Here is a 101364-nt window from a genome sequence, read left to right on the forward strand (position 1 = left end):
CGCATTGCCTCATTCAAAATGTTACTGGAAAACTTCTCGCCCATGATTGGGTCGGTGCCACCGAATTGGTTCGGTGGCCACTATGGCGGGAAAGATCAGCATGGGCGCGCGGCGCGAAGTGGTGTCAGCGGTGACGGAGCAATACCAGTCGGCCAAGCGGGCGGAAAAGGGACGGATCCTCGACGCGCTGTGCGCGACGACGGGCTGGCATCGTAAGCATGCGGTGCGCATACTCCGGCGGCGCACGACGGTTGGGCCCAGCGAGGCCGAGAAACCGCAAGAGCGTAAACGTAGATATGGTACGACGATCAAGGACGCGATGACGGCGCTGTGGGAGGCGTCGGATCGGGTGTGCGGCAAGCGGCTCAAGGTGATGGTCCCGACCTTGCTGCCGGCGCTCGAGCAACATGGCCGATTGCGGCTTGGCCAGGCGGACCGTGATCGTGTTCTGGCCATCAGCGCCGCCACCATTGATCGCCTGCTCGTCGATGTGAAGATTGCGGCGAGCGGCGGCAGGCGGCGCCGTGCCGGATTCTATTCGGCAATCCGGCGCGAGGTCCCGATCCGCACGTTCAATGACTGGAACAGCCCGGTGCCCGGCTTCTGCGAGGTCGACATGGTCGCCCATGGCGGCACGTCGGTGGCCGGCTCGTTCATCCAGACCCTGACGATGGTCGATATCGCCACTGGCTGGACGGAGTGCCTGCCGTTGCTGACGCGGGAGGGTTCGCTGGTCGTCGAGGCGATCAACCGCGCACAGAGCCTGTTCCCCTGGTTGTTGCGCGGCGTTGACTTCGACAACGACAGCGCCTTCATGAACGATGTCGTCGTGCCATGGTGTCGCGAACAGAAGCTCGAAGTGACGCGCTCGCGCGCGTACAAGAAGAACGATCAAGCATTCGTCGAGCAGAAGAATGGTGCCGTCGTCCGCCGCCTCATGGGCTATGGCCGCTTCGATGGCGTCGAGACGGCGCGCGTGATGGGCCGCCTCTATGCGGCCGCGCGGCTCTACGTCAACTTTTTCCAGCCGTCGTTCAAGCTGAAGGAGAAGCGTCGCGAAGGGGCTAAAGTGATCAAGCGCTATCATCCCCCATCGACGCCCTACGAGCGTGCATTAGCGCATCCCAAGGTGACCGCCGCCGTGAAGAAACGGCTGCGCGATCAGTATCGCTCGCTCGATCCGGTCGCGCTGTTGGCCGAGATTCGCGCAACCCAGGACGAACTCGGCAATCGCGTCGATCGTCGTGCCGGACAGGCGCGTGGCCTGCAATCCGTTCACACGAGCAACGCGCCGGTGACCGCGGCGACGTTCGCGAAGACGCTCGGCAAGAGGGTGACCGCCGGCGAGCCGCGTGCCACGCACCGGCGGACTCGTCGGCCCTATAAAACCAGGGTTCGCATGCCGTCCAAGCTCGACCCGCATATTGCTGCTGTCGAGGGCTGGCTCGCGGAGCAGCCGCAACTGACGGCGCTCGCAATCGTCGGTCGGCTGAGCGAGACTCACCCCGAGGAGTTCGGGGCGAGACAGCATTCGATCGTGCAGCGCCTGCTAAGGGCGCTTAGACAAAAGACGGCCGAGCAGTTGGTCGCGGAGCGGCCGCTTGCGGATGCCCCGACCGCCGCTCCATCGCCCGGGGTTGTGGACGGCTCGGGCTATGTAGGGCCCGACCCGCCCACAGCCCCTCTCGTCGAGCAAGCCGGGAAAGCTACCTGGCGCGGCCGATCAGTCGACCTCGCATCCGTGCCATCAGGGTAACAGTTGCTGATGCGGCAATACGGACATCGATATTCGGCGCCGAGCCGACGCGGTCGGACAGCCCGATCCCGCGCCGATCGAAAACGATCAGGCGCCCGAGCTTCATCAATGACGCCAGAAACGTCCGGCTCGCGGGATGCTCCCAGGCGCGCTCCACATGCGAGACGAAGCCGGGCATGACCAGGATATCGAGCGGCCCGTTGCCATAGACCTGATACGCCAGATGGACGCCCGCGCCCTTGACGTAGCGCGTCGTCGGAAGCGCATGCGGCGCGGCGGCGGGACTCATCAGCGCTTCGGTCTCGGCTTCCGGCGCAACACCAAGCTCGTCGCGCAGCCGCTGCGCCAGCGCCGCGTGATGCCTCTCCGCCGCGCTGCGGTCGCCGGCGAGCAGCAGGCTCCGGATCAGATGCCGGCCATAGACTTCGCTGAACGGATCGAGCTCGACCAGGCGGCCCGCATGCCCGGTCGCTGCAAAATGTTCGCCGGCGGCATTCTTGTCCTGCACCAGCCGCTCCAGTGCGTGTACGAGCCGCCCCCGCAGTGCCTCGCGGCGAAAGAACGCCCAATCGTCGAATTCGGGAGAATCCTCCGGTGAGAAACCCGCCAGGAAGTCGCCTCGATAAATCTGGCAGGCCTGTTCAAACGCGCCGCGGTCGCAGGCGCTTTCGAACAGATGTGCGTCGATCGTCAGCTCGACCGTCGGAGACCATCGCACGCTGGTGCGGTCAGTCTCGAAGACCGGCTCGCCAAGCGCGAGTTCGATGCGATGAAGCAGGCGCCGCAATCGCGCCAGCCCGGTCTCGCGGTCGGCCTCGGGCCACAACTGCGTGGCGATCACGTCCCGCGCAACGGCGCCCTTGGCCTCGGCGAGATAAACCAGCAGCGCAAGCCCCTTGCGCAGGGCAAGCTTGATCGGGCGGCCGTCGGCTTGGACCTCCGGGAACCCGAACGTCCCGAGCGAGAAAGCCGTCATGGACATCCTTCCTTCCCGCGCAGCAATCCCGGGGACGCACAGGGGACGGTCGCGCGGTAGCCATCGGGCCAGATCGAGCCTCTTCGCCGGCGAGCGATTCAGGCTCCTGCATGCGGCACCGCTCCAACAGGCACAATAGGAAAAACCATGGTCTCGCGCGTCCTGATCCTGCTCTACGCCCTCGTGAGCTACGCCCTGTTCACGGTCTCATTTCTCTATGCACTTGGTTTTGTCGGCAATTATGTCGTGCCCAGCTCAATCGACAAGTCAATCGACAAGTTGATCGACGTCGGCAGCCCCGCGCATTTGAGCGAGGCCATCGTCGTCAATTTGCTGCTGATGAGCCTGTTTGCCATCCAGCACAGCGTGATGGCGCGACCGGCGTTCAAACAATGGTCGGCCAAATTCCTTCCCGCCGCCTGCCAGCGCAGCACTTACGTGCTGCTCTCCAGCCTGATCCTCCTCCTGCTGTTCTGGCAGTGGCGTCCGATCCCGACGCCGATCTGGCAGACGAGCGGACTTGCGGCCTGGCTGCTGACCGGCGTGCACTGGCTCGGCTGGCTGATCGCGTTCGCCTCGACCCACATGATCGATCATTTCGATCTGTTCGGCTTGCGTCAGGCTTTCCTCGCGTGGCGCGGGGCCGAGATGCCCAGCCAATCTTTCCGGACACCACTGCTATACAAGATCGTGCGGCATCCGCTCATGCTTGGCTTCCTGCTCGCGTTCTGGGCGACGCCCGAGATGACCGCCGGCCATTTGCTGTTCGCGCTCGCAAACACCGCCTACATCCTGATCGCGTTGCGGTTCGAGGAGCGGGATCTGATCGCCGAGTTCGGCGCGACCTATCAGCAATATCGCCAGCGCGTTCCCATGCTGGTGCCGCGTCTGTTCATGCGCCGCCAGACCGGAGATCGCCGGCCTGTTGGAGAATCACAATGAAGGCGATGCTATGTAGCTCCTTTACCGGACCCCAAGATTTGCACATCCGTGAGATCGCCGACCCGAAGCCGGCCGATGACGAGATTCTCATCGACGTCCATGCGGCGTCGGTGAGCTTCATGGACCAGTTGCTGGTCTCGGGCCTCTACCAGATGCGGCCACCTCTGCCCTTCGTGCCCGGCACGGAAGCCTCCGGTGTTGTCGTCGCAATTGGCGACAAGGTCACAAAATTCGCTCCCGGCGATCGGGTGGCGTGCAGCACCTGGATCGGCGGCTACGCCGAACGAATGATTGCCAAGCAATCAAAGAGCGTGCGCCTGCCTGATGGCGTCGCGTTCGAAGCGGCAGCGACGGTGCTGCACAATTACGGCACGGCCTATTATGCGCTGGTCGAGCGAGCACGGGCGCAACCTGGCGAAACCGTGTTGATCACGGGCGCGGCCGGCGGGGTCGGGCTCGCCGCCGTCGACCTCAGCCGCCACCTGGGCTTGCGCCTGATCGCCGGTGTCGGCTCCGACGACAAGGCCGCGCTGGTGTGCAGCTATGGCGCCAGCGATGTCATCAATTATCGCAGCGAAGACATCCGCGACCGGATCAAGTCGATCACGTCAGGACATGGCATCGATATCGGCTTCGACACTATCGGCGGCGCGATCCTCGAGCAGATGGCCCGGCTCATGAGCTGGGGCGGCCGGCTGATGCCGATCGGCTTCGCCAGCGGCGCTATTCCGTCGATCCCGATGAACCTGCCGCTTCTCAAGAACTATGCCATCATCGGCGTCTTCGCCGGCGCCTGGGCCGAGAGATTTTCCACGGAGGCCGCGCGCATGAACGACACGCTGATGCAATTGCTGGCCGACGGAAACATCCGCCCGCACATCGATCGCATCCTCCCTTTGGAGGAGGCCGCTGACGCCATGCGCGCAGTCGCCAACCGCACGGTTCAGGGAAGAATTGTCCTCAAGATCCGGTAGAGTGCGCGTGGCCTGGCAAGACAGGAAGGCAAGTTTTGACCGAGATCATCATCGACAAGCGCTATTGCGGTCCGCCGAACTCCGGCAATGGCGGTTATGTCTGCGGCCGGCTCGCCCAGCACATTCCCGGCGGCGCCGAGGTGACGCTGCGCGCGCCCCCTCCGCTGGACACGCCGCTCGCACCGATCGCGACGGGTGACGGCACATGGGAGCTCCGCGACGGCGCCAAGGTCGTCGCGACTGGACGCGCGACCAGCGTCGAGCTTGCGCGGCTAGAAACCGCCAGCTTCGCGGAAGCATCCGCCGCCGAATTGCTGACACCGGTGAAGCCGCACGAACATCCCCTGCCGACGTGTTTCGTCTGCGGTCCCGCAAGGGCGAAAGGAGACGGCCTGCGCATTTTTGCCAGTCCCCTCGGGCGTCATGCACAACGCCCCGTTCTCGCGGCGAGCTGGACGCCGGATCCGAATCTCGCCGCCGAAGACGGCCTGATCGCCCCCGAATTTCTCTGGTCGGCACTCGATTGTCCCACCGGCTTTGCCTGCAATTGCGATCCGCAGAGCAGCACCGTCGACAAGACGCCGCTCCTGCTCGGCCGGATGTCAGCGCGGATCGAGTCCCGCCCGCGCCCCGGCGACCGCTGCATCATCACGGCCTGGCCCACCGGCCGCGACGGCCGCAAGCGCACGGCCGAAGCTGCGCTGCATGACGAAGCCGGGAAGTTGCTGGCGGTGGCGAAGACGACATGGATTGCAGTCGAGCGCGAGGTGCAGCTCGGACGCGGGTGACGGTCTCGTAGGGTGGGCAAAGCGAAGCGTGCCCACCACCGCGTTCGAAGACAAAGATGGTGGGCACGGCGCTACGCGCCTTTGCCCACCCTACGAGACTTCGCGTGACGCAGCCTACGCGCTTTGCTCGATCATCTCCTGCAGCCGTACCAACTCGGCCTCGATATCCCGCTCCACATCGGCGGCCCGGATCTCCATCACCCGATAATCTCGCGCCTCCAGCCACGCCCGTCGCGAGGCGCGGTCAGCGGCAATCGTCTCGCCCTCGCCCGGGTTGACCAGCTCGATCGCGATCCGGTGCGAGAATGAGACGAAGTCCGGGATGTGACGGCCCACCGGAGTCTGGCGCTTGAATTGTCCAGCGAAGCGGCGATCACGTGTCAGCGCCTGCCAGAGCAGGCGCTCGGCATCGGTCGGGTTGCGGCGGAGCAGGCGCGCGAGGCCGCGCACGGTGGAGCCGCTGTCGGGCATGCCGCCGCCCTGCCCGTGCTCGGCCAAGAGCGCACGCAGCCGCGTGGCCTGCTCGCCGTCGAGCACGCCGCCCTTGGCCGGGCCCTTGCGTCCCTCGGCGATCGCCATCACCACCCCATGGAGGGTATGCATGTCCTGCTTGGTTGGCTCCATCCGGCTGAAGATGTTGCGCAGGTTCACCAGCATGGTGTCGCGCTTCTCGGCCGGGCGCAAAAACTCGACCCGATCGAGTTCGCGGATAAGGTTGTCGAAGAAGGCCCCCATCTGGTGCTGCGAGGCGCGCTCGGAGCGCTCCGGCATGGCGTGCGGCAGCTCGCCCGAGGTCGCCCGCTTGAACCATTCGTAGCCAACCAGCAGCACGGCCTGGGCGAGATTGAGCGAGGCAAAGCCTGGATTGACCGGGAAGGTGATGATGCGGTTGGAGAGCCCGACCTCCTCGTTGGTCAGCCCCCAGCGCTCCCGGCCGAACAGGATGCCGGCCTTGCCGCCGGTCGCGACGTGCCCGGCGATCTCGGCCGCGGCAGCCTCCGGCCCGACCACCGGTTTGGCCTGGTCGTGGGGGCGCGCGGTGGTGGCGAACAGCAGGTCGAGGTCGGCAACCGCCTCACCGACCGTGTCGAACAGTTCGACCTTTTCCAGAATGTGGTCGGCGCCGGCGGCGGCCCGCTGTGCCGCGATGTTGGGCCAGCCGTCGCGGGGGTTGACGATGCGCAAGCGGCTCAGGGCAAAATTACCCATGGCGCGTGCGGCCATGCCGATGTTTTCCCCGAGCTGCGGCTCGACCAGGATCACGATGGGACCGTCGAGGGCGAGGCCCGCCTTGGTCTTGTCAGTCCCCGACATATCGTTTCGCTTTCACACTGTCTCTCAAGGCCTTGCCAGGGCGCTCTTCAGGAATTGATTCAAAGCCGGTTCAGGGCCGGCTGCCCGCTCGCCTGTCGTTTGCCTGTCCTGACAAAATTCTCAAGGGAAATAACGGGGTTAGATTCGACTTTTGAATCTCTCCTGAAGCTTCAGGCCCATCCCGCGGCGGGACCGCTTCAGGCCCCCCATCCGTGGAAGCTGGCTGAGCTAAAAGTGCATAATCACTTGGCTTTCGCCCGCCGCGGTCCGGTGCTAAGAGGCGGCGGATATTCACGTTGGCGCGCCGCAAGCGCCGTTCCCAAGAGGGCTTCCCCGATCATGGCAAAAATCAAGGTATCCAATCCCGTCGTCGAACTCGATGGCGACGAGATGACCCGGATCATCTGGCAGTACATCAAGGACAAGCTGATCAACCCGTTCCTGGATGTCGAGCTGCAGTATTTCGACCTGGGCATGGAGTACCGCGACCACACCAACGATCAGGTCACCATCGACGCCGCCGAGGCAATCAAGAAGGTCGGCGTCGGCGTCAAATGCGCCACCATCACCCCGGACGAGGCTCGGGTGAAGGAATTCAACCTCAAGCAGATGTGGAAGTCGCCGAACGGCACCATCCGCAACATCCTCGGCGGCGTGATCTTCCGCGAGCCGATCATCTGCAAGAACGTGCCGCGCCTGGTGCCCGGCTGGACCAAGCCGATCATCATCGGCCGCCACGCCTATGGCGACCAGTACCGCGCCACCGACTTCAAGTTCCCGGGCAAGGGCACGCTCTCGATGAAGTTCGTCGGCGAGGACGGCACCGTCATCGAAAAGGAAGTGTTCAAGGCCCCCGATGCCGGCGTCGCCATGGGAATGTACAACCTCGACGATTCCATCATCGACTTCGCCCGCGCCTCGCTGAACTACGGCCTGTTGCGCGGCTATCCGGTCTATCTCTCGACCAAGAACACCATTCTCAAGGTCTATGACGGCCGCTTCAAGGACATCTTCCAGGACATCTACGACCGCGAGTTCAAGAAGGAATTCGAGGCCAAGGGCCTGACCTACGAGCACCGCCTGATCGACGACATGGTCGCCTCGGCGTTGAAATGGTCCGGCGGCTATGTCTGGGCCTGTAAGAACTACGACGGCGACGTGCAGTCCGACACGGTCGCGCAGGGCTACGGCTCGCTCGGCCTGATGACCTCGGTGCTGCTCACCCCCGACGGCAAGACGGTGGAAGCAGAAGCCGCTCACGGCACGGTGACCCGGCACTACCGCGAGCACCAGAAGGGCAAGGAGACCTCGACCAACTCGATCGCGTCGATCTTCGCCTGGACCCGCGGCCTGTCGCACCGCGCCAAGCTCGACAACAACGCCGAGCTCGCCAAGTTCGCGAACACGCTGGAGAAGGTCTGCGTCGACACCGTCGAGGAAGGCTACATGACCAAGGACCTCGCGCTGCTGGTCGGCGCCGACCAGCGCTGGCTGTCGACCACCGGCTTCCTCGACAAGGTCGCGGACAATCTCACGAAGGCGTTGGCGGCGTAAGCTGGCAACCGCAATTTCGCCCGGCTGGGTCGGACATCATCACGGGCCGCGTCTGAAAGCGCGGCCCGTTCGCTTTTAGTAGAGCCCTTCGCGGAGATGCGACCATGTCGACCAGGTTTGCTGCCCCCTGCCTGCTGATGCTCGCCACCATGGCCGGGCCGGCTTCTGCTGCGGAGACGCTGCCCGACGCCGTCGCCGCGCCCGGCGAGACCGTCGTGCTCAGCGTCCACGCTGAGGGCGCGCAGGTCTATGAGTGCAAGGCCGGCACCGACGGCAAGCTCGCCTGGGCGTTTCGCGAGCCGATCGCGACGCTGCTCGCCGAGGGCAAGACCATCGGCCGGCACTACGTCGGACCGAACTGGGAGCACGCCGACGGCAGCGCCGTGGTCGGCAAGGCCATCGGGAGCGCGCCGGGCGCCACGGCCGCCGATATCCCCTGGCTGAAGCTGGAGGTCTCCTCGCGCCGCGGCAGCGGCGTGTTGACGCCGGTCACCACCGTCCAGCGCATCAACACCCATGGCGGCAAGCTCGACGGCGCGTGCGACAAGGCCGGCGAATTCAAGAGCGCGCCCTACTCGGCCGAGTATGTTTTCCTGAAGAAGGGCTGACCGCTCAGCGGTCGGTACCTTCGCGCTCCGCCTGCGCCAGTTCTGCCGCGGCGAGATCGCCGGTCTCTTCCAGCCGCGCTCTCGCCGTCTCCTGAACGTGGGCGGCGAGCGTCGGCATGCGCGCGATCAGGGCGTGAAAGTCCTGGGCATCCAGTAGCAGGAGCCGCGTCTTGCGCGTCGCCGTCACCGTGCCGCTGCGTTTGGTTTTGTGCAGCAGCGCGATCTCGCCGAAGAAGGTGCCGTCGCCAAGCCGCACATGCTGGCTCGGCAGCGCGATCTCGACCTCGCCGGCGGTGATGAAATACATCGACAAGGCCACATCGCCTCGTCGTACCAAAACCTCGCCCTGCTCGATGGTGCGGGCGCGGAGCAACCGCATGATGTCGGCGATCTCCCCGGCCGACAAATGCGAGAACAGCGGCACGCGGGCCAGCATGCCCCAGGTGACGACGAAGTCGCGCCGCTTCACTTCCTCCGCAAAGGCGGTGGAGATGATCGCGACCGGCAGCGCGATCATGGCGAAGCCCGAGATGATCGTGAAGACGGAGATGATCTTTCCCAGCGCCGTCACCGGCACGACGTCGCCATAGCCGACGGTGCCGAGTGTCACGATCGCCCACCACATCGCGTCCGGAATGGTGCCGAGCTTGTTCGGCTGCACATCGCGCTCAATAGCGTAGAGCAGCGAGGCGAAGGTCAGGACCGCGCCAGCGAGGATGACGAGGCAGCCGATCAGCGCGCGCCGCTCGGCGTGCACGGCGGCCAGCAGCGAGCGCATCGCCGGCGAGTACCGTATCAGCTTGAAGAACGGCAGCACGCCGAGCGCGGCCAGCGTCGCGTGTCGTCCCGTGACCAGCACCACTGCGGCAGGCAGGAATGCCATGAGGTCGATGATGCCGAGCGCTGAGAAGGAATAGCCGAGCCGGTCGGCAAGCGGCGAGCCCTTGCGCGGCGTGTGGCCCGCCACCGTCCAGAGCCGCGCGGCGTATTCCAGCGCGAACACGATCACGCAGAGGATGGTGACGGCCGAGAACAACACACCGAACTGCGCATCCAGCTCCGGCACCGAGGCGAGGATCATCGCGGCAACGTCGAGCACGATGACGCCGATGATGATCTGGATGAAGCGCGGCCCGGCGGAATAGGCCAGCGGATCGTGCTCCAGCAATTCGTAGAGGCGATCCCTCAAGTTGGGATCGCGCAAGCCACGTCCTCGCGGAACGAGGCCCATCGTGATTTAAGCGCCTGCCGCTTTTGGTTCGAGCATGGCTTTTTCGATCGCGGCAAGCGCCTCGGTCGCCTTGGCGCCATCCGGGCCGCCGGCCTGCGCCATGTCGGGCCGGCCGCCGCCGCCCTTGCCACCCAGCGCTTCCGAGGCGACGCGCACCAGGTTCACGGCATTGAAGCGCGAGGTCAGGTCGGCGGTGACGCCGACCACGACGCCGGCCTTGCCGTCCTCGGTGACGCCGATGATAGCGACCACGCCGGAGCCGATTTGCTTCTTGCCATCGTCCGCAAGGCTCTTGAGATCCTTCATCTCGATGCCTTCGACCGCACGCGCCATCAGCTTGACGCCGCCGGCCTCGCGCACGCCGCTGGCCGCACCATTGCTGCCGGCTGACGCACCGCCGCCCATCGCGAGCTTCTTGCGGGCGTCGGAGAGTTCGCGCTCGAGCTTCTTGCGCTCCTCCATCAGCGCGGTGATGCGCGCCGGGACATCGTCGATCGAGGTGCGCAGCTCGTTGGCCGCGGTCTTCGCCAGCGCCATGGTCTCGTTGGCATGCCGGCGTGCGTAGTTGCCGGTCAGCGCCTCGATGCGGCGCACGCCCGAGGCGACCGCGCTCTCGCCGGTCAGCGTGATCAGGCCGATATCGCCGGTGCGCCGCACATGCGTGCCACCGCAGAGCTCGACCGACCAGCCTAGCGCGTTGGTGCCGCGCTCGCGCGCGGTCCGGCCCATCGAAACGACGCGGACCTCGTCGCCATATTTCTCGCCGAACAGGGCGCGCGCCCCGGCCTCGCGCGCTTCATCGACGCCCATGACGCGGGTCGTGACCTCGTCGTTCTCCAGCACCACGTCGTTGGCGATGTCCTCGACGCGGGCGAGCTCTTCCGCCGTGATCGGCTTCGGATGCACGAAGTCGAAGCGCAACCGATCGGGCGCGACCATCGAGCCGCGCTGGGCGATGTGGTCGCCGAGCACCTGACGCAGCGCTTCATGAATGAGATGGGTCGCCGAATGATGCGCGCGGATCGAGGAGCGCCTGCCGTGATCGACCTCGAGCTGCAGCGCGGTACCAACCTTCAGCTTGCCGCTCTCGACCGTGCCGACATGAACGAAGAAATCGCCGAGCTTCTTCTGCGTGTCGGTGACGCGGAACTTGACGCCGCCTTCACCCGTCAGCACGCCGGTGTCCCCGACCTGGCCGCCGGACTCCGCATAGAACGGCGTCTGGTTGAGCAGAAGCGCGCCGGTCTCGCCGGCCTTGAGGCTCGCGACTTCCTGCCCATCCTTCACCAGCGCGGACACCACGCCTTCGGCGCTCTCGGTTTCGTAGCCCAAAAATTCAGTCGCCCCGAGCTTCTCGCGCAGCGGAAACCAGATCGCCTCAGACGCCGCCTCGCCAGACCCCTTCCAGGACTCGCGCGCCTTGGCCTTCTGGCGCTCCATCGCGTCGGTGAAAGCGGACTGGTCGACGCCGATGCCGCGCGACTTCAGCGCGTCCTGCGTCAGGTCCAGCGGGAAGCCATAGGTGTCGTACAGCGTGAAGGCGACGTCGCCGTCGAACATGTCACCCTTCTTCAGGGACGCGCTCTTTTCGTCAAGGATGGCCAAGCCGCGCACCAGCGTCTTGCGGAAGCGGGTTTCTTCCAGCCGCAGCGTTTCCTCGATCAAATTCTCCGCCCGCATCAGGTCGGGATAGGCCTGGCCCATCTCGCGGACCAGCGCCCAGACCAGGCGATGCATCAGCGGCTCTTTCGCGCCCAGCAGCTGCGCATGGCGCATCGCGCGGCGCATGATCCGGCGCAGCACATAGCCGCGACCTTCGTTGGAGGGCAGTACGCCATCCGCAACGAGGAAGGCCGAGGAACGCAAATGGTCGGCGATGACGCGGAACGAGGCGACGGTTTGCTGGTTCGGCCCGCTGCCGAGCGCCGACGCGGTCGCATCGATCAGGTGACGGAACAGATCGGTCTCGAACACGCTGTCGACGCCCTGCATGATGCAGGCCATGCGCTCCAGCCCCATGCCGGTATCGATCGAGGGACGCGGCAGATCCACGCGCTCCTCCTTCGTCACCTGCTCGTACTGCATGAAAACGAGATTCCAGAATTCGAGGAAGCGATCGCCGTCCTCTTCCGGCGAGCCCGGAGGGCCGCCCCAGATGTGGTCGCCGCGGTCGATGAAGATCTCCGAGCACGGGCCGCACGGGCCGGTGTCACCCATCGCCCAGAAATTGTCCGAGGTCGGGATGCGGATGATGCGGTCGTCGGAGAACCCGGCAATCTTCTTCCAGAGCCCGTGCGCCTCGTCGTCGGTGTGGTAGACCGTGACGAGCAGCTTGTCCTTGTTGAGCCCGAAGTCTTTCGTGATGAGCTTCCACGCCAGCTCGATCGCGCGCTCCTTGAAATAGTCGCCAAAGGAGAAGTTGCCGAGCATCTCGAAGAAGGTGAGATGGCGCGCGGTGTAGCCGACATTGTCGAGGTCGTTGTGCTTGCCTCCGGCGCGCACGCATTTCTGCGAGGTGGTGGCGCGCTGATAGGGCCGCTTCTCGACGCCGGTGAAGACGTTCTTGAACTGCACCATTCCGGCATTGGTGAACATCAACGTCGGATCGTTGCGCGGCACCAATGGCGAGGACGACACGATCTCGTGGCCGTTCTCGGCAAAGAAGTTCAGAAAGGTCGACCTGATCTCGTTGACGCCGCTCATGTTCATCCAATCGGGTGTGCTTGGACCCGGAAATACGCCATCCAAACCGGTGATTTGGGCTGATATCTGCGGGCCAAAGCGCTTTTAGACAAGGCCAGCTTCGCTGTCCAGAAACTGTGCAGAGAGATCAGTGGGTTGCCGCAGGCGCGTCCTCCCCCTTGCAATCCCGTTGAAAGCCGCAAAGCCTGCGTTGACAGGCTTGGCCGGGCTGTGGTCTGTACCCATCTGTATCGTACGGCCACGTCGGGAGAGACCGGCTCACTTGCCGGCGCCGAAGGAGCAACCGCCCCGGAAACTCTCAGGCAAAAGGACCGCGTGGCTTTGACGACATCTGGAAAGAGGCGCCGACGGGCTTAAGGCCCGGACTGCGTCCGCCGACGGGATAATACTCTCAGGCACAGCGACAGATGGGGCTTCGACTGGTGTCCATCGGGGAATCGTCCCCGGGGAACCGCCGAGGGCCCCTGTGATGCTTGCGCGTGACGACAAAGACTCCCTGAAACGTACCCCCCTCCACAGCCTTCATGTGACGCTCGGCGGCAAGATGGTGCCGTTCGCGGGCTATGACATGCCCGTGCAGTACCCCGCGGGCGTCCTGAAAGAGCACCTCCAGACCCGCTCATCCGCCGGTTTGTTCGACGTCTCCCATATGGGCCAGATCGCGCTCAGGCCGAAATCGGGCAAGGTCGAGGACGCCGCCCGTGCGCTGGAACGGCTGGTGCCGCAGGATATTTTGGCGATTGCACCGGGCCGGCAGCGCTACGCCCAGTTCACCAATAAAGATGGCGGCCTTCTGGACGATCTGATGGTCGCCAATTTCGGCGATCATTTGTTCCTGGTGGTCAACGCCGCCTGCAAGGCCGAGGACGAGGCGCATCTGCGCGCGAACCTCTCCGATACCTGCATCATCGATTCGCTCGCCGACCGCGCGCTGATCGCGCTGCAGGGCCCGAAGGCCGAAGCCGCACTGGCGAAATTGTGTGCAGAGGCGCCATCCCTGAAGTTCATGGATGCCGGTCCGCATGAGGTCGCCGGCCTCGCCTGCTTCGTCTCGCGCTCCGGCTATACCGGCGAGGACGGGTTCGAGATCTCGGTCCCCGCAGCGGAGGCCGAACACCTTGCCAAAACGCTCCTCGACAATCCCGAAATGATGCCGATCGGCCTCGGCGCCCGCGACAGCCTGCGGCTGGAAGCCGGGCTCTGCCTCTACGGCCACGACATCGACACCGCGACCACGCCGGTCGAGGCCGCGCTGGAATGGTCGGTGCAGAAGAGCCGCCGCAGCGGCGGCGCCCGTGCCGGCGGTTTTCCCGGCGCCGAGAAAATCCTCGCGCACTTCGACCACGGCGCATCTCGTCGCCGCGTCGGCCTGCGCGCTGAAGGTCGCGCGCCGGTGCGCGAAGGCGCGCTGCTGTTTGCTGATAGCGCAGGGCGCGAGCCGATCGGAAAAGTCACCTCGGGCGGCTTCGGCCCGAGCCTGAATGCGCCGGTCGCGATGGGTTACGTGCCCACTGCCCTGAGCGCGCTCGATACAAGACTCTTCGCCGAGGTGCGCGGGCAACGCCTGCCACTCACCGTCGCCGCCATGCCTTTCGTGAAAAACACCTACAAACGCTGAGGACTTAAGAAGATGACCACGACGCTGTACACCACCGACCATGAATGGCTCGCGATCGACGGCGATGTCGCAACCGTCGGCATCACCGATTACGCGCAGTCCCAGCTCGGCGACGTCGTGTTCGTCGAACTGCCCAAGGTCGGCCGCGCGCTGAAGAAGGCAGAAGCCGCCGCCGTCGTCGAATCGGTGAAAGCCGCCTCCGACGTCTACGCGCCTGTGACCGGCGACGTGCTCGAGACCAACGACGCGCTCGCCGCCGAGCCCGCGCTGGTGAACTCGGACGCGCAGGGCAAGGCCTGGTTCTTCAAGGTCAAGATTGCCGACAAGAGCGAACTTGGCGGCCTCATGGATGAAGCCGCCTACAAGGCGCATACGGCGTGAGGATATGAGCCGAACAGTCTCCCCATACTCACTGTCATGCCCCGCGAAGGCGGGGCATCCAGTAAACGCAGCCGCCTCGGCTAGAGCCGATTGGCCGCGGCGTACTGGATCGCCCGCCTTCGCGGGCGATGACAGCAATCCCTAAAGCGAGGACCCATGATGACCGCGCACCGCAAATCCAATGGCGACACCACCACTTTCGCTCGCCGCCACATCGGCCCGTCGGCGCGCGATGTCACTGCAATGTTAGAGGCGGTCGGCGCCAAAAGCGTCGACGCATTGATGGCGGAGACGCTGCCGGCCTCGATCCGGCAGGCCGCCCCGCTCGATCTCGGCAAGCCCTTGAGCGAGACCGAGGCGATCGCGCATATGGCCGAGCTCGCACGGCAGAACCAGGTTTTCACCTCGCTGATCGGCCAAGGCTATTCCGGCACGATCCTGCCTGCGGTGATCCAGCGCAACATCCTGGAGAACCCGGCCTGGTACACCGCGTATACGCCCTACCAGCCCGAGATCAGCCAGGGCCGGCTGGAGGCGCTGTTCAACTTCCAGACCATGATCTGCGACCTCACCGGGCTCGACGTCGCCAACGCCTCGCTGCTCGATGAGGCGACTGCCGCAGCCGAAGCCATGGCGCTCGCGGAACGGCACTCGAAGGTGGAAGCCAAAGCCTTCTTCGTCGACAAGGACGTGCATCCGCAGACGTTAGCTGTAATGCGCACCCGCGCCGCGCCGCTCGGCTGGTCGCTGGTCGTCGGCGATCCCCTCACCGATCTCGACAAGGCCGACGTGCTCGGTGCGCTGCTGCAATATCCTGGAACCTCGGGCGCGGTGCGCGACCTCAGGCCGGCGATCGCAGCGCTGAAGGCCAAGGGCGCGCTGGCGATCGTTGCCGCCGATCTGCTGGCGCTGACATTGCTCGCCTCGCCCGGCGAGCTCGGCGCCGACATCGCGATCGGCTCGGCGCAACGCTTTGGCGTGCCGATGGGCTATGGCGGGCCGCATGCGGCCTATATGGCGGTGCGCGATGCACTGAAGCGCTCGCTGCCCGGCCGCATCGTCGGCCTCAGCGTCGACTCGCGTGGTGCCGCCGCCTATCGCCTTGCGCTGCAGACCCGCGAGCAGCACATCCGCCGCGAGAAGGCGACCTCCAACATCTGCACCGCGCAGGTGCTGCTCGCCGTGATCGCCGCGATGTATGCGGTCTATCATGGCCCCGAGGGGCTTGCGCAGATCGCACGCAATGTGCATCGCCGCGCCGCGGTGCTGGCCGCCGGCCTGCGCAAGCTCGGCTTCGCGCAGCAATCCGAAGCCTTCTTCGACACGCTCAGCGTCGACGCCGGCGCCAAGCGCGCCGAGATCATCGCGCGCGCAGCCGCCGAGAAGATCAATCTCGGTGTTGATGAAAGCGCGTTGCGCATCGCGCTCGACGAGACCACGACGCCGGCAACTGTCGAAGCGGTCTGGCGCGCCTTCGGCGGCCAGCTCGCTTACGCCGAGATCGATGCCACCACGCGCGAGGCGCTGCCGGAGGCGCTGAAGCGCGCAACCTCCTTCCTCACCCATCCCGTTTTCCACGCGCATCGTTCGGAGACCGAGATGCTGCGCTACATGCGCAAGCTCAGCGATCGCGACCTCGCGCTCGACCGCGCGATGATCCCGCTCGGCTCGTGCACCATGAAGCTGAACGCGACCACCGAGATGATGCCGCTGACCTGGCCGGAATTCGGGTCCTTGCATCCCTTCGCCCCGCACGAGCAGGCCAAGGGCTACCAGGCGCTGTTCGCGCGGCTTTCGAGGTGGCTGTGCGACATCACCGGCTATGACGCGATCTCGCTGCAGCCGAATTCGGGCGCTCAAGGAGAGTATGCCGGCTTGCTCGCGATCCGCGGCTATCATGCCGCGCGCGGAGAGACGCACCGGAAAATCTGCCTGATCCCCTCCTCCGCCCACGGTACCAATCCGGCCTCGGCCGCGATGGTCGGCATGGAGGTGGTGGTGGTTGCCTGCGAGGTCAACGGCGACGTCGATGTCAACGATCTCCGCGCCAAGGCGGAGAAGCACTCGAACGATCTCGCTGCGGTGATGATCACCTATCCCTCGACGCATGGCGTGTTCGAGGAGCATATTCGCGAGATCTGCGACATCGTGCATGGCCATGGCGGCCAGGTGTATCTCGACGGTGCCAACCTCAATGCGCAGGTCGGCCTTAGCAGGCCCGGCGATTACGGCGCCGATGTCAGCCATCTCAACCTGCACAAGACCTTCTGCATCCCGCATGGCGGCGGCGGCCCCGGCATGGGCCCGATCGGCGTAAGAGCGCATCTCGCGCCGTTCCTCCCCGGCCATCCGGCGACCCAGGCTGACGCGTCGGTCGGCCCTGTCTCGGCCGCGCCGTTCGGTTCGGCGTCGATCCTCACCATCTCCTACATCTACATCCTGATGATGGGCGGTGAAGGCTTGAAGCGCGCGACCGAGATCGCGATCCTCAACGCCAATTACGTCGCAGCCCGCCTCAATGCGTACTTCCCGGTGCTCTACAAGAATGCAAAGGGCCGCGTCGCGCATGAGTGCATCGTCGATCCCCGTCCGCTGAAGACGACATCTGGTGTTACGGTGGACGACATCGCCAAGCGCCTGATCGATTACGGCTTCCATGCGCCGACCATGAGTTTTCCGGTACCGGGCACGTTGATGATCGAGCCGACCGAGTCGGAATCGAAGGCGGAGCTGGATCGGTTCTGTGACGCCATGATCGCGATTCGCAAGGAAATCGCCGAGGTGGAGGCCGGTCGTTTCAAGATAGAAGCCTCGCCCTTGCGCCACGCCCCGCACACCGTGCACGACATCGCCGATGACGACTGGAAGCGCGCCTATACCCGCACTGAAGGCTGCTTCCCCGCAGGCACATCGCGCACCGACAAATATTGGTGCCCGGTGGGCCGCGTCGACAACGTCTATGGCGATCGCAACCTGGTGTGCTCGTGCCCGCCGGTGAGCGATTACGCGGAAGCCGCGGAGTAAGACGCGACGCAGCTTCGTAGGGTGGGCAAAGCGAAAGCGTGCCCACCGCTCTGTGCACGTTGAGATATGGTGGGCACGGCGCTCGCGCGCCTTTGCCCGCCCTACGATACCGACTCAAGGCGCAACCAGCGTACGGTTTCGTCGATCCCACCGCCACAGTCGATCGTTGGTAAGCTCGGTACCGCCCCACCAGCGGTGGATTGGGTTATGCTTGGAGAAATCCTCATCGCTTTCGCTATCCATAATCGCGCGCCCGAGGTCCGTTAGCGTCATCCGACCTTCCTTGGGTTGATGGCGAAGGGCCTCCTTGCTCTTGTCGAGCGGCGTCTCGCCAAATTCGATGATCGCCGGCTTCGGACAATCCACCAGTTTGTCGAGCAATTCATCCGCCTCCCGCTCGTCGTATACCTCGCGGAACTCGGCCGCACGAAGTACCCTTCTCCGCTCGGTACCCTCGTCCTCGATCCACCCCAGCATTCCCATCTCGTTTTCGCCGAGACCCGTGTGCAGATCGGGCAACTCTTCGAGTATGGTGATAAGAGCGGGCCGCAGTCGCGGAAACTTGGTCAGATCCGTCGAGAGCAGATCAAAACAATGCTCAGGTGTGGGAGCTCGCCAAGCATTCCAGGCACGCCCGGCCATCGTAAAGTGAGCGTCCGTGACTTTGAACACCGGCAACTTCCATCTCGCGACGGATTGCGGGTGGTAATTGCCAGCCGAATCGTCAGTCTGTACGAGGCTCAGCTTCGTTGTGAACTCCTTGTACGGACGAAGGAGGTTAAGCAACCAGACAAGGACGAGCTGATCGTTGGGCCACGGATCGGCCCACACCTCGATCGAATCGAATTTCGCGCAGAGATCGAACAGGCCGATATCCCGGGTGGCGAAATCTCGCAGCGAACTTCGCGCGACGTCATCGAGCCAGTGATCGCCGACATTGCAGTGCTTCGTCGAACGCCGCTCCAGTCCGATCCAAAGCTGCTCCTCGGACGGCAATTGGCCGCAGACGAAGCGAAGGCCAAAGCCAATGGCGACGTTGGCTCTGTTGGCACGTCGCAAACGATCTGCTCCCAGATGGCTCGTCGCCAGGATCAAATGTGACACGATCAGCTCCCAACAATTGATCACGCAATGGAGATGCAGCTTGAGGAACGCACGCGTTAGTCAGGCGGGACCAATGAACGGTTCTCACGGTCCCATCGCCAGAGCCGTTCGTTGGTCAGCAGCGTGCCGCCCCACCAGCGTCGGATCGGATTGTGGCGACGGAAGTCCTCGCGCCCCGCAAGGACGGCTAGGCCAAACTCCGTCAACGACAGCCGGCTCCGGCGATAGGCGGCGTTGCGACCTCGCGTATCGTGCTGTGGGAGGGCTGCGAGTTTCGGATCGAGACCCGTGATCGCCGGCATCGGGCCGGACGCCAGCCCTTCGAGCAAAGGGCCAAGCTCCCATTGGTCAAACACGCGCGTTTCGAGCAACCCGCCCGGCTGAAATAGCTCCTTGGTCCGGTTGCGGCCCTCCGCAATCAACTCGAGGAGCCGCGCTTCCGTCGCGCCCAGTCCGGTGATCGGTGACGGCAGCTCCGCCAACAATTGCTCCATCGCCGGCTTCAGGAAGGGCAGCCTGGGGAAATTCCTGCCGAGCAGTCCGAAACAGAGCTCCGGCGTTGGTGTCCGATAAGCTTCCCAGGCCACCCGGGCAGCTTCGAGATCGCTGTCCGCGACGTCGAACTCCCGCACGGGACGATCGCGAAGCTCCGCGACGTCGGCTCCGAGCAAGTCGAAATCGACCAGCCGCAATCGCAGACGCTCGGCCATGGATGGGTGGGAACGCAGATAGTCGAGGATCCAGATCAATAGCAATTGACTGTTGGGTTCGGGATCGAACCACAGCTCGGTGAGATCGACACCGTAAGCGTCGCAGAACCAGACCAATCCAAGGTTCTTGTGCGCGAGACCCGTCTGGGAGGACCGCCTGACGAGGTCGGACCAATGCACTTCGGGATCGCGTGGGTACATGCGACCTTCGAGATATTGGTCAAGATGGTAAGACGTGGGCAGCGGTCCCGAAACGAACCGAAAGATCAACGGGGCGACCAAGTCGTCGCGGTCCACATGAATGAGACCGACGCCGGACGAGCTGGTCAGGATTACACGCCTCATGTCCGAGGTGCCCTCACACAAAACGAAACGGGCACCGAAGACGTCGGCAACTCAACGTCCTCAGCGCCCGCTCCTCGCGAAATTATTCCGCGTTAGAACTTACTCGTCCGCAGGCTCCTCGCCGTCGGTGTCGCGCTCGGGCGCGCCGGCCAGAATCTGCTCGGCGATCAGGCCGGAGTTCTGGCGGATCGAGGTCTCGATCTTGGCGGTGATGTCGGGGTTGGCCTTCAGGAACGCTTTCGAATTCTCGCGACCCTGGCCGAGGCGCTGGCTGTCATAGGAGAACCAGGCGCCGGACTTCTCGACGATGCCGGCCTTGACGCCGAGATCGAGGATCTCGCCCATCTTGGAGACGCCCTCGCCGTACATGATGTCGAACTCGACCTGCTTGAAGGGCGGCGCCAGCTTGTTCTTGACGACCTTCACGCGCGTGGTGTTGCCGACCACTTCGTCGCGCTCCTTGATCGCGCCGATGCGGCGGATATCGAGGCGGACGGAGGCGTAGAATTTCAGCGCGTTGCCGCCGGTCGTGGTTTCCGGCGAGCCGTACATCACGCCGATCTTCATGCGGATCTGGTTGATGAAGATCACCATGGTGTTGGACTTGTTGATCGAGGCCGTCAGCTTGCGCAGCGCCTGGCTCATCAGGCGGGCCTGAAGACCCGGCAGCGCATCGCCCATCTCGCCCTCGAGCTCGGCCTTCGGCACCAGTGCCGCAACCGAATCGACCACCAGAACGTCGACTGCACCCGAGCGCACCAGCGTGTCGCAGATTTCCAGCGCCTGCTCGCCGGTGTCCGGCTGGGAGATCAGGAGCTCGTCGATGTTCACGCCGAGCTTGCGGGCATAGACCGGATCGAGCGCGTGTTCGGCGTCGATGAAGGCGCAGATACCGCCCTTCTTCTGCCCTTCCGCCACCGTGTGCAGCGCCAGCGTGGTCTTGCCCGAGGATTCCGGCCCGTAGATTTCGACGACACGTCCCTTCGGCAGACCGCCAATGCCGAGCGCGATATCAAGCCCGAGCGAGCCCGAGGAGACCGCCTCGACATCCATCGAACGGTCGTTCTTGCCGAGCTTCATCACCGAGCCCTTGCCGAACTGGCGCTCGATCTGGGAGAGCGCGGCGGCCAGAGCTTTACTCTTGTCCATGGAAGATCCTTCGACGATACGCAGGGCAGTGGTGGACATTGGTCGAGCTCCTTATGGCGAGGATTCGCGTGTGGGACAAACGATTGGCGTGGCGGGTCGTCGATAAAAACAACGTACACCATTTGTTCTAGGTTCGCAATATGTTCTTTTGCAAAAGATGGTACTGGCCTGTTTCCGACCTTGGTGGGCCTAATTTGATTTTCGCAGTGGCCTGATTTGTCGGTTCCATCAAAAGAACCTATGCAGTAGCTTCTCCGCCCATCTCGGGGAGACGGGGGATGGGGATGGAGCTTTTTAGGGCTCAGAAGGTTGCTGAGGGGCCGGGCAACTCAACGAGGCGATGTCACTTCTGCGATGAGACGCAAGAGATTGTCCGAGTGATAGTGGATGCAGACACTGGGCACAGCCTCCAAATGTTCGAGTGCGAGCACTGCGGAGAGCGAAGCTGGGATGATTAAGGCCGCCTCAGTTGGCGGCCCCTTTCTTTTTGATCTCAATCTCGGCGTCGTTCCCATGCGAGATTTGAGCTCCGGTTCCTTTTGCCCGCCGAACCGCTTCGCGATCTAGTCTTCATAGGCAAGTTTGTCCGGCGCACTCCGCCCCATTTTCATTGAGTGTCCTAATTCCCCCCTGCGGGTATAGGAATCGAAAGGGGCCGCCTCGCAGCGACCCCTTGCCGGTTACAATCTTGTTCGGGATGAAATACCAGCCCCGGCGATGCCCATCGTAGCGGGATCAAAAATCCAAGTGGATTCCGGATAACTACCGTTCGCGACATTGTCCTAATCCGCGAGAGCGACTGTCCTGATTAGGACAGGTGCCCCGATCAAGCGGGGGCGGGCCGCGAAGCCGAAAGTAAGTCGCCTCAGTTGACAGAAGCCGGGCCCTTCGCGTCCCCAAGGACAAGCAGCGCCAGAGGCGCCAGGGGACCGATCGCGGCGGCGATCCAAAGCCACTTTCCGGACGGCCTGTTGCGCTCGTGCGCCATCGCGCCTGCGAGCGGGATTGATCCAATCGAAATGATGACGAAAAGCCAAAAGCCCATGGCCATCTCCGGTTTGACGCGGCACGATAGCATGAAGGCGCATCAAAGACGCAGAGCGTTGCCGTCATAATTTCGCAATCCTTCGGCACAGAACTTTTCCGCGGCTGCCGGCTTTCCTTGGGGAATGGGGCCGCCACCATGGGGGATTGGATCATGACGGAAGACACGCAGCACCATGCCAGCAGGCGCAATTCCTTGCGCGAGGCAGCGCTCGAGGAGATGCTGAAGTTCGAGCGCAAGGAAAGCGAGTTCCGCAAAAAGGACCGCGCGGAGCGTGCGGCCGATCTCCGCCTGCCGCTGGACGAGATCAAGGTGCACTAGAAAACGCCAGGCGAAACAGGCTGTTGCCTACTGTGCATGGGGTTGTTTTTGCGCTTTGGCGGCCGTAGCCGCCTGAGCTGCAGTTACATCAGCGCCAGCAGCACGATGCCGATGACCAGCACCACGAAGCCAGCCGCCGTCGCGGCGGCAAATGACCGCTCTACCTTATCCATAATGCCACCCCGCTATCGACGCGCCACGTATCCCCCATGGCTTCGCCGTGCGCGCAAAGTGTCGCCAATGGATGTGTCTGAAGTTGTGCGGGGGGATGTCTGAATTGGGACGTGAGAGCGGCTCTCAACGTCGCCACAAGCCCCGCGCAAGCCAGCGTAAGGCGCCTGTAAGCCGAATGATCTAGCGTCGCCTTGCCCGGCGGACCAACACCGGGCCTCCATACCCAGTCGACCCCGCTCTCCCCTGAGCGGGGTTTTCTGTTTTTCGGCGACCAGATGCGCTGCCGACTCATGGAGCTCGATTGGGGATTCGACGTGAGCTTCGACTTGCGATCCGATCCGTCCCGGACTGTCAGGCTGTCGTAAGCTGAACGGGCTACGGTCGTCTGGCTATGGTGTTGCAGCCCAGCACCTCAGCCTCCAATAACCTCCTACCCGCCCGGGTTTCCCGTGGCGGGGTTTTTCTTGCGCGCGGGCATGGATCCACCGCGCGTGCTCCTCGCGCATGCCTTCGTGGTTCTCCGATCATGAACAGAGTTCCTGGTCGGGGCAGCCTGTTACCGCCTGCCGCCAGCGGTGATAGGCGGTTCCGCGCGGGCCCCATCGGCTCCATCTTTCGGAATCCAATTTCGCTTGTTTCGAACTGCGCGCGCTTGCTGAATTCCGAGAGCTATCCGCGACTTAACGGCACATTTTGCTTGCCGATCGAATATTACGACGCCCAACATGTTACCCGACATGGCAAGGTGAATCGTGGAGGTGACCATGAATCACAGGGGCGTTGAGTTCACGGTTGCAAAGACGGCGATCCCGGGCGTCTGGCAATGGCAGTTCCGGATCGGCGACGAGACCAAGACAGGCAAGACCGAGACGAAGATAGACCTGCTGGCGATCCGTCGCGTGCAGTTGCGCATCGATCGGGAGCTGAAGGCCATTGGCCAGAAGAAGACGGGCCTGATCCGGCAGGTTGAGAGGCCGGACCAAGGCTAGTCGGCACTGGGCAGCCGGCGCATGGTGAATTCGATGTCGCCGCCGGGCAGTTCGCGCCAGTTCTCGACTTCGCTCATGTAGCCGGCCTTGGGATAGCGCGCGAAGAAGGCCTGCGCCCTTGCCCGTGCCGCCGCGCGCGGCAGGGTGAAGCTCTCGCGCAGATACCCGTCGCCGGCCTTCTCGCCTGATCCCGCGGCCGGCTTGCGCCGGCGCGCCATCCGCTCGGCGAGGTCCCGCGGGCGGTCCGCCATATCCTGCCTCCTCAACGCTACACTGCGAGGGAATGTAGGATCAGAGCCGAGCCAAGGGGAGTCCCGGAAGACGGCGTCACCGCCTCCGGAACCATGGTCAATTGGCGGCCGTACCGGCCTTGGTCTTCTTGGGCGCGCTGGTGGCGGCTGAGGCCTTCGGCGCGGGCTGCGGCGGGTCGGCGCGCATTCCGCCCCAGGGATCGCTGGACGCCTTGGCGTCCGGAATCTTCTTCAGCGTTTCCTTATAGGCCTTGTCGCGCGCGGCATCCGCGGCCTTCTCGTCTTCGGTTTTGGACGGGCCGTCCGCCATCAGATTGATATGGGGCGAATCCTGCGCGAAGGCCGGTCCAGCCACCAGCGCCAGCACTGCCGCCATACGGAAAAGCTTCATCAGTCACTCCTTGATCATCGATAGAGGGGGCGGATGCCGCACCCTGATCTTCTTCACGGCTCCGAGCGCCGCTTCAATCCGCTAGAGCCGATCCGATCTGCACGATTTCGGCCCGTGGAGCCAGTCGTCCCAGATCGGGCCGCACCTGGTGCAACCGTTCAACGCCAGACCAAGCGCGGCCAGGCAAACGACAAGGACACATCGACGCAACATCGTCCACCCGCTCCCAAGCGTGGCATCATATCGGGCGAAGTCGGGCATTTTCAAGCCGACGGATCGCGGGTGACTTTGCCGTGCCCAAGCGGGCAGAATGAGCGAAACATCCGGCAACAGGAGGGAACGACAATCATGCCACCGCAGCCAGACCCCGAGTTCGGCATCACCGACGCCAGACGCATCCTCGGCGAGGTCTTTGCGCCCTGGGTCCAGGATCTCAACCTCTTGGTCGAGCGCCTCGAGCACACCCCACCTGCCGACGCGCCGGACTGGCAGCCGGGCGCGCTGCTCCGCATGCCGTTCTCGGAGCGGCTGTGCCGCAATGGCGGGGTGGTCTGCGGCCAGGCGTTGATGGCGCTTGCCGACACCGCGATGGTGATCGCGAACCTCGCCGCCAATCGCGGCTATCGTCCGATGACGACGGTGGACCAGACCACGCATTTCATGCGCGCGGTCTCCTCGACCGACGTGCTGGCGGATGCGCGCGTGGTGCGGCTCGGACGCACCATGAGCTTCGGCCGCGTCACGCTGCTCTCCGCCAGCGACAACAAGCAGGTGGCGATGGTGTCGAGCGCGTTCGCGATGTTACCGGGCTGAGCGTCATCCGAAAAGAAGAAAGGATGGACGACAGCGAGAGCGTAGCGGAAGGTTTGCGGGACAAAACTCGGCGGGAAGGGACTCGCCGCTCCAAGGTCGTAAACGAAGTCTGAAGCGCTGCGCAAGTAGCGACAGTATTGAGTTTAGATCAAAGCAATTTCTATGCGATATTTCACAATCGACATGATGGATGAACGCGGATGATCGAGAAGCGTGCAGCGCAACGTTATCGGGTTTTCAAGGGTGGCACGATCACCTTTGAAAATTGCGGCATCGCGTGCACCGTACGAAACATGTCTGACAGCGGCGCCGCGATCGATCTCGAGAACCCTGTCATATTGCCGCGATCGTTTACGTTGTCGATTTCACGCGACAGTTTCGTGCGGAATTGCCGCACGGTGTGGCGCAACGACAAGCGCATCGGCCTCGCCTTCGTGCAGTAGCGCGCATGATGTGAATGACCGTCCGCATCGCATGCACGCAAACATCATGTCGACCTGGATTGAATCCGGCAGCGTCCGCGCGCGGGATCAGCTTGATGAGATGAACGGCGCGGCTGGTGTTGGCGTACAGGATCTGGTTGACCGGATCGAACGCCGCACTACCCAGTTCACCCCGCCGCCGGTGAAGGGAAACGCCAGCGTGCTCTCTCAGGCGAGACATCGCCGCGCCGCAAGCAGCAGGACGAGGCATGAGCACATATCGCAGCCGCTCCGCCACCGCGCGCTTCGCGCTATTTCGGCTTCTTCGTGGGCTCGCTCGGACGCGCCCCGCCCCACGGGTCATACTTTTCCTTGGACTCCGGAATGCGCTCGAGCGCGGCCTTGTAGGCCTTCTCGTCCACCTTGGGCTTGTTGTCCGCCTTGGCGCCGCTCTCGTTGGGCTGGCGCCGCCCGCCACCACCCATCTGCGCCTGCGCCGAAGCAACGGTCAGCGCCAGCACCGTGGCCGCTATGACCAAAATTCTCATTGGTGCAATCCCCCTCGTCTGGGATACAAACTAGCCTGCAATCCGCAAATAGCAAATGTGGCCGGTTTCCACCCCTTCAGCAAATGTTGATCGGCCGGGACTTCGTCCCGTCGAATTTGCGCCTATCTGTTGGCCCGCAGGGGACCTTCACGAATGTTGCGGATTGTTGCACATGTGGCGCTGCTCGCCAGCGCGCTTGCGCTCGGCGCGTGCGGCTTTGCCGACAGCCGCGCCCCCGTGCCCGACTTCATGCGCCTCAAGGAAGCCGACCAGCCGCCGCCCGAACCGCCACCCGACATCAAGCGCGTGGTCCGCGAGCAGATCGAAGTGGTCTTCCTCAACACTTCCTATCCGCGCGAGGTGCAAGTCGCCCTGCCCCATCACGAGGTCCGCGGAGCGGGCTGGACGGCCTGTGTCCGCGCGCAACTCACCTCGGCCACCGGCTCTGCGCTGGGCACCCAGACCTACATCGTGACGATCAACGGCGGAAAGGTCGTCGACCGGCGGCGCGCGGAAGCGGATGACATTTGCGGGTCGGAAGCCTACGAGCCGATCTAGCGATCGATCGCGCCACGACATCCGGTTCCGGGAAAAACCTGTAATTCAGCCGGAACGATCGTCGCCTCCCATTCTTGTTACCGCCGAGGGCAGTTTCGGAGGAGGACAGGATGAGGACGTTCACAATGGCACTGCTGGCCGGTGTCGGGGCCCTCGCTGCGGCGAGCGGCACGAAGGCCGCGGATCTGTACACGACCAGCGGATACACCAGCCCCGATCTCATTCAGCAGGTCCGGCTCGTCTGCGATGACGCCGGCAATTGCTATCGCACCCATGGCGGCGCGCGTGTAATCGTGCGCGACTCCTACGCCACCATGCCGCGCGATCGCTATTACGAACGCCGCACCTATCGCGACTGGGACGATGGTCCGCGCGGCGGCGTCGGCATCCGCGCGCCCGGCGTCAGCGTCGGTGTCGGCGACCGCGACCGCTGGTAACGTCTCCGTCGTGCAAATGCTGAAAGCCTCGCCGACGCAAGTCGGCGAGGTCTTTGCGCGCCTAAACTGGAAGAGCGTGCGGCGGATTTCCCGAATTCCGCGTCTAACGGCGCGGTTTCGTCTGCATGGTCACGCTTGGGCGCGATGCTGTTCCTCAAACTGCTCGTAGGCGTCGATCGCATCGGCGGCATACATCAGCGACGGTCCGCCGCCCATATAGACGGCCATGCCGAGCGCCTCCTCGACCTCCTGGCGGGTTGCGCCGAGCTTGACCAGCGCTTCGGCATGGAAGCCGATGCAGCCGTCGCAATGCGCGGCCACGCCGAGCGCAAGCGCGATCAGCTCCTTGGTCTTCTGGTTCAGCGCGCCGTCGCCTGAAGCTGCTCGGGCCAGAGCCGAGAAGCCCTGCATCGTATCGGCGATATCGCCGCGCAGCTTGCGCAGGTTTGCCGAGATGCCCTTGCAGATGTCAGGATAGTTCTTTTCCATCGTCGCCTCGTTTAGCTGGGATTGACTGTGATCGCGGGCCCGTCCGCTGCCGGCGCCCGCAGCGCGACGTAGATCGCGGGAATGACGAGCACCGTGAGCAGCGTCGACGACGCGAGCCCGAACAGCAGCGAGATCGCCAGTCCCTGGAAGATCGGATCGAGCAGTATCGTCGCCGCACCGATCATGGCCGCAAGCGCCGTGAGCAGGATCGGCTTGAAGCGGACCGCGCCGGCCTCGAGCACCACCTCGCGCAGCGACCTGCCCTCGACGCTGCCGTGGCGGATGAAATCCACCAGGAGGATCGAGTTGCGCACGATGATGCCGGCAAGCGCGATGAAGCCTATCATCGACGTCGCCGTGAATGGCGCGCCCAGCAGCCAGTGCCCGAGGAGAATGCCGATCAACGTCAGCGGGATCGGAGTCAGGATGACGAGCGGCAGGCGGAAGCTTCTGAACTGGGCGACGACTAGCACGTAGATGCCGAGGATAGCCGCGCCGAAGGCGGCTCCCATGTCACGGAACGTCACCCAGGTGATTTCCCATTCGCCGTCCCACAACAGCGTCGGACGCGACTCGTCGGATGGCTGGCCGTGCAGCCTGATCGCGGGCTTCGGCAGCCTGCCCCAATCGTGGGCGTCGACGCGGTCCGCAACCGCGAGCATGCCGTAGAGCGGCGCCTCGAAGCGCCCGGCAAGCTCCGCCATCACCATGTCGGCGAAACGCCCGTCCCGACGGAAGATCGTCGGCGAGCCCTCCTCCAGGATCGCCTTCACGACCTGCCCCAGCTCGACCACTGTCTTGCTGCCGGGCAGCGTGTTGGCGGGCACCGGCGTCGACGCCAGCGCTTCATCCCAGACGAGGCCGCTCTTGCCGAGATGCACAGCAATCTCGATCGGATTACGGTCCTCGCCGCGATGCGAATAGCCGATCGAGACGCCGCCGAACAGCGCCTGGATCGTGTCATAGACGTCGCGCTGTTCGACCCCGAAGAATTCAAGCCGGTCCTGATCGATCGACAGCCGCAGTCGCGGCCTCTTCTCGCCCACGGAATCGTCGATGTCGACGATGAACGGAACCTCGGCGAAGATCTTCTTGAGCTCGGCCGTGACGGCGCGGCGTGTCGTCGCATCGGGACCATAGATTTCGGCCAGCAGCGTCGAGAGCACGGGTGGCCCGGGCGGCACCTCGACCACCTTGATGCTCGTCCCTGCGGGAGGATCGAGCGCCTTAAGCTTCTGGCGCAGCTCGAGAGCGATCTCATGGCTGGCGCGCTTGCGCTCGCCGCGCGACGTGAGATTGACCTGCACTTCGCCCAGCTCGGGTCTCTCGCGCAGATAATAATGCCGCACCAGGCCGTTGAAATTGAATGGCGCCGGCGTGCCGGCATAGGACTGCAACGACGTGACCTCCGGCAATTGGCGCGCGATCTGGGCCGCACCAAACAGCGCGCGCTCGGTCGCTTCCAGGCTCGCCCCTTCCGGCAGATCGATCACCACGGCGATCTCCGACTTGTTGTCGAACGGCAGCAGCTTGACCGTCACCGACTTGGTCGCAAACAGCGTCATCGACAGCAGCGTCGCGATGCCGACGCCGAGCAGGAAGATCCACGCCGAACGGCGGCTCCGAACGACTGGTCTGGCCAAGCGCCGGTAGAGCCGGCCGAGACGCCCTTCATCGTGCGCTGCGTGCACCGGCGCAACATCGTCCCGGGGCGCCAGCTTCAGCATCAGCCAAGGCGCGACCACCATGGCGACGAAGAAGGAAAACAGCATGGCCGCCGACGCGTTCGCAGGAATCGGCGCCATATAGGGCCCCATCAGGCCTGACACGAACAGCATCGGCAACAGCGCCGCGACCACGGTCAGTGTCGCGACGATGGTGGGATTGCCGACTTCCGCGACCGCTTCGATCGTCGCCTGCAAGCGCGGCCGACCATCGCGCATGCCCCAATGGCGCGCGATGTTCTCGACCACGACGATGGCATCATCGACCAGGATGCCGATCGAGAAGATCAGCGCGAACAGGCTGACGCGGTTGATCGTGTAGCCCATCAGATTGGCGGCAAACATGGTCAGCAGGATCGTCGTCGGAATGACGACCAGCGTCACCAGTGCCTCGCGCCAGCCGATCGCGATCGCGATCAGCACGACGATCGAGACGGTTGCGAGCCCCAGGTGAAACAACAGCTCGTTGGCTTTCTCGTTGGCGGTCTCGCCATAGTCGCGCGTCACCGTCACCTGGACGTCGTCCGGGACGAGGCGCGACTTCAATCCCGCCAGATGGCTGGCGATATTCTCCGAGACGACCACGGCATTGGCGCCGGGGCGCTTGGCGAGCGCCACGCTAACTGCGGGTGTCCGCGACCATTGCGCCTTTTCGTCACGCGAGTCGTTCCAGACCCGATGCTCGATCGTGTTCGGCCCGATAATGACGGACGCGACATCCTTGACATAGACCGGACGCCCGTCGCGGCTCGTGATAAGCAGCAGTCCAATGTCCGGAATACCTGACAAGGTTTGGCCGGCCGCGACGTTGCGCACGGTGCCGGCTCCTCGGACCTGGCCGGCGAGGAACGAGCGATTGGCGTCCTTCACCTTGGCCACGAGTTGCTGGAGCGTGACACCGAACAGCGACAGCTTCTCCGGATCCGGTTCGACCCTGATCTGTTGCGCCGCACCGCCGGAAATGTAGGTCAGGCCGATATTGTCGACCTTCATCAGCTCCGCACGCAGTTTTTCGGCGAGCTCATACAGGTCCTTGTCGGTCCAGCGCGAAGCGGCTTCCGGCTTCGGCGACAGCGTCAGCACCGCAACCGCAACGTCATTGATACCGCGTCCGACGATCAACGGTTCGGGGATGCCGACGGGAATGCGGTCGAGATTGGCGCGGATCTTCTCGTGGACGCGCAGGACGGCATCCTCGAACTTGGTGCCGACCAGGAAGCGCGCGGTCACCATCACGCGGTCGTCCTCGGTCTGGCTGTAGACATGCTCGACGCCGTCAATGCCCTTGACGATGGATTCCAGCGGCTTGGTGACGAGCTCGACGGCATCCGGTCCGCGCAGGCCGTCGGCATTGACGCGGATATCGACCATGGGAACGCTGATCTGCGGTTCCTCCTCGCGCGGAATCGCGACGACGGCGATGAGCCCGACGACGAGCGCGCCAAGCAGGAACAGCGGCGTGAGCGGCGATGCGATGGTGGCCTTGGTGAGCCGGCCGGAGAGCCCGAGGGTCACGGCCGCACCAGTTGGTCGCCGACGTTGATACCGGAGAGGATTTCGAGCCCGTCGGGAAGCGCGGGCATCGGCATTTCGCGACCGCGCTGCACCGGCACGTCGACCATTTCGCCGCCCTTCCGAAGCCGGACGTAGTCGATCCCGAACCGGGTCGTCACGTAGCTTGCCGGAATGACGAAGGCAGACCGCGCTCCGCCAGAAATCCACACCCGCAGCCTGTCGCCGACGAAATATTCACCAAGCCCGTCGACCGTCGCATCCGCGATCACGCGACCTTCCTCGATCTGAGGGTAGACGAGGTCGATCGCACCCCATTTGGAGGCCTCTCCGGCAAGCTCCGCGCCGTCGATGCGAATCCTGTCGCCCGCCTTCAGGAAGCGGGCATGCCGCTCCGGCACGCGCAGCCGCAACTTGAAATTCTGTTGCGCAACCGTGACGATGGGATCGCCGGCCAGCACGACAGATCCCACGGCAATGAGCCGCTTCAGCACACGCCCGTCGGCCGGCGCGAGCACGCGCCCCTGGTTGAGCTGCTCGTTGATCACAGCACGCTCGGCGGTCTTGGCGCGCAGGCCATTGTCGGCCACGTTGAGCGCCGTGCGCTGCTCGTCGAGCTTCACGCGCGGCAGAATGCCACGCTCGACCAGCCCCTCCGTCCGGGTGAAGTCGATCTGCGCCTGATTGGCCTGGGCCTGAAGCGCCTCCATCTGCGCATCCAGCGACCTCATCTGGAGAACGAGCTTTTCGTCCCCGATGGTCGCAATCGTCTGGCCAGCGGTGACGCGGTCACCCTCCCTCACGTCGAGCCGCGCCACCGTGCCGCCGATTCTCCCGCGCGCGGGCACGACGCTGATGCTTTCGACCGTCGCGAAGACAGCCTTCTCGTCCGTAACCGGCTGTTGCGCCACGGTCAGGGCTTCCGCCGCGGCGAGGTTCGTCGGCACGGCAACGGCCGCAACAGCCGCTGCCAGGCGCAGAGCTCGCATGAGATTCGTTCGCATGGTCATCGAACCTTCGCACCGCGGCTGCGGCGCTCCTTCTTTCATATTCACCATCATTGGCGGAGGGCTTGTTGATCTCGCTCAACGCGCCACTCCGAACGCGCGCGTAGGTTCATCTCGTCTTTACGGACTTCGGTGCGCAGAAAACCTGGTAGAGCGTCTTGAGCACCTCGCGCGCGGGCTCGCTTGCGATCGAATAGAAGATCGTCTGCCCATCGCGTCGTGCCGACACCAGGCCATCCTTGCGTAGCAGCGCGAGGTGCTGTGAAACCGTGGAATCCCGCAAGGACAGGAATTCGGCGAGCTCGCCAACCGAACGTTCGCCATCGATGAGCTGGCAGATGATCAGGAGCCGGTGCCTGTTGGACAGCGCCTTCAAAAGTTCGCTCGCCTGATCGGCTGCCTGCTCCATGACTTCGCTATTTATTTTCATAGTTGCGTATATACGCAATTACGAATATATTGTCAAGTATCTGCACGACAGCCGGGCTGAACCGGCGGAGCAATCGATCCAATGGAGGTGACCATGGCGGAAGTCGTCGTAATCGGAGCTGGTCTGAGCGGAACGCTGATGGCCTATGAATTGCTGCCGCAGTTGAGAAAGGAAGATCGCCTCAGCGTGGTGTCGCAGGGCGCGATCTATCACTTCGTCCCGTCCAATCCCTGGGTTGCGGTCGGCTGGCGCAAGCAGAGTGATATCGAGATCGATCTCGCCGACATCATGAAACGCAAGGGCGTGAACCTGATGACGCAGGGCGCCCGCCGCGTCCATCCTGCCGAGAATCGTGTCGAGCTCGGCGACGGCACGTCCGTCAACTACGATTATCTGGTCGTCGCAACCGGCCCCGAACTCGCCTTCGACGAGATCCCCGGCCTCGGGCCGCAGGGCCACACCCAATCGATCTGTCACGTCGATCATGCGATGCAGGCCAGAGAAGCGTTCGAGAAGCTCGCGGCCAATCCCGGACCGGTCGTGATCGGTGCGGTCCAGGGCGCCTCCTGTTTCGGCCCGGCCTACGAGTTCCTGTTCATCCTCGAAACCGAGTTGCGCCGCCGCAAGCTGCGCGACCGGGTGCCGATGACATTCGTCACGTCAGAGCCCTATATCGGCCATCTCGGCCTCGACGGCGTCGGCGACACCAAGGGCCTGCTGGAAAGCGAGATGCGCGAGAAGCACATCAAGTGGATCACCAACGCGCGCGTGGACAGCGTCAGTTCGGGCATGATGTCAGTCGAGGAACTGGCCGAAAACGGTACGGCCCACAAGGCGCACGACCTGCCTTTCGCCTATTCGATGATGCTGCCGGCGTTCCGCGGCGTCGAGGCCGTCCGCGGCATCGAGAGGCTGACTAATCCGCGCGGTTTTGTTGTCGTCGACAAGCATCAGCGCAACCCGGTCTTCTCCAACGTCTTCGCAGTCGGCGTCTGCGTGGCGATCGCCCCGGTCGGCACGACTCCCGTGCCGGTCGGCGTGCCCAAGACCGGCTTCATGATCGAATCGATGGTAACTGCGACGGCGCTGAATATCGGCGCGCTGCTCCGGGGCAAGGAGCCGACCGCGCAGCCGACCTGGAACGCGATCTGCCTGGCGGATTTTGGTGATACCGGCGTCGCCTTCCTGGCCCAGCCGCAGATTCCGCCGCGCAACGTCAACTGGTCGTCCAAGGGCGAGTGGGTGCACTACGCCAAGGTGGCGTTCGAAAAATATTTCCTGCGCAAGATGCGCCGCGGCGAGAGCGAGCCGTTCTATGAGCGCTTCCTGCTCGACAAGCTGAACATCGCCAAGATCAAGGAGGTCAGGACCGGCACATGAGCCAGATGCGATGGATGCGCGCAGCATCGTCGCCTGGACCGAGACCAGCCTTGCCCGTTCTTGCCCGATCCTGACCTCATCACCTCTCAAAGGAGTTTGCCATGAATGTCGATAAAGCCGTTCTCGCTTTCGCAGGCCTCGTCGTCCTGCTCGGACTCGCGCTCGGCACTTACGTCAACGCCTACTGGTACCTGCTGACGGCGTTCGCCGGCCTGAACATGATCCAGGCCTCATTCACCGGCTTCTGCCCGGCGGCGATCGTTTTCAAGAAGCTTGGGCTGCGGGGCGGCTGCGCGTTCTCATAAGCTCACGGACATAGCCGCAAACGTTGCTGCGGGGAAATTTGCCATGACCGACGACACCTTCATCGAGGGACCGCTCTACGAGAAGCGCAAGAAGGTGTATCCGCAATCGGTCCACGGCCCCTTCCGCCGCATCAAATGGGCGATCCTCTGCGTCACGCTCGGGACCTATTATCTGCTGCCGTTCGTGCGCTGGAATCGCGGGTCTGGTCTGCCTGACCAGGCCGTGCTGATCGACCTCCCGCACCGCCGCTTCTACTTCTTCTTCATCGAGCTGTGGCCGCAGGAGGTGTACTACTTCACAGGTCTCCTGATCATCGCGGCGATGACGCTGTTCCTGATGAACGCCGTCGCGGGCCGGCTGTGGTGCGGCTACATGTGCCCACAGACGGTGTGGACCGACCTATTCTACGCGGTCGAACGCTGGGTCGAGGGCGATCGGCGTGAGCGCATGCTCGGCGACAAGCGGAGCTGGAGCTTCGACCATCTCCGCAAGGTCGCGTTGAAGCACTTTCTCTGGATCATGATCGCCTGGTGGACCGGCGGCGCGTGGGTGCTGTATTTCGCCGACGCGCCGACGCTGGTGAAGGAACTGGCGACCTTCGAGGCGCCCTTCATCGCCTATCTCTGGATCGGCATTCTCACTGCCACGACTTACGTCTTTGCCGGTCACGCCCGCGAGCAGGTCTGCATCTACATGTGCCCATGGCCGCGCATCCAGGCGGCGCTGACCGACGAATGGGCGCTCAACGTCACCTATCGGCGTGATCGCGGCGAACCGCGCATGTCGGTGAAGAAGGCGGAAGCAGTCCGCGCCCATGGCGAGGTCGCCGGCGACTGCGTCGACTGCCATCAGTGCATCAATGTCTGCCCGACCGGCGTGGACATCCGCCACGGCATCCAGCTCGGCTGCATCCAGTGCGGCCTGTGCATCGACGCCTGCAACAACGTCATGCGAGAGATCGGCCGGCCAGCCGGTTTGATCGGCTACGACACCGACATCAACATGCAGCGCCGCCGCGACGGCAAGGCGCCGATCTACCGCGTGATCCGCCCGCGCACGCTGATCTATGCCGCGGCCATCGCCGTCGTCGGCAGCATCATGCTCTATACGCTCGCCACGCGCGCAACGATGGACGTCAACGTGCTGCATGAGCGCAATCCGCTGTTCGTTCAGCTCTCGGACTGCGGCGTGCGCAACGACTACACTGTACGCATTCTCAACAAGGGCGCGCAGCGATCGTTCGCGCTCGAGCTCTCCGGCCTGCCGGGCGCGACCATTCGCGTCGCGGGCGTCGAGACCGGGCCAGACGGCAAGCCGGTCGTCGAGGTCGGCCAGGATCAGACCCGCGAGGTCAGGCTGTCGGCGCAGGTCAACCCAGCTCATCTGCCGCAGACCTCTCGCGAGATCGAGATCGGGATCACCGATATTGCCGGCGGCGGACATGCAAGCGCCAGCGACCATTTCATACCGGCAGGCCAGTGACAGCACCCGCATCCAATGCAGCATCCGGCGGCCGAATGCTCAATGAGACATTAACAATACCACTCGAATTGAAGCGGCGTCCCAACGGGATTTACCAATCTTTGCGCTAAGCATGACCGCGTAACGCCGGCTCTAGGCTAGCGTGAACGGGGACGACGGGACGTGATCGACATCGCGCATCAGGCTGCGATCAATCCGGCATCGGCAAAGGACGCCGCGCGCGCGCTCGTGCCGCTCACGGCGATCGAGCCCGGTCAGTGGCGCGCGCTGGCGCAGCGGGCGGTCGAGCCGAACGGCTATTATTTGCCCGCCTGGGAGCTCGCCGTCAGCGCAACAGCGCGCGGCCGTATCGGCGCCTCGGCCCTGTCCGTCTGCGGCGGCTCTTCGACGCGGCTGATCGGTTTGATGCCGGTCGTCTCGCTCTGGCAAGCCTGGAAAATCCCCCTGCCCGCGCTGGTGAGCGCGCATCCCTATGGCACGCTGTGCAGCCCGCTGATCGACCGCGACGCTTCGATCGAGGCCGCGACGCGCCTGCTGCAACGCGCGCGCGAGGCTGGCGCGCATGCGCTGATCCTGCGCGACGTCGCGCTTGACGGCGCCGCGATGGCGTCGCTCAAGGAAACGCTCGGCCAGGCCGGCCTGAGGCCACGCGTGCTCGGCTCCTATGTCCGCGCCAGCCTCGATTCGACACAGGATGGCGTCAAGCTGTTGCACGAGGCTCTCGGCACCAAGAAACTCAAGGAGCTGCGCCGCCAGCGCCATCGCCTGGAGGAGCATGGCGCGATCAGCTTCGACGTCGCGCGCAAGCCCGACGAGATCAAGCCCGCGCTCGAAACCTTCCTGCAGCTCGAAGCCAGCGGCTGGAAAGGCAAGCGCGGCACCGCGCTGATTCAGGATGCAGGCGATGCGACCTTCATTCGCCGCGCCGTCCCGGCGCTTGCGGAAACCGCGCAGTGCGAGATCGTCACCTTGCGCGCCGGGGCGACGCCCGTAGCCGCCGGTATCGTGCTGCGCCACCAGGACCGCGCCTTCTTCTTCAAGCTCGGCATCGATGAGCGCTTTACGAAATATTCGCCAGGCGTGCAGCTCACGCTCGATCTGACGCGTCATCTCTGCGCCGACCCCTCCATTGCGAGTGCGGATTCCACTGCAAGCGCCGATCATCCCATGATCAACCCGATCTGGCGCGGGCGCTTTGCGATCGGCGATGTGCTGATCCCGCTGCGACGGCATGATCCGATGGTGGCGCTGATTCACGGAGCGCTGGTCGCGCGTGGCTTGGCGCGCGAGACAGCGCGCCGCGCGATCCACCTCCTCCGCAAGTAGGCGCGCGTTACTCCGCTGCCTGCGCGTTGATCTCCGCCGAAACCTGGCGGATGGCACGCGCGAGCATGTTCGGATCCTGCGCGCCGGAAACGGCGTATTTCTGCGCGAACACATAGGTCGGCACGCCGGAGATGCCCTTCTCGGCGGCTTCCTGCGCATCCGCCGATACGCGCGCGACGTCCTCGTCGGTGGCTAGGCGCTTGCGCATGTCGTCGGCATCGAGGCCGATATCGGCCGCCGCCTGCACCAGCACGTTGAGGTCAGTGAGATCGCCACCATCGCGGAAATAAAGCTCCATCAGGCGCTGCTTCATCTCGGGCGCCTTGCCGATCGCCTCGGCCCACAGGATCAGGCGGTGACAGTCGGTCGTGTTGGGCTGGCGCGCGACCAGCTCCGGCTTGTAGACGAGGCCCTCATCGGTGGCGGCCGCGACCACACGCCCCGCAATGCCCTTATAGGCCTCGACAGAACCGAACTTGGTGGTGAGATAATCCTCGCGGCTGATGCCCTCGCGCGGCACCCAGGGATTGAGGAAGAAGGGGCGGAAATTCAGCTTGACCGGAACGTCCGGCACGAGCGCGAGCGCGCTCTCGATCCGGTGCTTGCCAATATAGCACCAGGGGCACACCACGTCGGAGACGACATCGATCTGGAGCGGTTTTAGGGTGCTCATGGGGCGCCTCCTTATGGTGCAGGGTTCGCCCAAACATAAGCCGAACCCGCCCCGAGGCAAGGGTGCTAGGTCAAGGATGCTAGGTCATGGCCGCGGCCATCTGTTTCAGCCACCCGCCGGTGCGCTCGTCGGCCGGAAAGAACGTCTCCAGCGCGAGCTCTGACAGGGTGATGTCGACGGGCGTACCGAACACCATGGTCGTAGAGAAGAAACTTAGTATCTCTCCCTCATGACGCAGCTTGAAGGGGATCGCGACATTGTCGGTCGACAGCGGTCCCGAGCGCGCCGGAATGGGATAGCTCTTGAGGTCATTGTAGAGCTTGATCAGCTCGGGATCGGCCGTCGCCTCGCATTGCCGGTGCAGCCGCTCGAGCAGATGCGCGCACCACTCCGCAAGATTGACGGTGCGGGGCGCCAGCCCCTCGGGATGAAAGGCGAGCCGCAACACGTTGAGGGGCTGGCCGAGCAGCCGCTCGGGAATGCCGGCGAGCAGCGGTGCCACCATGCGGTTGGCGGAGACCAGGTTCCAGTGCCGGTCATAGGCCAGCGCCGGATTGGGCTCGTGCGCCTTGAGGACGAGGTCGATCGCCTGGCGAGCTGATTTCAAGGCGGGATCCTCCAGCGGACGCTGCGGAAAGGCCGGCGCGTAGCCGGCCGCGACCAGCAGCACATTGCGTTCGCGCAAGGGCACGTCGAGGCGCTCGGCGAGCCTCAGCACCACCTCGCGCGACGGCGCGGCGCGGCCGGTTTCGACGAAACTCAGATGCCGCGCGGAAATCTCGGCCTCGCCCGCGAGATCGAGCTGGCTCATGCGGCGGCGCTGCCGCCATTCGCGCAAATGATCGCCGATATGGATCGGCTGGCTGCGTTCGGCCTGTGCCGTGGATGCATGTGCGTTCATGGTCGGAAATCTACCACGCACATTTCGCCCCATCCATTACCCCCGAGGTAATCGAATTGGGGCTTTGACCGGCGCATCTTCCGTCACGACAGGAGATGACCATGATCGTGCTGCTGCTCTACCGCTCTCTCGCCGACCACATCCTGCCTCGAATCGTTTCTTGGGCCGTGACGTTCGCGACCCGGATGCTGGCACGCGGGCTCAACATGCCCGAGCCGCTGGTGCATTCGACCGGCGACTATGTCGTCGCGCAGGTCACGGCCTTCGAGCACAGCGTCGGCAGAAGCCTCTGCCCATTTCGCCTCGCCCGACTGCTCCGCGCCTGGTGGCGTGGATTGCATTGAGTTCACCCCAAGCCAACCCAACCATGGAGACCTCTGATGATCGACGCATCCACTTTTTTGCGCCGTGCCCTGCTCGCCGACGCCGTGTTCAGCGGTGTCGCCGCGCTCGGCCTCACCTTCGGCGCCGGCGCGTTCGCGACTTTGTTCAACCTGCCTGAAGCGCTGTTGCGCGAGACCGGCCTGTTCCTGATCGCCTACACCGCACTGGTCGGCTGGCTCGCCTCGCGCACAGCGGTGCCGAAGCCACTCGTGCTCCTGGTCGTGGTCGGCAACGCGGCCTGGACGGTGGGCAGCATCGCGCTGCTGTTCTCGGGCGCAGTATTGCCGAACCTCGCCGGCGAGCTGATGGTCGTGGCGCAGGCGATCGCCACCGGCGTGTTCGCCGAGTTGCAATATGTGGGCTTGCGGAAGAGCGGGAGCGTCGTGGCGGCGTGAAGTTGCTGGGTACCCGATGCCCCGCTTTGCGGGGCATGACGGCGGAGCCAAAGGCAAAAGCGCGGGTTACACCCGCGCGCGGCCGCTCGCCTTGGCAACGGCATGACCGTTGAGCTTCTTCTTTTTGGCAGCCTTTGCGCCCTTGGCGCCCGCCTTCTGCGCCTTGCGCTCCGCGCGCGCCTTCACCTTGGCGCGTTCGGCGCGGGCCTCGGCGCGCTGCTTCTTGCGCTTGGCTTCACAGGAGGGGCACTTGCAGCCGATCGGCTTCAGATAGGCTTTGAAGTAGTCGGTGCCATAATCGTAGTTGATCTCGTCGCCTGGCTCGATGTTCTTGATGGCGCGGATGAACACCTTGCGCTCGCGCGGACGCACGTCGGATTCCGCGTTGGGCCGGCAGGAATGGTTGATGTAGCGGGCCACGTTCTTGCGCACCGAGCCGTCGATGGTCCAGCGGCCGTTGAGCTCGAACAGATATTTGTTCTCGATGTCGTCCTGCTCAGGAATGCGGCAGTCCAGGATCGGTCCAAAATAACGGATGATCCGGGTGCCCTTCTTGATCGGCATGGTGGCGAAGAGGCCAAGTCCGGTCTTGGAACGGCCGACGCGATAGGATTTGCTGGAAGCGATGACTGGCATGATCAAGTGTAACGAGGACGCGAACCGGGCTACATGAGCCCAAGCGAAGCCGCTCTTCTAGAACGATTCCGCGCCGATGTCAGGTCTATCCAGACCGTGTTTGAACCTTGCCCACAGTGAAGATGTGCAAAGCCACGAGTTCCACGGAGGCGTCAACGCCAGAGCACGGTAAAGGTTGCGGACGTTTCGTTCAGGTGCTTGCCGCTCGTTCAGGTGCTTGGCGGTTTTCCCGCCACTGTCGACTTCAGGATCGCTTCCAGAAGCTGCTCGGCCGTCGTGCCATCAGGCAGCCGTTCCAGAATATCCTCGAGCCGCCCGTCGAGCAGCAGCATGGTGAAGCCGTGCACCATCGACCACGCCCGTGCGATCGCAGCGCCCTGCTCGATGGTCAGCGTGTTGCCGCTGATCGGCTCCTGCCGCATCGCGCCGATGGCGTTGGCAAGTCCGGCAAACGAGGATTCCGCGGCCTCGTGCAGCGAGGGCCTGGAATAGTCCAGCCGCTCGGTGCGGAACATCAGGCCGTACATGCCGGGATGGGCCTGGGCATAGGCGACGTAAGCTTTGGGCCGCGCCAGCGCCCGTTCCAGCGGCGAGGTGACCGCGTCGCATGCGGACGCCATCGCGGCGTTGAACTGGCGGAAACCGATCGCGGCGAGCTCGCTGACGAGCCCGGTGAGATCGCCGAAATGATGGGTCGGGGCCGCATGCGAGACGCCAGCCTCGCGCGCCACCGCGCGCAGCGTCAGGCCGGCGAGCCCGTCGCGCTCCAGTACCCGTTCGGCCGCCTGCAGCAGCGCCTCGCGCAAGGCGCCGTGGTGATAGGGCGTCTCGGTCTTCGCGCTCGCCGGACCGCGCGCCGGGCGAGATGCCGGCAGTGTCTTCTTCGGGGGGCGCGAGAGGCGCGCCGTTTCGTTCCTGGTGTCGGTCTTGCCCATTTACAAGCTATATGCCGCAATATTGACAGTGTAAAGATTTCACTTGACGGAAGCCGTGCTTGGCTCTATCTCATCTTTACGATGTAAAGATAAGGAGGGATGCGCCGTGCAGCAGCATGCGACCGCCGAGCGCCGCAATAATATCGCACCGATTCCGTTCGAGGCAGACGCGCCTGTCCTCAAGATCGTCGGCGAATTGCCGCGCGAGCTGAACGGCACGCTCTATCGCAACGGCCCCAATCCGCAGTTCGAATCCCCAGGCGCGCACTGGTTCGTCGGCGACGGCATGCTGCACGCCTTTCATCTTGAGGAGGGGCGCGCTTCCTACCGCAACCGTTGGGTCCGCACGCCGAAATGGCTGGCCGAGCACGATGCCGGCCGCGCACTGTTCGGCGGCTTCGGCCGCAAGCTGCCGGATGCGCCCGCCAACCTCACCGACGGCGGCGTCGCCAACACCAACATCGTCTTCCATGCCGGCAAGCTGCTCGCGCTGGAAGAGGGACATCTGCCGACCGAAATCGAGCCGGGCACGCTCGCGACCCGCGGCTATTGCAACTATCAGGGCCGCGTCGCCGGCAGCTTCACCGCACATCCGAAGATCGATCCCGTCACGGGCGATCTGGTGTTTTTCGGCTACAATGCGGCGGGACCGCTGACATCTGCCCTCTCCTACGGATCGATCGACGCGTCCGGAAAAGCCACGCGCTTCGAGCGCTTCGAGGCGCCCTATGCCAGCATGGTGCACGACTTCATCGTCACCGAGAACCATGTGCTGTTTCCGATCCTCCCCATTACAGGCAGCATGAATCGCGCGATGAAGGGCAAGCCGCCCTATGCATGGGAGCCCGAGAAAGGCGCCTATGTCGGCGTGATGAAACGGAACGGATCGAGCAAGGACATCGTCTGGTTCCGCGGCGAGACCTGCTATGTCTTCCACGTCATGAATGCCTGGGAGGACGGCGAGCGGATCATCGCCGACGTCATGCAGTTCGAGGAAGCGCCGCTGTTTCCGCATCCCGACGGCCGGCCGACGAATCCCGAGAAATCGTTTGCGCGCCATTGCCGTTGGACCTTCGATCTCGCCGGCAACACCGACAGTTTCCAGCAAACATATTTGGACGATCTCACCGGGGAATTCCCGCGGGTCGACGACCGCCGTGCCGGCTTGAAAAGCCGTCACGGCTGGTACGCCTGCGCCAATCCGAAGGCGCCGATGTTCGGCGCGCTGTCCGGCATCGTCCATGTCGACGGCATGGGCAAGCGCCTCGGCCAGTATCTGCTGCCAACGGGCGACACTATCTCCGAGCCTGTCTTCGTCGAGCGATCGAAGGAGGCGCCCGAAGGTGACGGCTGGCTGCTGGCGGTGATCTGGCGCGCGCGGGAAAACCGCAGCGACCTCGCCGTGTTCAACGCCACCGACATCGAGGCCGGCCCCGCCGCGCTGGTCCAGCTCGGCCATCGCGTGCCCGACGGCTTTCACGGCAATTGGGTGGGAGCGCAGTAGCTTCCTGTCCTTGTCATTTCCGGGGCGCGCCACTTGGCGCGAGCCCGGAATCTATCGAGCCGCAGAGACCGTCTCACGATGGATTCCGGGTTCGCACTGACGTGCGCCCCGGAATGACGGCAAGAGGAGACTTCGCATGCACGTCCCCACGATCACGGCGAACTATCTCGCCATCCTCGCGCTGATCTACGCTGCGCTTGCGCTGCAAGTCATCCGGCTGCGGCGGAGCAGCGGGGCCCCGTTCAACGACGGCGGCAACGAAGGCCTGCGTAGCGCGATCCGCGCCCATGGCAATTTCATGGAATACGTCCCCATCATCGCGCTGATGGTGGCGTTTCTCGAAATGTCCGGCGCGTCGCCATTGCGCATTCATCTGCTGATGGGCGCGCTCGTGCTGTCGCGGCTGCTGCATCCGCTCGGCATGTACGCGACGCCCGGCTCGCTGCGGTTCGTGATCTGCCGCGGCGGCAGCATCTTCCTGACCATCGGCCTTCTGATCTCTTGCGCGCTGACCATCCTGTCGCGCCTGCCCTGGGCCGCCGTCGTCGACGAGTTGGCAGATCAAGCCATTGCGACAATTGAGTTTTTACAGGTCATTCACGTAATTTTGACACTGTAAAGATTTCGCTTGACCCGGCGCCGACCCCGAACTATCAATCTTGACATCGTAAAGATTGGTTCGAGCGAGGCGACCATGACGATCTTCCTGATCCTTGCCCCCTACGGCGTCTACACCTTCCTGATGTTCATGACCTCGGCCACGATCAGCGTGTTCGCGGCCTGCGCCATCTGCCTCGTCACGATCGCGATCGATGTTGCTTGCGGTCGCTCGGTGAAGATCCTGGCCACGGGCTCGGCGATCCTGTTCGCAGGCATCGGCCTCTACCTTGCGCTGCGCGACCCCTCGCTCAGCGCGCTCGGCGTCAAGCTCTCGGTCGATATCGGCATCTTCATCATCTCGCTCGGCTCGATGCTGGCGCGCCGGCCCTTCACGCTGCAATACGCGATCGAATCCGTCCCGGCCGAGACCGCGGGCATGCCCGGCTTCCTCACCGCCAATTACATCATCACCGCCGCATGGACAGTGGCCGCTCTGCTGATGATGGCCGCCAACATCGTGCTGCTCTACTTCCCGGGCCTGCCGGTCTGGCTGGGCCTCGCGGTCGCCTTCGCCGCCCGCAACAGCGCGATCTATTTCACCAAATGGTATCCTGAATATCGCCAGATCAAGTATGGTGCGCCGGCTGGCGCGCTGCCCAAAGCCCAGTGAGACAGGACCGACAATGAAGGACGTATTCGCCCGCCTCGTCTCCGACTTCCTGTCTGCCATCGTCTTCCTGGTGATCTATCTCGTCACCGACAACGTCATCCTGGCGACGTCGGTGGCGATTGCCGGCGCGATCGCGCAGGTGATCTATGCCCGCGTCAAGGGGCGCGAGCTCGGCTACATGACCTATGCCAGCGTCGCGCTCGTCATCGTTCTCGGCACTGTCACGCTGCTGACCAACGATCCCCGCTTCATGCTGGCCAAGCCTGCGGTCGCGCATTTCGCGATCGGCGCGATCATGCTCAAGCGCGGCTGGATGCTGCGCTACATGCCGCCGCTCGTGGTCGAGACCGCGCCTGAATACGTCACCGCTGCCGGCTATGCCTGGGCCGCGCTGATGTTCGTTCTCGGAGCCGGCACCATTGCGGTCGCCGCCACCGGCGATCTGAAGCTGTGGGCGTTCTACATCTCGGCGGTTGCGGGCGGCGCCAAGGCCCTCGCCTTTGCCGTGCAGTACGTGGTGTTCAGGCTCGTCGTCACCAGCCGCCGGCGCGCCGCCGCCCGCGCCTGAATGCCGCCCGAGGGGGCGTTAGGCAGCGGCTTCAAGTTGCGCTATAGGCTCGGCCCAGGACGGGTTGCGGATCATCGCAGCCCGCCGGGACATTGTTCGGGAGACGCGAATGGCCGTGGACGGCAACTGGAATCTGACCATGACGACCCCGATGGGCGAGCGCCAGGCGACGCTGAGCTTGAAGGAAGCGGGCGGCGCGCTCACGGGCACCCAGGGCGCTGACGGCAATACCGCCGAGATTTTCGACGGCACCGTCAGCGGCGACGCCGTCAACTGGAAGGTCTCGATCACCAATCCGATGCCGTTGACGCTCGAGTTCATCGGAACGGTTTCCGGCGACAGCATGAGCGGCGAGATGGGCATCGGCCCGATGGGCAGCTTCCCGTTCACGGGGGCAAGGGCTTGAGCGCGTCTCTCTTGTCCCGGACGCGGTGCAGCATGTAACGCTGCTCCGCAAAGCCGGGACCCATGCCGCCACAATGGACCCCGAATCAGCAGCGCAGCATTTCATGCTGCGCGGCGTCCGGGGAAAGTAGCCTCAGCCCAGATTCAACTCCTTGAAGAAGTCATTCCCCTTGTCATCGATGATGATGAAAGCCGGGAAGTCGACGACTTCGATGCGCCAGATCGCTTCCATGCCGAGCTCGGGATATTCGAGCACCTCGACCTTCTTGATGCAGTGCTCGGCGAGGTTCGCAGCCGCACCGCCGATCGAGCCGAGATAGAAGCCGCCATATTTCTTGCAAGCCTCGCGCACCGCAGGCGCACGGTTGCCCTTCGCCACCATCACCATCGAGCCGCCTGCGGCCTGGAACTGGTCGACGAAGGAATCCATGCGGCCCGCCGTGGTCGGGCCGAACGCACCGGAGGCGTAGCCTTCGGGCGTCTTGGCCGGGCCGGCGTAATAGACCGGATGGTTCTTGAAATAGTCCGGCAGCGGCTCGCCCTTCTCCAACCGTTCGCGCAACTTGGCATGCGCGCTATCGCGCGCGACGATCATGGTGCCGGTCATCGAGACCCGCGTCTTGATCGGGCTCTTCGAGAATGTCGCCAGAATGTCCTTCATCGGCTGGTTGAGGTCGATCTTGACGACCTCGCCACCGAGCGACTGCTCGACCTGCGGCAGATATTGCGCCGGGTTATGCTCGAGCTCCTCGAGATAGACGCCATCCCTGGTGATCTTGCCGAGCACCTGGCGGTCGGCCGAGCAGGACACGCCGAGCCCGATCGGCAGCGAAGCACCGTGACGCGGCATGCGGATCACGCGCACGTCGTGGCAGAAATACTTTCCGCCGAACTGCGCGCCGACGCCCAGGCTTTGCGTCATCTTGTGGATTTCCTTCTCCATCTCGACGTCGCGGAAGGCGTTGCCGTCGGGCGAGCCGTGGGTCGGCAGCGCATCGAGATAACGGGCCGACGCCAGCTTCACCGTCTTCATGCAGAGTTCGGCCGAGGTGCCGCCGATGACGATGGCAAGGTGATAGGGCGGGCACGCCGCGGTGCCGAGCGTCAGGATCTTCTCTTTCAGGAAGGCGAGCAGCCGGTCCTTGGTCAGCACCGAGGGCGTGGCCTGAAACAGGAAGCTCTTGTTGGCGGAGCCGCCGCCCTTCGCCATGAACATGAACTTGTAGGCCGAATCTACGTCTGAAGAGCCGCCCTCGGCGTAGATCTCGCACTGCGCCGGCATGTTGTTGGCGGTGTTCTTCTCCTCGTACATCGAGAGCGGAGCGACCTGCGAGTAGCGCAGATTGCGGCGGAGATAAGCGTCGCGCGCGCCTTCCGACAGCGCCGCTTCGTCGTCACCATCAGTGATGACGTTGCAGCCCTTCTTGCCCATGATAATGGCGGTGCCGGTGTCCTGGCACATCGGCAGCACGCCGCCGGCGGCGATGTTGGCGTTCTTCAAAAAGTCCAGCGCCACGAACTTGTCGTTCGGGCTCGCCTCGCCGTCCTCCAGGATCGCGCGGAGCTGCTTCAAATGACCGGGGCGCAGATAATGGTTGATGTCGCCGAAAGCCGCTTCCGACAGCGCCCGCAGCGCCTCGCGCGACACCACCAGCATGTCCTTGCCCAGGACCTTCTCGACCCTGATCCCTTCCGCCGTGATCTTCTTGTAGGGCGTCTCGTCCTTCCCCAGCGGGAACAGCGGCGTGTGCTTGTACGGGGGGACGGGCTGGGACTGATCGGGAAAGGCGGTGGGAGCGTTCATGGAGCGAATCTCGGGTTCTGGAGCCCTCGCGGGCCTCTAAGCATAGAAGCGTTCTAAGCTTTTTTGCCGCAAAGGGAAGGCGCTCTGGCGCGGCCGAGGCATCCCGATTCGGCACCATGGCGGCCATTTTGCGGTCCCCTCCTTCGATCAGCGGGTGGTCGTGGTCGTGACCAATCAAGCGGGGTTGCACCCCTTGCACTTCGCGCGCGGCGACGGTTGAATGCGCGCCGTAAGGGGCTTTTCATCATGATTTTCAAACTGGACGTTCGCGGCGCGATGTTGGTCGCCGTCGCAATCATCGGCCTTGTGACCCTCGCCGCGCCGGCGCGCGCCGACCAATGTGACGACATCGCAAAGCAGCTCGCCGGCGGCATCGACGGGCTGAAGGTCAACTTCAAGGCCGCCAACATCATCTACCTGACCCACCCCGCGGCAAAGGAGCTGTCGCTTGGCTGCCGCGCCCAGGGACAGACCTATTCCAACGAGCTCTATGCCAAGGGCGACCGCAAGCCGACGCCGCAGTTCTATGATCTGGTCGCCTCCGCAGCTGCGATCACCTTCACGGTGACGAAGGACGACACCACGACCGGCGCGACGCGCTGCCTCAAGCGCATGGGCCTCTTGCGTGGCGACAAGGTGACGATGCGCTACAAGCGCCTCAACATGGAATGCACGCGCACCAAGACCGACGCGTCGATCGCGATCACGCGGCCGAAGGACGAGTAGGCCACACACGAGGAAGAAGTCAGATCCCTCGCATTTTAGCGATTGGCTTGACGGAAGTTTCGTCCCCTCCGGGGCAGGGTCAATTGTTTCAATCTGTGAGGATTTGTGGATGAGCGTTTCCAGCGTTGCGCCGCCGCCTGTCACGATCGTAGTCCCGAGCTACGACACGACCAAGCAGCCGGACGACCAGACCAAGACCAAGGACAACGACCCGACCTATCAGCCGACGCCGCCTGCGCCTCTACCGCCGGGCCAGGGCACGCGGATCGATCAGTTCGCCTGATCCGGCTTGCCTGCGATGGATCGCCCGGTCCGGTTGACCGGGCCTTTCGCGCGTCCGGCCGCATCTTCGCCGGATAGCGGGACCATTATCGTGCGCGGCTACTCAGGGAGCTGTGCATGATCGCACGCCTGCTGTTGCAGAACACCGTTCTCGCCGCCGGGATGGGGGCGCTGCTGTTCGCCGCCGCCGGCACGCTGCATTGGCCGGGCGCGTGGGTGTTTCTCGTCACCTCCGTCTTGCTCGGTCCGCTCTGCGGCTGGTGGCTCTACCGGATCGACCCGGCGCTTCTCGCCGAACGTCTGCGGCCTGTTCTGCAGAGAGATCAGCCGGCCGCGGACAAGGTCTTCATGGTCGTCTTCGTCGTGGCGATGCTGGGCTGGCTCGTCGCGATGGGGCTCGACCGGCGTCATCTTGCGTCCCACATGAACATCGCATGGCAGGTGCTCGGCTTCGTGCTGTTCCTCGCCTCGACGCTGTTCACACTGTGGGTCTTTCGCGAGAATTCGTTCGCAGCACCCGTGGTGAAGCTGCAGGCCGAGCGCGCGCAGCGCGTGATCTCGACCGGGCCCTACGCCTATGTCCGCCATCCCATGTACAGCGGCATGATCCTGTTTTTCGCCAGCGTGCCGCTGATCCTCGGATCAACGTGGGGCCTTGCGATTGCGCCGCTTTTCCTGGCGCTGCTTGCGGTCCGCATCCGCATCGAGGAGCGCACGCTCATCGCGGGCCTGCCCGGCTATGCCGACTATGCGGCGCGGGTGCGCTACCGCCTGCTGCCCGGATTGTGGTGATTCATACGTCGAGTTCCCTGTATCGCCGGAAGATGCCCTGCTCGTTGAAGGGAATGCGGCGCTCGCTTGCAAGATAGGCCTTGATGTTCGGCCGCGCCGCAATGCGGTCGTGCAGGCCGACGAGGCCAGGGATATTTTTCTCGAACGCCTTCTTCATGCGCTTGGGAAAGGCATAGCGCAGGCCATCGACAATCTGGAACAGCGAGAGATCGACATAGGTCAACCTGCGGCCGGAGACGTAAGCGCCGCCATTGTCATCGAGAAGCTGCTCGAAATAGCCGAGATATTTCGGCACGCGCTCGTCCCAGAAATCGGCGGTGCGCTTCTTCGCCGGCGCCTTCTGGTCTTCGTAGTACATCGAGGGCCCGAGTGGATGATGGGTGTCATGGATCTCGACCACGAGGTCGGTGATGGTCAGCTGAAGCTGGTGCACCCAGAGCTTTCCGGCTTCGGTCTTGGGCGCAAGCCCGTGTCGGCTGCCGAGGTAAAGCAGGATGTTCGCGGTCTGGCCGATGACGAGCTTGCCGGCTTTGAGGAACGGCGGCGCGAAGGGTGGCGTGCCCTTGTGGGCCTCCATCATTTTCATCATTGCGGCCGAGCCACGCGGGCCGCGCGCGACGTCGTCGTAAGCCGCCCCCGCCTCCTCCAGCGCCAACCGCACATATTCACCGCGGCCCTGGATTTCGGGCCAGTAGTAGAGCTCGTATTTCATGAGCGGGATCCGTGAGCGTGGGGATGGTGGACCCAATGTAGCACGCGGCCGAAGGTTCCGTCAGCGTGGGGACGGAGCAGCGGCGCCACATACGCCATCATTGCGAGCGCAGCGAAGCAAATCCAGAGTCTCTTCGCGGGGACAGTCTGGATTGCTCATCGCAAGAGCTCCTCGCAATGACGAGAGGAAGGAGCGCCCCTCAATTCACTGCGAAACAATACAGCAAGCCGTCGCCGCCGGTGGTCTTCAGATCGGCCTGCGAGCAGCCGCCGTCAGGGCCGCGCGAGGGGTGAGAGCTGTTCCAGGATTTTGACGGCTCGTCATCGCGCAGGCCTTGACGATCGGCATGACCGAGCATCGCCGCACCTTGCGTGCTCGACGTCCAGTTCTTGCAGGTCTTGTCCTCGCCCGCGGCAAAGGCGGTGCCGTCGGCTTGCGATCCCGTGAGGATGTCGTGCCGGTTCGGCGTATCGCCGCGGCCGTTGATGACCTCGCCCTTCTCGCTCAGCGCGGTCTGCTTGGTGAGATTGTTAGCCGCGCCGTGCAGGTCGGCAATGTCCTTGGCGACCACCACGCCCCTGGCGTTCTGCCACGGTCCCTTGCCGATGCGGTCCTTTGCGTTGACGGCGGGCTTGCCGTCGGCCGCTTGCGTTGAGAGATAGGCGCGCCAGGTTTTTGCGGCGGCGCCGCCAGCCTGTGCAAGCTTCTGGCACTGCGCGTCGGCGCCATCAAGGCCGCCGAGATCGGCGCCCTTGCCCGGGCCGTTTGAGGTCACGAAGAACGTCATATCGGCCGACTGCGCTTGCGCTGATGGCGCCGCAAGCAGGGCCACAGCGAGAGCGAGGCCTGACATCGTCACGGAATTTTCGATGCGGATCATCTTGTCCTCCCAACTCTGTTGTCGTTGGCCGCTTGATTTCAACCCGACGCGCGCCCGCTTATTCCGGTCCCGCGATGCGAGACGCCCAAAAGAAAAAAAGGCGCCGTGCGAGAGCACGACGCCTTGATGTCTCCGATCGCGTGCGATCAGTTGGTCTGCTGGATCGCCGACAATTCCCAGGGGCTGCCCTGGCGGCGGGCAAACGTCCAGACTTCGGTGACTTCGCCCGGCTGCTCGCTGCCGGCAACGATCGCGCCGGTGTTGCGGTCGAGCGTCTTGTCGGTGAGCGCGAAGCGCAATGCCACCGTCGCGTAGTCGGTCTCACCTTCGCGCCAGGCTTCCGCGAGGTCGCCCTGCAGCAGCTTGACATTGGTCACCTTGTTGACGGCATTGCGCCCGCGGTTCTCTGCGAGATCCCTCTCGAAATAAGAGACCATTTCCGGCGTGGCGAGCGTGTGCAGTTTTGCAACATCCTCGTTCGACCAAGCGGCCTGGATGTCGCCGAGCAGACGCTCGAACGCCTCGTAGTCATCAGGCTTGATCTCGAGCGGCGTATTGTTGGCGCCGAAGCCGAAGCCGCCGCCAAGACCACTGCCGAGACCGTTGCGATAGCTCGTCTGCGGTCCCGGACCGGCGCCGGCATCAGCACCGGCATAGGCCGCTTGCGGCGCGTTACGGCGCTGCCACCAGGACATCGCCAGCCGCACCACGAACACGACGAGCACGATCTGGATGATCAGACCCAGGATCGATGAGAGCCCGCCGAGGCCGCCGAACAGGCCGCCGCCGAACAGCATGCCCAGAAGGCCTGCGCCGAGGAAGCCGGCGGCAAGACCACCCAGGAAACCGCCGCCGCGGCCAAACAGGCCGCCGCGTGCGGGTGCGGTCGTGTTCATGCCGGCGCCCGGCTGGCTGTAGGTGCGGTTGAATTGCGAGGTCGAGCCCGGCGCTGTCGTGGTCGACGGCGGGGCCGAGAAGGTCCGCGAACCGCGCGACCCCGACGAGACACCGCCGCCGACGCGCGCGTCAGCGGACGAGATCGCAAGCGCCGTCGGCAGCGCGAGCGCCAGAACGACGGCAATCGTCTTCACGAGAGTGCGGGACCATTGCGAGAACTTCATGTGCGTTTCCCAAATCCCCGGCATGGGGACGTGCTCCTAAGATGGGCAGCCTTCTACAAAAAGGAAGCCGGATTCGGAACCCCCGGCTGCGGCCCTCAGTCGCGGGGATATGGCAAAAGCCCATATTTGCCGGGGGTTTGGCCGGGTGCGGCCAGGAACTGGGGTTGCCGGTTACCGGTGGCTGTTACGATGGGAATTCGGATCTCTCCCTCGACGGAGAATGCAGGACTGGCGCGCCGTTCCTTACTTCACCCGTGCTTCGTCATCGTCTCCTTCACCGCCGCCACGAGCTGGCTGAGCGTGAACGGCTTTGGCAGGAAGTCGAACTGCTGTCCCTCCGGCAGGCTCTTCTCGAAGGCGTCTTCGGCGTAGCCGGAGACGAAGATAAAGCGGATGTCGGGGTTCTTCTCGCGCATCGCCTTGAGCAGCGTCGGGCCGTCCATCTCCGGCATCACGACGTCGGAGACGACGAGATCGATGCCGCCGCTCTGCTCTTCGAGCATCTCCATCGCCTCGACGCCGTTCTCGGCCTCGACCACGGTATAGCCGCGCGAGCGCAGGCCGCGGGCATTCAGGGCGCGCAGCCCCTCTTCGTCCTCGACCAGCAGGATGGTGCCTTGCCCGGTGAGATCGGTACGCGCCTTGGCCTCCGCCGTTGCAGGCGAAGCTTCCTTCGCAGCGCCACTCGTCGCGCTCGCCGCGGGCTGCTCGACCTGCACTTCCGGCTCGGCGTGATGGCGCGGCAGGAAGATGTGGAACGAGGTGCCCTGCCCCGGCTCTGAATCAACGTAGATGAAGCCACCGGTCTGCTTGACGATGCCGTAGACGGTGGACAGCCCGAGGCCGGTGCCCTTGCCGACTTCCTTGGTCGAGAAGAACGGCTCAAAAATCTTGTCGCGGATGTCGGCGGGGATGCCGGTGCCGGTGTCGGCGACCTCGATCCGCACATAATCCGCTGCCGGCATGCCCTTGTAGGCAAGCTTGCCCGCCTCCTCAGTGGTGACGTCGGCGGTGCGGATGATCAGCTTGCCGCCGTCGGGCATGGCGTCGCGTGCATTCACCGCGAGATTGACGATGACCTGCTCGAACTGGGAGACGTCGACCTTGACCGGCCAGAGGTCGCGGCCGTGGATCAGATCGAGCTTGACCTTCTCGCCGATCAGCCGGCGCAGCAGCATGGTGAGATCAGAAAGCGCATCGCCGAGATCGAGCACCTGTGGCCGCAGCGTCTGCCGCCGCGAGAAGGCGAGCAGCTGCCGCACCAGCGTCGCAGCGCGCGTCGCGTTCTGCTTGATCTGCATGATGTCCTGGAACGACGGATCGGTCGGCTTGTGCGCGTTCAGCAGGAAGTCGTTCGCCATCATGATGGCGGAGAGCACGTTGTTGAAGTCGTGGGCGATGCCGCCGGCGAGCTGGCCGACCGTCTCCATCTTCTGCGACTGGTTGATCTGGTTCTCCAGCGCGCGCCGCTCGGTGGTCTCGAGCATGTGCACGATCGCAGCTTCAGCGTCGTTCTCGGCCGCATCGACCGGCGTGATGAAGAACTGGCCCCAGCGCTCCTTGGTCCCTTCCAGCGCCACCTCGACCGGCGCGATGTCGGCCTGGCCGTCGGCGGCCTGGTTGATGGCCGCGATCACCAGATGGCGATCCCGCGCATTGATGGCGCGGAAGATCGACTTGCTGGCGCTGTCGAGCCCGAGGCCCTGCGCGAGCTTGGCGTAGCGCGCATTCGCCCGTACGACATTGCCGCCGCGGTCGACGGTGGCGATCGCCATCGGCGTGTGGTCGAAGAAGCGCATGAAGCGCACTTCGGCGGCGCGGTCGGGATCGCTGCGCTCGTCGCGGGCCCGGCTGATGACGAGCGTGCGCGACGGCCCCGGCGCGCCGTCGGCGCCGAAGGCGAGCTTGTGATAGAGCCGGACCGGCATGGTCTTGCCGGTGCGCATGCGCAAATCGATGTCGAAGACCTCGGTCTTCACCTCACCCGGCACCGCCACGATCGAACTCAGCAGCGAAGCCCCGTCACCGGAGACGATGTCGGCGAGCTTCGGCCCGCCTGAGCCGATCTCGGCAAGATCATAGTCGAGCCAGTTCGCCAGCGTCGCGTTGACGTAAGCGAGCTCGCCGGCGGGATTGACCGAGAAGAAGCCGCACGGCGCGTGATCGAGATATTCGATCGCGTGCTGGAGTTCCTGGAACACGTCCTCCTGCCGCTCGCGGTCGCGGGTGATGTCGGCGATCGACCACACCGCATATTTGGCCTCGCGCTTGCCGGTGCCGAGCGGACGCACGCGCATGCGCAGCCAGCGCCCGTGGCTGCCGTCCTGGCCGGAAATGCGCACCTCTTCCTGCTGCCGCTTGCCCTCGCGCGCCGCCTTGAGCAGGCGGAACACCGCCTCAGAAACGTCAGGATTGCCGATGAAGACGCGCTCCACGGGGCGCACATCCTGCGGGCCGGAGGCGCCGGTCAGCGTCAGATAGGCCGCGTTGGAATAGACCACATGGCCGCGCGGATCGGTCACCGCGAGGCCGTCGAAGGCGTGATCGGCGATACGCCCCATCACGGGATCGTCAAGGTTGCGGTCGACGAAGCGGATGATGCCGGCGGCGAAGGCGAACAAATTGAACAGGCCGATCATCGCCAGCACGGCGAGGATGCCGAGAATATAAGGCTGCGCTTGCGCGCGCCCGAGCGTCATCAGTCCGATGGCGACCGCGACGAGCGCGGTCGCCACCAGGAGCACCAGCGCAATGCTCCCCGAGCGCGGCGACGGCTCATGCGCCGCAACGGGCTCGCGTGACAGGTCGTGGTCGGTCTCGGCAGTCATTTCACGCTGGCATGGCCTGTCGGCAGAGAATCAACGCGCCACGGGGCACGTGGGGTCCTCCCTGCCTGAATCGGACCCGCGGACGCAAGGGCGGCAGGGGCGAAAGGTACGCTGATTCCCAGTTTACAGCCATTTCCGGTACTTTTCGGGGTTTTATTGCCGCGCGGCGCTAAAACCGCGCTTCAGCCGGATGACGTAGCCGATGACTTCGGCGACCGCATGGTAATGCTCGACAGGAATTTCCTTGTCGATTTCGGCGGTGGCGTACAGCGCACGGGCCAGCGGCACGTTCTCGACGATCGGAATATCGTGCTCGCGCGCGATCTCCCGGATCTTGAAAGCGAGGTTGTCGACGCCCTTGGCGACGCAGATCGGGGCCGACATGCCGCGCTCGTAGGACAGCGCCACCGAATAGTGGGTCGGGTTGGTGACGATCACGGAGGCCTTGGGAACCGCTGCCATCATCCGCTTTTTCGAGCGCTGCTGGCGCAACTGCCGGAGCTTGCCCTTGATATGCGGGTCGCCTTCGGACTGCTTGAACTCTTCCTTGATTTCCTGGAGCGACATCTTCTGCCGCTGGAACCAGCTGCGATACTGGAAGAAATAGTCGCCAATGGCGATGATCGCGAGCGCGGCGACCACGGCGCCGAGCAGATGGACGGTCATGCCGGTGGCGGCGCCCAGCATAGCCATCGGATCAAGCTTGACCATCGCCTCCATGCGGTGCCGTTCCGGCCAAAGGATCGTGGTCATGACCGCGCCGAGCACGACCAGCTTGCCGATGCCCTTGAGAAAATTCGCTCCCGCCTGCTTGCCGAAGATGCGCTTGAAGCCGGCGGCGGGAGAGAGCTTGCTGAATTTGGGCGTGAGGGATTCGGCCGACCATACCAGGCGATGCTGGAGCATGTTGCCGGCAATGGCCGCGATCACCAGCATTAGCAAGGGCACGCCGACCGCCGCGAACACCGCGACTTCGACCTGCTGCATCAGCGCGAGCAGGTTCCCGGGGTCGGTTTTGATCATCCAGGAATTGGCGAGCAGATTGCGCATCGGCGTCAGCAGTCCGCTGCCGACCGAGCCGGAGAAGGTCGAGACCACTAGCGTTCCGCCCGCGATCATGAACCAGGTGTTGATCTCCTGGCTTTTGGCGACGTCGCCGCGTTCGAGCGCCTCTTCGAGACGTTTTTGCGTCGGATCTTCTGTTTGACTCTCTGGATCGTTATCTTCCGCCACGTAGCGCCCGCTTTCCGAAGTTCGTCACTTTCGCGGCCCCCGTGCACGAACTTCGGAAAGCACAGGGGCGCTACAAGACTCTAAATTTGGCTAGTGCCGCTGATCGATTTGAAGTTCCTGGTCGGAGGTGAGGCTTGCACTGTAGGAATTTCAAATCGGCGGCACTAGCTCACCTATCTGAGCGGCACCATCTGGTGCATGACACCGATGAAGTAATCGAGGTAAGTGCCCATCATCGCCGTGAGCACCACGGCCAGCACCATGAAACCCGCGAAGATCGATAGCGGCACGCCGACGAAATAGACCTGCATCTGCGGCATCAGCCGCGCCAGCACGCCGAGCCCGATATTGAAGACGAGACCAAACACCAGGAACGGCCCCGACAGTTGCAAGCCGAGCAGGAACGCGGCGGAGAAGGCCCGCGTGGCCAGCGAAGCGATGTCGCCGCTCGATACGGTCTCGCCCGGCGCGAAGATCGCGTAGCTGTCGTTCAGCGCCGCGATCACCAGGTGATGGCTGTCGGTGGCGAACAGCAGGGTCACGCCCAGCATGGTGAGGAAATTGCCGACCAGAACGCCCTGCTGCCCCTGCGTCGGATCGACCGAGGTGACGAAGCCGAGCCCCATCTGCTGCGCGATCACGGCGCCTGCGACCTGCAGCGCCGACAGCGTCACGCGCGCGGTCGCGCCCAGCACGATGCCGATCACGATCTCATGCAGCATCAGCACCAGCATCGGCGCGAGCGAGCCCATGTCGACCTGGTAGGCGTTGCGATGCAACGGCAGGATGATCAGCGTCAGAAGAAGCGCGATCGACAGCTTCACCCGCGTCGGGATGTTGGTCTCGCCGAGCCCCGGCAGCAGCATCACCATCGCGCCGATCCGAGCGAAGGCGAGCATGAAGGCCGCGGCAAGCGCCGGCAGCAGCGAGACGTCGATGCGCATGGTGGGCGCATAGTGCCTCAGCCGCCGATGATTCGCGACGAGATCCGCAGCATGTGGGAATGGAGGGCGTCGGCCATGAACGGTAGCGCCAGTAGCATCGTGGCAAAGATAGCCAGGATCTTCGGCACGTAGACCAGGGTCTGCTCCTGGATCTGCGTCAGCGCCTGGAACAGCGACACGATCACGCCGACCACGAGCCCTACCACCATCAGCGGCGAGGACACGATCACGATGGTCCAGATCGCATCGCGGGCGACGTCGAGGGTCTCGGGTCCGGTCATTTTTGATTTCTCACTGTGAATTGTTTCGTCATTCCGGGGCTCGCGAAGCGAGAGCCCGGAATCCATCGGGCGGCATCGTCTGTGGCACCATGGATTCCGGGTTCGCGCTACGCGCGCCCCGGAATGACAACCATCAGATCGGCATCTTCATGATGTCTTCATACGCCGCGATCACGCGGTCGCGGACCGAGACCAGCGTGGACACCGCGACGTCGGTGTCGGCGACCGCCGTCACCACGTCCATCACGTTGGCCTTGCCGGACGCCATTGCGACGGTCTGCGCGTCCGATTTGCGGCCGGATTCCATGACGCTGCCAACGGCGTCTTTCAGTAGCGAGGCAAAGGACTGCCCGCTCGCCTCGCCGCCCTTGCCGGCGCCGGTATTTTCCAGCACGCGGGCAAGGTTGGCATAAGCATTGGCCGCGATTGTCGGTGTTGCCATGGCTTAAGGTTTCCTGTTCAGCTCTTGAGGATGTCGAGCGTGCGCTGGATCATCCGGCGCGTCGCACTGATGATGTTGACATTGGCCTCGTAGGACCGCTGCGCATCGCGCATGTCGGTCATTTCGACCACCGAGTTCACGTTGGGATATTTGACGTTGCCGGTGGCATCCGCCGCCGGATTGCTCGGCTCGTATTTGACGCGGAAGTTGGACTGGTCGGGCTTGATCTTGCCCAGCGTGACGACCTGCGCGTCGAGCGTGCGATCGAGCGCCGAGGAGAATGTCGGCACCTTGCGCCGATAGGGATCGCCGCCTGCGGTCGGCGAGGTCGAGTCGGCATTCGCGATGTTTTCCGAGATCACCCGCATGCGCCCGGCCTGCGCCCGCAACCCGGAGGTCGCGATCGCCATCGAGCGGGCAAAGTCACTGCTGTCATTCGCCATGATCTGCGTCCTCTAGCTCTAGCCCTTGCCGATCGCGGTCTTCAGAAGATGCAGGCTCTTCGAATAGAGCGAGGTCACCGCCGCGTAATCCATCTGGTTGCTGGCGGACTTCAGCATTTCTTCTTCGAGATTGACCGCATTGCCCGCAGGGCGGGTCTCGAAACCCGCATTCTTGTTCTGGTCGAAACTCGAGACCGCGCCGGACGGCGTCATGTGCGAGGCGCTGGTGACGGTCATGGCCAGCGGCCCTGTCCCCCCCGACACGACGCCCGTCCTGTCGAATTTCGGCTCGACCAACTCGCGCGGCCGAAAATTGGGGGTGTCGGAGTTGGAGACGTTCTCGGACAGGACACGCTGGCGTTCCTGGTGCCACTGCATCTTGGTGCGAAGCGCCGACAGCACCGGAAGATCGTTGATGGACATCGTTGCGGCTCCTTCCGCCTCTTGCGGACGCTCAGGTCCGAAGCTAGGCAGAATTTGCCGCGTGTATGGTTAACAGGTGGTTAAGGCGAGGCGGATGCATGTTTCTGATTGAGACATGTAATGCCCATCCCGTGATTCTACGCGTTCCAAAAGCCGCATTAACCCAACCGCTTGGCGGCCTCAGCGCAGGCCAAGAAGTCGTTTTGGATCGGGCGATTCATAGGTTATTAAGAGTTGGGGACGGCAAAACTTGCCGCGGGACGTTAAAAGATCGCAGTTTTGGGGCATCGCACGCCGGTGGTCGGCGTATTCGACCATAGGCACGAAAGAAGCGCCATTTGCCGGGGACAGGTATGAACGGTAGCCCTATCACTTTCATCGTCGCGTTCATCGTCGTTCTGGCGTTGATCGGCGTCGCGGCGTGGCTGGTCCGCCGATTCGCGACCACCCGGCTCGGCGCCAACACCCAGCGCGGCAGGATGCCCCGGCTCGCCGTGATCGACGCCGCCGCCGTCGACGGCCGCCGGCGCCTGGTGCTGGTACGCCGTGACAATGTCGAACATCTCCTGATGATCGGTGGCCCCACCGACATCGTCGTCGAACCGAATATCGTCCGCGCCGCAGCCGGCCGCGACCAGATTCCGCAGCGCCCCAGCGCGGTCGAGCCGCCGCGACTCGCCCCGATGCCGGATGCCACCAGCTGGGCCGACGAAGCGCCGCGACCTGAAGTGCTCGATCATCCCGAGCCACAGATGCCCGAGCCGACGCCGCGACCCGCACGTCCCTCCTTCGCCGACGAAGTCCGCCGGCCGGCGCCCGCTCTGGCCGAACGGCGCAGCGAACCTGCGCTCGGCGGCTTTTCGCCCGAACCGATGCCTCCGCGTCCCGAGCGCGAGCCCCGCCCCGAGCCGATGCCGCCGCGCGTTGCGCGCAGCGAGTCGCCGCTGATGCCGCGCCCGCCGCGCCAGAGCGAGCCGGTGAAAGTGCCGCCGGTGCGCGCCGAGCGCGCAGCCGCGTCGCCACCGCCTCCTCCGCCCGTGCCGCAGGCTCCGCCGGTGCCGCCGCCGGCCGCTGCTGCCGCGCCGTCGAGCGCCGAACAGAATCTCGCCGAGATGGCCCAGCGCCTCGAGGCCGCGCTCCGTCGTCCCGGCGGCGAGACCACCGCCCCGCCGGTTGCCCCGGATCCGCCTGCGCCGCCGCCGCGCGCTGCGCGCGCCGAGCCGCCGGCGCCGCCGGCCAAGCCGGCTGCGGAGAAGACCAGCTTTGAGAATCTCGAAGACGAGATGGCCTCGCTGCTCGGCCGTCCGAAGCCGTCTTCGTGAGGCTGCCGTCCTTCCCGCGTAGAGTATTCTTTTTTTCTGTCCTGATCGCCGCGACGTCGCTCGCAAGCCTTGTGCATGCGCAGGACATCAGCATCAATCTCGGCAGCCAGGGTGGCGGCGGCGTCACCGAGCGCGCGATCCAGCTGATCGCGCTGCTCACGGTGCTGTCGATCGCGCCGTCGATCCTGATCATGATGACGTCATTCACGCGCATCGTGGTCGTGCTGTCGCTGTTGCGCACCGCCATGGGTACGGCGACGGCGCCGCCAAACTCGGTGATCCTGGCGCTGGCGATGTTCCTCACCTTCTTCGTGATGGGACCGGTGCTGCAGAAATCCTACGACGACGGCATCCGCCCGCTCGTCGCCAACCAGATCGGCGTGGAGGATGCACTGCAGCGCGCCTCCGTCCCCTTGCGCGGCTTCATGCAGAAGAACGTGCGCGAGAAGGACCTGAAGCTGTTTCTCGATCTCTCCGGCGAGCCGCCGCCGGCAACGCCAGACGAACTCGCGCTACGTATCCTCGTCCCCGCCTTCATGATCTCCGAGCTGAAGCGTGCCTTCGAGATCGGTTTCCTCCTGTTCCTCCCCTTCCTGATCATCGACCTCGTCGTCGCCTCGGTGCTGATGTCGATGGGCATGATGATGCTGCCGCCCGCGACGATCTCGCTTCCGTTCAAGCTGATCTTCTTCGTGCTGGTCGACGGCTGGTCGCTGGTGGCGGGAAGTCTGGTGCAGAGCTACGGGGGCTAGTGGCGGCCCGCCCCTCCGAGCGTCGCGTCTCTACCCTCCGGCGAAATTGACACCTACGCACGTCCCGGTAACATTGGAATTTGGGGGATGGGTTCGTAGGATGGAAATCGAATTTCCCTTAGAATTTCTGGTTCATGGGACGCCGGTTTCCTTTCAGGCTAAAAACGCGGCCGCCCGAGAGGACTGGAAGGACCGAGTAAAGACGGCAAGTTCGAGCACCATTCCGCATCCCCATTTTGTCTCTGGGCAGCGAATGGCTGTGACTATGTACTATCTTCCCGAAGGTTCGATGCCGGGCGACATAGATAACATCGTCAAGCTTGTACTGGACGCTCTTTGCGCCCACATTTATCTGGATGATGCACAGGTCGAGCGCGTTGTGGTTCAAAAGTTTGAGCCTGGCAACGTCTTTAGCTTTTCAAACCCGTCAACGACGATTGTCGATGCGATTACCGGCCCAAAGCCGGTTTTATATGTAAAAGTATCTGACGATCCGTTCGAGGAACTGCGATGACCGAGACTGGAAGCGAGGAGCAAGTTTTACAGCAGGAGATCGCGCGTTTGGAGTCAGAAGGATATGATGTATTTTTGCATCCGCGTGCCCCGCTCGTACCCGACTTTCTGGGAGACTTCGTCCCCGACGCCGTTGCGACTGGAAATGGAAAGAAAATTGTTCTCGAGGTCGCGAGACCCTCGACGCGCCAGAACGAACGGCTAAAGGACGTTGCCGCTCGCTTTGCCAAGCAGCGAGAGTGGGAACTGAAGGTTCTATTTGTTGCTCCCACATCTTTGGGCGTAACGCTTCCAGTACAATCGCGGCAGGCAATCGATGATGCGTTAGGCGAGATCGAAAGGCTACGCGGCGTCGACGCCTTGCGCGCTGCATTCTTGCTCGCATGGGCAACATTCGAGGCCGAGGGCAGAGCATCCGTGCAGGGGCGCTTCGATCGTCCGCAGACGCCTGGTCGTCTAGTGGAAGTTCTGGGTCAAGAAGGGCTGCTGACCCCCACTGATGCCGATCAAATGAGGCTCCTCTCGGAGAAGCGCAATCGGCTCATACATGGCGATCTCGGCACGGCCATCCGCCCTGAGGATTTGGAGCGGCTCATCGGAGTTCTAAGGCAGCTTTCGGCCATCGGAGCGCCCGAGCCTAGCAATTGACCGATCCGAAGCCGAGGCACCTATCCCTTCAAATCATACTGCTTGCTGAGGTGATCGCCGATCTGCACCAGCATGGCGACGCTTTCGGGGAAGCCGGGCTTGTCCGTGTCGCCTGATCGGCATCGGCGCGGAACTCCCAGCGGTCGCCGTCGCGAACGACCAAGATGGACATGCCCTCGGGGCTGTCGGCATGGACCTTCAACTCGGCGCGCGCCATGGCGATGAGTTCGGCTTCGGTCTTGGCAGGCTTGCTCATATCGTCGCTCTCCGGGGATGAAGGTGCACAGGTTGCCCGTCTCGCCCGGCACCTGTCGAGAGGCCAGAAGCAGCAGGGTTCCTACCGCGTCATCTTGATCTGCCGCACGACCGGGATCGTCGGCAGCGAGCCGGTGTGATCGCTCTCGTCCTTGGCCTGCGGCGAAGCCGGCGCACGCGCGGTGGCGTCGGGGAAGCGCTGCTTCATCTCGCGCAGGAAACCATCGAGCGTGTCGACGCTTGCGGCAAGCTTTGCAATCTCGGCAAATTCGGCGCTGGAGGCCCCGGCTGGCTTGCTGGCGATGTCGAAAGCGAGCCGGTCGGCGCTCTCGCTCATCAGGGGAGCATATTTCTCGCGGAAGCGAGACAGCCCGATCGAGTCGTCGGCGAGCGCATAGCCGACGGCGGCGCGGATGATGTCGCTCTTCTCCACCGCGTTGAGCGGCTTGAAGTCGCGGAAGCGTTCGCCGTAATAGAGCTCGATCTGCTCGGCGGATTCGCGCCAGCGACGTCCCGCCCAGAAGATGTCGGAACGCAGCCGCAGCACCTCGCGCCCGCTGACGTTGGAGACGATGTCGAGCGCAAGGTCATGACGACCGACGTCGCTCTGCGCGCGCGCCTCCAGCAGCAGGCGCTGTTGCCGCAACTCGCCGGAGAGGTCGCTGATGCGGCTCGCGCGCAGCGCCGTGATCGCCATGTCCGGCTTGCGGTTGGCGAGATAGATCATCGCGAGGCGCGCGGCGACCTGCGCGCGCGCTGCGCCTTCGAGGCGGTGGTCGACCTGGTATTGCAGGAGCTCGGCGGCCTGGTCGAGCAGATCGATCGAGGCGAGACGGTCGGCCAGGCGGCGGATCAGCTCGTCACCGCGTCGGCCGATCGGCGTCAACTCGCGGAACTCGTAGAACATCCCGAGCGCCTCGACCGGCGGCAGTTCGTCGCCCTTCGGCCCCAGAAAGATCTGCGTGAACAGATCCGACGCCAGATCCTGCGCCTGGCGCGAGGCGTCCGCGTTCGGCTGCAGCTTGGTCGCGGTGCGCGCCGCGGTGAGCGCGTCGCGGTACCGCCCGTTCTCGGAATAAAGCTGCGACAGCATTTGCAGCGTCTTGACCTCGATCGCGTCGCCGCGCCAGGTCATCGACAGCGTCTCGAGCTCGCGCAGCGCCTCTTCCTTGCTGATCTCGTCGCGCTTCTGCCGTAGCGCGACCTCGAGTTGCTTGGCTTCGGCGGCCGCCGGCCGGTCGTTCGAGGCGACGGCGAACTTGTAGTCGTCGAGCGCGTCCTTGTCGTGGCCGAGCGCTTCGGCGAGCCGGCCGCGCAGCACGGCAAAGCCGGGTCCCGCCTCCGGCGATACGCCGACCACCTCGATCTCGCCGCGGCGCTTGGAGGCGCCGGCATAGTCCTTCACCTCGAGCGAGGCGCGCATCGCATCCATCGTCACGATGCGCTGGATGTCGAGCGGCAGCGAGGCGATGGCGAATTCGACGTTCTTGAATTTTTCGCGGGCGTCCGCCCATTTGCCCTGGCGCGCATAGGCGAGCGCCTTCCAGAGCTGGGAATCGTGGCTGTTGCCGATCACGGGATTGGCGAGATCCTTAAGGCCCTGCGCCGGCCGCCCGATCAGGATGCTCGCGATCGCGTGGATGATCAGAGCGTTGCTCTCCTCCTTGTTGTGGGAATCGGTCAGCATCAATTCGGTCACGGACTTGGCTTCGTGATACATCGCGCGCGACATGTAGAACTGGGCGAGATCGAGTCGCGGCAGCGAACGCTGCGCCGGCTCGACGGCCGAGATCGCCGTGATCAGATCGCTCTGGCGCGTCCAGAAATCCTCCGACTGGCCCTTGCGCCAGCCCTCGGGATTGAAGACCGGCCGCACCGCGGTTGGTGCGCGCTCGGCCGAAACGTCGACCGGCGACAGCGTCAGGCCGCCCTTCTTGCCGAGAATGACCTTGTCCGATCCGACCTCGACGCCGACCTCGTCGGAATTCGGCCGGATCGCGATGCCATGCGCGGATTCCAGCAGCGAGAGGTCGACGAGATCCTGCCGCTTGATGAAACCGCGAACCGGCCGCTGCGCGGTGACGACATAGAGCATGTCGCCGGCATCGGGGTCGGTGAGCTTGTGCAGCAGGCCCTGATTGGCAAAGGGGATGGCGATGTTGGCAAGCGCGGGGTCGGTGATGTTGCGCGACATCATCAGCGGCAGCGGCGTTGCCTGGATCCTGTCGGCGAGCGTGAGCAGCCAGTTGGTCTCCTTGCCGACCTCCTCACTGGTCAGCGAATAGACCAGCGGACGGGTGAGACGGATGCGCACCGCCTGCCCCTTCTCGAGCGGCAAGCGGCTGACCTCGCCGATCATCGCGCCACCCCGGGCGCGGATCGCCTCGACGTCGATCGGCTTTTGCGAGTCGAACACCAGCCACACCGTGTCGCCGCGGCGGAACGCTGCGGCCGGCGTTGCGACAGCAAGCGGGAACGTCACGCGCAGGCCGTCGCTGTCGCGGCGCGCATCGACGCTGGCAACAGGAGCCGGCGGCGCCGCTTGCACCTCGGCGGGTGCTGGATTGGGCGTAGGCTTGGCTTCAGCCTTCACGGCCTCTTTCGGAACATCCTTGACCTGTTCCTTGACCTGTTCCTTGGCCGCTTCCTCGACAACCTCCTTGGGCGCCTCGGCAACCGCAGGCGCCGCCGGCTTGACGGGCGCGACCGGTGCCGCGGCTTCCTTCGATTCCTTGGGCGCTTCGGCAACCTGCGGGGCTTCGGCCATAGGCGCGGCGACCACCGATGCCGGCTTCGGCGCCTCGGCGGGCGGCATCGCGACCGGTGCTTCCGGCTTCGCCTCCGACTTCATTTTAGCTTCGCGCGCGATCGCCTCCGAAGTCGGCGGCGTGATCTCGCGATGGGCATCCTTCGGCTTTGTTGCCGTCGGTTTTTCAGCGACCGGTGCCGGTCCATGACCGCCGGCTTCGGCCTTCGCGATCGCGGCTTCAGGCGTCGCCGCCACCTTGTCCTTGTCGGGCTGGAAAGCGATGTCGACGACGTAGTTCTTGTCGTCGCGGAAGGAGTGCACGTCGGAATCGCCGATCAGCGCGATCTCGACGCTGGTCTGGTCGATATCGGACTTCTGCTTGATCGAAGCGACGTTCGGCGGCGCTGCGACGACGGCATCCGCGAGGTCGAAACTGAGATTGGCGTTGAAAGCGAGCGTCAGCTTCTGCTCGTTGAGCACGGAGGAGACGCCCACGCCGTCGGGCATCTCGAACACGAAGCGCACGAAGGTCGGCTGCACCGAGGCACGTACACGGATCGGCGGCCGCTTCTTGCTCTCGGCCGCGGCGCGCTGGGCGCGCAGCGCGCGCTCGGCGGCACGCGCGCGCTCGGCGAGCTCCTTCACCACGTCCATCGGCAGGCTCGGCGGCGGCCCCTTCCAGCCCTCCGGCAGCAGGTCGATGAAGGTGCGCTCGCCCGCATTCATGGTGTTGACGGTAACGCGCCGCGCCAGCGACAGCCGGATCGCGCTGCCATCGGGATCGCGGCGGGCGGAGTTGACGTAATCGGGCGCGCCTTCCGGCACGCGGTCGACAGGAACGTCGACGGGGCGGTCGAAGCGAATGATGAGAATGGAGCCGGCGGTCGTCACCTCGGAGGAAACGTCCTCACCGAGCTTGATCACGAGACGGGCAAAGCCGCCGCTGGCCGAAAAGCTCGCCTCGCCCCGGACCGCATCGGCGGCACGGGCAGCAGTGTTAAGACCGATCAGGAGACAGGCGGCCAGCACAGGTGCCTTGCGGACATGGCGCGACAGCCTCAGCGCCAAAGCGCGGGCTCGCGACACAAATCCAGCGGCAGCCTCTCGCGCCATTGGCGGCACTTCTTCCGGTTCGATGGGTCCACGCCGGCACTGGTGCCGGCCCATGCCTTCGAATGTAGGTTTTCGCAATTAAGGACTTCTTAAGTATGAGCCCTCAATTCGGCTTTTGCGTCGGCTTGCCGTCGATCTTGGGGAGATCGCCGGCGGAAGCAGCCTGATCCCCGCCCCCATTGGCACGACGCGCCATCTCGACCGTCAGCCGCTCGGCAGCTTCCGATGACATCAGCCCCAGGATGTCGGACATCTTGCGCGGGGCGATCGCCGAGGCGATCTCGATCAGCACGCCCATTTCCAGCCGGTCGAACACCCGCGCGGCATCCTTGGGCTTCATGCCCTCATACATGGTCACGAGGCCCTTCAAGCGCTGGGCCTCCGCGGCCTTCTGCTCGGCCTGGGTCGCGCTCATGCGGGATTCCACCGCCTTCATCTCCTCGACCTTGTTCTCGATGCGCTTCTCGGCCGACTTCAAAAGGCTCTCGCGGATGTCGATCTCGCGCTGGCGGGACTCGATCTCCTGGCGGCGCGCCTGCAGCCGTTCCAGGATCGCGCGCTCCGAGGCCGAGACCTGCGGCTGGGCCTCGTCCATCTTGACCGGGGTGCCCTCGGGCTTGCTCTCAGGTGCGGCCGGCTTCGGCGCTTCCTTCGGCGCGCCATGCGTCGAGCCGGTGATATCAGGGTCCTCTCGCCCAGTCGGGAAGTTCAAATTCTCCTGCGCCCAGGACTTCTTCACGCTGTTCGGCTGGTAATCGAAAACGTAGCCACCATTGATCACGAGTCCCGCCACTTTCAGCGTGGCGAGACCTGCGACCGCAACCAGGACGACCGGAATGACGCGGATGTTACGAAAGGACTTCATACCCTGACTTTATGCGGCGAGACCGTTGGACCTTCGGCGCTCGGAGAAGGCTTCGGCAGCCGCGGCCACCGCCTTCGCCGCCGACGGCTTGGGCGCAGGTGCGGTCGCCATTTCGGGATTCGTGACCGGGCGCGCCGCGATCGCGATCTTGGAGAGGCGGCGCACCACGTTATCGGCCTCGCCGAGCTGCTTGTGGAGCTGGTCGGACATCTGCGTGGCAGCGGCAAGCTGGCTGCCGAGATTCTCGTTGACGTCGCGCACGGCGAGCTTGAGCCCGCCGATCGCGCGCTCGGCGATCTCGGTCGCCGTGATGAGCTCGCCGATCACCGCCTTCAGCGAATGCTCGTCCGCCTTCAGCCGCGTCAGCCGCTTGTTGAGCAGGATGCAGTAGCCGATCGTGAGCATCAGCAGGATAGCCACCAGCGTCTCGATTGCCATTCCTAGGGAGTGGTTCATGGGGCCTCCATCAGCTTGTTCTGTTCGTCCACCTTCTCGAACATCGCAAGTGTCGTACTTGGCTTGCGCAAGGGTTTCGTCACGCGGATCGCAACGCGCTCCCCGACCCGGCCCATGCGTCCTTCGGTGATGGTGACGTCGCCGCAGCGCACGGTGACGTTGGCATCGGCGCGCATGTCCAGCGGCAGCGTATCGCCGACCTTCAGCCGCATCAGCTGCTTGAGCGGAATGTCGGCCTCGTAGAGCACGGCGTCGACGGAAATCTCGGCCTGCACGATCTCGGTGGCGAAATGGCCTTCCCAGATCGGGTCGCGGCCGAACTTTTCGCCCATGAACATCTGGAGCAGGACGGCCCGGATCGGTTCGATGGTCGCGTAGGGCAGCAGCAGTTCGATGTTACCGCCGCGATCTTCCATGTCGATGCGCAGGCGCACCAGGATCGCGGCGTTGGCGGGACGGCTGATCGCGGCGAAGCGCGGATTGGTCTCGAGCCGATCGATCGTGAAGGTCACCGGCGACAGCGGCCGGAACGCCTGCTCGGCATCGGCCAGCACCACCTCGACCAGGCGCTTGACCAGTTCGGTCTCGATCGTGGTGTAGGGACGGCCCTCGATGCGCAGCTGGCTCGAGCCGCGGCGGCCGCCGAGCAGCACGTCGATCATCGAATAAATCAGACTGGAATCGACCGTCGCCATGCCGAAATTGTCCCACTCTTCGGCCTTGAACACCGAGAGCACGGCAGGCAGCGGGATCGAGTTCATGTAGTCGCCGAATCGCACCGAGGTGATGCGGTCGAGCGAGACTTCGACGTTGTCGGAGGTGAAATTGCGCAAGGAGGTCGTCAGCAACCGCACCAGGCGGTCGAAGACGATTTCGAGCATCGGCAGACGCTCGTAGGAGACCATCGCCGAATCGATGATCGCGCGGATGCCGGAATGGTCGTCGAGCGTGACGTCGCCGACGGTGAAGCCGAGGAGATTGTCGATCTCCTCCTGCGACAGCACCCGCTCGCCGGAGTTCTTGCCGTTGCCGAGATCGCGGCTGCCGTCCTCGACCATGGCCGCCCATTGCAGGGCCATGGTCTCCGATAGTTCGTTTTCGGCAGCAGCCTTCGCGGCTTCCGCGGGATCCTCGGAATCGAGCGACGCCTCCCATTGGGCGGCAATCGCATCCTGGTCCATCTGCTCGTTGCCGGCCATGACCGCTAGCCCGTACCCTTCCGCTGCATCCTCACTGGAGTACGACTTCCTTGAACAGCACCGCGCTGACCTGGATCGGCGCAACGGCGGCGTTGACGCGCTTGGTCAGCTCTTCCTTGAGGCGGAAGATGCCGGCGGAGCCGTTGAGGTCGGAGGAGCGGAGCTCGCGCACATAGGTCTGGAAGATGTCGGTGACCCGCGGCATCGACGGCTTGATCGCCTCGATCTGCTTCTCTTCCTTCAGCTCGAGCACGATCTTGAGCTTGAGATATTGCACGCGCTCGCCGGGCGCGCCGGCGAGGTTGACCATCATGTCGGGCACGTCGACGAAGGCCGGCGGCTTCGGTGGGGGCGCGGCCTCGGCATGATGCTCGTCGTCACCATGACGGAAGAACAGGAACCAGGTCGCGGCACCGCCGCCGAGCACGACCAGCACGCCGACAACGATCAGGATCAGCTTGAACTTGCTTTTGGGGGCAGCTGCTTCCGCGCCTTCGGCGGCTGCGCCGCCTTCCGCTTCATCTGCCATGATCGTCCGGGCTCGCTCATCTCAAAATGGGTCGAAAGAGCGAAGCCTCCTGGCAGACAGTGACGCGATACAAATGCCCCAGCGCAAAGCGCTCCTCTTACCTGCAAACGCTACGGTAATAATGGTTAACGGAATCTTTCGATTGGGCCTCCGCTAGGAAAAATCTGCCGGGCAAACATGGCTAACAGAACCTTTCTGCCCCCCGCTGGCGAGGCCGAAAAATAGCCAAGCCATTGTAATTTCAAATCATTTCAAGTTGGCACGGCTTTCGCTGAGAGAGGGGCGAGACTGAACGGTTTGGGAGAACCCGACGGTCTCGTTCACGGGATCGGCCAAGGCGCTTGGGAGAGCGAAATGGCGGATCTCACGCAGGGGAGATTGACCGATGCAGAATGCGCTTCTGATCGGCTTGTCACGGCAGATGACGCTGGAACGGCAGATGGATGTCATCGCCAACAACGTCGCCAATGCCAACACCAACGGCTTCAAGGCCGACCATTCGCTGTTCGAGGAGTACCTCAACTCGAACGCGCATGAGGACAATTTCGTCGGCTCCGACCGCCGGGTCTCCTATGTGCAGGACCGCGGCACCTACCGCGACGTCGGCCAGGGGCCGATGGAGGCGACCAATAACCCGCTCGACATGGCGATCAGCGGCAACGCCTTTTTCGCTGTGCAGGCCAATGGCGCAGAGCGCTACACCCGCGACGGCAAGTTCGCGCTCAGCAGCACCGGCCAGCTCATGACCTCCGACGGCAATCTCGTGCTCGGCACCGGCGGTCCCATCGTCTTCCAGCCGACCGACCACGACGTCAACGTCGCCCCCGACGGCACCGTGACGGTGCTGGAGGGCACGGCCAAGACCGACTCGATCCGCGGCAAGATCCGCATGGTGACCTTCGACGATCCGGCCAAGCTGACCAAGCTCGGCGCCAATCTCTATGGCGCAGGCTCCGCCAACCAGCAGATCGACGCCAAGTCCACCCTGCAGCAGGGCTACATCGAGAAGTCGAACGTGAATTCGGTCGGCGAGATGAGCCGCATGGTCGAGGTCATGCGCAGCTACACCGCGATCGCCAACCTGCTGCAGCAGCAGAGCGACCTCCACAAATCGGCGATCGAAAAGCTCGCCGACGTTCCGGTCTGATTGAGGGAGAACTGACATGCAGGCGCTTCACACCGCAGCGACCGGAATGGCGGCACAGGAACTGAACGTTCAGGTGATCTCCAATAACATCGCCAACCTCCGCACCACCGGCTTCAAGAAACAGACCGCGGCGTTCCAGGACCTGATCTACGAACACGTCCGCCGCGTCGGCGCGCAGGCCTCGGACCAGGGCACCATCCTGCCGGTCGGCGTCGACATCGGCGGCGGCGTCAAGACCGTCGGCACGCCGCGCAGCATGACACAGGGCACGCTGTCGCAGACCGGCAACGATCTCGACCTCGCGATGTCCGGCGAAGGCTTCTTCAAGATCCTGATGCCTGACGGCACCTATCAATACACCCGGGACGGCACGTTCCAGATGGACAATCAGGGCCGCGTCGTCACCGCGCAGGGCAACCCGGTGCAGCCGACCATCACGATCCCGAACAACGCCTCGGGCATCACCGTCAACGAGCAGGGCCAGGTGTCGGTGACGCTGCCGGGCTCGTCGAGCAACACCATTCTCGGCCAGATCGGCGTGACCCGTTTCATCAACAAGGCGGGCCTGCAGCCGGTCGGCAGCAACCAGTTCACCGAGACGACGTCGTCCGGCGCGCCGCAGGACGGCACCGCGAACTCTGAAGGCTACGGCAAGATCACGCAAGGCAGCCTCGAACAGGCCAATGTCGACGTCGTGTCGGAGATGAGCGACCTGATTGCCGCGCAGCGCGCCTACGAGATGAACGCCAAGGTCATCAGTGCCGCCGACCAGATGATGCAATCGACCACGGCGCTGTTCCGCTGAGGTGATGACACCATGATCCGCACCACGCTCGTCACCCTCTCCGCTCTGCTCGTGCTGGCGCTGCCGGCGCAGGCCGCCGACGACGGCATCGCGGCGCCGACGCTGCGCGCCAGCGTTACCGTCTCCTCGGACGTGGTCCGGGTCGGCGACCTCATCGACAATGCCGGCTCGACCGCGCTGATCCCGGTGTATCGCTCGCCCGATCTCGGCACCACCGGCGCGCTGCCGGTCGCCCAGGTCCTGAGCGTGCTCCGCGCCAAGCAGGTGATCGGCGTGATGACCGGCGACATCAAGGAGGTGCATGTCACCCGGCTTGCCCGCACGCTCGCCAACAAGGATCTCGAAACCGCAGTCGCCTCCGCGCTCGAGCGCCGCTTCGGCCTCGGCGAGGCCGCCAACATCTCCGTGACCCTCGACCGCGGCGTCTCCGACATGCGGCTCGATGCCTCCAATACCGGCTCGCTCCAGGCGGTTGCGACCCGCTACGACGTCCGCGGCGGCCGCTTCGACATCGCCTTCGAGATCAACAACGACAGCAACCCGGCGCCGACCAAGCTGCGCTTGACCGGCACTGCGATCGAGACCGTCGAGGTCGCGGTCCTGACCCGCGACATCGATCGCAGCGAGATGCTGAAATCCTCCGACGTCACACAGGAGCGCCGGCCGAAAGCCGAAGTGACGGGCGAGCCCGCACTGCGCGAGCGCGCCGTCGGCATGCAGCTTCGCCGGCCGATGCGCGCCGGCACGCCGATCCGCGTCGCCGACATCGCCAAGCCCGAATTCGTATCGCGCGACCAGAGCGTCACCGTCATCTACCAGGTCCCCGGGATCTATCTCACCACCCGCGGCAAGGCGATCGAGAGTGGCGCCGAGGGCGACACCGTGAGCGTTCTCAATTTGCAGACCAAGCGTACGCTGAGCGGTGTCGTCACCGGCCGCGGCCAGGTGACCGTGCAGGGCGCCAGCCAGTCCGCGCCGATGCCGGCTGCTGTCGAGCAGACCTCCTCGCTCAGGCGTGACGAAGCGCCCGCACCCGTCGACACTGATGCCCTCGTCCGGAACCTGGTCCAGGCCCCCGCGTCGCCGGCCCAGATCGCACAAGCCCAGATCCCGCAGGCTCGCGTCTCGCAAGCTCAGGCAAAGTAAGAGTAAGTCATGTCCGCTTTCAGTTCGGCTTCCCGTCTCCGTCGCATCGCGATCTCTGCCCTGCTGCTCGCCACGTGCGCGCTCGCAAGCGGCTGCTCCTCGATCGACCGCCTGTCGCAGATCGGCGAGCAGCCAAAGCTCACTGCGATCGAAAACCCGACGACGCAGCCCGGCTACAAGCCGGTGCAGATGCCGATGCCGAAGCCGGAAGTCGCCTCCTACAATCCGAACTCGCTGTGGCGCAACGGCAGCCGCGCCTTCTTCAAGGATCAGCGCGCCACCCATGTCGGCGACCTCCTGACCGTGACCGTGAACATCACCGACAAGGCCAACCTCTCCAACGAGACCCAGCGCAGCCGCACCAATTCGGAAGATTCGGGCATCACCGATTTCATCGGCTCGAAGACGCTCGGCGTTCAGGCGCAGAAGGTGCTGCCCGGCCGCATCCTCACCGCCGACTCCACTGCCTCCAGCGACGGCAAGGGCAGCGTGCAGCGCACGGAAGCGTTGCAGACCAACGTCGCGGCGGTCGTGACCCAGGTGCTGCCGAACGGCAACCTCGTCGTCGAAGGTAAGCAGGAGATCCGCGTCAACTTCGAGATCCGCGAACTCGTGGTCGCCGGCATCGTCCGCCCCGAAGACATCCAGAGCGACAACACCATCGATTCCAGCAAGATCGCGCAAGCCCGCATCGCCTATGGCGGCCGCGGCCAGATCACGGACGTGCAGCAGCCGCGCTACGGCCAGCAAGTCATGGACGTGCTGCTGCCCTTCTAAGTCTCTCCCGAGCTCCCACATCGTGTTCGCGAACCTAGGCGCGAACGACGATGTACGACGCGGCCTCCGGTAGCTCCCCTGCCGGAGGCCGCATGTATTTTGGCGGTGGCAGTTGGGCGGCGGGTCCGGAGCCAGCAACCGTGATGAGCGGTACCGTGAGCCAAGCCCCAGCTGTCATCGTCCGCGAAGGCGGACGATCCAGTACTCCGAGGCCTTGTTTGTTAAATCGATACAGCGCGGCGTACTGGATTCCCCGCCTTCGCGGGGAATGACGGCGGAGGGTGCCGCGGCGCCCTCACGTGAACTCCGCCTCCACCACGCCCAGCCCGTCCAGCTCCATCCGCACCTTGTCGCCGGCTTTCAGCCAGAGTGTCTTCACCAAGCTTCCGGTCAGCACGAGTTGTCCCGCATGCAGGCCCTTGCCTTCGGCGGCGAGGTGGTTGGCGAGCCAGGCGAGGGCGTTGTGGGGATGGCCGAGCACGTCGGCGCCGGTGCCGTGGCTGACCTCCTCGCCATTGACGATGGCGCGGCCCTTGACCGATTTCAGGTCCGGCACCGACGAGCGCGGAACCGACGGGCCCAGCACGCAGCCGGCGGCGAAGAAATCATCCGCGATCAGCGTCGGCGCGCCCATCGTCTCCCATTTCACGTAACGGTCGTCGACGATCTCGATTGCGGGATGATAGGCCTCGACGGCTTCACCAACCCATTCGGCGGTGAACGGCGCCTCTCCCGCGGCGAGGTTGCGCTTCAGGCGCACGGCGATCTCGCATTCGACGCCGACGCGGACATAGTCGGAGGCCGCGAGCTTCACGCCACTATCGTGCACGCCCTTCTGGAACACGCCGCCGCCGCACGGATGCGGGATCCCAATGTACTCCTGCATCACCTGGCTGGTGCAGCCGATCTTGTAGCCGACCAGCGGCCCGACATGCTGCAGCAGGAGATCATGCAACGCGCGCTGGACTTGGTAACCCTCGGCCTCGTCATCAGGCGGAACCTCCAGCGCCGCGAGCGGCGCATGGTTGCGGCGCGCCAGCGCGATTGTCTTTGCGGCCTTGAGAATTTTGTCCATCGGCGCCGCCTCCCACGCTATGCAATCAATGGCGGCACTTCAGCATCCCCGCCCGGGCCTGACAAGCGCGGGTGGCTTATGGCATCACGCCTTGACCAGGCCGAGCCGGATCAGGCTCTCGGCCGTGGCGAGGATCGCCTCGTCGTTGGAACGGGGCTGCCAGCCCAGCTGCGACCTCGCCTTGGCACTGGTGGAATGCCGCACCCTCCCGAGCATCGGCACGACCGCCTGCAGCAAGGGAATCCGGCTTGCGGCGAGCCGCACCAGCCAGTCTGGGGCCTGAAGCCGCGGAACCCGGCGCGCCCTCGGTCCCAGTTCCCGCCGCAGCACGTTGCCGATGTCGAGGATCGACAGCGTCTCGCCGGAGACCGCGATGAAGCGTTCGCCTTTGGCCTCCGGCGCCGTCATCGCCCGCAAATGCAGATCGGCGACGTCGCGCACGTCGACCACGCCGAAATAGACCCGCGGCACCGCCGGCATGGCGCCATCGAGCAGCGATTTGACGATCTCGATCGAGCCGGAGAAGTCCGGCCCCAGCACCGGGCCGAAAATGCCGGCGGGGTTGATCACCGACAATTCGAGCCCGCCGCCCTCGCGCGCGATGAAATCCCAAGCCGCCCGCTCCGCCAGCGTCTTGGATTTGATGTAGGGCCGCACGTCGGCGCCCTCGAGATTGGTCCACTCGGTCTCGTCGAACGGCCGGTCCCGCGGCGGATGGCCGTAGCCGATCGCGCCCAGCGACGAGGTGACGACGACCCGCCTGACACCGGCGTCCCGGGCGGCGCGCAGCACCCGCAGCGTGCCGTCGCGCGCCGGGACGATCATCTCATTCTCGTCCTTGGGCACGCTGGTCGACAGCGGCGAGGCGACGTGGAGCACGTAGTCGCAGCCCGTCACCGCCGACTGCCAGCCTTCGTCGGCCGTGAGGTCCGCGGTGAAGAAGGACAGATTCTCAGGCGAGCCCAACCCGCCCTCGCGCAGCATGGCCAGCACATCGGCTTGCCGGTCCGGCCGGCGCACCGTCGTTCGCACCTCATGGCCGGCGGCCAGAAGCTGCAGGACGACATGGATGCCGACGAAGCCGGATCCGCCGGTGACCAAAACAGTGCTCATTGCCAAATTCCCCTCATTGCGCCGGGTGCGCAAATTGGTTCCGCCACCCTGCTCAAGGCCGCATCTGGTCACTATCTCCCGAGGGAACAAGTAGAATGGATTTCGAGACCGGTATGGAAAACCTGACGTTTAAGGAAATATTGAGCTGGTCCAGGCTCTATGGAGATGCGCCCCTTGCAGCGTCGCATGAAGCCTGATTGCAGCGAAACTTGATGCTGCTTGATCAGCCTCTCAGCATCCTAGCCGATCTCGTTGATGCGACTCGCAAAACCTCCCGCACCTGAAGTGAAGGCTGTTTCTCATGTGAACTCACGTGAGCTATCAGCAATGGACTCTAGCCCATTGATCGCGATTCACTTTTCACGGTAGCGCCCGCGTGTTGAAGCGCGCGGCGGCAAGCGACAGGCAAAACGCCGGTCACGGCGCGAAACTGCGCCTTGCGTCCCAAAAATAAAGAGCCGCATCGCTGCGGCTCGGACTCTATTCGTCGCGATAGACCTTCTCGCGTTTCTCGTGGCGCTCCTGCGCTTCCACCGAGAGCGTCGCGATGGGCCGGGCCTCGAGTCGCTTCAACGAGATCGGCTCGCCGGTATCCTCGCAATAGCCGTAGGTGTTGTCCTCGATGCGCTGGAGCGCGGCGTCGATCTTGGCGATCAACTTGCGCTGGCGGTCGCGGGCGCGGAGTTCGATGGCACGGTCGGTTTCGGACGATGCCCGATCGGCGAGATCGGGGTGGTTCACGTTCTCCTCCTGCAGAGCCTGCAGGGTGAGCTTGGACTCTTTGAGGATCTCATCCTTCCAGGCGAGGAGCTTCATACGGAAGTACTCCTTCTGCCGGTCGTTCATGAAAGGCTCTTTTTCGGTCGGTCGGTAGTTTTTCAACTTTTCCAAGGGCGGCCTATCTTCTTAAGCAACGACTCGCGAACGGAACGGGGGTCCGTTGAGCCGGGGCTTATATAGCTACCCCTTGTGACAGACAATATTTCCTTAATGGCGCGGTTACCGCCCCCAAGCCCTTGCACAGGAAGGTTTATCCTAGAGGGACCGGGGGCGGCCAAAAGCCTAGTAGCCGACCGTGAAGCGCTGCCTCAAATGGACCGGCTTCTCGATCTCGTCGGCGAGCGCGATGGCGTAGTCGGCAAAGCTGATCCAGCTCTTGCCGTTCGCATCTGCGAGAAGCTGGTCAGTCCCGAGCCGGAACTTGGCGGTACGCTCTCCCTCGATGAACAGTGCCGAGGGCGAGATGAAGGTCCAGTTCAGGTCCTTTTCCTGCCGCAGCAGGTCGAGAAATGCTCCACCTGCCTCTGCCTCGGCCTTGTATTGGGCCGGAAAACCGGGGGTTGTGACCAGTCTGACGCCCGGCGCGACCTCCAGGCTGCCAGCGCCGCCGACGACCAGATAGCGCCCGACCTTGGAGTCCTTGGCCGCGCCGATCAGCTTGTGCGGGTCGCTGGCCAGGAAATGGACGGAACTCACCGCAACGTCATGCCCAGCCCACAGCTTGGTGAGGCCGGCCTGATCGAGCACTTCGCCCTTGGTCGGTACGACATGCGGCAGTGCCGCGATCTTGTCCGGGTTCCGAGCGATGGCGGTGACGCCATGGCCGCGGCGGGACAGTTCCTTGGTGATCTCCGAACCAGCCCGGCCCGAGGCACCGGCAACTGCGATTTTCATGGAAGGCTCCTTCGCTTCTGTATAGTCGCTTCTGTATAGTAACCAATGGTGACTAGATATCGCAAAGAATGCTGGTGTTAAGGGAGCACTTTGTGCTTACCTGATTACGCAGGAGTAACCGGCAAGCCGAACGGAACGCGAGAAACTGAGATGAAACCCAACGTCTATGCAGCCGATTGCCCGACGCGCCAGATCCTCGATCGCGTCGGCGACAAATGGGCCGTGCTGATCCTGTTGCTACTGCGCGAAGAGCCGATGCGATTCAACCAGTTGCGCCGCACGATTGAAGGCATCTCGCAGAAGATGCTGAGCCAAGTTCTCAAGTCGCTCGAACGCGACGGCCTGATCAAGCGCCGCGCCGTCGCGACCGTGCCGGTGACGGTCGAATATTCGATCACGCAGCTCGGCGTGACACTTGCCGCCGCGGTCGATCCGCTGCGCGATTGGGCCGAGGAAAATTTGAAAGACGTGCTCGCCGCCCAGCGCCGCTATGACGTGCAGCAGAAGGAGGAAGCGGCGTAGAGCCATTCCCCGCGCGCTCCAGATTGCGGGGTGATGGTCAGCCCTGCCCGGCCTTCGCCAGCTCGACTTCGACGCGCAGTTCGATCTCGGACAGCACGGAATCGAGGCCGGGATCGCCGGAGGACGATTTCAGGTTCGCGGCCGCATCGCGCAGCCGCATCACGGTCGACGCGTCGAGATTGCCGGACAGCAGTCCCATCTTGAGATCATCGAGCACGTCGAGCGCGGTCCTGCCGCGGGTCACCGAGCGCTTGCGGCGCTCGACCGGATCTTCCTCGATACCTTGCAGCGCGAGCAGCCCGTCGATGTTGGCCGTGGCCTTCGGTGCGGTGGCGCTGCGCGTCTCCTGCGCCGAATTCGTTTCGGGCAATACGAAGGTGCCGGAGCTCGTTCGCCTGGCCTGGCTGGCCGGCGTTCCAAGCGTGGTCCCATTCGGTCCGTAGATGCGCATCGAAGCAATCCGGTGATCGATGCGCCACATTCGCCGCTTTATGGTTAACGGGGCGTAAACAGCCCGGCAAAATCTGCCGACATGCGGCAGTTTCGCTCCTCAAGGCGAATGCCTTCTGGCGTCGACCCAAAGAGATTTATTCAACCTGTTCAACTGCCTAGCCCCCTGCCCCGTGTTGGCACAGCGCTCGCAAGGAAAGCGTCGGACCAGCTCGTCATGGGAGTGTCGCAGTCGGTCCAAGATTGAGGAGCCTTTTTGAGGAGCCTTGGGGAGCAGAGGATGCCAGGCGTTCGTTGGGTGAGGATTTTTGGGGTGGCCTGCGCCGCGCTGTCAGCGCTGGCGCTCTCGGTCGCGGCTGCGAGTGCGACCTCGCGCATCAAGGATCTCGCCAATATCGAAGGCGTGCGGCAGAACCAGCTCATCGGCTACGGCCTCGTCGTCGGCCTCAACGGCACCGGCGACACGCTCAACAACATCCCCTTCACCAAGCAGTCGCTGCAAGCGATGCTTGAGCGCATGGGCGTCAACATCCGCGGCGCCACCATCCGCACCGGCAACGTCGCCGCCGTGATGGTGACCGGCAATCTGCCGGCCTTCGCCACGCAAGGCACGCGCATGGACGTCACCGTTTCCGCGCTCGGCGACGCCAAGGATTTGCGCGGCGGTACCCTGCTCGTAACTCCGCTGCTCGGCGCCGACGGTAACGTCTACTCGGTCGCCCAGGGCTCGCTCGCGATCTCCGGCTTCCAGGCCGAGGGCGAAGCCGCCAAGATCGTTCGCGGCGTTCCGACCGTGGGCCGCATCGCCAACGGCGCCATCATCGAGCGCGAGATCGAGTTCGCGCTGAACCGGCTGCCGAACGTGCGGCTCGCGCTGCGCAACGCCGACTTCACCACGGCCAAGCGCATTGCGGCCGCGATCAACGACTATCTCGGCGTCAAGAGCGCGGAGCCGATCGATCCCTCGACGGTGCAATTGACGATCCCGCCGGAGTTCAAGGGCAACGTGGTCGCATTCCTGACCGAGATCGAGCAACTTCAGGTGGATCCGGATCTCGCCGCCAAGATCGTCATCGACGAACGCTCGGGCATCATCGTGATGGGCCGCGACGTCCGCGTCGCCACCGTCGCAGTTGCACAAGGCAATCTCACGGTCACGATCTCCGAGAGCCCGCAGGTGAGCCAGCCCAATCCGCTGTCGCGGGGCCGGACCGTGGTCACGCCGCGCTCCAGCGTCGGCGTCACCGAGGACGGCAAGAAGTTCGCCGTCGTCAAGGACGGAGTCTCGCTCCAGCAGCTCGTCGACGGCCTCAACGGCCTGGGCATCGGCCCGCGCGACCTCATCAGCATCCTCCAGGCGATCAAGGCCGCGGGTGCGATCGAAGCCGACATCGAGGTGATGTGATGCAGACGGGCATGATCAACACCGCGCACGTCGTCACACCGGCCGTCTCGAACCCGGCCTTCTCCGTGGAAAGCCGCAACGGTCGGCCTGACTTCGAGCTTGCCGCCGCACTTCAGAAGGTCTCGCCGCAACAGCAGGCCAAGACGCAAAAGACCGCCACCGATTTCGAGGGCATGTTCCTCAACAGCATGTTCGCGCAGATGACCTCAGGCCTGAAGGGCGAAGGCCCGTTCGGAGACACGCCGGGCACCGGCGTCTGGCGCTCGATGCTGACCGAGCAATATTCCAAGAACTTCGCTAGCGCCGGCGGCGTCGGTGTCGCCCGCGAGGTCTACCGTACCCTGATCATGCAGCAGGCCAAAACCACTCTTCGTACGGCATAAGGTCAAACGAGATGAACCACTTCAACGCGTCACGTCAGCCGATGCCAGCGCAGCGCCCGAACAACACGCCTGGCAGCGGGGAGGCGCGCAAGCTCGCAGAGGACCTGATGGACGCGATGAGCGCCCTGCTCGGCCTGATCGAGCGCGAGACCGAGCTGGTCCGCGCCGGCAAGGTCCGCGAGGCGATGACGCTCGAGACCCAGAAGCAGGAACTGTCGCGGCGCTACGTCGGAGCCGTCGGCCAGTTGAAGGCAAACCAGGCACAGCTCGCGAAATCCGCACCCGAACTGCTCTCGACGCTGCACCGGCACCACGACGCCTTCCGCGCCATGCTTCAGGTCAATCTCACCGTGCTCGCGACCGCGCATGCGGTCTCCGAGAGCGTCGTGCGCGGCGTCAATGCCGAGATCCAGAAGCGCAACGTGCCGAACACCTATACGGCGGCGGGACGCCGCGCCACGCCGGGCCCGCGTCACATCACGCCGCTCGCAGTCAGCCGCACCCTCTGAGCGCAGACAAAGAACTCCATCCAATTTTACGAAAAACCGCGCGGCGAAAGCGTCCCGCGGTTAGGCACGTTTGCTTACCTGATGTTCAATCCTGGTGTTCCATGGTTGCGCATTGAGAGGGGTTGGGATTTGACTCACGCAAGGCAACCAGGAGGCTGCCATGAGTACAGATTTCAGCATCAGGCCGGTGGGGATACCGGCCCCCGTACAGATCGTCCCGACGTCGAATTCGGCGGCGAACGATGCCGTACAAACCGATTTGCCGGTGAGCCAGACGGTCGCCGCGAGCGATACGAGCGCCGCTGCGAGCAATGATCTGCAGAGCAATGCGAACATTTCGCGCCAAGTCGTGTTCGACCAGGCGTCCGCATCCATGGTCTTCCAGGTCGTCAACGACAAGACCGATGCGGTGGTCAATCAGTTCCCCGACGAAGCGATGCTGCGCCGGCGAGCCTATTTCCACGCACTGGATTTGAAGTCGGAGCCCTCGCGCCCGCTCAACACGGACCTCAGTGCTTAAAGAACGCCTGCCGATCAGCTGTCGAGCGTGGCTTGCGCGGTATCGAGATAAGTCGAACCGGTCGCGGGATCAGTGACGACGTTCTTGATCTGCGCCGTGCCGGTATCGGTCAGCGTGAACTTCGTGTTGCCGAAGCGGAACGACGAGTCCTTGATCAGAACCTGCTGATACTGCGACGTACCTTCGCTTTGATAGTGGATCTGGGCGCGAAACCCATTCACCTGCGAAATGTCGAGCGAGAATTTCTTGCCGTCGGGATAGGTGCCGCTCCAAATGCCCTGGTACAGCGAGGAGTCGACCGCAACGTATTTGGACGAGCCCGACGTGCTCGACAGGACGTTGGACTTATACGCGGTCGACAAAATGCTCATGATGTCGGACATCACGACGCTCCATCACGGCCGGCCGGACAGACCGGCGGCGATGTTGCGGTTGATCTCGATCAGCGGGCGAAAGTGATCGAACTGCGGGCTCATCTGCAGCGCCGCGGTCTGGCTCAACACGAACACACTGATGTTGGCGATCTTCTGCCGGACGTCGAGCGGCTGCGGGTTATTCTCGCGCATCGCTTCGCTGAGGAAAATCGTCCAGAGCTTGCGGTTGAACATCAACGCCTGCGTGGTCTGCTCGCTGAAGGGGTCAGCGGCATTGATCGCGTCCTGGAGCTTGTTGGCTGCCTTCAGCAGGGTCTGCGCCTCGACGTCACGAGGAGATGCGGTAGTCGTTGCAACACGCGCGTAGGCCGAGGCAGCGGAATTCGACATCAATCACACCTTGGAAGCTTCCTAGCCCGTTGAACGGACTTAAGGATTTCTTTCCCAACCCTATGCAGTAGCGCTTAAGATTTGCTTACATGTGCGCTTGGAAGCACTCCGGATTATTACGGGTCGCGGAGTCCTTCCGTAGGAGCGAGGCTAGATGCGCAGACGCAAGCTGTAAACATGCGCTGCATCGTGCCCATCGATCTCAGCTAATCCTGTCTTAGCGAACTCCCTCAAAAGAACGGCGGGGCATTAGCCCCGCCGCGCTGTCTCACGATTCGATTCTGCGCTTGCGAATTAGCGGAGCAGCTGCAGCACACTCTGCTGTGACTGGTTCGCCAGCGACAGCGCGGAGACCGCAATCGACTGGCGGGTCGACAGCGCCTGGCTGTTGGCCGCTTCCTCGTTGGTGTCCGCGAGCGTCAGGTTGGACGAGCCGGTCTGCAGCACGTTGATCAGGTTCTTGGAGAAGTCCTGACGGACCTGCACGATCGAGAGGTTCGAACCGAGCGCCGAGCCTTCCGACCGCAGCGTGCTCGAGGCCGCGTTGAGGCTCGTGAGCACCCTGTTGGTGGCGCCGTTGTCGATGAAGTCAACGCCGTTGACGAGGTTGCTGAGGCCGAGGCCCGCCGCGTTGAAGACCACGCCGTTGATGCCGAGCGTGGAGCTGCCGGTCTCGTTGAAGATCAGCTTCAGCGTATCGCCATTGAGCAGGTTCACGCCGTTGAAGGAGGCGTCCTGCGACGTCGTGTCGATCTGCGCCAGGATGTTGTTGAACTGGTTGACGAGATTCGAGCGCGCCGTCTGCGCGACCGGATCCTGGATCGGCGGCTGGGCCGTCGTGAAGGCAACCGTGCCGGTGATCGTGCCACCGACGACGCCGCCGGCAGTGACCGAGCCGAGCGTCGAGGAGGCGTATTCATTGACGGTGGTGATCGTAAGCACGCCGTTGGCGTCGATCGTCGCCGTCAGGTGGTTCGCCTGAAGCTGCGAGTTCAGCTGATCGAGCGTCTTGACGGTGCCGTTGGTGCCGTCACCGAACGTGACGTTCACGGCCGTGCCCCCGTTGAAGGAGGTAAACGTCAGGGTCTTGCCCGAGATGCTGCCTGCTCCCGGCGAGCGCCCCGCAGTGAAAGCCGTGCCGGTGCCGGTGGGACCGGTCAGACCGAACGCCGACAGCGCGTTGCCCGTTCCGGTGATCGACAAATCGGCCGCGGTGCCGGTGCTGAGTTTGAGAGCGCCGTTCACGACCGAGGACAGTGACGAACCACTCGCCGCAACCACGGCGCCGCCGCTGACGATGCCGGCACCCGACGCCAGGTCGATCGCGTTCAGCGAGTCCTGAACGCTTCCGCCCTGGAGATAGACGACGGAGTTGCCGCTATTGTCCGTCACGATATTGCCGATCTTGGTGGACCCCGTTGGAGCGGCAGCAGGGGCGGCCGCGTTCTTGAACGTGACCGTCTTGCCGTCGACGTTGAGCGTCGAGCCATCATTGATGAGCGTGCCCAGCGTCGTGGGGGCCGTGAGACGCGCCTTGGCCACACTGACATTGCCGGAGCCGGTTGCCGTCGTCAGACCGAGCGCTTTAAGGAAGTCGGCCTTGCCGGTGATACTGAGGTCAGCGCCCGTGCCGGTGGTGAGGGTGAGCTGACCGCCGGCGATGGAGGCGTTGGTGCCTGACGAGTTCGACAACGTCGCGGTGCCGCCCGTGATAGCCGCCTTTTGCACGCCGCTTGCGAGATCGATCGCATCCGTAACGTCCTGGACGGTTGCGGCCGGGGCAGCGTTCGTACCGAGGTAAACCGTCGAATTGCCATTGCCGTCGGTGACGACGTTGTTGTTCCTGCCGGAACCGGCGGGAACATTGGCCACCGCGGGCGCAGCGCCGGCCCTGAAGGTGATGGTTTTGCCGTCGACGATGAGCACATCGCCGTCTGACGGCGCGCCGTTCGTCGCGATGGTGAGGTTGCTCGGCGTGCCGAGCAGGGTCAGACCCGGCGCCAGGCTGGCCGCGGTGTTCGCACCGTCAGGAGCAGCCGAACCGACCAGCGACTGCGAGATGCCGCCGAGCGTGGTCGCGGTGGTGGCCGGAGTCGTGCCGCCAGCGGTACCGTTGGTGACGACATTGCCGGTTGCAGTTGCGTAGGTATAGCTTGTCGTGCCGCGAAGATCGGCCGGCGTCGCGCCGGGGATCGTGGTCGAGATGTTCGACTTGGTCGAGTAGCCGACGGTGGTCTGGAGCGCCTGGTTGGCGATCGACTTGGCGCTATCGATCAGCTTTTGCAGCGAGGTGATGCCGGTGTTGGCGGCCTGCAACACCTGCACACCGTTGTTGATGCCGTCGAGGAGATTGCTGATGTCGCTCGCCCGGTTGTCCAGCCCCTGTGCCGTGAAGAAGTTGGTCGGGTTGTCGAGCGCGGTATTGACCTTTTTCCCGGTCGAAAGGCGCTGCTGCGTCGTGGACAGCAGGTCGGCCGTCGACTGCAGCGACAACAGGTTCTGGCGAACTGACGCCGAGAGAACGATGTTGGACATTGGCGGGTCTTCCTTTTGAACCGGATACGAATCGGGGCTCGCCGATCTGGAAAGCGGGCTTTTGTCCAGTTTTAGGGGCTGTCCTTTAAAGTATGGTTAACGCCGGTTTAAGGGATACGGTTAATGCCTGGTTAGCGCCCTCCTCCGCTCCGGACCTACGGGCTCTGCACCGTCGCTGCGGACGCAAAAAAAGCGGCGGGGCCGAAGCCCCGCCGCCGTATCTATTCTGTTGTTTCAGCGACTTATTAGCGGAGCAGCTGGAGCACGCTTTGCTGCGACTGGTTGGCCAGCGACAGTGCGGAGACCGCGATCGACTGGCGGGTCGACAGCGCCTGGCTGTTGGCCGCTTCCTCGTTCGTGTCGGCCAGCGTCAGGTTGGACGAACCGGTCTGCAGCACGTTGATCAGGTTCTTGTTGAAGTCCTGACGCACCTGCACCACCGACAGATTCGAACCGAGAGTCGAGGCTTCCGACCGCAGCGTGCTGGATGCCGAGTTCAGGCTGACCAGCACCTTGTTGGTGGCGGAGTTGTCGATGAAGTCGGTGCCCTGCACCAGCCCGGCCAGACCCAGACCCTTCGAGTTGAAGGTCACGCCGGTGATGCTCAGGCTCGACTTGGCGGTCTCGTCGAACACCAGCTTGAGCTGATCGCCGTTGAGCAGGTTGACACCGTTGAAGGACGAATCAACCGACGTCGTGTCGATCTGCGACAGGATGTTGTTGTACTGGGCAACCAGGTTGGAACGGGTCGCTTGGGCAACCGGGTCCACAGTCGGCGTCGTCGCGTTCGTCCAGGTCAAGCTCGAGGTGATCGTACCGCCGATCGTGCCGCCAGCGGCGGCCGATCCGATTGTCGAGGACGCGTAGTCGTTGGTGGCGGAGACCGTGAGCAGGCCGTTGGCGTCGATCGTGGCGGTCAGGTTGTTGGCCTGAAGCTGCGTGTTGAGCTGATCGAGCGTCTTGACCGTGCCGCCGGTGCCATCACCGAAGGTGACGTTGACCGCCGCGCCGCCGTTGAAGGAGCTGAAGGTCAAGGTCTTGCCCGAGACACCGCCGGCCGATGCGGCGCGGCTCGCCGTGAAGGCGGTGCCGGTGCCGGTCGAGCCGGTCAGGCCGAGCGCGGACAATGCGTTGCCCGAACCTGTGATCGACAGGTCGGAGTTTGTGCCCGTCGAAAGGTTGAGCGCACCGGCCACGATCGACGAGTTCTTGGCTCCCGCGGTCGTCTGCAGGGCACCCGAGGCACCGGCCGTCTTGACGGTCTGCACCCCGGTAGCGAGATCGATGGCGTTCAGAACGTCGGCCGTCGTACCGGACTGCAGGTAAACCGTCGAATTGCCGTTTCCATCCGTGACCAGGTTGCCGACCAGGGTGGAACCGGTTGCGACTGCGGTGGGCGTCACGGCGTTCTTGAACGTGACCGTCTTGCCGTCCACGTTCAGCGTCGAGCCGTCCTGGATCAAAGTGCCGAGTGTGCCCGAGGCGGTTGAGCGCGCCTGGGTCACAGTGGCGGTACCGCTGCCCGCTGCCCCGGTCAGGCCTAGGGCCTTCAGGAGGTCGGCCCGGCCAGTGATGCTGAGATCAGCACCGGTACCAGTCGTGAGGGTAAGAACACCACCAGCGCTAACGGAAGCCAAAGTGCCCGAACCGGCGACGACGGCAGTACCACCGGCGTTAAGTTTCCCAGCTCCGGTCGCCAGATCGATCGCATTGAGCAGGTCCTGCACCGAGCCGGTCGGAGCCGAGGCGCCCGTGTAGACGGTAGAGTTCCCGTTGCCGTCCGTAACGATGTTGCCAACCTTGTTCGAGCCTGAGGGCGCCGCGGTCGGAACGTCGGCCGTCTTGAAGGTGATCGTGTGCCCATCGACCGTCAACGTCTCGCCGTCCGAAGGCGCGCCCTTGGCGGCAATGGTTGTCGCTGAGGGGGCGCCGGCGAGCGTAAGGCCCACAGCCAGTTTGCCTGCGGCTCCCGCACCGTCAGGCGCCGCGGATCCGACCAGCGAAGCGGACCCGCCGCCGAGCGTGGTTGCTCCGGACGCAACGGTGGTACCGCCCGCACTACCGTCGAACACCACGTTCGAGAGCGCGGTCGTGCTGCTATAGGTCGTGGTGCCGCGCAGGTCGGTCGCGGTCGCACCGGCGATCGTGGTCGAGACGTTCGACTTGGTGGAGTAGCCGACCGTGGTCTGGAGCGCCTGGTTGGCGATCGACTTGGCGCTGTCGAGCAGCTTCTGCAACGAGGTGATGCCGGTGTTGGCGGCCTGCAGCACCTGCACGCCGTTGGCGATGCCATCGAGCAAATTGTTGATGTCGCTGGCGCGGTTGTCGAGCGACTGTGCGGTGAAGAAGTTGGTGGGGTTATCCAGCGCCGAGTTCACCTTCTTGCCAGTCGACAGACGGGACTGGGTGGTGGCGAGCAGGTCGGCGGTGGACTGGAGGGAGAGCAGGTTCTGGCGAACCGAGGAGGAGAGAACGATACCGGACATACTGTTACCTTTCTGGTAGCTACGCGTCCTGCTTGACCGAGATTGATCAAACGACCGGCGGACGGTTGCGTCCAAGCCTCTAACAATCCGTGAAATGAAACCTCGGGTTTGTCCGCGTTGCGCGCAAAATGCTCTCCGGTGAACTTCCGAACCTCGCCGTTGCCATCGCGCACGGCATTGACATCATTTGGCTTTTTCGCGCCAAGGTTTCTGTTTACGATCCGTTAACCGCATTCGGCAAGGATTGGACCCAAATCAGAGCCGGCAGCCGCCATTGACTGGACGCGCGTGCCACTCGGTTACAAAAGGGTTGATGGAGAACAGGCATGGCTCTCAAGGTCGAGCTCAAACCGCACGAACGCATCATCGTCGGTAACTGCGTCATCACCAACACCGACCAGCGCGCCCGCCTTCTGATTGACGGCGAGAACGTGCCGATCCTGCGCGAGCGCGACATCCTCACGCCGGAGACCGCCAATACACCGGCCAAGCTCGTCTATCTGGCGGTACAACTGATGTACATCTCGCCCGACCCGCAGACCCAGCACGGCACCTATTTCAATCTTGTGCGCGACATCGTCACCGCCGTGCCGAGCGCCTGGACGATCATCGAAGGCATCAATAACAACATCATGAGCGGCGATCTCTACCGGGCGCTGAAGGATGCACGCAAGCTGATCGCCTATGAGGACAAGCTGCGGCAGCAGTTCGAGGCCACCCATCCCAAGGACGAGGTCAAGGACAACGTCAGTTCGGCAGCCTGACCACTACCACTTCGCACATCTGACGCAAAAACGCCTCGGACCAGGTCCGGGGCGTTGTCATTTTCTGGGTTTTTGGTGTCACTGCGCCGCGAGCGGCGGCGCCTCGATCTCGATCACTCCGCCGCATCGCCGCGCGCCAAACTCCAGCACGGCCGACACCAGCGCGTCGATATCCGTCTCCGCGGTGCGATGATTGACGATCGCGGCACGGATCGCGAACTTGCCGTCCAGAATCGTGCTTGACGGTGCGGCAATGCCGGACTCCTGGACATCGGCGACGATCTCGCGATTGATTGCATCGCCGGCGCGGTAGCGGAAGCAGACGATGTTGAGATTGACCGGCGCAAGCAGCTCGAGCCGGGGCTCGGCGAGCACGCGCGCCTCGAGATATCTGGCGAGCGCGCAGCTGCGCGCGATCACCGCACCCAGCCGGTCGGTACCAAATGTCTTCAGCGTGAACCACGTCTTCAGCGCGCGGAAACCACGCGACAGATCCGGACCGAGATCGCACGGCCAGACAGTGCCGGCCGCCAGCCCCCTCGCCTCGCGGCTGAGATAGGCCGCCGGCTGCGCAAAGGCCTGCCGATGCCGCTCGCCGTCGCGCACCAGCAGGAAGCCGGCATCATAGGGCACCTGCCCCCATTTGTGGAAGTCGAGCGCGATCGAATCCGCGAGCTCGATGCCCTCGAGCAGCGGCGCGAGCTCGGGCGAGAGGATCGCGAGCGCTCCGAAGGCGCCGTCGACATGAAACCAGATGCCCTCCTCGCGGCACAGATCCGCGAGCGCCCTGAGATCGTCGATCGCGCCGATGTCGACAGTACCGGCCGACGCCGTGACCAGGAACGGCCTGAAGCCGACCTCGCGATCGATCGCGATCTGCGCACGCAGCGCGGCGACATCGATGCGATGATCGGCATCGACGTCGATCTTGCGCAACGCATCGGTGCCGAGCCCCGCGATGTCCATCGCCCTCGAGATGCAGCCATGCGCGGCCTTCGACGCATAGGCCGTGAGCAGCGTGCCGTCATTGCCGATGCCGTGCTGCCGCGCCAGCGCGCCGAGCGCGCTCGTGCGCGCAACCAGAACCGCCATCAGATTGGCCATCGACGTGCCCGTGACGAAGATGCCACTCGCGCCCTGCGGAAAGCCGAACAAGCCGCGCATCCACTCGACGATCTGGCGCTCGACCTCGATCGGCATATGATCGCGTCCGCCGAGATTGGCATTGAGGCCCGCTGCAAGCATCTCCGCGACCATGCCGACGGCGGTGCCGCCGCCATGCACCCAGCCCATGAAGCCGGGATGAATATTGCCGGTCGCGTAAGGCGCGACGTGCTCGGAGAATTCGCGATAGACTTCGGCGAGATCGGTTGCCTCGCGCGGCACGTCGGTTCGAACCGCCGCGCGAACCGCGTCGGGGATCGGCTGCCAGACCGGACGCGCGCGGACATTGGCGATGCCGTCGATCGCTTCATCCAGCATACGATGGGCGAGTGCGCGAAACTCGCTCCAGTCCTGCGGATCGAGCGATCCGTTCGTGAACGAGGCCTGCGTGTTGCGGATGATCTCGTTCATGCGGCACTCCCTACGCTTGCCTTTGCATGCCGCGACAGCATCGCGGTGAACGCGGCAAAGATCTTGCGCATCTGCGGCGGCTTGTACGGAAACACGACGGGCGAATCCATGTTGTGCACGACGGCGGTGTTGTCGGCTTCGAACACCAGAAGCTCGCCGTTCTGATTCTCGGCGCAATCGACGATGAAATAATCGAGGCCGACGCGCCGGCTCATTTCACCGAGCGCATTCTTGTGGCGCGCTGCGAAGGCGTTGTCGAAATCTTGCATGAAGATGGCCTCTTCAGCACGCTTCTCTTCGCTGAACGCCATGTAGGCGTTGAGATACCAGATGTCCCAGCGATCGGCGATCGCCATGTGGCATGCGTAAGGCTTGCCGTCGACCATGGTGAGCCGAATTTTGCGAAAGAGACCGTCGGGGTTCGCGTAGTTGACGAAGCGCGCGACGAAGAAGTTCTGCTCCTGCCGTTCGGCAAGATAGGCCGCGAGCGCGGAAGCATCATCGACCTTCGCAAGCCCGACGCCGGCATGCGTGCCGCGCGGCCGTACGATCAGCGGAAAGTGCAATTCGCCCGTGATCTCCGCGCAAGCGATCCGCCCCTCCGAGAGCGCCGTCAATTGCGCACGGGTCGCGTTGGCGGTCACGGGAATATCGAGACCGGGGATATCCGCCAGCAACCGATACAGCTTGTCGCGATCGAGATTGCCGATCAGTTCAGGACGATTGAGCAGCGGCCGCGGCCAGCGCGGCGCGGCCTTTTCGATCAACGCCAGCGCTTCGCGGCATTCCTCGGAATCGGATGCGACCACGATGGCGACGTCGTGATCAGGCAGCGTTTCCGGAAGGCCGGTTGCCTTGGTCACATAGAGCGTCAGGAGCTCGATATCGGAGCCTTCAAGCAGGAATTCGATCGGTGTGTTGCCACCCATGTCGATGTCGGCCGCAAGCGCAAGCACGCGCAACCCCGGCTTCGGCGCTGCAGAGGGCGTGCGAAACAACTGATGGAAGGAGAGCACCTCGGACTGGATCACCAGTCCGGCTTCCTTCTCGCCCTGAAGCTGGGCAATCAGGGACAGATCCAGGCCCTCGCCCGCCTGCGCCGTCCCCTCCGCGATCCGCGCCAGCAGCCGCTCACGCAACGGGTGCAGATCGACGCCCTCGAAGGCCTGGCGCGTCAAATGCGCAAAGCCGATACGGTCGGCATAGTTCGGCGCGGCAAGCGGATGCAACATCTCACACCTATAAGGGCTACGCCGGCACAGCGGCGGTATGGTCAAGCAGCAGCTCGGTCTTCACCAGGACGTGGGCGATGCGATCGAGGATGTGCTGCACATTGCGTTGCGCTTGCGCGCTGTCGGCCGACCAGGCGTCGGTGACGAGCCGCGCGCTGACGCACAGCCGCAGCGCAGCCTGTGGCGCGCCGTCCGGTTGCTCCAGCCGAACCGGCTGGCCAACGAGACAGCGTTGCGCGGCAACCTGCCGGTCCGCCGCGCTGCCGCTGATGTCATTGTTCATGTCGCGCGCCAGCGCGCGATGGACAGCGCTGGTGTCGGCGATGGACACCGGCTTGCCGTTACGAAGCAGCGTGAATGGAAAGATCGTGCGTTGGCGAATTCCTCGTCATCCGCATCCGCCTTGTCGAAGGCTGCCGGTACGGCGCGCAGCGACGGCGACAGGGCGATCATGCTGTCGATGCCATCAGCGAGTTCGGCCAGCGCCTTGGCGCGGAATGCCCCGGGTACGGCGTAGTAGTTGCCGATCTCGGCCAGCGCGGCTTCCCAGCGCAGCCATTGGCCGAAATTCGGACGACGTTCAAAGCGCGAGCGCAGCGCCGTCCACGCCATCGGCCAGTCGCAGCGGCCGACATAATCGAAGAAGCCCGGTGCGATCCCTTCAATCCGGTCGAGCGCGCGCGACAGGCCCTTCGGCACCAGCAGCGCGCCGCTGAAGGCAGGCCCGCCGAAGAACTTCGAACCGGTGATCAGCACCATGTAGCCGCGGTCGAGATAAGAGCGTAGCCGGCGGCGACCGAGCCGCGCCTGACAGGCATCGACGACGACCTGAACCTTGCGTGGCCAGCGCCGCGCGATCTCATCGAGACAGGCGGCGCTCGGCGCGCGCCAGCCGAGCTTTGACGAATCCATAATGTGCAACAAAACGCGCCGGCCTTGCGCGAGGCTGTTCTCGATTGCTCGCATGACCTCGGCATCCGCGTCGGCGCGCATCGCGAGGCCCGAGGTGGCGTCGCGCAGCGGCACCGCGATGCTGTCGCCGGCGAGGCCCGCAATCGCAGCGTCCTTGCGCACCGCAATGCCGCTCGCCGTCATCGTGCTGAAATGGTGCCCGCGCGCGGTATGCGTCGTGCCGCTACCGGTCTGATCAGCCCCGACCACGATGGTCACCGGCGGCGCACCGAGCACGGCTCGGGCCAGAAACAAGGCATGGAGCTGTGAATCCGTGCCCGACGGCGAGAACACGACATCAATGCGCGGCGAGAGCTGAAAGTGCCCACGCAATTCGTCCCGCAGATCCTCGCAGCGCCGGTCGAAGGCGATCTCGACCTCGTCGAACAGCGATTTGTGGACCAGTTCCTCGCGCGCCAGCGCGGCGCGGTCATAGGCGGCCTGCGAGATCGTCGATGCCGTCGACGAGGCGAAACTCCAGATCTCGGGTTCGGGCGAGGCCGCACAGCCATAGGCGTTGACGCGCTCTTTCGCGTCGAGCGCCAGCCGCTGGTCGCCGCCGGAGACGAGCAGCGTATCCAGCGGCGTGAACAGATCGCGCAGGCGATAGCGCGAGCCGCGCTCGGACGCTCGCTCGAGGTCTGACGGGCGGGATGCGCCGATGCTCATCCCGACAGGCTCACGCCGCGTCGGCCGCCGCCGCGGGCGCGGGCGCGGCTGCGAATTGCGAGGCGATATCGCCGTGAAACACGGAGGGACCGACATGGTCGAGCGAGCTCTGGATATCGGCCCAGATCTCGCCGCCGATATCAGTCCAGCGCTTGCAGAAGGCGAAGTCCTCGGAGAGATAGGTGCCGGTCGCCGGATCGATCATGCACTCGAACAGCGCGAACCGGTTCGGGCTCGCGACAAGAGTGTCGTGGGAATGTTCGCGGAAGAATTGCAGATTGGCATAGTCCGGATGGCGGCACATCGCCTCCAGCGCCTGGCGGCGGATCATCAGGAAACCGGTGCCGGCATAGCGCACGCGGGTAAAACCGTTGACCACCACGATGCGATCGGGATCCTCGATCTCGAGCACGTAGTCGAGCGAGGCCGCCGTCACATCGGCCCGCCCGGCCTTGATCGCACGGGTCGCCTTGTCCCAATTGACCCGCTTGATCGGATAGCAGCCCGCGACGACGTCGGCGCCGCATTCGATCAGCCGGAACACCTGCTCGGGCTTGAAGCCGATGTCGGCATCGATGAAAAGGAAATGCGTCGCGTCCGGGTCGTCCAGGAACATCGCAACCAGATTGGCCCGCGCACGCGTGATCAGCGCGTCACCGTCGCGCAACAGCACCTTGAGCCCGAGATTGGACATGCCATGCACGGCGCGCTGGAGTGCGAAGATCGAGCTCGCGTAAATGCTCGACACCTGCCCGCCGAAGCACGGCGTGGCCACCACCAGTTGCATCTTGTCAGACATCGACGGCTCCGCGCCCCGCTCAAATCCTCACCAAGAGGTAAAGAGGCATGGTTAACGGCGCCTTAATGCGCCGTTACAGGAACTTGACCAACGAGAGCTGCGCGAGGTTGGCGGTCGTCTGGTAGGACGCCTGCAGCGCGTTCTGGAGCGACAGGATTTCGCTCGCGACCTGGTCGGGCGACGCCGACTCCGCCTGGTCGACGATGTTCTGAAGCTGCGCCTTGGCCTGGGTCTGGCGCGTGCTCGCGTCCTTCATCGTGTTCTGGGCCATCGCGATGTCGGTCTGGATGTCCTCGATCTTCTGCTGCCCGGGCTGCGGGGTCAGCGCCTGCGTAGTGCGCTGGCTCAGCGCCGCGACCGTCGCGCCCGAATATTGCCCGGTCGGCGAGGTCGAGAACGTGCCGTACACGGCGACTGCCTGCAATTGCTTGCGGATCGCGTCCTCGTCGGCCTGCGCGCCATATTGCACCGTGACGGAATCGTCGACCCGCGCCACCGCGGTCGAGCGTGCCGAGCCCGGCCCGTCATTGCCGGTGTACCATTTCACGGTCGTGGCCGAGCCGTTCACCAGCGTTGTTGCCGAACTCGCGGGCGAAGAGCCGACGCGCAGCGGCGGCTGCGTGGCGGTGATCGGGGTTGAGCTGAAGCCGAGCGCGCCGAGCGCGGCGGTCGCGCCAGGGCTCGAGCCCGAGATACTCAGACTCGCCGCGTCGTCAGTGTTGATCGTGATCGAGCCGACCCGGATGGTCGACGGCCTCGAGGTCCCCGTGATGGCGTCAATCTTGCTCATCAGGGCCTGCACGTTGTCGCCGACGTTGAGCTGGTTGCCGGTCGCGCCCGACGCGACGAAACTCAGCGTGGTGCCGTTGACGGTGATGGTGTCACCGACAGAGAAGCCCGGCGCGATCGAGTCCGATGGCGCCGTGCCCGATAGCGCGGTGGTGCTGCTGATCGGTGCCGCAGGGCTCGCCTGGTTGGTCTTGTTAGCGCCGATTACCGAGCCATCGGTGTTGAAGAAATTGTCGCCGGCGGCGACGGCCGATGCCGCCACCAGCGAGGTGTTGGCGAGCTTCTTGATCGCGGTGTTCAGCGCGGTGTTGAGGTTCGACGCCGTGATGTTCGGGTCGGGTGGAACCACCGGAACGACATTGGGATTGCCGGGATCGATCGCGAAGCAGCCGACCGGCGTCGGCGTCGCGCTGGACGCAGTCAGGTCGATCTGCTCGGTCGAACCATCAGGCAGCGCGAACTGCACGCTGAGCTTGTCGCCGTTCTTCGGGTTGATGCCGTTGAGATCGACCGAGAACGACACCGGCGATCCGCTCGGGCCCGTGACCGTCGCGCCGGTCAGCGTCGAGGACACCGCGGAGATCTTCAGACCGAACGGTGATCCCGCGACGTCCTCGGACACCTTCACCGAGCTCGGCGTCGGCTGTGGCGTCGCCAGCACCAGCCGCCCCATGCCGTTGGCACCGAGGTCGGCTGCCTGACGTTCGGCCATGACGGTTTTCAGGCCCGCCTGCGTTGTGGTGCCGTTGATGATGTCGCCGGCGTTGGCGACCGACTGCGTGTTGTAGGCGGTGCCGGAGAACAGATAGCGGTTGCCCGACTGCGTGTTGAGGACGCCGACCATCGAGCCGAACTGCGCGGCCGCCGTGTTCTGCGCCACCGTCAGGCCGTTGACGTTGAGATCCTGTGAGCTGGTGGCCGAGCCCGTCTGTACCGTGTTGCGAATCGTCGTCAGCGACTGCAGCGCGGTATTGGCGAGGTTGATGTTGACGTTGACGTTGGTGATCGTGTCGGTATAGGCGGCGATGTTCGAAAGCTGCGCGCGCGAGGCGATCGCAAAGCCTTCGTTGGTCCCCATGCCGGAATAGTTCTGCGACAGCTTGCCGGTCGAGAGCTGCGTCGACAGGTCGGTGAGCTGCTGGTTGATGTTACGGACCTGCGCGCCGAGGACCGACGAACCGTAATTGATGCTGCTGATCGACATGTTTCAGAGCCCTACTGATTACCCTTGAGCCTGGAGCAACGTATTCATCATGCTCTGCACCACCGACATCACATGGGCGTTGGCGGCATAGGCATTCTGAAGCTGGATCAGGTTCGACATCTCCGAGTCCAGATTGACGCTGGAGGTCGAGTTGAACTTGGCCTGGAGCGTCGAGACCACGACGCTCTGGCCCTGCTGGAGCGCGGTCGCCTGGGTCGACGCGTTGGCCTGCACGCTCAGGAATTGCTGGAGGTAATTCGAGACGCTGCCGGTGAACGGCTGGCTTGCCGAGCCAAGACCGGTCTGCGGCGAATAGGAGTACACCGCATTGGTGAGCTGCGAGTAGAGATAATCCGACCGCGTGGTGTCGCCCGTGGGCGTCACCGGCGAGGTGCTGTAGATCGACAGCCTGGTCGGGTCGGTGGTGAGCTGCGTGTTCACGGCGATGCGGCCGGCAAGGCCGGTCATCTGCGAGCCCGAAGCCGTGATCGCGCCGGTATAGAGCGCCTGGCCGCCGTCGGTGAACAGCGGCAGCTGCGGACCGCCCGAGGTCAGCGAGGAGACCGTCTTGGTGCTTGACGCCGAAGTGATCTTGGCGAGGCCGCTGTTGTCATCCGTGACCCGCAGCGTCGTCGCGGTCGCCGGCGACGGTGCCGCGGAGAACGACAGGTGCGAGCCTGATAGCGCGGTGTTGAGCGCGGCGGCGATCGCCCCCATGCCGTTGGAAAAATTGACGCCGATCTGCATCGGATTGGCGTTCGTGGCGTTCTGAAGCGGCAGCGCCGCCGGATCGGTCACGTTCACCAGCGTGATCTGGCGCTGCGTGTTGGTGGAGTCGGTATAGGTGATGTTGACGGTGTTGCCGGGCTGCGCGCCGGCGAGATCGATGTCGAAGCCGGCGGGCGGACCGGAGACGGTGGTGCCCGCCGTGGTCTTGTCCGACAGTGCGCTCGACATCGTCGCGGCGAGCTGGTCGACCTGGTTCTGCGCCTGCACCAACGTCTGGTCGCGCAGCTTCAGATCGGCCGCGATCTGGCCGGAGGAGACCACGTTATTGCCGGCGACGTCGATGGAGGAACCGTTCGGCAGCTTGATAGTGAGCGCACCGACGCCCGACTTGGCCGGGTCGACGTTGTAGAGCGACGTCGCACCCAACGCGCCAGCAGACGCGAACGAGAATTGCGAGGCCAGTCCCGCGCCGACCAGCTGGATGCCCGTCGTGGTGTAGATGTTGGCCTGGTTCGATCCGTCGGTGGTGACGCGGACGTCGACATATTTCGACAGCGAGTTGATGGCCTGGTCGCGCTGGTCCATCAGGGTTGCCGCGGACGGATCGGTCGAGGCCAGGCCCTGGAGCTTGGTGTTGATGTCGGCAATCTGGTTCAGCGCCGCGTTGGCGGCTTGCGCCGAGGTGCCGAGATCCTGCTCGACATTGGAGCGCAGCGACTGGATGCCTTTCGTGGTGACGTTGAGCTGCGTCGCCAACGCCTGCGCGGCACCGAGCGCGACCGTCTGCGCCGATGATGAGCCCGCGCTTGTCGACAGCGCCTGGAGCGAAGAGGTGAAATTGTTCAGCGCGGTTTCGAGCGTGCCGCTGTTGCCCGGCGTACCGTAGACATTCTGAAGCTGCTTCAGAATGTTGGCCATCTGGTCGGCATAGCCGCTGCCGCCGGTCTCGGTGCGCAGCTGGTTCTGCACATAGCTGTCGATGGCGCGGCTGACGCCGGTTGTCTTCGCCGTCGAGCCGAAATCGCCGGTGGTGACTTCGATCTGGTTCGGCGTCTGGGCGACGTAACCCGGCGTCTGCGAGTTTGCGACGTTCGACGAGACGATCGACAGCGCGGCCTGGTTGGCACGCAGGCCGCTCATCGCACTGGCAAGGGCTGAACTCAAACCCATCTTGACTAGCCGCCTTTGGTTACGTTACGCGCCGATCAGCGCAACACGTTCAGGAGGTCCTGCACCATCGAGTTCGCCGTCGTGATCACCTTGGTGTTGGCCGAATAGGCCTGCTGGGTCACGATCAGCTTGGTGAATTCGTCGGCGATGTCGGTGTTGGATCCCTCCAGCGACGAGCCGCTGATGGTGCCCGAGGCACCGGCAATCGCCGGACCCGACTGGTCGGTCACGGCATAGGCGCCGCCGTCCATCGCCTTGAGGTAGTTGGTGCCGTTGAAGTGCGACAGCGTCACTTGGGCGAGGTCGAGGTTCTGACCGTTGGAGAAGGTGCCGACCACGAGCCCGTTGTTGTTGACGGCGACGGAGCGGAGCTGACCCGCGGCATAGCCGTTCTGCGTGATGGTGTTGATGGTCACCGCGCCACTGTTGCTCGCATATTGCGTCAGGGCGCCCGAAGAGAGGTTGAGGGCGACCGAGCCCAGCGATTGGCCGCTGACCGTGACGTTGCTAAGAGTGATGCCCGAACCTGCCGGTGAGGTGAGCGAGCCGTCAGCTGCGAAAGTAAAGGCCTGTCCCGCGTTCACCCAGCCGACCCCCGTGCCGGTCGCATTCGGGTCGGTCTGGTAGAACAAATTCCATGTGTCGGCATGACCGTTGCCGAGCGAGGCACTGTCGGTCTTGGCCCAGCGCAACTGCAGGTTCACCGGGGTGCCGGCCGCGTTGTAGGCTGTCACCGCGCCGCCACTGATCGATTCCTTGGTGAAGGTCGCTATGTCATTGCCGATCACGCCGCCCGTACCGGAAGTGCCACCGCCGCCGCGGTTCTTCTGGACCGTCGAGGTGAAGCCGAGCGCGGCGAAAGCGTTGCTGTTGGAGCTCGTCACGTTCAGCTGGGGGTTGGCGGTACCGGTTTGCAGCGTGATGACGCCGTTGGAGATCGAGGAGGAGCCTGCCCCGGCGCCGCTCAGAACGTCGATCTTGTTTAGCAGTGTGGTGATGTCATCGGTGATGTTGATCTGGTTTGCACCGGACGCGCCCGAAGCCATGAAGGTCAGCGTCTGACCGTTCACCGTGATCGTATCGGGGTTGACGACGGGCGGACCCGACGATCCCGCCTGGAATCCCGATGAGAGGACTTCCGAGCCGCCGGGCGTCGCGGCGCCGCCCAACAACGTTCCGGAGGTGATCGCGGGCGTAGACAGCACATTGCCGCCGCGCGTCACGCTGCTGATACCGAGCAGACCGGCCGCGGCGCCGGAAACCGTAATATCGCTGGTGGTGTTGGTTGTGATCTGGATGTTGCCGGCGGACGTCATCGACGCGGTAGCGGGCGCGCCGCCTGCCGCCGTCACGATCGCATTCAGGATGTCGGACATCTTTGCGCCAGTGCCCGCCTGCAGACCGATTGTCGTGGGATTGCCGGTCGTCACACCTGAGACGGCGGGATCGAACTTGATCACCGTGCCATTGATCGTCATCTGGGTGTTGGCCAGGCTGGTCAGCAGCGTGGTGTTCAGATGCGGGGTGAAGCCGGAATCGAGCGACGTACCGCTAGAGGCCGCGGCTGAAGAGCTATCCATCAATGCCACCGAGCCCGTGGCGGTCGTCGCGGTATAGGCGGAGCGGAGATTGCCGGTGGCAGCCGCGCCCGGGACGCCCACACTGACAAAGGGCGGCGGCGGCGTGCCCACGATAAGCGGGCTGGCTGCGAAATCGGACGGGTTAAGGCCGCCGGCCGCGAGCAGCGTCTTGCTCGCCGCAGTCGTGCTCGCCACCGTGTTCGGCACGGACGGCAGGTTCGCCGCGTACTGGATCGAGGTCGTCGCCTGCGCCGGGACGAAGTTGTTCTGGAATTGCAGCACCGTCGGCACGCTGCCGGTCGGGTTGCCGGTCTTCGGGTCGACCGTGACACCCATCAGATAGTAGCCGGCGCCGTTGACGAGGTTGCCGTTGGAATTGACCTGGAAGTCGCCGCGACGGGTGTAGTAGTTGACGCCGTCGAACACCGGCACGTTGTCGACGACACCGCTCGCCTTCTGCACCGAGAAAAAGCCGTCGCCGGTGATCGCCATGTTGGTGGCGACGCTGGAGGACGAGATCGTGCCCTGGGTGGTGATGGTCGCCTGCGCATGCGCGGTGACGCCGCCGGCAACCTGCTTGCTCGGCACGGACGCGTCAGGGATGAGATCTTGGAACGAGGTCCCGATGCCCTTGTAACCGGTGGTGGATGAGTTCGCGATGTTGCCGGAAATGTTCTGAAGCGCGTAGGACTGCGCCTGCAGACCACCCACCGAGGTGTTCATTGCATCGAAGATACCCATAACTTTGTCTCCAAATCCGATCTCGGCGGCCGGCAGACCCGTGGCCGCAGTCGGAGGAGACGTCGCAAGGCCTATGCCAATGCGGGTATTCTCAGAAAATCAATGACTTAAATAGAAGGGCCCCGGTCGGATGACCGGGGCACAATTGCCGGGCCGGCAACAATTGCCGGGACCAAACCTATGTTGCGGATGGTGTCGCGGGGTGGAAGACCAGCCCGAAACCGTCGATGCAATAGCGCAATCCGGTCGGCTTCGGACCGTCGTCGAAGACGTGGCCGAGATGGCCACCGCAGCGCCGGCAGTGCACCTCGGTGCGCACCATGCCGAAGGTGCGATCCTCGGTCTTGCCGACGTTGCCCTCGATCGGCTGGTAGAAGCTCGGCCAACCCGTACCGCTCTCGAATTTGGTCTCCGACGCGAACACCGGCAGGTCGCAACCGGCGCAGGCGAAGGTGCCCTTGCGATGCTCCTTCAGAAGCGGGCTCGTGCCCGGCCGTTCGGTCCCCTCCTTGCGCAGGATCTCATATTGCTGCGGCGTCAGCTGGGCGCGCCATTCTGCATCCGTCTTCTCGATCTCGAACTTCTCGGCGGCCTCAGCAGGCGTTGCTCTCAGCCAGCGGAAGGCCGAAAGGCCAAACAGGCCGGCGACGGTCGTCAACAGGATGCGGCGGTCAAACATCTCATTCTCCGTGCGCAGAAAGTCCACGCCCTGAGATACGGGCTCTAACGGCTGACGTTACACTTCCGAGCGGCATTTTTCTCTTCTTATTGGACTTATTGGACGCCCTGCTCCTGGGAGGCGGGTTCCGCCTCCTCCGTCGCTGGCGGCCGCGGCGCCGGGGCCACCCGCGGCCGAACCCCAGGCGGCGGACGGCGCGGACCGGTGCCGGCGGCCCGGTTTGCTTCGGCCAGCCGTGCCTCGCGTTCCTTGTCCTTGACCCGTGACCGCTCGCGGTAGCGGGCAAGCGACCCCGCCGCGGCGGAACTCGCCCTGCCCCAGATGCCGACCAACTGGCCCGCGACCCGCCCGGTGGTGCCGCCTGCCCAGACCAGCTCGAACGGCGAGAACAGCTTCCAGCGCTCGTCGCCCCACAGGATGCTGCGCGCGATCAGCTGCCCGGCCATGGCCGAGGTGTTCATGCCCTGGCGGCCGAACCCGCTCGCCACCCACAGGCCTTTGCGCAACTGGCCGATCTGCGGCATGCCGTGCACGGTCTGTCCGGTGGCGCCGCCGAACGTCTCGGTGATCTCGACATTGCCGAGCTCTGGGAAGATCGACCGGATCCGCCGCCTGACGCTTCCTGCAAAGCGGTCCGGCCGTGCGGCCCAGGTGGTCTCCGGGCTCTCCCACATCAGGCGGTCGCCATCGACGATGCGGAAATGATCGACGCCGTCGGAATCCATCACCGATCCCTTGAAGCCGATGATCTCGTGCACGCGCTCGCCGAGCGGCGCGGTGATGCCGGCATAACGCCAGACCGGCAGCAGCGTTTCCGACAGGCGTCGCAACGGCGCGCCGAGATGGATGTTGCCGGCAAGCACGATGTGGGTGGCACGCAGCCGTGCCGACGGCGTCACGATGCGCTTGCGGATGCCGGAATGATCGATGCTGACGACCGGCGTATCCTCGAAGATGCGGGCACCGGCCCGCCGCGCCATCGCGGCCAGGCCGAGCACATATTTGCGGCCGTCGACCTGGAACGCCTTCGGGTAGTACACGCCGTGGAAGTAACGATCGGTCTTCAACGTCTCGCGGACGCGATCGACCTGCCAGCCCTCGGCCTCCGTGTCGAAATCCTCGTTCAGCATCTGGAGCCGGCTGATCAGCCGGTCGCCGGCATCGACGTTGGAGACCTCCAGCGCGCCGTCAGTGAGGCCGATGCCTGGCATGTTCTCTTCGTTGGCATTAGCACGGACGAACTCGGCGCCCTCCTTCGAGAGCGTCCACAACTCACTGGCGTCCTCGAAGCCGATGCGCTCGATCAACGCGGTGAGCGGCAACGCAAAGCCCGGCATCACGGTGCCGAGCTGGTTGCCCGAGGCGTTCCAGCCAATATGGCGGCCCTCGAGCACCGCGACGCTGGCCCCGAGCCGGGCTGCCTCGAGCGCAATGGAAAGGCCGGCAAGCCCTGCCCCGATCACGCAAATGTCGGCGTCGAGATCGAACGACAGCCGGGCACGTTCACGAAAGCCGGCTTCTTCCTGGGACACGCTTGTGAAAGTCTCGCTCATGTCGTTTCTTAAAGGAATGAACGGGCGCTTGTCACCTTGTCCTCAACCGGCGCCTGTAGATTATTCTGGACGTGGATCGATTCGAGAATGCCATGCGCCGTTTGATGCTGCTGCGTCACGCCAAGACCGAGACCGACGCGCCGAGCGGCCGCGACCGGGACCGTCGGCTCGCCGACCGCGGCCAGAGGGACGCCGCCGAGATGGGTGACTGGATCGCCACCCATCGGCCCGCTCCCGATGCCGTGCTGGTGTCGCACGCCGTCCGCGCCCGGCAGACCTGGGACATCGCCTGGCAGGCGATGAAGGACCGCGTCGCAGCGCCTGAGGTCGAGATCCTGCCGGAACTCTATGGTGCCGATCCCGCGCAGATCCTCGAAACCGTTCGCACTGCAACCGTCGCGGCCAATCCCAAGCACTTGCTGCTGGTCGGGCACAATCCGGGTATGCACGAGGCCGCCCTGATGCTGATGGGCAGCGGCGATCCGGCAGCCTCCAAGGCGCTCGCCCACAATCTGCCTACCGCGGGGCTTGCGATCCTGGAATTTGACGTCAAGGATTGGGGTGACGTGGCTTACCGCCACGGCAAGCTGGTGCTGTTCGTCAGCCCCAAGTTGCTTCGACTGCGATGAGACGCGCGGGTGCCGTCTCGACCGGTTGACGCAGCTTGGTCACTAGGGAGGCGCAGATGTTCAAGTCCATTCTCGTGCCCATCGACCTCGCCGACACCGATCTGGCCAAACCGGCGATCGCGACCGCGACGACGCTGTCGCAGAACTGGAGCGGATCGGTCCGGCTGCTCAACGTGCTGCCGATGACGCCGGTGATGCTCGCCGAATACGTCCCGGCCGACTTCGACGAACAGCAGCGCCAGACCTCGGAAGAGGCGCTCGCCATCGTCGCGCGCGAATCCGGGATCGAGCCGTCCCACATCTCCAGCGTGGTGCGGCAGGGCGGCATCTATCACGAGATCCTGGAGGAAGCCGCGCACATGAAGGCCGATCTGATCGTGATGACCTCGCATAGGCCTGCGATGCGCACCTATTTCCTCGGTTCCAATGCCGGGCACGTGGTGCGCTATGCCAAGTGCTCGGTGCTGGTGGTCAGGCATTAGCTCGGAGCAATGTCGTGAAGCAATGGTGGCGGAGATGGTCCTACGAGGTCCCGCTCGCAGTCGGCGATGCGCTGTGGGAGGTGCTGGTCGTGCAACTGGCCGCGCTGCTGGACAGGCTGACGGTGCGGAAGGTCATCGCCTTCATCCCCGTCGTCATCCTGATCTGGGCCTACTATCACAGCATCCCGATTCCGCCGGAGCTGATGCTGATCGGCGATTTCCTTGCCTATATCGACATCTTCTCGGTGCTGTTCCTGCTCGGCGTGCTGAGTCGCGTCACGACGATCCTGTTCATCGTCAAGCAGGCGGCGGCGCGCGTCGCATCGCTCACCGGCAGCGTCGTCGCGCACTTGCAGCGCCTCGATGTCAGGCATCGGCGCCAACGTGGCGCTCCGATGCGGCCCCGCCGGAAGCCCGACCAGTCCGAGGACGATCGAGCTTATGGCGGCGTGTGGGCCCAGGTCGCATTGGCTTGACGCTCCGGTCTCGTAGGGCGGGTTAGTCTTACTGCGTCATGGGCGTCGTCGTCCATTGGATGCTGCGCCGATGCCACAGCATGGACATCGCGGCAAGGTTTTAATGAGCATGCGGATCAATCGGGCGCGCATGGTTGCGATCGAGTTCGGGACGTGGCGTTCAGGCCGCGTGGGCGGAGCCTCTCGGTCGATAATCGTCGGGTAAGCGAGGTACCGGGACTGACGGGGCGGAACGTGGTCCTGAGGGGGGAATCGTCGCCTGCTCG

Annotated in this window: 98 protein-coding genes, 3 pseudogenes and 1 riboswitch; of the genes and pseudogenes, 47 read left to right on the forward strand and 54 right to left on the reverse strand. The window is 64.2% G+C overall.

What is annotated here, in order from left to right:
• The first annotated feature begins 82 nt into the window (after positions 1-82).
• Positions 83-1756, forward strand: a complete 1674-nt coding sequence (locus tag YUA_RS0134220; protein ID WP_027533615.1) for a DDE-type integrase/transposase/recombinase — start codon at positions 83-85, stop codon at positions 1754-1756.
• On the opposite strand, the pseudogene YUA_RS45950 reads toward YUA_RS0134220, so the two are convergent.
• Positions 1734-2732: pseudogene (locus YUA_RS45950) on the reverse strand (BTAD domain-containing putative transcriptional regulator); the annotation flags it as partial. The gene YUA_RS0134220 and the pseudogene YUA_RS45950 sit on opposite strands and share 23 nt — an antisense overlap.
• 147 nt (positions 2733-2879) lie before the next feature.
• Between YUA_RS45950 and mddA the strand changes: the two are divergent.
• Genes mddA through YUA_RS0134240 form a run of 3 tightly spaced genes read left to right on the forward strand, consistent with a single transcriptional unit; the run spans position 2880 to position 5436 of the window.
• Positions 2880-3674, forward strand: a complete 795-nt coding sequence (mddA, locus tag YUA_RS0134230) for a methanethiol S-methyltransferase (RefSeq protein ID WP_027534715.1) — start codon at positions 2880-2882, stop codon at positions 3672-3674.
• Positions 3671-4648, forward strand: coding sequence for an NADPH:quinone oxidoreductase family protein (locus YUA_RS0134235; protein WP_027534716.1), 978 nt, complete (start codon positions 3671-3673; stop codon positions 4646-4648). The genes mddA and YUA_RS0134235 overlap by 4 nt, the downstream gene beginning before the upstream one ends.
• A gap of 35 nt (positions 4649-4683) precedes the next feature.
• A complete protein-coding gene (locus YUA_RS0134240) occupies positions 4684-5436 on the forward strand; it encodes a PaaI family thioesterase (protein ID WP_027534717.1) in 753 nt (250 codons plus the stop codon).
• Positions 5437-5550: 114 nt separating this feature from the next.
• Here YUA_RS0134240 and YUA_RS0134245 read toward each other — a convergent pair whose 3' ends face one another.
• Positions 5551-6750: a TrmJ/YjtD family RNA methyltransferase gene (locus YUA_RS0134245; protein WP_027534718.1), complete on the reverse strand. Its 1200-nt coding sequence runs from the start codon at positions 6748-6750 to the stop codon at positions 5551-5553.
• A gap of 339 nt (positions 6751-7089) precedes the next feature.
• On the opposite strand from YUA_RS0134245, the gene YUA_RS0134250 reads away from it, so the two are divergent.
• Both YUA_RS0134250 and YUA_RS0134255 read left to right on the forward strand, forming a co-directional pair.
• Entirely contained in the window at positions 7090-8304 is a 1215-nt protein-coding gene (locus tag YUA_RS0134250) for an NADP-dependent isocitrate dehydrogenase (RefSeq protein ID WP_027534719.1), read from the forward strand.
• A 104-nt stretch (positions 8305-8408) separates the two neighbouring features.
• Positions 8409-8912: a DUF3455 domain-containing protein gene (locus YUA_RS0134255; protein WP_027534720.1), complete on the forward strand. Its 504-nt coding sequence runs from the start codon at positions 8409-8411 to the stop codon at positions 8910-8912.
• Positions 8913-8916: 4 nt separating this feature from the next.
• Here the strand turns inward: YUA_RS0134255 and YUA_RS0134260 are convergent, their stop codons facing one another.
• Complete coding sequence (locus tag YUA_RS0134260) at positions 8917-10143, reverse strand: cyclic nucleotide-gated ion channel (RefSeq protein ID WP_027534721.1); 1227 nt, start codon at positions 10141-10143, stop codon at positions 8917-8919.
• A 6-nt stretch (positions 10144-10149) separates the two neighbouring features.
• Positions 10150-12846, reverse strand: coding sequence for an alanine--tRNA ligase (gene alaS / locus YUA_RS0134265; RefSeq protein WP_027534722.1), 2697 nt, complete (start codon positions 12844-12846; stop codon positions 10150-10152).
• 234 nt (positions 12847-13080) lie between these two features.
• Positions 13081-13169, forward strand: a riboswitch (glycine riboswitch).
• Positions 13170-13315: 146 nt separating this feature from the next.
• Between alaS and gcvT the strand changes: the two genes are divergently transcribed.
• From gcvT to gcvP, 3 genes are all read left to right on the forward strand, one after another.
• Positions 13316-14464: a glycine cleavage system aminomethyltransferase GcvT gene (gene gcvT / locus YUA_RS0134270; RefSeq protein WP_027534723.1), complete on the forward strand. Its 1149-nt coding sequence runs from the start codon at positions 13316-13318 to the stop codon at positions 14462-14464.
• 12 nt (positions 14465-14476) lie between these two features.
• The gene (gene gcvH, locus YUA_RS0134275; protein ID WP_027534724.1) at positions 14477-14845 is read left to right on the forward strand and encodes a glycine cleavage system protein GcvH; all 369 of its coding nucleotides are present in this window, start codon (positions 14477-14479) and stop codon (positions 14843-14845) included.
• A gap of 159 nt (positions 14846-15004) precedes the next feature.
• Positions 15005-17869, forward strand: a complete 2865-nt coding sequence (gene gcvP, locus YUA_RS0134280; RefSeq protein WP_027534725.1) for an aminomethyl-transferring glycine dehydrogenase — start codon at positions 15005-15007, stop codon at positions 17867-17869.
• A gap of 114 nt (positions 17870-17983) precedes the next feature.
• Here gcvP and YUA_RS0134285 read toward each other — a convergent pair whose 3' ends face one another.
• From YUA_RS0134285 to YUA_RS0134305, 4 genes are all read right to left on the reverse strand, one after another.
• Positions 17984-18973, reverse strand: coding sequence for a hypothetical protein (locus YUA_RS0134285; protein ID WP_063627839.1), 990 nt, complete (start codon positions 18971-18973; stop codon positions 17984-17986).
• A 56-nt stretch (positions 18974-19029) separates the two neighbouring features.
• Positions 19030-20028, reverse strand: a complete 999-nt coding sequence (locus YUA_RS0134290) for a hypothetical protein (RefSeq protein ID WP_027534727.1) — start codon at positions 20026-20028, stop codon at positions 19030-19032.
• Between the two features lie 99 nt (positions 20029-20127).
• A complete protein-coding gene (recA, locus tag YUA_RS0134295; RefSeq protein ID WP_027534728.1) occupies positions 20128-21216 on the reverse strand; it encodes a recombinase RecA in 1089 nt (362 codons plus the stop codon).
• A gap of 826 nt (positions 21217-22042) precedes the next feature.
• Positions 22043-22222, reverse strand: coding sequence for a hypothetical protein (locus tag YUA_RS0134305; RefSeq protein WP_156947462.1), 180 nt, complete (start codon positions 22220-22222; stop codon positions 22043-22045).
• A 153-nt stretch (positions 22223-22375) separates the two neighbouring features.
• On the opposite strand from YUA_RS0134305, the gene YUA_RS51330 reads away from it, so the two are divergent.
• Together YUA_RS51330 and YUA_RS45955 are read left to right on the forward strand one after the other, a co-directional pair.
• Positions 22376-22543 carry a hypothetical protein gene (locus YUA_RS51330; protein ID WP_084293057.1) on the forward strand — a complete coding sequence of 56 codons (168 nt, stop codon included), beginning with the start codon at positions 22376-22378 and terminating at the stop codon, positions 22541-22543.
• A gap of 938 nt (positions 22544-23481) precedes the next feature.
• Positions 23482-23706, forward strand: a complete 225-nt coding sequence (locus YUA_RS45955) for a hypothetical protein (RefSeq protein ID WP_035972517.1) — start codon at positions 23482-23484, stop codon at positions 23704-23706.
• Here YUA_RS45955 and YUA_RS0134325 read toward each other — a convergent pair.
• Complete coding sequence (locus YUA_RS0134325; protein ID WP_027534731.1) at positions 23703-23957, reverse strand: hypothetical protein; 255 nt, start codon at positions 23955-23957, stop codon at positions 23703-23705. The genes YUA_RS45955 and YUA_RS0134325 overlap by 4 nt on opposite strands.
• Positions 23958-24054: 97 nt before the next feature.
• Positions 24055-24348 (reverse strand): hypothetical protein, encoded by a 294-nt coding sequence (locus YUA_RS0134330; protein ID WP_027534732.1) that lies wholly within the window; start codon positions 24346-24348, stop codon positions 24055-24057.
• Between the two features lie 348 nt (positions 24349-24696).
• Between YUA_RS0134330 and YUA_RS0134335 the strand changes: the two genes are divergently transcribed.
• Positions 24697-25161 (forward strand): PaaI family thioesterase, encoded by a 465-nt coding sequence (locus YUA_RS0134335; protein WP_027534733.1) that lies wholly within the window; start codon positions 24697-24699, stop codon positions 25159-25161.
• 200 nt (positions 25162-25361) lie between these two features.
• Positions 25362-25604, forward strand: a complete 243-nt coding sequence (locus tag YUA_RS0134340) for a PilZ domain-containing protein (RefSeq protein ID WP_027534734.1) — start codon at positions 25362-25364, stop codon at positions 25602-25604.
• A 290-nt stretch (positions 25605-25894) separates the two neighbouring features.
• Here the strand turns inward: YUA_RS0134340 and YUA_RS0134345 are convergent, their stop codons facing one another.
• The gene (locus tag YUA_RS0134345; RefSeq protein ID WP_027534735.1) at positions 25895-26131 is read right to left on the reverse strand and encodes a hypothetical protein; all 237 of its coding nucleotides are present in this window, start codon (positions 26129-26131) and stop codon (positions 25895-25897) included.
• A 153-nt stretch (positions 26132-26284) separates the two neighbouring features.
• On the opposite strand from YUA_RS0134345, the gene YUA_RS0134350 reads away from it, so the two are divergent.
• Both YUA_RS0134350 and YUA_RS0134355 read left to right on the forward strand, forming a co-directional pair.
• Positions 26285-26689, forward strand: a complete 405-nt coding sequence (locus YUA_RS0134350) for a hypothetical protein (protein ID WP_027534736.1) — start codon at positions 26285-26287, stop codon at positions 26687-26689.
• A 110-nt stretch (positions 26690-26799) separates the two neighbouring features.
• Positions 26800-27126, forward strand: a complete 327-nt coding sequence (locus tag YUA_RS0134355; protein ID WP_027534737.1) for a hypothetical protein — start codon at positions 26800-26802, stop codon at positions 27124-27126.
• Between the two features lie 129 nt (positions 27127-27255).
• Here YUA_RS0134355 and YUA_RS0134360 read toward each other — a convergent pair whose 3' ends face one another.
• The 4 genes from YUA_RS0134360 to YUA_RS0134375 all read right to left on the reverse strand — a co-directional run bounded on the left by YUA_RS0134360 (position 27256) and on the right by YUA_RS0134375 (position 32267).
• Positions 27256-27615 (reverse strand): carboxymuconolactone decarboxylase family protein, encoded by a 360-nt coding sequence (locus tag YUA_RS0134360; RefSeq protein ID WP_027534738.1) that lies wholly within the window; start codon positions 27613-27615, stop codon positions 27256-27258.
• 11 nt (positions 27616-27626) lie between these two features.
• Positions 27627-30854, reverse strand: a complete 3228-nt coding sequence (locus YUA_RS0134365) for an efflux RND transporter permease subunit (protein WP_027534739.1) — start codon at positions 30852-30854, stop codon at positions 27627-27629.
• Complete coding sequence (locus YUA_RS0134370) at positions 30851-31840, reverse strand: efflux RND transporter periplasmic adaptor subunit (protein ID WP_027534740.1); 990 nt, start codon at positions 31838-31840, stop codon at positions 30851-30853. Before YUA_RS0134370 ends, YUA_RS0134365 begins: the two co-directional genes overlap by 4 nt.
• Positions 31841-31967: 127 nt before the next feature.
• Positions 31968-32267, reverse strand: a complete 300-nt coding sequence (locus YUA_RS0134375; protein WP_245285331.1) for a helix-turn-helix transcriptional regulator — start codon at positions 32265-32267, stop codon at positions 31968-31970.
• 114 nt (positions 32268-32381) lie between these two features.
• Between YUA_RS0134375 and YUA_RS0134380 the strand changes: the two genes are divergently transcribed.
• The 4 genes from YUA_RS0134380 to YUA_RS0134395 all read left to right on the forward strand — a co-directional run bounded on the left by YUA_RS0134380 (position 32382) and on the right by YUA_RS0134395 (position 36782).
• Positions 32382-33668: an NAD(P)/FAD-dependent oxidoreductase gene (locus YUA_RS0134380; RefSeq protein ID WP_027534742.1), complete on the forward strand. Its 1287-nt coding sequence runs from the start codon at positions 32382-32384 to the stop codon at positions 33666-33668.
• Positions 33669-33769: 101 nt separating this feature from the next.
• On the forward strand, positions 33770-33973 hold the full coding sequence (locus tag YUA_RS0134385; RefSeq protein ID WP_027534743.1) for a DUF2892 domain-containing protein: 204 nt from the start codon (positions 33770-33772) through the stop codon (positions 33971-33973).
• Between the two features lie 43 nt (positions 33974-34016).
• Positions 34017-35456: a cytochrome c oxidase accessory protein CcoG gene (gene ccoG, locus YUA_RS0134390; RefSeq protein ID WP_027534744.1), complete on the forward strand. Its 1440-nt coding sequence runs from the start codon at positions 34017-34019 to the stop codon at positions 35454-35456.
• A 162-nt stretch (positions 35457-35618) separates the two neighbouring features.
• Positions 35619-36782 (forward strand): GNAT family N-acetyltransferase, encoded by a 1164-nt coding sequence (locus YUA_RS0134395; protein WP_027534745.1) that lies wholly within the window; start codon positions 35619-35621, stop codon positions 36780-36782.
• 7 nt (positions 36783-36789) lie between these two features.
• On the opposite strand, the gene YUA_RS0134400 is transcribed toward YUA_RS0134395, so the two are convergent.
• Together YUA_RS0134400 and YUA_RS0134405 are read right to left on the reverse strand one after the other, a co-directional pair.
• Positions 36790-37455 carry a DsbA family oxidoreductase gene (locus YUA_RS0134400; protein WP_027534746.1) on the reverse strand — a complete coding sequence of 222 codons (666 nt, stop codon included), beginning with the start codon at positions 37453-37455 and terminating at the stop codon, positions 36790-36792.
• Positions 37456-37534: 79 nt separating this feature from the next.
• Positions 37535-38356 carry a helix-turn-helix domain-containing protein gene (locus YUA_RS0134405; protein WP_027534747.1) on the reverse strand — a complete coding sequence of 274 codons (822 nt, stop codon included), beginning with the start codon at positions 38354-38356 and terminating at the stop codon, positions 37535-37537.
• 101 nt (positions 38357-38457) lie between these two features.
• On the opposite strand from YUA_RS0134405, the gene YUA_RS0134410 reads away from it, so the two are divergent.
• Together YUA_RS0134410 and YUA_RS0134415 are read left to right on the forward strand one after the other, a co-directional pair.
• On the forward strand, positions 38458-38700 hold the full coding sequence (locus tag YUA_RS0134410; RefSeq protein WP_084293065.1) for a hypothetical protein: 243 nt from the start codon (positions 38458-38460) through the stop codon (positions 38698-38700).
• A 36-nt stretch (positions 38701-38736) separates the two neighbouring features.
• Positions 38737-39135, forward strand: a complete 399-nt coding sequence (locus YUA_RS0134415; RefSeq protein ID WP_027534749.1) for a hypothetical protein — start codon at positions 38737-38739, stop codon at positions 39133-39135.
• Positions 39136-39201: 66 nt separating this feature from the next.
• Here YUA_RS0134415 and YUA_RS0134420 read toward each other — a convergent pair whose 3' ends face one another.
• Both YUA_RS0134420 and YUA_RS0134425 read right to left on the reverse strand, forming a co-directional pair.
• Positions 39202-39771, reverse strand: coding sequence for an SET domain-containing protein (locus tag YUA_RS0134420; RefSeq protein ID WP_027534750.1), 570 nt, complete (start codon positions 39769-39771; stop codon positions 39202-39204).
• A 209-nt stretch (positions 39772-39980) separates the two neighbouring features.
• Positions 39981-40706, reverse strand: coding sequence for a TetR/AcrR family transcriptional regulator (locus YUA_RS0134425; protein ID WP_027534751.1), 726 nt, complete (start codon positions 40704-40706; stop codon positions 39981-39983).
• Between the two features lie 106 nt (positions 40707-40812).
• On the opposite strand from YUA_RS0134425, the gene YUA_RS0134430 reads away from it, so the two are divergent.
• From YUA_RS0134430 to YUA_RS0134450, 5 genes are all read left to right on the forward strand, one after another.
• A complete protein-coding gene (locus YUA_RS0134430) occupies positions 40813-42210 on the forward strand; it encodes a carotenoid oxygenase family protein (protein WP_027534752.1) in 1398 nt (465 codons plus the stop codon).
• A 136-nt stretch (positions 42211-42346) separates the two neighbouring features.
• The gene (locus YUA_RS45960) at positions 42347-42829 is read left to right on the forward strand and encodes an MAPEG family protein (protein WP_051383536.1); all 483 of its coding nucleotides are present in this window, start codon (positions 42347-42349) and stop codon (positions 42827-42829) included.
• A 75-nt stretch (positions 42830-42904) separates the two neighbouring features.
• Positions 42905-43480 (forward strand): hypothetical protein, encoded by a 576-nt coding sequence (locus YUA_RS0134440; RefSeq protein ID WP_027534753.1) that lies wholly within the window; start codon positions 42905-42907, stop codon positions 43478-43480.
• A gap of 13 nt (positions 43481-43493) precedes the next feature.
• Positions 43494-44048, forward strand: a complete 555-nt coding sequence (locus YUA_RS0134445) for an inner membrane-spanning protein YciB (RefSeq protein WP_027534754.1) — start codon at positions 43494-43496, stop codon at positions 44046-44048.
• Positions 44049-44157: 109 nt separating this feature from the next.
• Positions 44158-44454 carry a hypothetical protein gene (locus YUA_RS0134450; protein WP_027534755.1) on the forward strand — a complete coding sequence of 99 codons (297 nt, stop codon included), beginning with the start codon at positions 44158-44160 and terminating at the stop codon, positions 44452-44454.
• Positions 44455-44586: 132 nt separating this feature from the next.
• Here YUA_RS0134450 and YUA_RS0134455 read toward each other — a convergent pair whose 3' ends face one another.
• Entirely contained in the window at positions 44587-46257 is a 1671-nt protein-coding gene (locus tag YUA_RS0134455) for a fumarate hydratase (protein ID WP_027534756.1), read from the reverse strand.
• 246 nt (positions 46258-46503) lie between these two features.
• On the opposite strand from YUA_RS0134455, the gene YUA_RS0134460 reads away from it, so the two are divergent.
• The 3 genes from YUA_RS0134460 (at position 46504) to YUA_RS0134470 (ending at position 48057) form a co-directional block, all read left to right on the forward strand.
• Entirely contained in the window at positions 46504-46983 is a 480-nt protein-coding gene (locus YUA_RS0134460) for a hypothetical protein (protein WP_027534757.1), read from the forward strand.
• Between the two features lie 109 nt (positions 46984-47092).
• Positions 47093-47266 (forward strand): hypothetical protein, encoded by a 174-nt coding sequence (locus YUA_RS51335; RefSeq protein WP_198029560.1) that lies wholly within the window; start codon positions 47093-47095, stop codon positions 47264-47266.
• A gap of 116 nt (positions 47267-47382) precedes the next feature.
• Positions 47383-48057: an isoprenylcysteine carboxylmethyltransferase family protein gene (locus tag YUA_RS0134470; protein ID WP_027534758.1), complete on the forward strand. Its 675-nt coding sequence runs from the start codon at positions 47383-47385 to the stop codon at positions 48055-48057.
• Position 48058: 1 nt separating this feature from the next.
• On the opposite strand, the gene YUA_RS0134475 is transcribed toward YUA_RS0134470, so the two are convergent.
• The 10 genes from YUA_RS0134475 to flgB form a co-directional block, all read right to left on the reverse strand.
• Positions 48059-48769: a glutathione S-transferase gene (locus YUA_RS0134475; protein ID WP_027534759.1), complete on the reverse strand. Its 711-nt coding sequence runs from the start codon at positions 48767-48769 to the stop codon at positions 48059-48061.
• Positions 48770-48968: 199 nt separating this feature from the next.
• Positions 48969-49649: a lectin gene (locus YUA_RS0134480; protein ID WP_027534760.1), complete on the reverse strand. Its 681-nt coding sequence runs from the start codon at positions 49647-49649 to the stop codon at positions 48969-48971.
• A 146-nt stretch (positions 49650-49795) separates the two neighbouring features.
• The gene (locus YUA_RS0134485; RefSeq protein WP_027534761.1) at positions 49796-50794 is read right to left on the reverse strand and encodes a Tim44 domain-containing protein; all 999 of its coding nucleotides are present in this window, start codon (positions 50792-50794) and stop codon (positions 49796-49798) included.
• Between the two features lie 224 nt (positions 50795-51018).
• On the reverse strand, positions 51019-53598 hold the full coding sequence (gene cckA / locus YUA_RS0134490; protein WP_027534762.1) for a cell cycle histidine kinase CckA: 2580 nt from the start codon (positions 53596-53598) through the stop codon (positions 51019-51021).
• 153 nt (positions 53599-53751) lie between these two features.
• Positions 53752-54831 (reverse strand): flagellar biosynthesis protein FlhB, encoded by a 1080-nt coding sequence (gene flhB / locus YUA_RS0134495; RefSeq protein WP_027534763.1) that lies wholly within the window; start codon positions 54829-54831, stop codon positions 53752-53754.
• A gap of 173 nt (positions 54832-55004) precedes the next feature.
• A complete protein-coding gene (gene fliR, locus YUA_RS0134500) occupies positions 55005-55775 on the reverse strand; it encodes a flagellar biosynthetic protein FliR (protein WP_027534764.1) in 771 nt (256 codons plus the stop codon).
• Between the two features lie 17 nt (positions 55776-55792).
• Entirely contained in the window at positions 55793-56056 is a 264-nt protein-coding gene (gene fliQ, locus YUA_RS0134505) for a flagellar biosynthesis protein FliQ (RefSeq protein WP_027534765.1), read from the reverse strand.
• Positions 56057-56189: 133 nt separating this feature from the next.
• Positions 56190-56498, reverse strand: a complete 309-nt coding sequence (gene fliE, locus YUA_RS0134510; protein ID WP_027534766.1) for a flagellar hook-basal body complex protein FliE — start codon at positions 56496-56498, stop codon at positions 56190-56192.
• A 17-nt stretch (positions 56499-56515) separates the two neighbouring features.
• Complete coding sequence (flgC, locus tag YUA_RS0134515; protein WP_027534767.1) at positions 56516-56941, reverse strand: flagellar basal body rod protein FlgC; 426 nt, start codon at positions 56939-56941, stop codon at positions 56516-56518.
• Between the two features lie 18 nt (positions 56942-56959).
• A complete protein-coding gene (gene flgB / locus YUA_RS0134520) occupies positions 56960-57364 on the reverse strand; it encodes a flagellar basal body rod protein FlgB (protein ID WP_027534768.1) in 405 nt (134 codons plus the stop codon).
• A gap of 353 nt (positions 57365-57717) precedes the next feature.
• On the opposite strand from flgB, the gene YUA_RS0134525 reads away from it, so the two are divergent.
• The 4 genes from YUA_RS0134525 to YUA_RS0134540 all read left to right on the forward strand — a co-directional run bounded on the left by YUA_RS0134525 (position 57718) and on the right by YUA_RS0134540 (position 60599).
• Positions 57718-58686 carry a flagellar biosynthetic protein FliO gene (locus YUA_RS0134525; protein WP_027534769.1) on the forward strand — a complete coding sequence of 323 codons (969 nt, stop codon included), beginning with the start codon at positions 57718-57720 and terminating at the stop codon, positions 58684-58686.
• Positions 58683-59438, forward strand: coding sequence for a flagellar type III secretion system pore protein FliP (fliP, locus tag YUA_RS0134530; protein WP_027534770.1), 756 nt, complete (start codon positions 58683-58685; stop codon positions 59436-59438). The genes YUA_RS0134525 and fliP overlap by 4 nt, the downstream gene beginning before the upstream one ends.
• A gap of 100 nt (positions 59439-59538) precedes the next feature.
• Positions 59539-59952 carry a RusA family crossover junction endodeoxyribonuclease gene (locus YUA_RS0134535; RefSeq protein WP_027534771.1) on the forward strand — a complete coding sequence of 138 codons (414 nt, stop codon included), beginning with the start codon at positions 59539-59541 and terminating at the stop codon, positions 59950-59952.
• Positions 59949-60599 (forward strand): hypothetical protein, encoded by a 651-nt coding sequence (locus tag YUA_RS0134540; RefSeq protein ID WP_027534772.1) that lies wholly within the window; start codon positions 59949-59951, stop codon positions 60597-60599. The genes YUA_RS0134535 and YUA_RS0134540 overlap by 4 nt, the downstream gene beginning before the upstream one ends.
• Positions 60600-60619: 20 nt before the next feature.
• On the opposite strand, the pseudogene YUA_RS45965 reads toward YUA_RS0134540, so the two are convergent.
• The 6 genes and pseudogenes from YUA_RS45965 to fliL form a co-directional block, all read right to left on the reverse strand.
• Positions 60620-60855, reverse strand: a pseudogene (locus YUA_RS45965) (hypothetical protein).
• A gap of 81 nt (positions 60856-60936) precedes the next feature.
• Positions 60937-64716: a hypothetical protein gene (locus YUA_RS0134550; RefSeq protein WP_035972521.1), complete on the reverse strand. Its 3780-nt coding sequence runs from the start codon at positions 64714-64716 to the stop codon at positions 60937-60939.
• 103 nt (positions 64717-64819) lie between these two features.
• The gene (locus YUA_RS0134555) at positions 64820-65581 is read right to left on the reverse strand and encodes a MotE family protein (RefSeq protein WP_027534774.1); all 762 of its coding nucleotides are present in this window, start codon (positions 65579-65581) and stop codon (positions 64820-64822) included.
• A 9-nt stretch (positions 65582-65590) separates the two neighbouring features.
• Positions 65591-66037: a DUF6468 domain-containing protein gene (locus YUA_RS0134560; protein ID WP_027534775.1), complete on the reverse strand. Its 447-nt coding sequence runs from the start codon at positions 66035-66037 to the stop codon at positions 65591-65593.
• Positions 66034-67236 carry a flagellar motor switch protein FliM gene (gene fliM, locus YUA_RS0134565; RefSeq protein WP_027534776.1) on the reverse strand — a complete coding sequence of 401 codons (1203 nt, stop codon included), beginning with the start codon at positions 67234-67236 and terminating at the stop codon, positions 66034-66036. Before fliM ends, YUA_RS0134560 begins: the two co-directional genes overlap by 4 nt.
• Positions 67237-67267: 31 nt before the next feature.
• Complete coding sequence (fliL, locus tag YUA_RS0134570) at positions 67268-67765, reverse strand: flagellar basal body-associated protein FliL (RefSeq protein WP_027534777.1); 498 nt, start codon at positions 67763-67765, stop codon at positions 67268-67270.
• A 385-nt stretch (positions 67766-68150) separates the two neighbouring features.
• Here fliL and flgF point away from each other — a divergent pair, with 385 nt between their 5' ends.
• The 4 genes from flgF to flgH are packed head-to-tail and all read left to right on the forward strand — an operon-like array spanning position 68151 to position 71640.
• Complete coding sequence (gene flgF / locus YUA_RS0134575) at positions 68151-68912, forward strand: flagellar basal-body rod protein FlgF (RefSeq protein WP_027534778.1); 762 nt, start codon at positions 68151-68153, stop codon at positions 68910-68912.
• Positions 68913-68928: 16 nt separating this feature from the next.
• The gene (flgG, locus tag YUA_RS0134580; RefSeq protein ID WP_027534779.1) at positions 68929-69717 is read left to right on the forward strand and encodes a flagellar basal-body rod protein FlgG; all 789 of its coding nucleotides are present in this window, start codon (positions 68929-68931) and stop codon (positions 69715-69717) included.
• A 12-nt stretch (positions 69718-69729) separates the two neighbouring features.
• Positions 69730-70863, forward strand: a complete 1134-nt coding sequence (gene flgA, locus YUA_RS0134585; protein ID WP_027534780.1) for a flagellar basal body P-ring formation chaperone FlgA — start codon at positions 69730-69732, stop codon at positions 70861-70863.
• A gap of 9 nt (positions 70864-70872) precedes the next feature.
• Positions 70873-71640 carry a flagellar basal body L-ring protein FlgH gene (gene flgH, locus YUA_RS0134590; protein WP_027534781.1) on the forward strand — a complete coding sequence of 256 codons (768 nt, stop codon included), beginning with the start codon at positions 70873-70875 and terminating at the stop codon, positions 71638-71640.
• A 295-nt stretch (positions 71641-71935) separates the two neighbouring features.
• Here flgH and YUA_RS0134595 read toward each other — a convergent pair whose 3' ends face one another.
• From YUA_RS0134595 to YUA_RS0134610, 4 genes are all read right to left on the reverse strand, one after another.
• The gene (locus tag YUA_RS0134595) at positions 71936-72715 is read right to left on the reverse strand and encodes a 2-keto-4-pentenoate hydratase (RefSeq protein ID WP_027534782.1); all 780 of its coding nucleotides are present in this window, start codon (positions 72713-72715) and stop codon (positions 71936-71938) included.
• 84 nt (positions 72716-72799) lie between these two features.
• On the reverse strand, positions 72800-73828 hold the full coding sequence (locus YUA_RS0134600; protein ID WP_027534783.1) for an aldehyde reductase: 1029 nt from the start codon (positions 73826-73828) through the stop codon (positions 72800-72802).
• A gap of 480 nt (positions 73829-74308) precedes the next feature.
• Complete coding sequence (gene dksA, locus YUA_RS0134605) at positions 74309-74674, reverse strand: RNA polymerase-binding protein DksA (RefSeq protein ID WP_008142458.1); 366 nt, start codon at positions 74672-74674, stop codon at positions 74309-74311.
• Between the two features lie 216 nt (positions 74675-74890).
• A complete protein-coding gene (locus YUA_RS0134610) occupies positions 74891-75502 on the reverse strand; it encodes an NAD(P)-dependent oxidoreductase (RefSeq protein ID WP_027534785.1) in 612 nt (203 codons plus the stop codon).
• Between the two features lie 150 nt (positions 75503-75652).
• Between YUA_RS0134610 and YUA_RS0134615 the strand changes: the two genes are divergently transcribed.
• The gene (locus YUA_RS0134615; protein ID WP_027534786.1) at positions 75653-76024 is read left to right on the forward strand and encodes a helix-turn-helix domain-containing protein; all 372 of its coding nucleotides are present in this window, start codon (positions 75653-75655) and stop codon (positions 76022-76024) included.
• Positions 76025-76061: 37 nt separating this feature from the next.
• Here the strand turns inward: YUA_RS0134615 and YUA_RS0134620 are convergent, their stop codons facing one another.
• The gene (locus tag YUA_RS0134620) at positions 76062-76475 is read right to left on the reverse strand and encodes a flagellar assembly protein FliX (RefSeq protein WP_027534787.1); all 414 of its coding nucleotides are present in this window, start codon (positions 76473-76475) and stop codon (positions 76062-76064) included.
• A gap of 279 nt (positions 76476-76754) precedes the next feature.
• On the opposite strand from YUA_RS0134620, the gene YUA_RS0134625 reads away from it, so the two are divergent.
• From YUA_RS0134625 to YUA_RS0134640, 4 genes are all read left to right on the forward strand, one after another.
• Positions 76755-77879 (forward strand): flagellar basal body P-ring protein FlgI, encoded by a 1125-nt coding sequence (locus tag YUA_RS0134625; protein WP_027534788.1) that lies wholly within the window; start codon positions 76755-76757, stop codon positions 77877-77879.
• Positions 77879-78262, forward strand: coding sequence for a flagellar assembly peptidoglycan hydrolase FlgJ (gene flgJ / locus YUA_RS0134630; RefSeq protein ID WP_027534789.1), 384 nt, complete (start codon positions 77879-77881; stop codon positions 78260-78262). Before YUA_RS0134625 ends, flgJ begins: the two co-directional genes overlap by 1 nt.
• A gap of 11 nt (positions 78263-78273) precedes the next feature.
• On the forward strand, positions 78274-78771 hold the full coding sequence (locus tag YUA_RS0134635; protein ID WP_027534790.1) for a hypothetical protein: 498 nt from the start codon (positions 78274-78276) through the stop codon (positions 78769-78771).
• 160 nt (positions 78772-78931) lie between these two features.
• Positions 78932-79291, forward strand: a complete 360-nt coding sequence (locus YUA_RS0134640) for a flagellar protein FlaG (RefSeq protein WP_027534791.1) — start codon at positions 78932-78934, stop codon at positions 79289-79291.
• A 14-nt stretch (positions 79292-79305) separates the two neighbouring features.
• Here the strand turns inward: YUA_RS0134640 and YUA_RS0134645 are convergent, their stop codons facing one another.
• The 4 genes from YUA_RS0134645 to YUA_RS0134660 form a co-directional block, all read right to left on the reverse strand.
• Complete coding sequence (locus YUA_RS0134645; protein WP_027534792.1) at positions 79306-79674, reverse strand: hypothetical protein; 369 nt, start codon at positions 79672-79674, stop codon at positions 79306-79308.
• A 12-nt stretch (positions 79675-79686) separates the two neighbouring features.
• Positions 79687-80055 (reverse strand): flagellar biosynthesis regulator FlaF, encoded by a 369-nt coding sequence (flaF, locus tag YUA_RS0134650; RefSeq protein WP_027534793.1) that lies wholly within the window; start codon positions 80053-80055, stop codon positions 79687-79689.
• Between the two features lie 294 nt (positions 80056-80349).
• A complete protein-coding gene (locus YUA_RS0134655) occupies positions 80350-82590 on the reverse strand; it encodes a DUF1522 domain-containing protein (protein WP_027534794.1) in 2241 nt (746 codons plus the stop codon).
• Between the two features lie 245 nt (positions 82591-82835).
• Positions 82836-85076 carry a DUF1522 domain-containing protein gene (locus tag YUA_RS0134660; RefSeq protein ID WP_027534795.1) on the reverse strand — a complete coding sequence of 747 codons (2241 nt, stop codon included), beginning with the start codon at positions 85074-85076 and terminating at the stop codon, positions 82836-82838.
• A 128-nt stretch (positions 85077-85204) separates the two neighbouring features.
• On the opposite strand from YUA_RS0134660, the gene YUA_RS50495 reads away from it, so the two are divergent.
• Together YUA_RS50495 and flbT are read left to right on the forward strand one after the other, a co-directional pair.
• Positions 85205-85354, forward strand: a complete 150-nt coding sequence (locus tag YUA_RS50495; RefSeq protein ID WP_156947466.1) for a hypothetical protein — start codon at positions 85205-85207, stop codon at positions 85352-85354.
• 48 nt (positions 85355-85402) lie between these two features.
• Positions 85403-85840, forward strand: coding sequence for a flagellar biosynthesis repressor FlbT (flbT, locus tag YUA_RS0134670; protein WP_027534796.1), 438 nt, complete (start codon positions 85403-85405; stop codon positions 85838-85840).
• Between the two features lie 78 nt (positions 85841-85918).
• On the opposite strand, the gene YUA_RS0134675 is transcribed toward flbT, so the two are convergent.
• The 9 genes and pseudogenes from YUA_RS0134675 to YUA_RS0134715 all read right to left on the reverse strand — a co-directional run bounded on the left by YUA_RS0134675 (position 85919) and on the right by YUA_RS0134715 (position 99511).
• Positions 85919-87415, reverse strand: a complete 1497-nt coding sequence (locus YUA_RS0134675; RefSeq protein WP_027534797.1) for an aspartate aminotransferase family protein — start codon at positions 87413-87415, stop codon at positions 85919-85921.
• The gene (locus YUA_RS0134680; protein ID WP_027534798.1) at positions 87412-88647 is read right to left on the reverse strand and encodes a RimK family alpha-L-glutamate ligase; all 1236 of its coding nucleotides are present in this window, start codon (positions 88645-88647) and stop codon (positions 87412-87414) included. Before YUA_RS0134680 ends, YUA_RS0134675 begins: the two co-directional genes overlap by 4 nt.
• Positions 88648-88663: 16 nt before the next feature.
• Positions 88664-90267 (reverse strand): annotated as a pseudogene (locus YUA_RS45970) (hypothetical protein).
• A 10-nt stretch (positions 90268-90277) separates the two neighbouring features.
• Positions 90278-91066, reverse strand: coding sequence for a hypothetical protein (locus tag YUA_RS0134690; RefSeq protein ID WP_027534799.1), 789 nt, complete (start codon positions 91064-91066; stop codon positions 90278-90280).
• A gap of 73 nt (positions 91067-91139) precedes the next feature.
• Entirely contained in the window at positions 91140-93059 is a 1920-nt protein-coding gene (locus YUA_RS0134695; RefSeq protein WP_027534800.1) for a flagellar protein, read from the reverse strand.
• Between the two features lie 18 nt (positions 93060-93077).
• Complete coding sequence (flgK, locus tag YUA_RS0134700; protein ID WP_027534801.1) at positions 93078-94958, reverse strand: flagellar hook-associated protein FlgK; 1881 nt, start codon at positions 94956-94958, stop codon at positions 93078-93080.
• Between the two features lie 35 nt (positions 94959-94993).
• A complete protein-coding gene (locus YUA_RS0134705; RefSeq protein ID WP_027534802.1) occupies positions 94994-97279 on the reverse strand; it encodes a flagellar hook-basal body complex protein in 2286 nt (761 codons plus the stop codon).
• Positions 97280-97457: 178 nt separating this feature from the next.
• Positions 97458-97958, reverse strand: coding sequence for a peptide-methionine (R)-S-oxide reductase MsrB (msrB, locus tag YUA_RS0134710; RefSeq protein ID WP_027534803.1), 501 nt, complete (start codon positions 97956-97958; stop codon positions 97458-97460).
• A 95-nt stretch (positions 97959-98053) separates the two neighbouring features.
• Positions 98054-99511 carry an FAD-binding oxidoreductase gene (locus YUA_RS0134715; RefSeq protein ID WP_027534804.1) on the reverse strand — a complete coding sequence of 486 codons (1458 nt, stop codon included), beginning with the start codon at positions 99509-99511 and terminating at the stop codon, positions 98054-98056.
• Between the two features lie 92 nt (positions 99512-99603).
• Here YUA_RS0134715 and YUA_RS0134720 point away from each other — a divergent pair, with 92 nt between their 5' ends.
• From YUA_RS0134720 to YUA_RS0134730, 3 genes are read left to right on the forward strand one after another with little or no spacing between them, the layout of a single operon-like run.
• Positions 99604-100140: a histidine phosphatase family protein gene (locus tag YUA_RS0134720; RefSeq protein WP_027534805.1), complete on the forward strand. Its 537-nt coding sequence runs from the start codon at positions 99604-99606 to the stop codon at positions 100138-100140.
• Positions 100141-100196: 56 nt separating this feature from the next.
• A complete protein-coding gene (locus YUA_RS0134725) occupies positions 100197-100622 on the forward strand; it encodes a universal stress protein (RefSeq protein WP_027534806.1) in 426 nt (141 codons plus the stop codon).
• 14 nt (positions 100623-100636) lie between these two features.
• Positions 100637-101098 carry a hypothetical protein gene (locus YUA_RS0134730; RefSeq protein ID WP_027534807.1) on the forward strand — a complete coding sequence of 154 codons (462 nt, stop codon included), beginning with the start codon at positions 100637-100639 and terminating at the stop codon, positions 101096-101098.
• The last annotated feature ends 266 nt before the right edge of the window (positions 101099-101364 follow it).

The sequence above is a fragment of the Bradyrhizobium sp. WSM3983 genome, assembly GCF_000473045.1.
GTDB lineage: Bacteria > Pseudomonadota > Alphaproteobacteria > Rhizobiales > Xanthobacteraceae > Bradyrhizobium.

What these genes read in the sequence shown, in the direction of transcription:
- YUA_RS0134335 (WP_027534733.1), top strand. Translation starts at nt 24,697, where the DNA reads ATGCCACCGCAGCCAGACCCCGAGTTCGGCATCACCGACGCCAGACGC.
- YUA_RS0134235 (WP_027534716.1), top strand. Translation starts at nt 3,671, where the DNA reads ATGAAGGCGATGCTATGTAGCTCCTTTACCGGACCCCAAGATTTGCAC.
- YUA_RS0134405 (WP_027534747.1), bottom strand. Translation starts at nt 38,356, where the DNA reads ATGAACGCACATGCATCCACGGCACAGGCCGAACGCAGCCAGCCGATC.
- flgB (WP_027534768.1), bottom strand. Translation starts at nt 57,364, where the DNA reads ATGTCCATCAACGATCTTCCGGTGCTGTCGGCGCTTCGCACCAAGATG.
- YUA_RS0134220 (WP_027533615.1), top strand. Translation starts at nt 83, where the DNA reads ATGGCGGGAAAGATCAGCATGGGCGCGCGGCGCGAAGTGGTGTCAGCG.
- YUA_RS0134600 (WP_027534783.1), bottom strand. Translation starts at nt 73,828, where the DNA reads ATGAGCACTGTTTTGGTCACCGGCGGATCCGGCTTCGTCGGCATCCAT.
- fliL (WP_027534777.1), bottom strand. Translation starts at nt 67,765, where the DNA reads ATGGCAGATGAAGCGGAAGGCGGCGCAGCCGCCGAAGGCGCGGAAGCA.
- YUA_RS0134675 (WP_027534797.1), bottom strand. Translation starts at nt 87,415, where the DNA reads ATGAACGAGATCATCCGCAACACGCAGGCCTCGTTCACGAACGGATCG.
- YUA_RS0134645 (WP_027534792.1), bottom strand. Translation starts at nt 79,674, where the DNA reads ATGTCCGACATCATGAGCATTTTGTCGACCGCGTATAAGTCCAACGTC.
- YUA_RS0134635 (WP_027534790.1), top strand. Translation starts at nt 78,274, where the DNA reads ATGAACCACTTCAACGCGTCACGTCAGCCGATGCCAGCGCAGCGCCCG.
- YUA_RS0134640 (WP_027534791.1), top strand. Translation starts at nt 78,932, where the DNA reads ATGAGTACAGATTTCAGCATCAGGCCGGTGGGGATACCGGCCCCCGTA.
- YUA_RS50495 (WP_156947466.1), top strand. Translation starts at nt 85,205, where the DNA reads ATGCTCTCCGGTGAACTTCCGAACCTCGCCGTTGCCATCGCGCACGGC.
- YUA_RS45960 (WP_051383536.1), top strand. Translation starts at nt 42,347, where the DNA reads ATGCACGTCCCCACGATCACGGCGAACTATCTCGCCATCCTCGCGCTG.
- YUA_RS0134480 (WP_027534760.1), bottom strand. Translation starts at nt 49,649, where the DNA reads ATGATCCGCATCGAAAATTCCGTGACGATGTCAGGCCTCGCTCTCGCT.
- YUA_RS0134380 (WP_027534742.1), top strand. Translation starts at nt 32,382, where the DNA reads ATGGCGGAAGTCGTCGTAATCGGAGCTGGTCTGAGCGGAACGCTGATG.
- YUA_RS0134375 (WP_245285331.1), bottom strand. Translation starts at nt 32,267, where the DNA reads ATGGAGCAGGCAGCCGATCAGGCGAGCGAACTTTTGAAGGCGCTGTCC.
- YUA_RS0134720 (WP_027534805.1), top strand. Translation starts at nt 99,604, where the DNA reads ATGCGCCGTTTGATGCTGCTGCGTCACGCCAAGACCGAGACCGACGCG.
- fliE (WP_027534766.1), bottom strand. Translation starts at nt 56,498, where the DNA reads ATGGCAACACCGACAATCGCGGCCAATGCTTATGCCAACCTTGCCCGC.
- YUA_RS0134540 (WP_027534772.1), top strand. Translation starts at nt 59,949, where the DNA reads ATGACCGAGACTGGAAGCGAGGAGCAAGTTTTACAGCAGGAGATCGCG.
- YUA_RS0134360 (WP_027534738.1), bottom strand. Translation starts at nt 27,615, where the DNA reads ATGGAAAAGAACTATCCTGACATCTGCAAGGGCATCTCGGCAAACCTG.
- flgA (WP_027534780.1), top strand. Translation starts at nt 69,730, where the DNA reads ATGATCCGCACCACGCTCGTCACCCTCTCCGCTCTGCTCGTGCTGGCG.
- gcvT (WP_027534723.1), top strand. Translation starts at nt 13,316, where the DNA reads ATGCTTGCGCGTGACGACAAAGACTCCCTGAAACGTACCCCCCTCCAC.
- YUA_RS0134415 (WP_027534749.1), top strand. Translation starts at nt 38,737, where the DNA reads ATGATCGACGCATCCACTTTTTTGCGCCGTGCCCTGCTCGCCGACGCC.
- YUA_RS0134445 (WP_027534754.1), top strand. Translation starts at nt 43,494, where the DNA reads ATGAAGGACGTATTCGCCCGCCTCGTCTCCGACTTCCTGTCTGCCATC.
- YUA_RS51330 (WP_084293057.1), top strand. Translation starts at nt 22,376, where the DNA reads ATGACGGAAGACACGCAGCACCATGCCAGCAGGCGCAATTCCTTGCGC.
- YUA_RS0134535 (WP_027534771.1), top strand. Translation starts at nt 59,539, where the DNA reads ATGGAAATCGAATTTCCCTTAGAATTTCTGGTTCATGGGACGCCGGTT.
- YUA_RS0134410 (WP_084293065.1), top strand. Translation starts at nt 38,458, where the DNA reads ATGATCGTGCTGCTGCTCTACCGCTCTCTCGCCGACCACATCCTGCCT.
- fliM (WP_027534776.1), bottom strand. Translation starts at nt 67,236, where the DNA reads ATGGCCGGCAACGAGCAGATGGACCAGGATGCGATTGCCGCCCAATGG.
- flaF (WP_027534793.1), bottom strand. Translation starts at nt 80,055, where the DNA reads ATGTCGAATTCCGCTGCCTCGGCCTACGCGCGTGTTGCAACGACTACC.
- YUA_RS0134595 (WP_027534782.1), bottom strand. Translation starts at nt 72,715, where the DNA reads ATGGACAAAATTCTCAAGGCCGCAAAGACAATCGCGCTGGCGCGCCGC.
- YUA_RS0134560 (WP_027534775.1), bottom strand. Translation starts at nt 66,037, where the DNA reads ATGAACCACTCCCTAGGAATGGCAATCGAGACGCTGGTGGCTATCCTG.
- YUA_RS0134440 (WP_027534753.1), top strand. Translation starts at nt 42,905, where the DNA reads ATGACGATCTTCCTGATCCTTGCCCCCTACGGCGTCTACACCTTCCTG.
- YUA_RS0134615 (WP_027534786.1), top strand. Translation starts at nt 75,653, where the DNA reads ATGAAACCCAACGTCTATGCAGCCGATTGCCCGACGCGCCAGATCCTC.
- YUA_RS0134420 (WP_027534750.1), bottom strand. Translation starts at nt 39,771, where the DNA reads ATGCCAGTCATCGCTTCCAGCAAATCCTATCGCGTCGGCCGTTCCAAG.
- YUA_RS0134305 (WP_156947462.1), bottom strand. Translation starts at nt 22,222, where the DNA reads ATGGGCTTTTGGCTTTTCGTCATCATTTCGATTGGATCAATCCCGCTC.
- YUA_RS0134475 (WP_027534759.1), bottom strand. Translation starts at nt 48,769, where the DNA reads ATGAAATACGAGCTCTACTACTGGCCCGAAATCCAGGGCCGCGGTGAA.
- YUA_RS0134385 (WP_027534743.1), top strand. Translation starts at nt 33,770, where the DNA reads ATGAATGTCGATAAAGCCGTTCTCGCTTTCGCAGGCCTCGTCGTCCTG.
- YUA_RS0134325 (WP_027534731.1), bottom strand. Translation starts at nt 23,957, where the DNA reads ATGGCGGACCGCCCGCGGGACCTCGCCGAGCGGATGGCGCGCCGGCGC.
- YUA_RS0134725 (WP_027534806.1), top strand. Translation starts at nt 100,197, where the DNA reads ATGTTCAAGTCCATTCTCGTGCCCATCGACCTCGCCGACACCGATCTG.
- YUA_RS0134525 (WP_027534769.1), top strand. Translation starts at nt 57,718, where the DNA reads ATGAACGGTAGCCCTATCACTTTCATCGTCGCGTTCATCGTCGTTCTG.
- YUA_RS0134255 (WP_027534720.1), top strand. Translation starts at nt 8,409, where the DNA reads ATGTCGACCAGGTTTGCTGCCCCCTGCCTGCTGATGCTCGCCACCATG.
- YUA_RS0134350 (WP_027534736.1), top strand. Translation starts at nt 26,285, where the DNA reads ATGTTGCGGATTGTTGCACATGTGGCGCTGCTCGCCAGCGCGCTTGCG.
- fliR (WP_027534764.1), bottom strand. Translation starts at nt 55,775, where the DNA reads ATGCGCATCGACGTCTCGCTGCTGCCGGCGCTTGCCGCGGCCTTCATG.
- msrB (WP_027534803.1), bottom strand. Translation starts at nt 97,958, where the DNA reads ATGTTTGACCGCCGCATCCTGTTGACGACCGTCGCCGGCCTGTTTGGC.
- flgF (WP_027534778.1), top strand. Translation starts at nt 68,151, where the DNA reads ATGCAGAATGCGCTTCTGATCGGCTTGTCACGGCAGATGACGCTGGAA.
- YUA_RS0134625 (WP_027534788.1), top strand. Translation starts at nt 76,755, where the DNA reads ATGCCAGGCGTTCGTTGGGTGAGGATTTTTGGGGTGGCCTGCGCCGCG.
- alaS (WP_027534722.1), bottom strand. Translation starts at nt 12,846, where the DNA reads ATGAGCGGCGTCAACGAGATCAGGTCGACCTTTCTGAACTTCTTTGCC.
- YUA_RS0134555 (WP_027534774.1), bottom strand. Translation starts at nt 65,581, where the DNA reads ATGAAGTCCTTTCGTAACATCCGCGTCATTCCGGTCGTCCTGGTTGCG.
- YUA_RS0134355 (WP_027534737.1), top strand. Translation starts at nt 26,800, where the DNA reads ATGAGGACGTTCACAATGGCACTGCTGGCCGGTGTCGGGGCCCTCGCT.
- YUA_RS0134715 (WP_027534804.1), bottom strand. Translation starts at nt 99,511, where the DNA reads ATGAGCGAGACTTTCACAAGCGTGTCCCAGGAAGAAGCCGGCTTTCGT.
- YUA_RS0134550 (WP_035972521.1), bottom strand. Translation starts at nt 64,716, where the DNA reads ATGGCGCGAGAGGCTGCCGCTGGATTTGTGTCGCGAGCCCGCGCTTTG.
- YUA_RS0134470 (WP_027534758.1), top strand. Translation starts at nt 47,383, where the DNA reads ATGATCGCACGCCTGCTGTTGCAGAACACCGTTCTCGCCGCCGGGATG.
- flgK (WP_027534801.1), bottom strand. Translation starts at nt 94,958, where the DNA reads ATGGGTTTGAGTTCAGCCCTTGCCAGTGCGATGAGCGGCCTGCGTGCC.
- YUA_RS0134485 (WP_027534761.1), bottom strand. Translation starts at nt 50,794, where the DNA reads ATGCCGGGGATTTGGGAAACGCACATGAAGTTCTCGCAATGGTCCCGC.
- YUA_RS0134655 (WP_027534794.1), bottom strand. Translation starts at nt 82,590, where the DNA reads ATGTCCAACATCGTTCTCTCGGCGTCAGTTCGCCAGAACCTGTTGTCG.
- YUA_RS0134460 (WP_027534757.1), top strand. Translation starts at nt 46,504, where the DNA reads ATGATTTTCAAACTGGACGTTCGCGGCGCGATGTTGGTCGCCGTCGCA.
- fliQ (WP_027534765.1), bottom strand. Translation starts at nt 56,056, where the DNA reads ATGACCGGACCCGAGACCCTCGACGTCGCCCGCGATGCGATCTGGACC.
- YUA_RS45955 (WP_035972517.1), top strand. Translation starts at nt 23,482, where the DNA reads ATGAATCACAGGGGCGTTGAGTTCACGGTTGCAAAGACGGCGATCCCG.
- YUA_RS0134620 (WP_027534787.1), bottom strand. Translation starts at nt 76,475, where the DNA reads ATGCGCATCTACGGACCGAATGGGACCACGCTTGGAACGCCGGCCAGC.
- YUA_RS0134340 (WP_027534734.1), top strand. Translation starts at nt 25,362, where the DNA reads ATGATCGAGAAGCGTGCAGCGCAACGTTATCGGGTTTTCAAGGGTGGC.
- YUA_RS0134705 (WP_027534802.1), bottom strand. Translation starts at nt 97,279, where the DNA reads ATGGGTATCTTCGATGCAATGAACACCTCGGTGGGTGGTCTGCAGGCG.
- cckA (WP_027534762.1), bottom strand. Translation starts at nt 53,598, where the DNA reads ATGACTGCCGAGACCGACCACGACCTGTCACGCGAGCCCGTTGCGGCG.
- YUA_RS0134245 (WP_027534718.1), bottom strand. Translation starts at nt 6,750, where the DNA reads ATGTCGGGGACTGACAAGACCAAGGCGGGCCTCGCCCTCGACGGTCCC.
- dksA (WP_008142458.1), bottom strand. Translation starts at nt 74,674, where the DNA reads ATGAACGACCGGCAGAAGGAGTACTTCCGTATGAAGCTCCTCGCCTGG.
- YUA_RS0134455 (WP_027534756.1), bottom strand. Translation starts at nt 46,257, where the DNA reads ATGAACGCTCCCACCGCCTTTCCCGATCAGTCCCAGCCCGTCCCCCCG.
- mddA (WP_027534715.1), top strand. Translation starts at nt 2,880, where the DNA reads ATGGTCTCGCGCGTCCTGATCCTGCTCTACGCCCTCGTGAGCTACGCC.
- YUA_RS0134250 (WP_027534719.1), top strand. Translation starts at nt 7,090, where the DNA reads ATGGCAAAAATCAAGGTATCCAATCCCGTCGTCGAACTCGATGGCGAC.
- YUA_RS0134690 (WP_027534799.1), bottom strand. Translation starts at nt 91,066, where the DNA reads ATGTCTGACAAGATGCAACTGGTGGTGGCCACGCCGTGCTTCGGCGGG.
- recA (WP_027534728.1), bottom strand. Translation starts at nt 21,216, where the DNA reads ATGTCCACCACTGCCCTGCGTATCGTCGAAGGATCTTCCATGGACAAG.
- flgG (WP_027534779.1), top strand. Translation starts at nt 68,929, where the DNA reads ATGCAGGCGCTTCACACCGCAGCGACCGGAATGGCGGCACAGGAACTG.
- ccoG (WP_027534744.1), top strand. Translation starts at nt 34,017, where the DNA reads ATGACCGACGACACCTTCATCGAGGGACCGCTCTACGAGAAGCGCAAG.
- flgC (WP_027534767.1), bottom strand. Translation starts at nt 56,941, where the DNA reads ATGGCGAATGACAGCAGTGACTTTGCCCGCTCGATGGCGATCGCGACC.
- YUA_RS51335 (WP_198029560.1), top strand. Translation starts at nt 47,093, where the DNA reads ATGAGCGTTTCCAGCGTTGCGCCGCCGCCTGTCACGATCGTAGTCCCG.
- flgH (WP_027534781.1), top strand. Translation starts at nt 70,873, where the DNA reads ATGTCCGCTTTCAGTTCGGCTTCCCGTCTCCGTCGCATCGCGATCTCT.
- YUA_RS0134290 (WP_027534727.1), bottom strand. Translation starts at nt 20,028, where the DNA reads ATGAGGCGTGTAATCCTGACCAGCTCGTCCGGCGTCGGTCTCATTCAT.
- YUA_RS0134345 (WP_027534735.1), bottom strand. Translation starts at nt 26,131, where the DNA reads ATGAGAATTTTGGTCATAGCGGCCACGGTGCTGGCGCTGACCGTTGCT.
- flbT (WP_027534796.1), top strand. Translation starts at nt 85,403, where the DNA reads ATGGCTCTCAAGGTCGAGCTCAAACCGCACGAACGCATCATCGTCGGT.
- YUA_RS0134425 (WP_027534751.1), bottom strand. Translation starts at nt 40,706, where the DNA reads ATGGGCAAGACCGACACCAGGAACGAAACGGCGCGCCTCTCGCGCCCC.
- YUA_RS0134400 (WP_027534746.1), bottom strand. Translation starts at nt 37,455, where the DNA reads ATGAGCACCCTAAAACCGCTCCAGATCGATGTCGTCTCCGACGTGGTG.
- YUA_RS0134260 (WP_027534721.1), bottom strand. Translation starts at nt 10,143, where the DNA reads ATGGGCCTCGTTCCGCGAGGACGTGGCTTGCGCGATCCCAACTTGAGG.
- gcvH (WP_027534724.1), top strand. Translation starts at nt 14,477, where the DNA reads ATGACCACGACGCTGTACACCACCGACCATGAATGGCTCGCGATCGAC.
- YUA_RS0134450 (WP_027534755.1), top strand. Translation starts at nt 44,158, where the DNA reads ATGGCCGTGGACGGCAACTGGAATCTGACCATGACGACCCCGATGGGC.
- YUA_RS0134610 (WP_027534785.1), bottom strand. Translation starts at nt 75,502, where the DNA reads ATGAAAATCGCAGTTGCCGGTGCCTCGGGCCGGGCTGGTTCGGAGATC.
- YUA_RS0134370 (WP_027534740.1), bottom strand. Translation starts at nt 31,840, where the DNA reads ATGCGAGCTCTGCGCCTGGCAGCGGCTGTTGCGGCCGTTGCCGTGCCG.
- gcvP (WP_027534725.1), top strand. Translation starts at nt 15,005, where the DNA reads ATGACCGCGCACCGCAAATCCAATGGCGACACCACCACTTTCGCTCGC.
- YUA_RS0134660 (WP_027534795.1), bottom strand. Translation starts at nt 85,076, where the DNA reads ATGTCCGGTATCGTTCTCTCCTCCTCGGTTCGCCAGAACCTGCTCTCC.
- YUA_RS0134695 (WP_027534800.1), bottom strand. Translation starts at nt 93,059, where the DNA reads ATGTCGATCAGCAGCATCAATTACGGTTCGTCGGTCCTCGGCGCGCAG.
- YUA_RS0134330 (WP_027534732.1), bottom strand. Translation starts at nt 24,348, where the DNA reads ATGAAGCTTTTCCGTATGGCGGCAGTGCTGGCGCTGGTGGCTGGACCG.
- flgJ (WP_027534789.1), top strand. Translation starts at nt 77,879, where the DNA reads ATGCAGACGGGCATGATCAACACCGCGCACGTCGTCACACCGGCCGTC.
- YUA_RS0134680 (WP_027534798.1), bottom strand. Translation starts at nt 88,647, where the DNA reads ATGTTGCATCCGCTTGCCGCGCCGAACTATGCCGACCGTATCGGCTTT.